Genomic DNA, 114,002 nt, shown 5'->3' on the forward strand with positions numbered 1-114,002 from the left:
ATTCCGTATCGGTCACATCACCGCGTGTCACACACTGGTGATACCGCCCGCTCCCGCCCCGGCGGGGGGGAATCACACGATCGTGACCAGCGGCAACTGATCTGAACTACGAACAGGGCCTAGTCCCCGGTGGACGAGGCGCAAGAGAGACCCAGCCGCACAACCCGTCCGTCACGGGATGGATAGCGAAGGTCGCCGAACAGGCCGACTGGGTGACGAGCGTCTGCACCGGCTCGTTCCTGCTGCACGCCGCAGGCCCGGCCAAGGGGCGAAGGGTCGCGACCCACTGGGCATCGGAGGAAACCCTAGAAGCCTTCGGTGATGTGACCGTCGTGCGCGATGCGCGCTACGTCGTGGACAGCAACCTCGTTACCGCCCAGGGCGTCTCCGCAGGCATCGACATGGCGCTCTGGCTGGTCGGACGCATCCATGGCCGCGACCACGCGCGGGTGGTCCGCCGGTACATCCAGTACGAGCCCGCACCCCCGTACATGGCCGACGAATCCGGCTGATCGGTACGAACTTTCCTTCATACCAGTGATGATCTTCGCTAATCGGCATAATCACCCGAATGGTGATGTCGCTTCCGGTGCGGTTCCGCAGCGATGGCGCGCGGGTGGCGGTGGAGACCGATCCGCTGCACGCCCCGCTGCGCGACTTTCTCATCAACGACCTGGGCGAGGACGTCTCCGCGATCGCGCGCGCCCAGGGGCGGGTGAACGGCGGCGGTTCGTCCGCGCCCTGGCAGGAGGTCTACCGCTACCACCGCCTCGACTTCGACGGCACGCTCGTCCATGTGCGGGACGTCGGCGGATGGGCGTCCTGCGACATCGACCCGGACGTGCTGCGGCAGTGCCTGGACGAGTACCTCCAGGAGATCGGCGCCCTGCGAAGCCGCCGGAGCCTTGAGCGCGTCCTGGGCGAGCCACGCAATGGCGAGCCGATGGCGAGTTCCCTTGCCCTCGGGTCCGCCTCCCACCGGACGCAGGGCTGGGGCCTGATCCAGTCACCGCGCGCCATGCTGGAGGACATGGCCGGGCTCACCCCGCACCCCGACGGATGCCTCCCGCACGGCGTCCTTGGGACCGGCTCAGGCGCCTGTTGGGCCGACCTTGCCGTCCTTGACGAGGCAGGCACGCGCCTACGCGGGGGCACCAAAACCTTCATGCCACGGGGGCTGGACCCAGAGCGTCTTCTGGCCGAACTGGGCAACACCCTGACTCAGGCTCGGTTCGTCGGCGGCCTGCCAGGAGCGTGGTCGGGCGTCGTCGCCGGTGTCCCTGTGCACGGCTACGTCGACCCGGACGCCGTCCTGCGACTGCCCTGCCAGCCCATCGAGATCGAGGGCGTCGTCCGCCACGTCCGGGTGTTCTTCCCGGAGTTGGCCGATTCCGGGGTCGATCTGGAGGCCGCCGCAGCCGGCGCGAGCACGTTCACCGAGGCCGTGAACGGGCCGCTCCACGTCCTCACGGCATTCCTGCTGCACGACGTGCAGAGCCATCGCCACCACCTGGAGGTCGTCCGTGCGGCGCGTCCAGGCTGGGAGCACACGGGGAACGCCTGCCACGTGCGCATCGATGTCCAGACCGTCCGGCTGGAGCATCTGTGGCTGCCCGGGCACGCCTGCGAGATGCCGACGGGTGAGTTCGCCGGCGTCCTCTACGAGTACGAACGTCTCCTAGCCTCGTAACGGGACTGAGGGGGCGCACATGGCCATCGTGGGACGACTCGTGGATCGCCTCTTCGGCCTGCCCGAGGTGCCCTCTCCGGGCATCCACGTCAGGCGCGACCTACGGGTGCCCATGCCGGACGGAGTCGCGCTCATCGCCGACCTGTACCGTCCGCGCGGGACGGGACCCATGCCCGTCGTGCTGATGCGCACCCCCTACGGCAAGCGGCAACCCGTGATGCGGCTGTTCGCCGGGGTCCTCGTCAGGCGCGGTTTCCAGGTCGTCATCCAGAACGTGCGCGGCGTCCTCGGTTCAGGCGGGGAGTTCCACGCCTTCCACAACGAGAAGGACGACGGACTGGCGACGCTCAAGTGGCTCCGTGCCCAACCGTGGTGTGACGGCAAGGTCGCGATGGTGGGCGCGAGCTACCTCGGCTTCACCGAATGGGCGATCGCGCCCTACGCGGATCCTCCCCTGGAGGCCATGGGGCTCGGCATCACCGCATCCGAGTTCGTGAGTTCGTTCTATCCGGGTGGTGCGCTCGCCCTGCACAACACGCTCGTCTGGTCGTCGTTGATGGGCACGCAGGACGACGGGAAGCGGCCCCTCCACAACAGACGTGTCAGACAGGCCATGCGCCATCTCCCGGTAGGGGAAGCGGACACGGCTGCCATCGGACGCCCCGAATCCTTCCTTCGCGAGGTCACCGCCCACGCCGAACCCGACGGCTTCTGGGAGGCGACCGACCACAGCGCCGCCGTCCCCGGCACCACCACGCCGACCACGATGGTGACGGGCTGGTGGGACCTCTTCCTACGCGGCCAGCTACGCGACTTCGTCGCCCTCCATGAGGCCGGGCGCCAGGCACGCATCACCATCGGCCCATGGGGGCACGACACGAAAGCCCTCCGTGCGATAGTCTCCGATCAGGTGTCCTGGCTGAACGCCCACTTGAACGGCGACAAGGCCCAGCTTCGCCAGGCTCCCGTAAGACTCCATCTGCAGAAGGCCGACCGCTGGCTGGACTTCGACCAGTGGCCTCCGCCCGAGACCAGGCCCACACCGGTCTACCTAGGCCGAAGCCTCGTCTGGGACGGTCCTCCTGAGACAGACCCCGCCACGTTCACCTACGACCCCCTCGACCCCACACCGAGCGTGGGCGGCCCGCTCCTGTCACCCGGCAAAGGCAAGCAGCGAGACAACACACGGATCGAACGCCGCGATGACGTGGTCGTCCTCACCGGCGCGCCCCTGGACGACGACCTCGACGTGATCGGCCCGGTCTCGGCGACGATCCACGCCCGGACGAGCACCGGCCAGGGTGACCTGTTCATCCGCCTCTGCGACGTCGACCGTGACGGCGTCTCCCGCAACGTCACCGACGGCATCCTGCGCATCGGAACCGGAGGCGTGGTCAGGGCCGAGATCGAGATGCACCCGACCGCGTACCGATTCCTACGTGGCCACCGGCTGCGCGTCATGCTGGCGGGCGGGGCGTTCCCGAGGTTCGCCCGAAACCACGGCACCGGCGAGCCAGCCGCCCGGGCGGTCGCGTCCCGCCGCACCCGGTTCGAGATCCTCCGCGACAAGGACCACCCGTCCGCCGTCCACCTCCCCGTATGGGACGGCTAGCCGGCGGCTTTCTCCGCACGCAAGGCCTCGAACTCCTTGAGCACCTTCTTGCGTGCCCGGGTCGAGAGCCGGTCGATGTAGAGCTTGCCCTCAAGGTGGTCTGTCTCATGCTGGAGGCAGCGGGCGAGCAACCCCGTCCCCTCTACCGTGATCGCAGCCCCCTCGACGTCGAAGCCGTGCACGGTCGCATGGTCGGGACGTGCCAGGCGTGCATGAGGCCCTGGCACAGAGAGGCAACCCTCATCGTCGTCGTCCAGCCGCCGGTTCTCCAACGTCGGCAACTCCAGGACGGGGTTGGCCACGGCGCCCTTGCGTCGCTCCCCGTTCTCGTCGGGGCAGTCGTAGACGAAGACGCGCAGGTCCACGCCGATCTGGTTCGCGGCCAGGCCGACGCCTTCCGCCTCGTACATGCTGGCGAACATGTCGTCGGTCAGCTCCCGCAGCGCCGCGCCGAACTCCTCGACCGGCCTGCACGCCTGATGCAGGACCGGCGTCCCCACCAGCGTGATCGGCCGCACGCGTCCCGCCATCGTCTCGCCCCTCCGCCCCTTCGAGCCGTCCGGAATACGCATTACACCACGCTTTCTCAGCCCGGTGACCGCGGAGCGTGCTCCGTTCATCGCACAGCGTGGCCCGTTCGGCGATGCGCCGGATTGAAGCCTCGATCCGGGCGCGGCTCCCTCGCTACGTTCTTGACATCCGCCGCCGACCGGTGCGAGCCGCTTCGGGGGAAGCGGCCGGTCCTGTGAGCGCACCCGGGGTCGGCTGGGCGGAACGGGGGAAGAGGGGTCACTTCGGGGGGAGTGGCCCCTCCGTCCTTTTCTAGGCGGTTCCTCGGGGCGGGGGCCCCTGGGTCTCCTCCATCATCTGGTCCTCAGACGCGTTGTTGTCCCACTGCCAGTTTCCGGACGCGGAAGCGGCGTGTCGCGCGACCCCTCGGACGCGGCTTCCGGTGGCCGTCCCGGACGGGGGTGCCGGACGCTCGCGAGCGGAAAATAGATCTTCCCGCAGCGGACGTCCCGCCGCCGAACCGGAATTCTCCGTAAAGGAATTCCCTGGCCCGTCCAAACGGCAATGGGTCACCTCCCCAAGAGGGAAGATCGGCGACGCCGACCGGACGTTCCCGACGTAACGGCAATGGCCGGATAGCCCTCCCGCGCCGCAAAAACTTGACCTGGAGGACGTCGACTTCCCGGCCTGCCTGCGCAAAGGTCTTCCGCATGCATTCACGAATTCGAGCCGCCGTGTCGTCCGGGCCCACCGGCTGGCTGCTGGCCTTTCTCGGCGCCCGCGAGCAGGCGCTGCGCATTCACACCGGACTCGCCGCGGGCCCCGCGCAATGGCTCCTGGTCTTCCTGGAGGTCGAGCACGCCGAGCGCGCCGCGCGGCAGCGTCCCGCCACGCTGCCCGCCCGGCGCGACCGGCGCGAGGAGTCCCCCTTCGGCCGGCTGACCGCCCGTAGCGCGTAGGGGAAGGCCATGACCATCGAGTTGATCCTCGCCGCCCTGATCGGCGGCGCGATCGGCCTCGCCGAACTCGTCGCGCGCTACCGCGACAAGCCCTTCTCCGCCCTCCTGTCGCCCGGCGGCCTGCTGTTCGTCTTCATCAACGCCAGCGCGTCCATCGTCGCGCTGATCGCGGTCACCGCCGCCGACTGGACGTTCGGGCTGCCCGCCACCACGCCCCCGGCGAGCCTCGTGGTCGTCCGGGTGATCGCCGCCGGGCTCGGGTCCGCCGCCGTCCTGCGGATGTCGTTCGCCCCCGCCAACAGCAAAGTCGGCGGTACCGGCCCCGCCTTCCTCCTCAACGGAATCCTCCGGATCGCCGACGGCGAGCTGGAGCGCAAGCGTGCGCTCAGCAGGCTGTCGCACAACGACCTGGCGGGGCTGTCGTTCGAACGCGACCACGCGGCCCTCGCCGAGCTGTGCTGCCACCTCATGCGCGAGTTCGATCTGTCCGAGGCGCAGCGGCTCGGCGGCCTCGCGGCGGAGCTGAGCAGCCGCGACGACCTCACCGACGCCGACAAGCTGGACTGCTGGGGCCTGGAACTGACCAGGCTGGTCGGCGAGCGCGCCCTCCGGCAGGCCGCGCGGCGGCTGCGGGACCGTCCCCGGGAGGAGCCGAGCCCCGCCGTGCCGGAGGAGCGCGTCCCGGCGCCCGAGGACGACCACCCGCTGGAGACCGCGCCGCCGCCGCGCCCGCCCGTCGCCAAGACCTCGCGCCTCAGCCCGAGCACCGCGAACGGCAGGACGGAACGCAAATCGTTCAGCGACGTCTGACAGCCGGGGAGATACCGGTGCGTCCTCTTTCCGGCGCACCGGTATTTTCGCGGAAACCGCTGCTATTTCGACCGCGCGGGCAAGGGCGGGGCGTTATCGCTCTCGTCCCGCTCCTCCATCGTCGCCGCGATGCGGTGCAGCGCCTCGGCCAGCGATACCAGCGCCTGCACCTGGGCGGCCGCCATGAGATTCCGCGGAGAGGGATCGGCGGCCTGCGCCTCCGCGGCCGCGTCGCACGCCTGCTGGCTCCACCAATGCACGCGGCGAGCCTATTCGAGCGGCGAATGCCCCCACCCGCCGCCGCGCCGCGCCATTACCGACACCGGACAATGAAAGGGGCAGGAACGTGAACCCACGACCGCGCGCGGCCCCGGCCGCCGGGCCCGCGGACGGGCGGCTCCCGCGCTGGGCCGGGAAACCGGTGCGGCGGCTGACCGCCGGTGAACTCGCCGAGGCCCTCGAATACCTGGAATGGCACCGTCCCGACGACGAAGTCCTCGGCCGCGCTCTCGCCGGCGAGTTCGCCCGCCGCACCGCCGCCGCCGAGTTCGCCCGCCGAACGACCGCCGACCGAACGACCGCCGACCGCACCACCGCCGACCGCACCACCGCCGACCGGGCCGCCGCAGACCGTGCCAGGGCCGACCGGGCCGCCACAGACCGCCGCCCCGCCCCCGGGTCGGCGGGCCCGGACCGGTGAGTTCCGCCGCGCGACCTTCCCGAAGGTACGGCCCCCGGCGAAACCCGCACATCGAGCGTCGGGCGGGGTATAGGTGGGGCTGGGAGGAAGCATGGAGGTCAAGCTGCGCAGGGTGTACGAGCCCGCCTCGCCCGACGACGGCAAGCGGGTGCTGGTCGATCGCGTGTGGCCGCGCGGGCTGTCCAAGGACGAGGCCCGGCTGGACGAGTGGGAGAAGGACGTCGCCCCCTCCACCGAGCTCCGCAAGTGGTACGGCCACGACGTGGACAAGTTCGACGAGTTCACCGAACGCTACGACGCCGAACTGCGCGACCCCGACCGCGCCGCCGCCCTGGACCGGCTCCGTGAACTCGCCGCCGACGGCACGGTCACCCTCCTCACGGCGACCAAGGACATCGACCACAGTCAGGCCGCCGTCCTGGCGACCCACCTCGATCCCTCCACCTGACCGAGCGACGCGCCCGGCCACGGCGACGACCGTCGCGCCCCTAGAGCGAGTTCACGGGAACGTCGGTCGGCTCCTTCGACGCCTGACTTCCGGCCCGACACGCCGTGTCCCAGCCTGTGCGGCACTCGCCGTCCAGGGCCTATTTCCAGGCGTGCATGGGTTCCGACCTGCGATCACCCCGTCTCAGGCGGTGAAACAGACGTTTTAGAGTGGAGGGGTCTGAAGGAAGGAACCTCACCATGCCATTGGCCCCCCGTCTGCCGGCGCCACCCGAGACGCTGGCCGTCCTCGAAGAGTCCTACGACAGGGTTCTCAGGCGGGACCCCGGTGAGCCGGAGTTCCACCAGGCGGTCCACGAGGTGCTCGAATCCCTCGGCCCGGTGCTGGCGGCGCGTCCCGGGCTGGCCACCGCCAAGCTCGTCGAGCGGGTGATCGAGCCGGAGCGGCAGATCATGTTCCGGGTGCCGTGGCAGGACGACAAGGGCGAGATCCACGTCAACCGCGGCTTCCGCGTCGAGTTCAACGGGGCGCTCGGGCCGTACAAGGGCGGGCTCCGTTTTCATCCCACGGTGAACCTCGGCATCGTCAAGTTCCTCGGCTTCGAGCAGATCTTCAAGAACGCGCTGACGGGCCTCGGCATCGGCGGCGGCAAGGGCGGCAGCGACTTCGACCCGCACGGCCGCTCCGATGAGGAGGTCATGCGGTTCTGCCAGTCGTTCATGACCGAGCTGTACCGGCACGTCGGCGAGCACACCGACGTCCCGGCGGGCGACATCGGCGTCGGCGGCCGCGAGATCGGCTACCTGTTCGGCCAGTACCGCCGCGTCACGAACCGCTGGGAGGCGGGGATGCTGACCGGCAAGGGCGCGCTGTGGGGCGGCTCCGCCGGCCGGACGGAGGCGACCGGCTACGGCAACGTCATGTTCACCCACGAGATGCTCCGCCGCCGCGGCGAGGACCTGGACGGCCGGCAGATCGTCGTGTCCGGCTCCGGGAACGTCGCGATCTACACGGTGGAGAAGGCGCAGCAGCTCGGCGCCAACGTGATCACCGTGTCCGACTCCGGCGGCTACGTGGTGGACGAGAAGGGCATCGACCTCGACCTGCTCAAGCACGTCAAGGAGGTCGACCGCGGCCGCGTCTCCGACTACGCCGACATGCGCGGCGCGTCCGCCCGGTTCGTACCCGGCGGCCGGGTGTGGGACGTCCCGGCCGACATCGCGCTGCCGTCCGCGACGCAGAACGAGCTGGACGCGGAGGCCGCGCGGATCCTCGTCCGCAACGGCGTCAAGGCGGTGTCCGAGGGCGCCAACATGCCGACCACGCCGGAGGCCGTGCACATCTTCCAGGACGCGGGCGTCGCGTTCGGGCCCGGCAAGGCCGCCAACGCGGGCGGCGTCGCCGTCAGCGCGCTGGAGATGCGGCAGAACGCGAGCCGCGCCGCCTGGTCCTTCTCCCGCGTGGAGGAGGAACTGTCGGCGATCATGACGAACATCCACGACACCTGCTACGAGACGGCCGAACGGTACGGCGCTCCAGGCGACTATGTCGTCGGCGCCAACATCGCCGGCTTCGAGCGAGTCGCCGAGGCAATGCTCGCCCAGGGCCTCATCTAGCACGGCAACCGGGTTCGCTCTCCGGCCGGGGCATGCGTGGCGAGCCACATCGTGACTTGGGTCCAGGACTCGGTGATCGGCCGTGTTGTGATGACGCCGGGCGCGCTGTCAGACCACGACGACGATTCGCTCCACTTCAGGCGATGTGGATGTGCAGGTGAGGATGCCCTGAACGGCGGCGGTCATCCGGCTGGGTGAGCCGCGGGGCCTTCCCCAGGATGTGCCGGCGCTTGAGCGTCGCGGAGCCCTGTTCCTCCCGAGCGGAAGGTGCGGCGGTAGGTGTCCGGGGGGACGCCGACCGTGCGGTTGAAGTGGCGGCGCAGTGTTGTGGCGGTGCCCATGCCGGTGGCCGCCGCGATGGTGTCGATGCCGGCGTCGGTCTTCTCCAGCAGTTCCTGGGCGTGGCGGATCCGTTGGGTGAGGAGCCATTGCAGCGGGGTGGCGCCGGTCACCGCTCTGAAGTGGCGGCCCAGGTGGCGTGAGCTCATCCCGGCCTGGCGGGCCAGGTCCTCCACGGTCAGCGGCTGGTCGAGCCGTTCGATGATCCAGGGGAGGAGGGCGGCGAGCGGGTGGTTGCCCGGGGCGGGGACCGGGGTGGCGACGAACTGGGCCTGGCCGCCGTCTCGATGCGGTGGCACGACCAGGCGGCGGGCGGCCGTGTTGGCGACCGACGAGCCGTGGTCGAGGCGGACGAGGTGCAGGCAGAGGTCCATGGCGGCGGCCTTGCCCGCGGAGGTGAGGACGCTGCCGTTGTCCACGTACAGGACGTCCGGGTCCACTGTCACCTGGGGGTAGCCGGCGGCCAGGGCCTCGGTGTGCGCCCAGTGGGTGGTCGCGCGTTCGCCGTCCAGCAGACCGGCCGCGGCCAGCACGAACGCGCCCGTGCAGAGGGAGGCCACGCGTGCGCCGGCGTCGTGGGCCGCGCGTACGGCGTCGACCAGGTCGGCGGGCGGATGGACGTCGACGTCCGCCCAGCCCGGGACGATCACGGTGTCGGCGTGCCGCAGTCCGTCGAGGTCGTGGTCGGGGTCCAGCCGGAATCGGCCGACGGCCACCGGGGCCGGTCCGCAGAGGGTGACGTCGTACCAGGGGACTGTCACGCCTGCCGGGGCGGCGGCGAAGACCTCGTACGCCAGCGACAGTTCGAAGTGCAGCATGCCGTCGGTGACGGCCAGCGCGACGCTACGCATGTCCGGAATTGTATGGGTCATGGCGTTCCAGACACTCGCGGGCAGGGGTCCGCCCCGCCAGGATTTGCGCAGTAGATCTTCGAGTGCTGGGGAGAGCCGATGGGGTCGGGGCAGATGGTGGCGGTGTTCGGCGCGTACGGGCACACCGGGCGGTTCGTGGTGGCGGAACTGCGGGAGCGCGGGTTCGTTCCGGTCCTGTCCGGCCGCGACGCAGGCAAGCTGCGGGAGTCGGCGGCCGCCCATCCCGGACTTGAGACCCGGCCGGCGTCGGTCGACGATCCGGTCTCGCTCGACCGCGCGCTGGACGGGACGGCGGCCGTGATCAACTGCGCCGGACCCTTCGCCGCGACGGCCGCCCCCGTGATCGAGGCGGCCCTGCGCGCCGGGCTCCCGTACGTGGACGTGGCGGCGGAGATCGAGGCCAACGTCGACACGTTCGCTCACTTCGCCGATCGCGCCCGCGCCGCGGGGACGGTGGTCGTCCCCGCGATGGCCTTCTACGGCGGCCTCGGCGACCTGCTGACCACCGCCGCGATGGGCGACTGGACGTCGGCCGACGAGGCGCACATCGCGTACGGGCTCAGCCATTGGCACCCCACCGCCGGGACCCGCGCGTCGGGCAGGGTCTCCGGGGAGCGGCGGGACGGCCGGCGCGTCCGTTACGCGAACGGGCGGTTGGAGTACCGCGCTGACGATCCGCCGACCCTGGAGTGGCCGTTCCCTGACCCGATGGGCGCCCGGGCTGTCATCGGGGAGTTCTCGATGGCCGACGTCGTCACCATCCCCAGCCACCTGCCCATCCCCGAGGTGCGCACCTACATGACGGTCGAGGCCGCCGGGGACATAGCGGACCCGGGCACGTCCGCGCCGGCCCCGGTCGATGAGCGTGGACGGTCGGCGCAGACCTTCCTTGTCGACGTCGTCGTGCGCAAGGGCGGCGCCGAACGGCGCGCCGTGGCACGCGGCCAGGACATCTACGCCGTCACCGCGCCGCTCGTCGTGGAAGCGGTCGACCGCATCCTCACCGGGCGGACCGGGACTGACGGCGTCGCGTCCGCAGGCGAGATCTTCGACGCCCCCGACTTCCTCCGTGCGCTGTCCGGCCACATTTCCGTCGACCTGAGCCAGTAGTCGGTGGGCCCGCCGCTCTCGGCGCCGCATCGGGGGGGAGGTCTTTGAACACGTTCAGTTTTCGGTTAGGGTTGGTGGCACGCGGCGGAGGGCGGGGCGATGAAGGTCGTGATTCCCGGGGGGACCGGGCAGGTGGGGACGCTTCTGAAGCGCGACCTGGCTGCGGCGGGGCACGACGTCGTGGTCTTGACGCGCAGGCCGGTGCGCGAGGGCGAGGTCTCGTGGGACGGGCGGACGCTCGGCTCCTGGGCCGAGGAGATCGACGGCAGTGACGTCGTGATCAACCTGGCCGGACGCAGCGTCAGCTGCCGGTACACGCCGGAGAACCTGCAGTCCATGATGGATTCGCGCGTGGAGTCCACCCGGGTCGTGGGCGAGGCGATCGCGGGAGCGGCGCGGCCGCCGCGGGTCTGGCTGCAGATGAGTACGGCCACGGTCTACGCCCATCGTTTCGACGCGGCCAACGACGAGGCGAGCGGGGTGATCGGCGGAGGCGAGGCCGGGGTGCCGGGTTACTGGGGCTACAGCGTCAAGATCGCCAAGGAGTGGGAGCGGGCGCAGGAGCGCGCCGGGACGCCGCGCACCCGCAAGGTCGCGTTGCGCGCGGCCATGGTGATGAGCCCGGATCGCGGTGGGGTGTTCGACGTCCTGCTCTGGATGGCGCGGCTCGGGCTCGGCGGGCCGGTCGCCGGGGGCGCGCAGTATGTGTCCTGGATCCACTACCGCGACTTCGTCCGTGCGGTCGAGTTCCTGATCGCGAGGGACGACGTCGAAGGGCCGGTCAACGTCGCCGCCCCGGAGCCGCTGCCGCAGCGGGAGTTCGTGCGCGCGTTGCGGGGCGCGTGGGGCGTTCCGGTCGGCCTGCCCGCGACCGCGTGGATGGCGGAGTTCGGCGCGCTCGCGATCCGTTCGGACACCGAGCTCCTGTTGAAGAGCCGCCGCGTGGTGCCCGGCCGGTTGCTCGACGCGGGTTTCGCCTTCGACTACGTCCGGTGGCAGGAGGCCGCCGACGACCTCGTTCGCCGTGTGCGGCGCGGGGGCGAGCGCCGGAACGTCCGGCAGATCCTTCTCCAGCAGCTGGGCCTTCCCGTGAGGTGATTTCGAGATCCATCCTTACCCTGTGATGTGCGGTGATCGACGCAGCGTGCACGGTGCGCGACAGTTGTTTCTGGGGGCGTGCCACGGGCACGTGTTCGACCGTTGCCATGACGTTGTTCTTCCGAACGGGGGGTTCCGGAGATGAGCGCGGGATGGTACGGGTCCGAGGGGATGGATCCGTTCGAGGAGTTGCTCGCCCGCTTCTTCGGCTCGCGGGCGCACCGGCGTCCGCAGGAGCGGATCAGCATCGCGCGGCTGATGAGCGAGCCCGCGCGCGAGCTGGTGCGGGACGCGGCGGCGCAGGCGGCGCAGTGGGGCAGCGTCGACCTCGACACCGATCACCTGCTGTGGGCGGCGACGCGGCAGCAGGGGACGCGGCACTGGATCGCGCGGGCCGGCGCCGACCCGGACAAGATCAAGGACGAGATCGAGAGCCACGGCCGGCGGGGCGAGCCGCGGGACGTCCCTCCGGAGCTGACGCCGTCGGCCAAACGCGCCCTGCTGGACTCCCACCAGGTTTCGCGCGCGCTCGGCTCGTCCTACATCGGGCCTGAGCACGTGCTGTTCGCGCTGGCGCTCGACCGCGGGTCCAGCGCGGGACGGATCCTCGACCACGAGCACGTGACGCCGGACTCGCTGCAGCAGGCGGCGAGCGGCGGCGGGCCGGGGCAGCCGCCGCCGGGCGGGGGCGGCGGCGGGCAGCCGTCCACCACCCCGACGCTGGACGAGTTCGGCCGCGACCTGACCGCGCTGGCGCGGGAGGGGCGGGTCGACCCGGTGATCGGGCGGCAGCAGGAGATCGAGGAGACCGTCGAGGTGCTGTCGCGGCGCACCAAGAACAACCCGGTGCTGATCGGCGACCCGGGGGTGGGCAAGACCGCGATCGCCGAGGGGCTCGCGCAGCGGATCGTCGACGACGACGTGCCGGAGACGCTGCGCGAGAAGCGGCTCGTCCAGCTGGACCTGGGCGGCGTCGTCGCGGGCACCCGGTACCGGGGCGACTTCGAGGAGCGGCTGAAGAAGCTCATGGACGAGATCCGCGAGCACGCGGACGAGCTGGTCGTGTTCATCGACGAGATCCACACGATCGTGGGCGTGGGCAGCGCCGAGGGCGCGATGTCGGCGGGCAACATGCTGAAGCCCGCGCTCGCGCGCGGCGAGCTGCACGTCGTGGGCGCGACGACGATCGACGAGTACCGCCGCAACATCGAGAAGGATGCGGCGCTGGAGCGCCGGTTCCAGCCGATCCTGGTGCCCGAGCCGAGCGTCGACGACAGCATCGAGATCCTGCGGGGACTGCGCGACCGGTACGAGGCGCACCACCAGGTGCGCTACGCCGACGAGGCGCTCGTCGCGGCCGTGGAGCTGTCCAGCCGCTACCTCACCGACCGGTTCCTGCCGGACAAGGCGATCGACCTGATCGACCAGGCGGGCGCCCGGGTCCGGCTGCGCTCGGGGACGCGGGACGGCAGCCGCCGGGAGCTGGAGCAGCGCCTGGACCGGCGGCGCCGGGAGAAGGACCAGGCCGTCGCGGACGAGGACTACGAGAAGGCGTCCGAGCTGCGGGACGAGATCGGCCGGCTGGAGGCCGACCTCGCGGCGGCGCTGGACGACAACGTCCAGCCGACCGTCCCCGAGGTGGCCGTGGAGGACGTCGCCGAGGTCGTCTCCCGCATCTCGGGCGTGCCCGTCACGCAGCTCACGCAGGCCGAACGCGAGCGGCTGACCCGGCTGGAGGAGCACCTGCACCAGCGCGTCGTCGGGCAGGAGGACGCGGTGGCGGCGGTGGCGCGGGCCGTCCGGCGGTCCCGCGCGGGCATGGGCGACCCCGACCGGCCGATCGGCGGGTTCCTGTTCCTCGGGCCGACCGGCGTCGGCAAGACCGAGCTGGCGAAGGCCCTGGCGGAGGCGCTGTTCGGCAGCCGGGACCGGATGATCCGGTTCGACATGAGCGAGTTCCAGGAGCGGCACACCGTCAGCCGGCTGATGGGCGCCCCGCCGGGATACGTCGGGTACGAGGAGGCGGGGCAGCTCACCGACGCCGTCCGCCGCCGGCCGTACTCGGTGATCCTGCTGGACGAGATCGAGAAGGCGCACCAGGACGTGTTCAACGTCCTGCTGCAGATCCTGGACGACGGCCGGCTCACCGACGCGCAGGGCCGCACGGTCGACTTCCGCAACACCGTGGTGATCATGACGAGCAATCTCGGCTCGGAGCTGATCACCGGCACCACCGAGATCGGCTTCGCCACGCCCACCGGCGGCGGCGACGCGCTCAGCGACCGGATCATGCGGCGGCTGCGCGAGTCGTTCCGGCCCGAGTTCCTCAACCGGATCGACGAGATCATCGTGTTCCGGCGGCTGGAGGCGGGCCAGCTCCGCCAGATCACCGACCTGCTGCTGGACGAGACGCGCCGCCGGCTCCGCGCGCAGGACGTCGACGTCGACTTCACCCCCGAGGCCGTCGACTGGCTCGCCGAGCGCGGCTACCAGCCGGAGTTCGGCGCCCGGCCGCTGCGCCGGACGATCCAGCGGGAGGTGGACGACCAGCTCTCGGACCTGCTGCTGGCCGGCGATCTGGAGCACGGCAAGCACGTGGAGGTCTCGGCGGTCGACGGCGGCCTCCAGTTCGACGTCGACACCGCGTAATGGCTACAGTCCTCCTATAACCATTACAGGAGGACGGGTGCTCATTCCGATCGCCGATTACGCGGCGGGCATCGGGGTCGCGAACGACCTGGTCGGCACGTCGGCGTCCGTGCGCGGGACGGAGGCGCTCGCCGGCCCCGCCGACCTGGCCGCCCTTCTCGCGGCCCTGCCCCACGACTTCCGGGCGCTCAACGAGGAGCACGTCCAGCTGGTACGCCTCCTTCGCGGCGAGGTGCGGGCCGTCATGGAGACCGCGACCGAGGACGAGGCGGTGGAGCGGGCGGCACTGCTGGCCGGGCACGCCGGGCTCTCGCCCGTGCTGCGCCGCGACCCGTCCGGCCGCTGGCAGTGGTACGTCCCGACGGCCCGGAACGCGTCCCTCGCCGGCGAGATCGCCGCCGTCATCGGCGTCGCGCTGCTCGGCCTCGTCCGGGCGCTCGGCCACGGCCGCTTCCGCGCGTGCGCCGCCCCCGGCTGCCGCGGCGTGTTCGCCGACGCCAGCCGCGCCGGACGCCGCCGGTACTGCACGCCCGAGCTGTGCGGCAACCGGCTGAACGTCGCCAACCACCGCGCCCGGCGCCGGGCGGCGGCCCCGTGACCGCCCCGCTCGCCGGCGCGATCCGGCTGCCGGACGGCACCTGGATCCGGGGCCGCGGCCTCCGCCGTCCGCTGCCGGACGGGCCGGTGCCCGGCTTCGGCCTCTACCTGGGCTCGGCGAAGCTCCGGCGGCGCCACGAGGCGGACCTGCGCTGGGACGCCGAGTGGCTCGACTGGCCCGACTTCCTGCTGCCCCGCGACCGGGACGAGGCCGTCCGCCGGATCCGCGCCCTGCACGAGCGGGCCAGGTCCGGCGAGGCGGCGGAGGTCGCCTGCGGTGGAGGCGTCGGACGCACCGGCACCGTCATCGCCTGCCTCGCCGTCCTGTCCGGCCTGGACCCGTCCGGCGCGGTCGCCTGGGCGCGCGAGCACCACCACCCGCGCGCCGTGGAGACGCCCTGGCAGCGCCGCTGGGTGACGCGCTTCCCGGGCGGCGCCGAGCCGCCGGCCGGTGGCCCGGCCGACGGCTAGCGTTCCGGCCGGTCAGTCGCCGAGGATCAGCGTCGCGGCGTGCTCGCCGATCATCATGCTGGGCGCGTTGGTGTTGCCGCCGATGATGCTCGGCATGATCGAGGCGTCCGCGACGCGGAGCCCCTCGATGCCGCGGACCCGCAGCGCCGGGTCGACGACGGCCCGCTCGTCCGCGCCCATCCGGCAGCTGCCGACCGGGTGGTAGACGGTCGTCGCGCGGTTCGGCAGCTCCCTCGCCAGCGCCGCCCGGTCCGGGTAGGACGGGCCGGGGGACAGCTCCTCCTTGACGTCCCCGGCGATGACCTTGCTGCCCATCACCTCGCGGACGAGTTCGATGCCGTCCAGCAGCAGCCGGGCGTCGTCCGGCTCGGTCAGGTAGCCGGGGTCGATCACGGGGGCGGCGGCCGGGTCGGCGGACGCCAGCCGGACCGTGCCGCGGCTCTTCGGGTAGATCAGCGTCGGCATGATCGTCAGCGCGGGCCGCTTGTCCACCTTGTGGCGCACCGGGGCGTCCTGGTTCGGGAACGGGTACGACCACGGCAGCGCGTGGATCTGCAGGTCGGGGATGTCTCCCGCCTGCCCGGTGCGGACGAACCCGACCGCCTCGAACACGGTGCGGGCCACCCACGTCCCGCCCTTCGTCCACTCCTTGGCGACGCCCTTGGCGAAGTAGGGGGCGGTGCCCTTGTTCCGCGCGGTGTCCATGACGAACGTCATCGGCACGAACATGTGGTCGTGCAGGTTGTCCCCGACGGGCAGGTCGGCGTGCACCTCGATGCCGTGCTCCCGCAGGTGCGCGGCGGGGCCGACCCCGGACAGCATCAGCAGGTGCGGCGACCCGAACGCGCCCGCCGCCAGGATGACCTCCCTGGACGCCCGGATCGTCCCGGGCCCCTTCTTGGTGACGACCTCGACGCCCGTGGCGCGTCCCTTGTCGATCAGCACGCGGCCGACCGTCGCGCCCGTCACGACCGTCAGGTTCGGGAGGCCGTGGTCGTCCAGGTAGCCGACGGACGAGCTGTAGCGCAGCCCCTGGTCGACGCTCTGCTGGAAGACGCCGGCGCCCTCCTGCTCCTCGCCGTTGTAGTCGTCGTTCCGCTTCACCCCGGCCGTCTGGATCAGCGCCTCGATGAACGCCTCCGAGGCGGGCGTGAGGTCGCGCTGCCGGGTCACCCGGATCGGGCCGCCGGCGCCGCGCAGCTCGGTGGCGCCGTCCTCCCAGCTCTCCATCCGCTTGTAGCTGGCGAGCACGTCGTCGTAGGCCCAGCCGGTGCAGCCGTCCGCCGCCCAGTCGTCGTAGTTCTTGCGGTGCCCCCGCACGAACAGCATCCCGTTGATCGACCCGGAGCCGCCGAGGACCTTGCCCCGCACCTGCGGGATCTTTCGGTCGAGCGCGTTCCCCTGCGGGGCGCTGTAGAAGCCCCAGTCGAGCTTCTTCTTCAGCTGCGGGACGTTGTGGAAGACGGCGATCAGACCCGGCTTGCGGACCAGTGCCGTCCGGTCCGGCCCGCCCGCCTCCAGCAGGACGACGCTCGCCCCGGAGTCGGCCAGCCGCCGCGCCAGCGCGCACCCCGCGCTCCCGGCCCCCACCACGACGTAGTCAGCGCTCTGGTCCATGTCTTCCTCTCAGCGGTCGCCGCGCACACGCGGGCGACCCCAGTGCAGGGCCCGCGCCTGGCCCGGTCGACGCCGCCGCGAGGCGACTGAATGGGTGCGCCGATCGTAAGAGGACCGCCATGCCCGGCCAAGTCCCTGTCCCGATCACCGGAACGCGACCCTCGGGCTGGCCCCACCTTCGCTATGGGTGATCGCCCCAATGTGCCGGAGTCGGCCTCCGCTTAGCGTCGGAGAACATGACCAGGCACCCAATCATCCTGCTGCTCCTGGCGGCGGCCACGGTCGCCGTCACCGCCGTGGCCCCGGCGCGCGCGGCCGGGCCGTCCTGCGGCGACCACGGCGGGACCCGCGCCGCGATCGAACGCATGGCGCGCGTCCACCACCTGACCGGCGCGGCCGTCCGGATCGACGACCCCCGCTGCGGCGCATGGACGGCCGCGAGCGGTGTCGCCGACCGGACGACGGGCCGGCCGATGCGCGCGGACCAGCGCGTCCGCGTCGCCAGCCTCACCAAGTCGTTCACGGCGGCGGCCCTGCTCTCGCTCGCCGCCGAGCACCGGGTCTCGCTCGACGCCCCCGTCGAGCGCTACCTGCCCGGTCTGCTCGACCGGAACGGCCACGACGGGCGCGAGATCACCGTGCGGAGCCTCCTGCGGCACACGAGCGGCCTGCCCGACCACATGGACACCTTCCGGAGCACCGAGGAGTTCCGCTTCCGCCACTTCGAGCCCGAGGAGCTGGTGGCCCGCGCGCTGGCGCTGCCGCGCCCCGCTCCCGGCTGGCACTACTCGACCACCAACTACGTCATCGCCGGGCTGATCGTGGAGAAGGCCGGCGGCCGCACCCTGGAGGCCGAGGTCCAGCGGCGGATCAGCGAGCCGCTCCGCCTCCGCGACACCTACTGGCCGGGCGACGAGACATGGATCCGCGGCCCGCACCCGCGCGGCTACGTCCGTGCCGAGGACGGCTCGTACACCGACCACACCGCGTTCAACGTGTCCGTCGCGTGGGCGGGCGGCGCGCTGATCTCCAGCCCCCGCGACGTGAACGCGTTCTACGGGGCACTGCTCGGCGGGCGGCTGCTTCCCCCGGCGCTGCTCGCGGAGATGAGGCGGACCGTCCCCGCCGACCCGGACCGCGTGTGGGACGGCGCGTCCTACGGCCTCGGCCTCATCCGGACCCCGCTGCGCTGCGGCGGCGCGTGGTGGGGCCACGCGGGCGACATCGACGGCTTCACCTCGCTCGCCGCCGTGGGTCCGTCCGGCCGCCGCGTCACGGTGGTCTTCAACGAGAACCCGGCCACGAAAGCGGCATGGGACGACGAACTGAACATCCCCCAGACCGCGCTGTGCGAGGACGAGCGATGAACACGATCCGCTGGGCGGCGGCGATCACCGGCCTGCTCGCCGCTGCGACCCTGACGACCGCGCTTCCCTCCGCCGCGGACGAGAACCCCCTCGGCCGCTTCCACCAGCAGCGGCTCACCTGGAAGCCCTGCACGCTCGGGCCGGACGACGAGATCGGCGCGGAACTCGACAGGGCGGGAGCGCGCTGCGCCGACGTGACCGTCCCGCTCGACTACGCCCGTCCGGACGGCCGCACCATGACCGTCGCGATCTCCCGGCTCGCCGCGTCCGACACCCGGCACCGGATCGGAACGATGATCATCAATGGCGGCGGTCCCGGCCCCGCCCTCGACATGCCGCCCTACATGCGCGACGTCATGGGCGCGGCGGGCCCGCGCTACGACCTCGTCGGCATGGACCCGCGCTCGCTCGGCCGCAGCGGTGCGGTGGACTGCGGCTGGCCCACCGCCACCTGGATCAAGGGCGCGGGCGGGACGCGCCGGTCGTTCGAGCGTTCCGCCGCCTTCGCGAAGGATCTCGCGCGGCGATGCGCCCGGACGAACGGTGACGTGCTCCCGTACATCAGCACCCGCAACATCGCCCGTGACATGGACGTCGTCCGTGGTGCACTCGGCGAGCGGAAGGTGTCCTACAACGGCGCGTCCTACGGCACCTACCTCGGCCAGGTCTACGCGGCGATGTTCCCGGACCGCCTGGACCGCGTCGTCCTCGACAGCTCGCAGGACACGCTCTCCTGGGGGCCGCGCGTCATCGCGGGCATGGTGCCGGCGAACGAGCGGGTCCTCGGCGACTGGGCGGCGTGGGCGGCCGAGCGGGACGCGACGTACGGGCTCGGGGAGACCCGCGGCGAGGTCCTCGCCACCGTGCGGCGGATCTACGCGGCGTCGGTCCGCGCGCCGCTCGCCGTGGGCCGGTACCGCCTGGACGACACGATGGTGCCCGTGGTGCTGTTCGACAACCTCGGCAACGACGAGGACGGGGCACGGGCGAGCCTCGCCGCGTCCGTCCGGGTGCTGGCGGAGGCCGCGGCGGGACGGCCCGCCGAGCCCACCCCCGACCTCGACGAGGAACTCGGCTACCTGCTGACGGGCGCGCGTTCGCAGGACGGCAGCGGGCAGAGCGCCATCATCTGCGGGGACGTGGCCGCGCCGCGCGATCCGGAGGTCTACTGGCGCGACGTCCAGCGGCACCGCGCGAAGAGTCCCGTCTTCGGGCCGCTGGGGCAGGGCATCGGCCCGTGCGCGTTCTGGCCCGCGCGGCCCGCCGAGCCGCCGACCGTGGGCGGCGGGCCGCTAGCGGCGCTGATCGTGGCCGCGACCGGCGACACCCGCACCACCTACGAGAGCAACGAGACGGTGCACCGGATGCTGCCCGGCAGCAGGATGATCACGCTGCGGGCGAACGTCCACGCGCCGTACCAGCGGGGATACCCGAACGCGTGCGTGCGCGACCGCGTCAACGACTACCTGGCGACCGGGCGCCTGCCCGGCGGCGACCTCGTCTGCCCGCCGGAAGGCTGACCCCGTGGCTTCTCAGGCGCGGGCTTCTCAGGCGTGCCGCCTCAGGCAGGTCAGGTGTCGTAGTCGACGGTGAGGCGCGGGGTGACCGGGACCGACTGGCAGGTCAGGACGTAACCGGCGTCGAGTTCGGCGGGGTCGAGGGCGAAGTTCCGGCGCATGTCGACCTCGCCTTCGACGACCCTCGCCCGGCACGTGCCGCACACCCCGCCCTTGCAGGCGAACGGCAGGTCGGGGCGGACGCGCTGCGCGGCGTCCAGGACGGTCGTGTCCTGGGGCTGGGTGAGGGTCGTGGAGCGTCCGTCCAGGACGATCGTGACCTCGCAGGCCGGGCCGGTGGGCGCCGGCTTCCCGCGGTTCGGCTCGGGCGGCGCCTCGTCCACGTAGAACAGCTCCTGGTGGACGCGGTCGCCCGGCACCCCGAAGCCACGCAGGACGTCGCGGGCGTCGGCGACCATGCCGAGCGGGCCGCACAGCCACCAGTGGCCGACGTCGGCGACGGGCACGAGAAGGGGCAGCAGCGTGCGCATCCGTCCGGCGTCCAGGCGGCCGCTGAACAGTTCCGCTTCGCGGGGTTCCTGGGAGAGGACGTGGACGAGTTCGAAGCGGCCCGGGTGGGCGTCCTTCAGGTCGGCGAGCTCGTCGGCGAACATGACGGTGCCGCTGGTCCGGTTGCCGTACAGGACGGTGACGCGGCTGGACGGGTCGTGCAGCGCGGACGCCGCGATCGACAGGACGGGGGTGATCCCCGAACCGGCGGCGATCAGCACGTGGTGCGCGGAACCGGTACTGAGGACGAACGTGCCGGAAGGCGGGAGGACGTCGATGACGTCGCCCGGCCGTACCTCGCGCACCAGCCAGGCGGAGAACAGGCCGTCCGGGATCTCGCGGACGCCGATGCGCGGCGCGGCGCCCGCGGGCGCGCAGATCGAGTAGGAGCGCCGTTCCTCCCCGCGGCGGAGCGTGAGGAACTGGCCGGGGCGGAACGCGTACTCGTCCGCGAGGCCGGGCGGCACGTCGAAGGTGACCGCGACCGCGTCGTCGCACAGCCGCTCGACGTGGGCGACGCGCAGCGCGTGGAAGCCGGCGCGGCGGGGTGCGACCTCGGTGAGCGTCACTCAGATCTCCTTGAAGTGCTCGAACGGCTCGCTGCAGGCGGCGCAGCGGCGCAGCGACTTGCAGGCCGTCGCGCTGAACCGGGACACCTCGACCGTGTCGGCGGACCCGCAGTGCGGGCAGTGGACGCGCCGGGTCGGGCCGAGCGTGAGCGGGATCGGCCCCGGCGCGCGGCGCGGGGCCGTGCCCGGCGGCGCGATCCCGGCCTCGCGGAGCTTGCGGCGGCCCGACTCGCTGATCCAGTCGGTCGTCCAGGGCGGGTCGAGGACGGTCCGGACCCGGACGTCGGCGTATCCGGCGCCGGCGAGGCGGCTCCGCAGGTCGGCGCGCATCGCGTCCAGCGCGGGGCAGCCGGTGTAGGTCGGGGTGATCGTCACCTCGACGCGGCCGGTCGACTCCGTGACCTCGCGCAGGACGCCGAGTTCGGCGAGCGTGAGCATCGGCAGTTCCGGGTCGGTGACCGTCTCGGCGACCTCTCGGGCGCTCGCCATGTCGCCTCTGGCGCTCGCCACCTCGCCCCTGGCGCTCACCACGTCGCCCCCGGATGCTCGCGGGCCAGGCCCTGCATCTCGGCGAGCAGGCAGGCGAGCGCGGCGGAGTGCGCGCCGTCCCGTCCGGCCAGGTGGGGCGGCACGGGCGCGGGCCGCCGGAGGGTCGCCCGCGCCAGCACCTCGTCGATGACCGCGTCGCATTCCTCGCGGGCGTCGGCCGGGTCGACGCCAGCACCGGCATCGGCCAGCCGGCGCTCGACCTCGTGCGTGGCGAACAGCTCGCCGGTCAGCGGCCAGAGGTCGTCCAGCGCGGTCTGCGCGCGGTCGTGGGAGAGGCCGGTGCCGTCGCCGAGCCTGATCGTCCACATCGCGGCGTGGTCGCGGTGGTAGGCGACCTCCTTGACGCTCTTCGCGGCGATCGCGGCGAGGACGGGGTCGCCGGACGCGGTGAGCCGGTCCAGCAGCGCCAGCCGCCAGGTGGCGAACAGCAGCAGCCGGACGGTCGAGTACGCGAAGTCGCCGTTGTCCGCCTCGGCCAGGCCGACGTTGCGGAAGTCGGACGCGTCCCGGAAGTAGGCGAGGTCGTCCTCGCCCCGGCCCTTGTCCTCGGCGACGCCGGCGCGGGCGAGCAGCAGCCGCGCCTGGCCGAGCAGGTCGAGGGCGATGTTGGCGAGCGCGACCTCCTCCTCCAGTTCGGGCGCGTGCGTGCACCACTCCTGGAGGCGGTGCGACATGACGAGCGCGTCGTCGCCGAGCATCAGGCAGTACGCGGCGAGGGCGGCACGGTCGAGGCCCTCGGGGACGGCCGGGTCGATCCCGGCGAGCGGGTCGTCGAACCCGGTCCCGAACGCCCAGCGGGTGTCGCCGTCGTCCTGGGTGAGCGCGTCGAACGCGTTGTCGAACGACATCGGGACCTCACATGTGGGGGACGTTCTCGGGGATGTCGTAGAACGTCGGGTGCCGGTAGACCTTGTCGCCGCTCGGGGCGAAGAACGGGTCCTTCTCGTCCGGGCTGGACGCGGTGATGTCCTCCGACTTCACCACCCAGATGCTGACGCCCTCGTTCCGCCGCGTGTACAGGTCGCGGGCGTTGTGCAGGGCCATCGCGTCGTCGGCGGCGCGCAGCGAGCCGACGTGCACGTGGTTCAGTCCGCGCTTGCCCCGGACGAACACCTCGTACAGCGGCCATTCCTTGTCCATCACGCCACCTCCCCCTCTCCCGTGGCCCGCTGTTCGGCGGCCCGCTGTTTCGCGGCGTGCGCGGCGGCGGCCTCCCGCACCCAGGCGCCGTCCTCGTGGGCCTTCCGGCGCACCTCGACGCGCTCGGCGTTGCACGGGCCGTCGCCGCTGATCACCCGCTTCAGCTCGGACCAGTCGATCTCGCCGAAGTCGTGGTGGCCGCGCTCCTCGTTCCAGCGCAGGTCCGGGTCGGGGAGCGTGACGCCGAGCACCTCGGCCTGCGGGACGGTCATGTCCACGAACCGCTGCCGCAGCTCGTCGTTCGTGTGCCGCTTGATCTTCCAGGCCATGGACTGCGCGGTGTGCGTCGAGTCGGCGTCCGGCGGGCCGAACATCATCAGCGACGGCCACCACCAGCGGTTCACGGCGTCCTGCACCATCTCCCGCTGGGCCCGCGTGCCGCGCATGAGCGTCAGCAGCAGCTCGTAGCCCTGCCGCTGGTGGAAGGACTCCTCCTTGCAGATGCGGATCATCGCCCGCGCGTACGGGCCGTAGGAGCTGCGGCACAGCGGCACCTGGTTGCAGATCGCGGCGCCGTCCACCAGCCAGCCGATCACCCCGACGTCCGCGAACGTCAGCGTCGGATAGTTGAAGATCGACGAGTACTTCTGCCGCCCGGAGATCAGCTTGCCGGTCAGCTCGGACCGGTCGGCGCCGAGCGTCTCCGCCGCCGAGTACAGGTAGAGGCCGTGGCCCGCCTCGTCCTGCACCTTGGCGAGCAGGATCGCCTTGCGGCGCAGCGACGGGGCGCGGGTGATCCAGACGCCCTCCGGCTGCATCCCGATGATCTCGGAGTGCGCGTGCTGGGCGATCTGCCGGACCATCGTCGCCCGGTACTTCTCCGGCATCCAGTCGCGCGGCTCGATCCGCTGGTCGCGCTCGATCGTCCGCTCGAAGTGCTCCTGCGCCTCGACGTGCTCCTGTGCCTCGACGTGCTCCTGGGTCACACCGCCTCCTCGGGGCGCTCGACCACCGGGTTCAGGCCCTCGTACGTCGCTGCGATCTTCGCGCCACGGCGTCCGGGGTCGTCCGTCCTGCTCGAATTACCGACCGTACGTTCAGTCAGATATTAACCCGGCGGACGGCCCGGGAGAAGAGGCGAAGGGCTCGCGGAGGGTGCCAAAATGGACGTCGTGAGCAGCGGCGGAGTGCGGGCGAACCGGCGGGGACGGCCCGGCTACGACAGGGAGTCGCTGCTGCGGGTGGCCGTCCAGGTGTTCAACGAGCGCGGTTACGACGGCACCAGCATGGACGACCTGTCGAAGCGGCTCGGCATCAGCAAGTCCGCGATCTACCACCACGTCGCCGGGAAGGACGAACTGCTGCAGCTCGCCGTCGACCGCGCGCTCGACGGGCTGTTCGCCGCCGCCGAGGAGACCGCGGCCCTGCGGGGACGCGCCATCGACCGGCTGGAGCACCTCGTCCGGGCCAGCGTCGCCGTCCTCGTCGAGCAGCAGCCGTTCGTCACCCTGCTGCTGCGGGTGCGCGGCAACACCGCCGTCGAGAAGCGTGCGCTGGCCCGCCGCCGCGAGTTCGACCACCTGGTGTCCGGGCTGGTCGCGCAGGCCGAGGCGGACGGCGACATCCGCCCCGACATCGACCCGGCGATCGCCGCCCGGCTGCTGTTCGGCCTGGTCAACTCGCTGATCGAGTGGTACAGGCCGCGCGGCGGCGCAAGCGGCGAACAGGTCGCCGACGCGCTCTGCAAGGTCGCGTTCGACGGTCTGCGCCGCCGCGCGGCCGCTACCGGCGAGTGACCAGCAATTCAGGATTCTCCACGCAGTCGGCTACGAAGCGGAGGAAACCGCCCGCTACGCCGCCGTCGCAGACCCGGTGGTCGAAGGTGAGCGACAGCTGCGCCACCCTGCGCAGCTTGATCTTGCCCCGGTGGCCCCACGGCTTGTCGGCGATCCGGCCGACGCCGAGCATCGCCGCCTCGGGGTGGTTGATGATCGGGGTGGAGCCGTCCACGCCGAACACGCCGTAGTTGTTGAGCGTGAACGTGCCGCCGGTGAGGTCGCTCGGGGAGAGGCTCCCGTCGCGGGCCTCCCGCGTGCGTTCGGCCAGGGCTGCGGCGAGTTCCGTGAGGGTCATCCGGTGCGCGTCGCGGACGACCGGCACGACGAGGCCCCGGTCGGTCTGCGCGGCGAACCCGAGGTGGACGTGCGGCAGCTGGACGATCTCCTGCCGCTCGGCGTCCACGTAGGCGTTCAGCTCGGGGAAGCGGCGGAGGCCGGCCACGCAGATCCCGGCGAACAGGGCGAGCATGCCGACGTTCGCCTCCGGGTCGGCCCCCTCGATCCTCTTCCTGAGCTTGACCAGGCGGGTCGCGTCGACGTCGACCCAGGTGGTCGCGTCGGGGATCTCGCGGCGGCTGCGGGACAGCTTGTCGGCCGCCGCCCGCCGGACGCCCTTGATCGGGATGCGCAGCTCACCGGTGGCCCGCGGCTCCTCGGGAGGCCGGACGCCGGCGATCGCCTGCTCGACGTCCCGCCGCAGGACGACGCCGCCGGAGCCGGTCGGGCTGAGCGCCGCGACGTCGATGCCGTTGTCCTTCGCCAGGCGCCGCACGACGGGCGAGATGACGCGAGGCACTTCGTCGCGCACCCGGGAAGTCGGGGTGGCCTGCGACTGTGGCGCGGCCCGGCGGCGGGAACGGCGGGTCTGCGTCGTCCCGTAGCCGACGAGCACGTTCCCCGACCCGGCCCGCTCCTCCTCCCGGTACCGCTCGGCGGCGGCGTTCCGCGTGGTGATCGAGATGAGGGGCGACCCCACGTCCACGACCGTGCCCGCTTCGGCGAACAGTTCCGCGACGGTGCCCGCGATGGGGACGGGGACGTCCACGGCCGCCTTCGCCGTCTCGACCTCGACGATGACCTGGTCGGTCGTCACGGTGTCGCCGACCGCGACCTTCCACTCCAGGATCTCCGCCTCGGTGAGGCCCTCGCCGAGGTCGGGCAGCGTGAAGACCGTCGGGGTCACGCCGCACCGCCCAGGTAGCGGGTGTCCGGCCGGTCGTCGCGCTGGAGGCGGTCGAGCGCGTCCAGGATCCGGTCGACGCTCGGCAGGTGGTGGTGCTCCACCATCGGCGGCGGGTACGGGATGTCGAACCCGGTCACCCGCAGCACCGGAGCCTCCAGGCTGTGGAAGCAGCGTTCCTGGACGCGGGCGGCGATCTCCGCGCCGACGCCCGCGAACCCGGCGGCCTCGCTGACGACGACGCAGCGGCCCGTCCTGCGCACGGACGCGGCCACGGTCGCGTCGTCGAACGGCACGATGGTGCGCAGGTCGATGACCTCCAGGTCCCAGCCGTCCTCCCTGGCCGCGCTCGCGGCCTCCAGCGCGACCGGCACGCTCGGGCCGTAGGCGACGACGGTCGCGTCCCGGCCGGGGCGGCGGACGGCGGCGCGGCCGAACGGCTCCGTCCGGGCCGGCCGCTCGATGTCCGACTTCGACCAGTACAGCTTCTTCGGCTCCATGAACACGACCGGGTCGGGGTCGTCGATCGCCTCCCGCAGCAGCGAGTACGCGTCCTCGACCGTGGCCGGTGTGACGACCTTCAGCCCCGGCGTGTGCGCGTAGTACGCCTCGCTGGAATCGCAGTGGTGCTCGACGCCGCCGATCCCGCCCGCGTAGGGGATGCGGATGACGAGCGGCAGCGCGACCTGCCCGCGCGTGCGGTTGCGCATCTTCGCCGCGTGCGAGGCGATCTGCTCGAAGGCCGGGTAGGCGAACGCGTCGAACTGCATCTCGACGACGGGCCGGAAACCGCCCATCGCCATTCCGACGGCGAACCCGACGATGCCCGCCTCGGCGAGCGGGGTGTCGAAGCAGCGGTCCTCGCCGAACTTGGCGGTCAACCCGTCGGTGATCCGGAAGACGCCGCCGAGCGCGCCGACGTCCTCGCCGAACACCAGGACCCGCTCGTCGCCGTCCATCGCGTCCCGGAGCGCCGTGTTGAGCGCCTGCGCCATGGTGATCACGACAGCGCCTCCTCGGCCTCGATCTCGGCCCGCAGCTGTGCCCGCTGCTCGTCCAGCTGCGGCGTCGGGGTGCCGTAGACGTGCTCGAACAGCCCCAGCGGGGCGAGTTCGGGGTCGGCGTTCATCCGGTCCCGCAGGCGCCCGGCGAGCTCCTCCGCCTCGGCGGACGCCGCCGCGACGTCCTCGTCCGACAGGTGCCCGCGCCGGCGCAGGTAACGCTCCAGCCGGGCGATCGGGTCGCGCTTCCGCCACGCGTCGGCCTCCGCGTCCGTCCGGTACCGGGACGCGTCGTCGGCGTTCGTGTGCGGTTCGAGCCGGTACGTGTGCGCCTCGACGAGGAACGGTCCCTCGCCCGACCGGGCGTGCTCGACGGCGGCCGCCAGAACGGCCAGTACCGCGACGGGGTCGTTCCCGTCCACCCGCTCGGAACGCACCCCGTAGCCGATTCCCTTGTACGCGAGGGAGGGTGCGGCGGTCTGCCGGTCCAGCGGCACCGAGATGGCGTACTGGTTGTTCTGGACGAGGAACACCACGGGCGCCTTGAACACGGCGGCGAAGTTGAGCGCCTCGTGGAAGTCGCCCTCGCTGGTCGCGCCGTCGCCCACGCAGACCAGCGCGACCCGTCCCGTCCCCTTGCGCCGCTCCGCGTACGCGAGGCCCGCCGCGTGGACGGACTGCGTCGCGAGCGGCGTGCACTGGGGCGCCGTGTGGTGGCGCTCGGGGTCGTATCCGCAGTGCGCGTCGCCGCGGAGCAGCGACAGCACCTCGACCGGGTCGATGCCGCGCGACACCAGGGCCATCGACTCCCGGTAGGTGGGGAAGAACCAGTCGCCGTCCTCCAGGACGAGCACGGAGCCGACCTGGCACGCCTCCTGCCCGTGGCTGGAGGGGTACACGGCGAGCCGGCCCTGCTTGGTCAGCGCGGTCGCCTGCGCGTCGAAGCGCCGCCCGACGACCATCGCCCGGTGCGCCCGGCGGAGCAGCTCCGGATCCGGCACCGCGTAGCGCTGCCTCCCGCGTACCGCCGCGCCACCGTCGGTCAGGAACCGCACGGGCTCCGCCGAGGGGAGCAGCGCCTCAACCCGACCCGTCGTCATACGCCTCCACCTCCGCACTCGATCGGTGCTAGGAATATGAACCAGATCGGCCATAGGTCTCAATAGACAGCCTAAATCCAGGACAAACGGCCATCCAGTGGAGCGAATATGGACCAACTGTCTCCGGAATCCCCACCGCCTCCGGGACCGGACGGACGTTCGGCGGCCCCCCTCGACGACCTCGATCACGCGATCATCCGCGAGCTGCGCGCGGACGGGCGCATCTCCATGCGCGCCCTCGCCGACCGGGTCAGCGTCTCCCGCTCCAACGCCTACACGCGGGTGGAACGGCTCCTCGCCGACGGCGTCATCACGGGCTTCACCGCGCAGGTGGACCCCGTCCGCGCGGGTCTCGGCACGGCGGCCTACGTCCTGGTCAACATCGAGCAGAACTCCTGGCGCAAGGTGGCGGCCCGGCTGCGGGAGGTGGCCCACATCGAGCATCTGGCCTTCGTCGGCGGCGACGTCGACCTGGTCATGCTGGTCCGGACCCCCGACAACGCCTCGTTGCGGGACGTCGTCCTTGCCCGCATCCACGCCGTCGAAGGGGTCCGCGCCACCCGCACCTGGCTGATCTTCGACGAGACACCGCCGGAACCCGTCCGGCACGAAGACCAGCCTTGATCCTGTCATCGGCAGGGCGCCACCTGCCGAACCCCTGCCGGCGGAAGGCAGGGGGGCTCGGGGCGGGCGTCCGGCGCAAGCACCTGGGGACGCCCGCCCCGAGCGGTCACTTCTCGCTGATGAACTGGTGGTAGCGGCCCATCCAGTACGGCAGGAGGAAGGACGCGCCGTCGTACTCGGTCGTCCCCGAACCGCCCTGGTCGAGCTTGTAGGGGTCGTGGTTCCAGTGGCCGACCACTCGCTCGTCCACGGGGAGGACGGTCCCGCTGCGCAGCATCCCGAGGGTCGACGCGTCGTCGTCCGGCCGGACCTGCTGACCGAGGTTGGTGATGTCGAGCCGCCCGCTGTTGTTCTGCTTCCAGTTGACCAGGTTGAGCGGGAACCGCTTGAGCGTGTCGACCGACTGCGCCAGCCACGGCCCGGTCGGGTCGAGCTCGACGGGACCGTAGGCGTCGGACCAGGTCGCGCCCTTGAGGTGCACTCCGGCGATGAAGTTGAAGAGCGGGTTCAGCTCGTACTGCTCCAGCTGCCAGTAGTCGTAGAGCGAGCGCGACCACGAGCGCTTGAGCGCGGGCTCGTCCTCGTACTTGAGCAGGTGGTAGTAGTTCATGAACGCCATCTCGTCGTCGGACTGGTTGCCGCCGCCGACTCCGAGCGTCACCTTGGGCGCCAGGGTGTTCATCTCGTAGCCGCTCTCGGAAATGAGCTTCTTCTTGGCCGCCGCGTACTTCCCGTCGTCGGACACGTGGTCGGCGATCGTCAGGAACGTGAGGATGGTCTGGCTGTTGAGGCCGCGCTCCTCGCGCCGCCACGGGTTGCCGTTCAGCTCGCTCGGGTTGAAGAAGCCCCAGCGGGTGGGCTTGCCGTCATGGTCGACGAGGTACAGGTCGTGGTCGAGGAGATGGTCGGTGATCCGGGTGATGACGGACGCGACCTCCTTCTTCTCCGCCCCGTCCTCAGCGACCAGGTCGTAGTAGAGCGCGTTGAAGAAGTAGTGGCCGACCAGTTCGTCGGAGCTGGTGTCGCTCTTCCAGTACCACTTGCCGTCGGCGCTCGTGGGCCACCGCTTGGGCGAGATCTTCCAGAGGGCGTCGCCCTTCTGCTTCTCCTTGTCGCGCTCCGGGCTGTCCTTCACGTTGGGGTCGGTGTCCGAGGTGGAGCGGACCGTGCGGGCGGGGAAGCCGGCCGGGGCCGGGTTCGAGCCTCCCTGGGTGACGTCGCCGAGGAACTTCAGCGCCTCGAACACCTTGCGGGCGTTCTCCCGCGCCTGCGGGTCCTTGGACGCGGCGTACCGGAACGACTCGCCGGCGCCGTACATCCCGGTCCAGAGGCCGTCGTTGTCGCTGTCGTGCTGCGTCCACTTGCTGAGGTCGCCCGCCTTGTCCAGCTCGACGCCCTCAACGAACCCGTACTGGGTCCGCCTGTGCCTGGCGTCGATGGCCTGCTCGTAGACCTCGGCCTTCTTCGCCAGCGTGGTGCGCTGGGCCTCGATGAGGCCGACCGCGCCCGCCGTGCCGAGGTAGGCGTTGGCCTTGCCGTCCACGGCGATGGCGGCGACCGCGTCGTCCGGCAGCCAGCGGCGGCCCTGGCGGTACTCCCAGTGCTCGCCGTCGAAGCGGATCGCTCCGCGCGCCGTGCCGAGCCACACGTCACCGTCCGCGCCGGGCGCCAGGGCGGTGAACCCGAGCAGCGGCAGCCCGCGCGAGGGGTCGTACAGCTTCCACTTGCCGTCGCGGACGCCGATGCCCTGGCCGCCGGCGAACCAGAGCCGGCCCTTGCTGTCGTAGGTGAGGTGGGTGATCGTGGTCGAGGCCCAGGTGCCGGTGTCGCCGGTCAGCGTCACGGGCTTCCAGGTGCGGCCGTCCTGCTCGAACAGGCCGGCGGAGGTGGCGACGGCGAGCGTGCCCGCCTCGGCGCGGGCCAGCGCGACGGCCGTGCCGGGCAGGCGCTCGTGCTGCCACGACTGGCCGGACTTCTGCCGGTAGAGCCCCTCGCCCTGGACGAGCACGACGTCGGACCCGCCGGCGAGCAGCGCGGTGGCGGCGTCCACACCCTCGGGCAGCCGCCCGGTCGAGACCTGCCACTGACCGGCGCCGTCGCGCCGCGCGGTCAGCAGGCCCTTCGCCGTGAGCGCGACCAGCGCGTCACCGCGCCAGGCGACCTTGTAGGCGGCCCCGCCGGTCACCTCCGTCCAGCGGCCGGAGTCCCAGACGGCGACGCCCTCGGTGTGCGCGGCGGCGATCGCGCCGCCCGGCCCGGTGGCGAGCGCGACCGCCTTGCCCGGCAGGGCGGGCATCGTGCTGCCGACCTGGAGCAGGAACGGGGCGACCACGGTGTCCGCGCTCGCGGGAGTGGTGCCGACGGTGGCCGGCCCGAGTGTGACGGTGAGTGCGGCGGCGACAAGGAGTCTCTTGGTGCGTTCCATGGGCTTCCTCCGGGAGGCGGGGACGAGGGACAGACTGCCGAAGTACAGTAAAGAGTCCTTATTGCATTTAGGCAAGAGTCTTTACTAGAATCCTCGCCATGGCCCAGCACGCGACGCTCACGACCATGCGCGAGATCAACGCCTCGGTGGTCCTCGACGCCATTCGCGCCGACCCTCCGCTCTCCCGGGCCGAGGTGAGCCGCCGGACCGGCATGACCAAGCCGACCGTCGCCAACGCGCTCGACCTGCTGCTCGCCGCCGGGCTCGTCCGGGAGACCGAGCCGCCGCCGGGAGAGATGCACTACGGCGCGGTCTACTTCGAGCCGCTGGACACGCTCGCGCACGTCCTCGCCCTCGACATCGGGACCCGGTTCGTCCGGGGCGCCGTCTGCGACCTGGGCGGCGGCGTCATCGCCCGCCACGACGAGCGGATCGACGACCCCGCCCCGGAGGTCGTGCTCGCCGGCGCCCGCGCCGTCCGCGACCGCCTGACCAGGGAGGGCCCGCCGCTCGAACTGGCCGTGGCCGGCGTGCCCGGCGTGGTCGACCCCGAGGAGGGCGTGATCAGGGAGAGCAACCGGGCCGCGCTCGAGGGCCTGGCGATCAGGACGGAGCTCGGCGCGGTGCTCGGCGTCGCGACCGAGGTGGAGAACGACATCAACCTCGCCGCCATCGGCGAGCACGCGTCCGGGGCCGGCCAGGAGGCCGCCGACTTCGTCTTCCTGTCGATCGGCACCGGCGTGGGGGCCGGGCTCATCCTCGGCGGCCGCCCGCACCGGGGGAGCAGGGGCGCGGCGGGCGAGGTCGACAACCCCCCGCCCGGCACGGCCGTCGCTCCCGACAGCCCCTCGGCGGACGCGCTGCTGACCTGGGCCGCCGAGTGGATCGCCGCAAGCGCGACGCCGGGGTCGCCGCTCGCGTCGGTGCGGCCCGGCCGCATCACCGCCGAGGCGATCTTCGCGGCGGACCGCGGCGGGGACCCGCTCGCCGCCCGGATCCTGGTCGAGCAGGCGCGGCGGATCGCCGTCCGGATCGCCGAGATCGTCCGGGTGGCCGACGTCGAGCTGGTCGTCCTCGGCGGCGGGGTCGGCCTCGCCTGCACGCAGATCCTGCCGCGGATCGAGGCCGAGCTGACGGCCCTCCTCCGCCATCCGCCGAGAGTGGCCGTGTCGAGCCTCGGCGACGCGCCCGTCCTGGTCGGGGCCATGGCCATGGGCTCCCGGCTGGCGCGGCAGAGCTTCGCCGCGCGCCGCATCTCGGACGTCACGGAGGGTCGCTCATGAAGATCGCGGTAATCGGAGGCGGGTCCACCTACACCCCGGAGCTCGTGGACGGGCTGACCGGCCTGCCCGTGGACGAACTCGTCCTCATGGACCCGGCGGCGGCCCGGCTCGACCTCGTCGGGGGCCTCGCGCGGCGGATGTTCGCGCGGGCCGGCCACCCCGGCCGGGTGCGCTGGACCACCGAGCTCGACGACGCCGTGCAGGGCGCGACGGCGGTGCTGCTCCAGCTCCGCGTCGGCGGCCAGCGGGCCCGGCTCGGCGACGAGACCTGGCCGCTGGAATGCGGCTGCGTGGGACAGGAGACGACCGGCGCGGGCGGGCTGGCCAAGGCGCTGCGCACCGTCCCGGCCGTCCTCGCGATCGCCGAGCGAGTGCGCGAGCTGGCGCCGCAGGCGTGGATCATCGACTTCACCAACCCGGTCGGCATCGTCACCCGCGCGCTCCTGGACGCCGGCCACCGCGCGGTCGGCCTGTGCAACGTGGCGATGGGCTTCCAGCGGCTGTTCGCCCGGCTCCACGGCTGCGACCCCGCCGAGCTGTCGCTGGAGCACGTCGGGCTCAACCACCTGTCGTGGGAACGCGCCGCATGGGTGGACGGTGCGGACGTCCTGCCGTCGCTGCTCGCGGGCGACGGACGGGAACTGGTCGAAGAGACCGAGCTTCCGCTCGACCTGATGCGTGCGCTCGGTGTCGTCCCGTCCTACTACCTGCGCTACTACTACGAGCACGACCGGGTCGTGGAGCAGCAGCGCCGCGGGCCGCGCCGGGCCGAGCAGGTGCTGTCCATCGAGGAACGGCTGCTCGCGATGTACGCCGACCCCGAACTGGCGGAGAAGCCGGCCCTGCTGGAGGAGCGCGGCGGCGCGTACTACTCGACGGCCGCCGTCGAACTGCTGACGTCGCTGCTCGAAGACCGCGGCGACACCCAGGTGGTGAACCTGCGCAACGGCGGCACGCTGCCGTTCCTGCCCGAGTCGGCGGTGATCGAGGTTCCGGCGACGATCTCCGCGGCGGGTCCGGCGCCGGTGCCGGTGCGCCCGGTCGAGCCGCTGTTCGCGGGGCTGATCGCGCATGTCACCGCGTACGAGGAACTGGCCGTGGCGGCGGCCCTGCACGGGGGGAGGGCGAGGGTGGAGGCGACGCTGCTCGCCCATCCGCTGGTGGGCCAGTACGACCTGGCCCGGGACTTGACGGACCGGTTGCTGGCCGCCAACCGCGAGTACCTGCCGTGGGCCAAGTGAACCGGCCCGCCCGACGACCTGCGGTGCTCGCCGTCGACGCGGGCAACAGCAAGACCGACGTGGCCCTGGTGTCGGCCACCGGCGACGTGCTCGCCTGGGTGCGCGGCGGCGGCTTCGAGCCCCACGGACCCGGCCTGGGCACGGCGATCGGCGGCCTGGCGGATCTCGTCCGCGAGGCCGCCTCGGAGGCCGGCGACGGGCCGGTGGCCGACCACGTCACGGCGTTCCTCGCCAACTGCGACCTGCCCGAAGAGCGCGAGATCCTGACGGAGGCGATCAAAGCCCAGGGCTGGGCGCCGGGGGTGACGGTCGACAACGACACGTTCGCGGTCCTGCGCGCCGGGTCCGGCCTGCCTTACGGGGTCGCGGTGGTGTGCGGAGCGGGCATGAACTGCGTGGCCCGCTCGCCCAGCGGCCGGACCGTCCGCTACCTCTCCCTGGGGCGGCGGTCGGGCGACTGGGGCGGAGGGGAGTTCCTCGGTGAGGAGGTGCTCTGGTGGGCGGTGCGCGACGAGGACGGGCGCGGCCCCCGCACCGACCTGCGAGGCGCCGTCACCGCGCACTTCGACCTGCCCGACGTCACCTCGGTGTGCGTCGCGTTCCACCTGCGCGAACTGCCCGGTGAACGGCTGCACGAGCTGGTGCCGCTGCTGTTCGACGTCGCGAACGGCGGCGACGCGGTGGCGAGGTCGCTGGTGGAACGGCTCGGGGACGAGGTGGCCGGGATGGCCCTCGCTGCGCTGGACCGTCTCGACCTGGACCCGGCGCCCATGCCGGTGGTGCTGGGCGGCGGGGTGCTGACCGCGTCCCATCCGCTCCTGCTGAACCGCATCGACGCGCGGTTCCGGGCCGCCTCGGGTCCCGAGGTGGACCTGCGGATCCTGGCCGACCCGCCGATCGCCGGCTCCGCGCTCCACGGCCTGGACGAGCTGGGGCTCGGCGGGCCGGCGGCGGAGGGACGGCTCAGAGCCGCCTTCTCCCAGCTCTCGCGCCTCTCACGTCCGGTCGTGGGGCGCCCGGCGGCGGAGGCCGCACGCCGGAAAATTTAGTAAAGACTCTTGCCTAGAGCAGATAAAGACTCTTTACTAGGATTCTGCGAAAGGAGTCCTCATGAACCGACTGAAGAGGACCATCGGTCTCCTGGCCGGCGCCGCCTCCACCATGATGATCCTCGCGGCATGCGGGAACGGCGGCGGGCAGGGTGCGGACGACGACGTCCTGCGGATCGCCATGGGCTCGCCGGGCGAGGCGCAGATCAAGGTCTGGAACGACATCGCCAAGCAGTACGAGACGGCGCATCCCGGCATCAAGGTGCAGCTCAACTTCCAGGACGACGACCTTTACCAGACCGTCGGCCTGCCGAGCCTGCTGAACGGCCGCAAGTCCCCGGACATCTACTTCGAATGGGCCGGCGACCGGCTCGCCACCCGCGTCAAGGACGGCTTCGCCGCAGACGTCGGCCCGTACGTCAGCGGCGGCCCGCTCAAGGGGCTGATCGACGACTCCGCCTACAACCAGATGAAGGTCGGCGGGAAGACGGTCATGGTGCCGTTCGCGTCCGACGTCACCAACGTGCTCTGGTACAACACCAAGGTCATGTCGGGTGCCGGGGTGGCGCCGCCGAAGACCTGGGACGAGCTGCTCGCCGCCTGCGACACCCTCAGGTCCAAGGGGATCACCCCGATCGCCGCCGGCAACAAGGACCTGTGGCCCGTCGGCAACTGGGCCGCCCATCTGGTCTCCCGCGTGGCGGGCGAGTCCTCCTACTCCCAGGTCCTCTCGGGCAAGGCGGGCTTCGACAGCCCCGGATGGAGCGACGCGCTCGGGCACGTCGCGCAGCTGCGCGACCACAAGTGCCTCAACGACACGGCCAGCGCGCTCAACGACACCGAGGGCGACCAGATGTTCCTCCAGGGGAAGGCGGCCATGCACCCGATCGGCTCCTGGTTCGTGAGCACCGCGATCGAGGAGGCCCCCGAACTGGAGATCGACTACGTCAACCTCCCCACCGTGCCCGGCGCGGGCGACCAGAACAGCGTCATCGGCGTCGCCACCGGCTACGTGATCAACGCCAAGAGCAAGAAGACCAAGGAGTCGGCCGACTTCCTCGCGCTGGTCAACTCCGGCGCCAACGTGACCGCCTTCACCAGGGCCGGGACCGTCCCGCAGGCCAAGCCCGCCCCCGGAGGCCCGGCCGTCGACCCGCGCACGACCCGCCTCAACGACCTGCTCGCCGACGCCGAGACGGTCGTCCTGCCGCCGGACACCGGCTACGAACTCAAGCGCGCCGAAGCGTTCTACCGGGCGGTCTCCCTCGTCCTCGGCGGGAAGAAGAAGCCGCAGGAGGCGCTCGCCGACGCCCAGCGCAAGGCGGGCTCGTGAAGCCGAACCACCGCGCGACGCCCTACCTGTTCGCCGGCCCGGCCCTGCTCGTCTTCGGCTTCGCCGTCCTCGGCCCCATGATCGCCACCGGCGCGTTCAGCTTCACCGAGTGGTCCGGTTTCGGGCCCATGAAGTTCGTCGGCTTCGACAACTACACCCGCGCCTTCCGCGACACGGTGTTCGTGGACTCCCTCGCGCACGTCGCCGTCTACATCGCGGCGACGATCGTCCTGGAAGTCCTGGTGGGGCTGGCGCTCGCGGGGGTCCTCGCGGCGCGGCGCGGCGAGTCGACCTGGTTCCGGGTGGCCCTCTTCGCGCCGGTGATGCTGCCGATGGTGGTCGTCGCGGTGCTGTGGTCCTTCGTCTACAACGGCGACTTCGGCCTGGTCAACGCCGTCCTCGGGGCCGTCGGGCTGGAGAGCCTGCAGCACGTGTGGCTGGGCGAGAGCGGCACCGCGCTGGCCTCGGTCTGCGTGGTGTCCGGCTGGGTGTACGCGGGCTTCTACATGGCGATCTTCTACGCCGCGCTCCGGCAGGTCCCCGGCGAGGTGATCGAGGCGGCCCGGCTGGACGGCGCCGGAGAGCTGCGGATCTTCTGGCAGGTGAAGGTCCCGGTGATCCGCAGGGCCGTCGAGGCGTGCCTGCTGCTGTGCGTGACCGGCGGATTCCAGAGCTTCGACCTGTTCTACGTCCTCACCGACGGAGGCCCGTACAACGCGACCGAGATCCCGACGACGTACCTCACCCGCGTCGCCTTCACCGACGGCGAGGTCGGCTACGGATCCGCGATGGCCGTGCTGATGACCGCGCTCGTGGTGCTGGCGGGCCTCGGGTTCATGCGCCTGCGCGCCCGCGGCGAGAGGACGGCGGCATGAACGGGACCGTCACGCGAACCTGGACGCGCAGCACCGCCGTGACCGCCCCCGCGGCGGTCAGGGCCCGGCGCGTGTCCCGCGCGCTCTTCGGCGTCTGCTTCGGCCTGATCGCCCTGGTCTTCTTCCTCCCGATGATCTGGATGACGCTGTCGGGCTTCAAGTCGACCTCCGACATCTTCGCCCACCCGTTCGCGCCGCCGGACGGCATCGACTTCGGACAGTGGAAGACCGCCTGGCAGGTCGGCGGGCTCGGCCAGTACGTGGTCAACAGCCTCATCGTCACCGCGGTCTCGGTGCTCGGCATCCTGGTCCTCGGAGCGGCCGCCGCCTACGCGTTCAGCAGGTTCCGGTTCCGCGGCCGCGGCGCCCTCATGTCGCTGCTGGCGCTCGGGCTCCTGCTCCCCTTGCAGTCGTACTTCATCGCGCAGAGCACGATGTTCACCGACCTCGGCCTGACCGACACCCGGTGGGCGCTCATCGTGCCGTACATCGCGATGGGCCTGCCGCTGGCGACGTACCTGCTGAAGGTCTACCTGGACGCGCTGCCGGACGAACTGTTCGAGGCCGCCCGCGTCGACGGCGCCGGCGACATGCGGGTCTTCCTGATGATCGTGGTCCCGCTGCTGAAACCGGGCCTCGCCACCGTGGCGATCTTCTCCGCCCTCACGAGCTGGAACGAGTTCCTCCTGGCCCTGCTCTACATCCAGGACGACGCGCTGAAGACGATCCCGACCGGCCTGCTGGCCTTCACCGGACGGCACTCCACCGACTACGGGCTCCTCTTCTCCGCCCTGTCCATCATCACCCTGCCGATGATCGTGGTCTACGTGGTGTTCAACCGATGGGTGGTGGGCGGTGTGACCGCCGGAAGCCTCAAATGAGCCCCCGCCGCTTCGCTCGGCCGCACGCTAGCGGGGGGTGTACATGATGACGGCCATGCCGGTGAGGCAGATCAGCGCGCCGGCGATGTCGAAGCGGTCCGGGCGGTAGCCGTCGGCGACCGCGCCCCACAGCAGCGACCCGGCGACGAAGAAGCCGCCGTAGGCGGCGAGGACGCGGCCGAAATGGGCGTCCGGCTGGAACGTGGCGGCGAAGCCGTACAGGCCGAGGGCGATGACGCCGGCGCCGATCCAGATCCATCCCCGCTGCTCGCGCACGCCCTGCCAGACCAGCCAGGCGCCCCCGATCTCCAGGACGGCGGCGGCGGCGAACAGCGCGATCGAGCGGGCGACGAGCACGGCGGGATCCTCCTGGCCTTCGGGTGAACTGGCCTTCAGATGTACTGGCCGTCAGGCGAACAGTTCGGCGAGCAGACCGGCGGCCTCGGCCGGGGCCCGCACCTCCAGCTCGATCGTCCCGCCGCCGAAGCGCAGCCGGAAATCGAAGAACGGGCAGCAGCGCTGCTCGGCCGCCGCCAGCTCCGCGACGGCGGCGGCCCGGCCGGCGGGCAGCGCCAGCCGCAGACCGCCGGGGATCTCCTCCGGCGTCACGTCCCCGGCGACCGATCGCCAGGCCGTGACGCGCTCGGCCATCCCGTCACCGGTCAGCGAGCACGCGATCGGCTGCCCGGCGGGCGCGGCCCCGTCCGGGAGACCGCGGCCGGCCGCGTCCGGGAACCCGCAGTCGGCGCCGCACGGGCCCGTCCGGTCGGGCAGCGCGTCCAGCCGGTGGAGCACGTCGTGCAGCGAGCGGGTGAAGTCCGCCAGCCCGGCGAGGCGGTGCTCGGCCTCGGCCAGGCGTTCGGCGACCCGGGGGCGCAGGTCGGCCTTGACGTCCGCGCACGCCCCGGTCTCCCACACGGCGAGCAGTTCCCCGATCTCCTCCAGCGGGAGCCCGAGGTGCTTGGCCGAGCCGATGAACGAGAGCCGGGCGACCGCGTCCTCCCCGTACGTCCGGTAGCCGGCCCGGGTGCGGTCCGCGGTCAGCAGGCCCGCGCTCTCGTAGTACCGCAGCGTCGTCGCGGGGACGCCGCTGCGCTCGGCCAGCTGCGAGATCAGCATCGTCGTCATATCCGCGACGTTAGACCTTCGACCCGGCTCGAAGGTCAAGCCGCAGGCTGCAGCGACGTCCACGACTTCACGGCGACCTCCGCGTTCGCGGCGCTCGCGGATGGTCGTAAGGTCGGGACGGCGCGGCGAAGACGGACAGGGGAGCGCGGTTGAGCGGGGGAACGGGCACGCCCGAGGACGTGGCGGCCGAGGCGGCACGGCGGCGGACGTTCGCGATGATCAGTCATCCGGACGCGGGGAAGTCGACGCTGACCGAGGCGCTGGCGCTGCACGCGGCGGCGATCGAGCAGGCGGGCGCGGTGCACGGCAAGGCCGGCCGCGGCGGCGTCCGGTCGGACTGGATGGACATCGAGCGCTCCCGCGGCATCTCGATCACGTCCTCGGTGCTGCGCTTCGAGTTCGGCGGCGCGCTGCTGAACCTGCTGGACACGCCGGGCCACGCCGACTTCTCCGAGGACACCTACCGGGTGCTCGCGGCCGTCGACGGCGCGATCATGCTGCTGGACTCCGCCAAGGGCCTGGAGGCCCAGACGCTGAAGCTGTTCGACGTGTGCCGGCACCGGCGCATCCCGGTGATCACCTTCGTCAACAAGTGGGACCGTCCCGGACGCGAGCCGCTGGAGCTGCTGGACGAGGTGGAGCAGCGCATCGGGCTGCGCCCGGCCCCGCTGACCTGGCCGGTCGGGGCGGCGGGCGACTTCCGCGGGCTGATCGACCGCGCCGGCGGCTCGTTCACGCGGTTCCGCCGCACGCCCGGCGGGGCGCGGCGCGCGGTCGAGGAGCGGGTGCCCGCCGAGCAGGCCGCCCGGGAGGAGGGCGACGCCTGGCGGACCGCGGTCGAGGAGCTGGAGCTGCTGGACGAGATCGGCGCCGTCCTCGACCTGGACGCCTTCCGCGCCGGGGTGTGCACGCCCGTCCTGTTCGGGGCGGCGCTGCCGAACTTCGGCGTCGGGGCGCTGCTGGAGACGGTGCGGCGGCTGGCCCCGGCTCCGGCGCCGCGCGCCGACTCGCAGGGCGTCGAGCGTCCGGTGTCGGCGCCGTTCTCCGGCCAGGTCTTCAAGGTCCAGGCGGGAATGGACAAGGCGCACCGCGACCGGCTCGCGTTCATCCGGGTGTGCTCGGGCCGGTTCGAGCGCGGCATGACCCTCGTGCACGCCTCCACGGGACGCCCGCTGGCGACGAAGTACGCGCAGACGATGTTCGGCCGCGACCGCTCGACGCTGGACGTCGCCTATCCGGGCGACGTGATCGGGCTGCCCAACGCCTCCGGCCTGACCGTCGGCGACACGCTCTACACGAGGAACCCGGTGCAGTTCCCGCCCATCCCGGCGTTCGCGCCCGAGCACTTCATGGTGGTGCGCGCCAGGGACAACGGCCGCGCCAAGCAGTTCCGGCGCGGCATCGAGCAACTCGGCGGGGAGGGCGTCGTGCAGGTGCTGCGCAGCGACCTGCGCGGCGACCAGGCGCCGGTCCTCGCCGCGGTCGGGCCGCTGCAGTTCGAGGTGGTGAGCGCCCGCATGGACACCGAGTTCGGCGCCCCCGTCGAGCTGACCCGGCTGGACTACTCGACCGCGCGGATCACCGACAAGGAGTCGGCCGAGACGCTCGCCGGGCGGCACGGCGTCGAGGTGCTGGCCCGCGCGCTGGACGGCACCCTGGTCGCGGTGTTCACCGACAAGTGGCGGCTGCGCGCCCTCCAGCGCGAGCACCCGGGCCTGACGCTCACCCCGATGCTCGCCGCCGGGGTCCAGGACTGACGAGCGGTCCGGCGACGCCGGTTCCGTGCTGGAGCCGCGCGCGGGACGTCCGGCGCTCGTGGTGCGGGACGGCGGCGATGGCCAGCACCGTCAGCGCCAGGGCGAGGGCGGTCCGGCCGCCGTCGTCCGGCCAGCGCTCCCCGTAGAGGGTCGCCGCGACGGTCAGCAGGTAGGTCTTGGCCGTGGCGGTGGCGACGAGCCCGACGATGGCGAGCCTGCTGCGCTGCAGGGCGATCTGGAGCTGCCCCAGCGCCAGCGGTGCCGTCACGGCGAAGATGTAGAGGTAGGGGGCGGTGAGCAGATCGCCCGGCGTCTCGCTGAGGCCGGCGGCTCCGGTCAGCGCCATCTCCGCCGTCCCGGTGAGGAGGCCCGCGTCGATGGCGAGCGCGACACCGGTCAGCGGGCGGGCGTGCGCTCCCCTGCGGGCCTGGTCGACGGCCAGGAACGCGATGCACGGCACGAGCAGGGACGGCAGCGCGATCGCCACCACCAGCGTCCGGTCCGGCCACGTGATGATCGCGGACCCGGCCGCGTCGCCGGCGGGCGAGCCGAAGCTGAACAGGAACGCCGCGGCGGCCAGCAGCGCCACGCATCCCCATTCGCGCGGCGTGAGCCGTTCGCGCAGGATGGGGACGGCGAGGACGAGCAGGATCCCGAGCCCGGCGAGGAACATGGGCTGGGCCTGGTGCAGGGAGAGCCCGGTCAGGGCCGTGGCCTGGACGGTCGCGCCGACGCCGATGACGGTCGCGCCGGCGAGCCAGGTCCGGTTGCCGAGCAGCTCCCGGACGAGCCGCCAGGGCCGGTCTCCACGCAGCGGCACCATTTGGGGCGCGGCGAGCTTGAAGTAGGTGAGCCCGCTGAAGTAGATGCCGGTGGACAGGACGGCGAGGGCGTGAAAGCTGGTGAGCATGGTGCGGCCTTCCGGCCGCCCGCGGCCGGCCGGTCGGCGCGGCGGCCGGGCCGCGGGCGGCGGCTCATGGAGTCGTGTCCTGCACGGCGCACTCCTCGGGGACGGATCCCGCTAACCGACACTAGTGTCGGTTACGAGTGGCACCACTATGCGGAAGCCGCCGCGAGGCGTCAAGCCCCGCGAGGTCTCGCTCGTGCGGCGCGGCGGCTCACTGCGCGTGGCCGAGCCCCCTCCAGAGCAGCCGCATCGCGCCTTCGACCAGCACCGATCTCGACATGCCCGGGTCGCGCTCCCACCACTGCGCCACGCCGTCCAGCCCGGTGATGACGAGTTCGACCATCGCCTCGGCGATCGGCTCGCCCGGATCCACGCCCACCGTGCGCATGTCGCTGCCGAGCAGGGCGGCCACGGCGCGGGTGCGCGACTGGCGGATGCCCTGCCGGACGGTCCGGATCTCGGGGTCGTCCTCGTCCGTGCGGTCGAACAGCAACCTGCGGGCGGACGGGCTGCTCTGCGCGAAGCTGAAGTAGGCGTCGATGGTCGAGCGCATCCTGTCCTCGGGCGGGCCCATGCCGGTGATGCGCGCGCCGACGTGCTCCACCAGCGCCGCGTTCTGCTCCTGCATGACGGCCAGGAGCAGCACGCGCTTGGACGGGAAATGGTCGTACATCACCGTCCGCGACACTCCCGCCTCGGCGGCGATCTCGCCCAGCGACGTCGCGTGGTAGCCCTTGCTCGCGAACAGCTCCAACGCCGCCGCGGTGATGAGCGCCTTGCGCGCCGGCCCGCGCATGCGGGATTTCGGACGGATTTCCGCCATCGTCTTGACTCCCTCGTCCCGTTGCGTCCACCCTAACCGACATGAGTGTCGGAAAGAGTGAAGTGCGGGAGCCGCGGCGCGCCCGGCCGTCGATCGCCATCGTCGGAAGCGGATTCAGCGGAATCGGTGTGGCCATCGGTCTGCGGCGGGCCGGCTTCACCGACCTCACCGTCTTCGAGAAGGCCGACGGGCCCGGCGGGGTCTGGCGCGACAACACCTACCCCGGCGCCGCCTGCGACGCCCCGTCCCACCTGTACTCCTACTCCTTCGAGCCCAAGCCCGACTGGTCGCGAAGGTTCGCCGAGCAGCCCGAGATCCTGGACTACCTCCGGCACTGCGCCACCGAGTACGGGCTGCTCCCGCACTTCCGGTTCGGCGCCGAGGTCGTCCACGCCGAGTACCGGCCGGGCGGACGCTGGCGGGTGCACACCCGGGACGGGGCCTCGCAGGACTTCGACCTCCTGATCGCCGCCTGCGGGCAGCTCAGCAACCCGGCCGTGCCCGGCCTGCCCGGCCTGGACACCTTCGCCGGCAAGGTCTTCCACTCCGCCCGCTGGGACCACGACCACGACCTGAAGGGCGCCCGGATCGCCGTCGTCGGCAACGGCGCCAGCGCCATCCAGTTCGTCCCGCTCATCGCGCCCGAGGCCGCCGACCTCACCGTCTTCCAGCTCGAAGCCCACTGGATCAGCCGCAAACCCGACCGCGTCTACCCGCGCTGGCGGCGGGCCCTCAACCGCCGGCTGCCCCTCGTGCAGAAGGCTTCCCGGCTCGGCATCTTCCTGTGGTTCGAGCTGCTGCTCAATCCCGCCCTCGTCACCCCGCGCGGCCGCCGGCTGCTGTCGGCGCACATCCGCGCCATGTGCGGGTTCGCGCTCCGCTCCGTCCGGAACCGCGACCTGCGCGACCGGCTGAGGCCGGACTACGAGCCCGGCTGCAAGCGCATCCTCACCTCGAGCGAGTACTACGCCACCCTGAACCGGCCGAACGTGCACGTCGTCGACCAGCCGATCACCGAGGTCACGCCGGACGGCGTCCGCACCGCCGACGGAGCCCACCACCGCGCCGACACCATCATCTGGGCGACCGGCTTCCGCTCGCAGGACTTCGTCGCCCCCATGCGGGTGACCGGCCTGCACGGCACCGAGCTCAACGCGGCCTGGAAGGACGGCGCCCGCGCCTACCTCGGCCTCGCCGTCAGCGGCTTCCCGAACTTCTTCCTCATGTACGGGCCGAACACCAACGTGGGCTCCGGCTCCATCGTCCACATGCTCGAAAGCCAGATCGCCTACATCGTCCAGGCGGCCCGCCTGCTCGCCGGCGGCGTCACCTCGCTGGAGGTCCGCGCCGACGTCCTCGACCGCTTCGACGCCGACGCCCAGCGGCGGCTCAGCACCTCGGTCTGGAACCGGGGCGGCTGCGACAGCTGGTACCTCGACGCCGACCGCCGCAACACGAGCAACTGGCCCGGCTACATGACCGGCTACCGCCGCCGCACCCGCCGCCTGTCCCCGTCCGACTACCACCTGGAAGCCGGACGGGGGACTTCGTGACGCCCGCGCGTCAGTACTTGATCATGCCGCGGATGTTGTTGCCGTCCCGCATGTCCTGGTAGCCCTTGTTGACCTCGTCGAGGGTGTAGGTGTTGGTGACCAGCTCGTCCAGCTTGAGCTTGCCCTCGTCGTAGAGGCGCAGCAGGCGCGGGATGTCCCGGCGCGGGTTGGCGTTGCCGAAGATGCAGCCGACCAGCTCCTTGCGCTGCATCGCCAGGTCGAACAGGTTGAGCTTGACGTCCTCCTGGGCGACGGGCGCGACGGCGGTGACGACGCCGCGGCCGCCCTTGGCGACCATGCCCATCATCGGGGCGATGAGGTCGCCCGTCGCGACGCCGGTGGTGAGGATGACCTTGTCGGCGTTGGCGCCCCAGGTGAGCTCGGCGAGCTGGGCCGCCGCCTCCTCCATGGACGCGGCGGTGTGGGTGGCGCCGAAGACGCCCGCCTTCTCCCGCTTCCAGTCGACCGGGTCGACGGCGAAGATGTGCCGCGCGCCCGCCATCGCGGCGCCCTGCACCGCGTTCATGCCGAGGCCGCCGACGCCGATCACCACGACGGTCTCGCCGGGCTGGACGTCCGCGACGTTGACGGCCGCGCCCCAGCCGGTGGTCACGCCGCAGCCGACGAGCGCGGCCTTGTCCAGCGGGATCCAGTCGTCGATCTTGATGGCGGAGGCCTCGTTGACCACGGTGTAGGGGGAGAAGGTCCCGGTGCAGCACATGATGCCCAGGTCCTTGCCGCTCTTGGAGTGGTGCCGGGCGGTCATGTCGCCGATCTGCTTGCCGGCCAGCAGCACCGCGCCCAGGTCGCAGACGTGCTGGCGGCCCATGGCGCAGGACGGGCAGCGGCCGCACGCGGGGATGAACGACAGGACGACGTGGTCGCCCTCCTGCAGCGTGGTCACGCCGGGGCCGACCGCGACGACCTCGCCGGCGCCCTCGTGCCCGCCGATGACGGGGAACTGTTCCCAGCCCATGAGGCTGGCGATCTCGGGGTCGAGCACCATGTCCCCGGTGACGAGGTGCTCGTCGGAATGACACAGCCCTGAGGCCGCGAGCTTGACCTTGATCTCACCGGCCTTCGGATCGTCGAGTTCGATGTCCTCGATGCTCCAGTCGGTGTGCGGTTCCCACAGGATCGCCGCTCGTGTCTGCACTGGTGCCTCCTCATGGACATACGGCAGCCGTTGTGCCTCTTGAATACTAGAACTCGGTTCGGGAAGCCAGATGCAACGGCATATTGATCATGCTTTCCGGCGGCGAACGATCAGGTGGAGGGCGCCTCCGGGGCTCTCGTCGGCCGTGGATGGAGCCGATGACGAGTTCGGGCAGGGCCGTCGGCGACCGACCCCCGATGCGGCGCTTGCTCAGCGGCCCTTGGGCGGCAGAAGCCGCAGCAGCTCGACGGCGGCTTCCCTGGCCCTGGCGGCCACGTCCGGTCCCTTCCCCGGCACGCGGTAGGTGACCTGGACCACGAGCAGGCCGTCGCGGACGACGACATGCGCCTCGGCGTAGTCCGCCCCGCGCTGGACGCTCAGCGCACTCCTGTCACCGAGCCCCGCCGGGCCCGTCTCGTCCCCACTGGACGAGGCGCTGCTGTCGTAGAAGTCGTCGAGTTCGCTGGACTCCTTTTCGAGGGTCAGCGCCCCGGATGGACGGTAGGCGCTCAAGCTCAACCGGGTGCGCTGGTCCTCGCCGACCCAGTCGCACTGCATCTCGCCGTAGAAGATGGCCTGCGACTGGGGGGCACGCGGCTTGGGCACCAGTTGGACGACCTTGGGGTAGGGGAACCAGATGCACAGGTCCACCAACGGCGTCCGCTGCGGGACGGTCTCGTCGTCGTCAGACCCGAGCACGGCCTGGAACGCCAGGAACGGTGCCCACACGAGGATCGACAACAGCGCCATGTACGAGAGCAGACCGGTTTCGCGCGCGTTCAAGAACTTCATGCCCGTGCCGCCAGCTTCTCCATGAGCGCGCGCAGGACGTCACCGGCCTGCCGCTCGGCCTCGTCCGCGGAGGCCGCTCGCCTGCTGTGCAGCGCGACCATCACCAGGTACCCCTTCACGTGCGCCCTTCCCTGGGCGGTGAACCCCCAGGCGTCCTGCCAGGCCACGGTGTAGGCGTCGCCGTCGCGGTTCCGCAGTGGGTGGGGCGTTCGTCCGGCGGCCCGGGTCGCCTTCAGGGTCCCCTGATATGACCGCTCGGAGTCGGAGGCCGGCCAGGAGGCGATGTGGAAGTCGATCCAGGTGCCGTCCTTCCACGTCTCGGCGGTGCTCCACCGGCAGGCCGCCCGGTTGCCATAGCCCTGGACACGGCCCTCCGGCAGGATCCGCGCGGCGACCTGCCGGGGAACCTGCTCGCAGGCGGCGACATCGTCGGGGGCTCTGATCCAATCGGCCTGCGCGGTCATCCACGCCGCCAGCCCGACCAGGCTGGCGACGGGAAGCGCCCCCGCCAGCACCCGCACCCAGACGCGCACCCGGCGCCATGGAAGCGGAACCCGATCGACCAGCGGCGGAGTCTGGCCGCAGGCCGCCAGGTGCTGCTGCCGCATGAAGGCGACCGCGTCGTGCACCCGCCGGTCCCCGCGCCGGCCGGACGGGTGCCGGAGCAGGACCCGGTTCCCGTCCGTGAGCACGAGCGTGGCGAACGTCCGGCGGCCCCGCTCCTGGACGTCCACCCGCGCGATCGCCGTCCACGGCAGCAGTTCGCGGCGAGGCTGGAACGAGGAGACCACGTGGCCGCGGATGCCGTCCCGGGTCACCTCGGTCGGCGGCCCCACTCCCGCGAAGAGCCGGCCGAGCAGGGTGGGCGCGAGCGGCGCCAGCGGGAGCAATCCGAACAGCAGGATCGTCGGCACGAGGAACGCGTACGCCGTCAGGCACACGACCACGACGGCGGCGACGGCCGCCCGCCGCCATCGCTGCGCCGCCCTCGGCCCGAACTGGCCCGGTACCGCCACACTCCCACTCATGATCGGCATTATTGGTCATACGGGAGAAGTCAGGAATGCCCGGGGCCGGTGCCGGAGGTGGCGCGAGACGCCGCCCCGCCGACCGCAACTGGCCGCAATAGGTCACGGTGTGGATCCGGAAATCCTTGCCACCAAATACTGGCAATGAATGTCCACCCCGCCGAGGAGCCGCCGTGCAGCCGTCCGCTTCGAACCCCCACCTGTCCCGCCGCGCCTTCACACTCGGCGCCGCCGCGCTCCTCGGCGCCGCGGCCGTCCCGGCGCTGCCGAAGGCCGCACGCGCCGACGTCCCGCCCGGAGGATGGACGACGCAACCGATCCCCGGGGCCCAGCCGGACATCGGCATCAACGCGATCACCGCGCCGACACGGCAGAGCGCGTTCGCGGTCGGCGTCGAGACCGGGGCCGCCGGGCAGGCGCCCGTCGCCCTGCACTGGGACGCCGGGGCGTGGCAGCGCGTCCCCGTCCCCGACGGGATGGTGCCGAACCTGGTGGACGTCGCCGCGCGCACGCCCGCCCGCGCCTGGGCGATCGCGCAGAGCACGGTCCAGACCGACGACCCGCTGGTGATGAGCTGGAACGGCCTCGCCTGGGAGGCCGTCGACGCTCCCGTCGGGGAGTGGGTCGCGCTGGACGTCGACCAGCTCGGCCGCCCCTGGATGATCGGCGGCGAGGTGGACGACCAGCTCGGCTCGGGCACCTCCCTCTACCGCCGGGACGGCGGCGGCTGGACCCGGCTGCTCCGCGAACCGTCCGGAACCCTTTTCACCGCGATCTCGGTGCGGAGCCCGTCCGACGTGTGGCTCGGCGGCTACGGCACGCTCCGCCACTTCGACGGGCAGACCTGGACCGAACGCCCGATCACGGACTCGACGGGATACCCGCACTGGATCCTCCAGATCGAGCACGTCTCGGCCGAAGAAGTCTGGTTCCTCACCGTGTCGACGTACCCCCTCGACATGAGCGCACGACTGGTGCGCTGGGACGGAACCGACTTCACCGTGCAGCGCCTGCCCGGAACGTCCGCCGCCGTGGGGACGCGGTCGGCGATCGGCTTCCTCGGCTCGCTCGCCCCGGACGGGCGCGGGGGCGTGTGGGTCGGGGACGGCATGTACCGGACCCTGCGCCACTTCGACGGGACGACCTGGACCGTCGCCGACGTCCCGATGCAGGGCTCCAACCAGATCCAGGCCCTTGCCCGCGTCCGGCACACCTCCACGGTCTGGGCAGGCGGCCGCCTTCCGTACACGCTGCATTTCGCCTGACACCCCGGGCGCTCTCGACACGTTCGGCGCAGGTCGGCCTCGGCCGACCTGCGCGCGGCCAGCCGTGCCGCCGCGAAGGCCGCCGCGAAAGCAGGCCGGATCGGCTGAAAGCCGGTGGACGCGCTGGACCCTGCCGGCGGCCGGCGCCTAACAGCGGTCGGCCAGGGCGAGGAAGCGGTGGGGCGGGTCGTCGTAGGTGTCCAGGCGCCAGCCCGCGGTGGCCAGCAGGGGGCCGAGCCGTGCCGGTGCCAGGGGTTCGTCCGGTCGCAGGGTGCGGCCGTGCCGGGCGGCCAGCGCCGCCCGTCCGGACGGATGGAAGATCACCAGCCTGCCGCCGGGACGGGTGATGCGGGCCAGTTCCGCGAGCCCGGCCGCCGGGTCGGGCATGTGCTGCACCAGCCCCGCCGCGAAGACCGCGTCGAACCGGGCGTCCGCGAACGGCAGCCTGCGGGCGTCGGCCAGCATCAGGACGGCGTGCCGGCCACGGTCGCAGGCCCGCGCCGCGGCGAGCATCTGCGGCGTGAGGTCCACGCCGATCACCTTCCCGGCGGGGCCGACCGCCCGGCGCAGGGCGGGCAGCGCGCGACCGGTACCGCAGCCGACGTCCACGACGCACGCGCCGTCCGGGAGGGCGGCCTCGTCGATCGCGTCGGCGTACGCGGGCCCGTCGTCGCCGAACCTGGCGTCCCAGGTCGCCGCGCGCGGGCCGAAGAACGCCCGGCTCTCGGCGATGAACCAGTCGCCGTGCCCCGCCAGATGAAGCGCGACATGGCGGATGACCGGCCACGAGATGTCGTGCAGGTCGAGCACGATGTCCGCGCCGTCCTCGGCGTCCCCGTTGGCGGCACGGTAGGTGCGCAGCCAGATGACGACGTCCCAGCCGCCTGCCGGTGGGCGCTGACGCCACCCGGCCCCCGCGGCGAGCGTGACCGTCCGCGGGACCGGTGCGCGCACCTCGGGGCCGTCGCCCTGGCCGTCCCGATGGCCGTCCCCATCGGGACGGACGCACCGGCGCCCGTCGGCTTGGAGCCTGTCGGCCAGCCGGCCGGCGAACATCTCCGCGTGCCGACCTCCGTCCACCAGCACGGAGACGGCGCCGTCCGGCAACATCCCGGCCACCCCGTCCATGACCTCCTGCCAGCGGCCGATCTGCTCCTCGGTCATCGAGCCCCAGGCCGGCGTCTCGGCGGCACCACTCCTCATGAATGACATGATGCAGAAGCGACATCCAAAGAGCCAGTGAGCAGGCAAATGCAATGGTTTATTCTGGATAAAGCTCGCATATGCGTCATCTGTCGGAGGTCGCCGGGACGGGTCCGGCGGCGTTCACCGCCTACGCTTGGCCGCGCGATCGGCGGGGACCTCAGCAGGGACCATCGCCACGAGCAGGCAGAAGTCGGATGTAGCAGGGGAGTTCGTGAGCGCCGAAGGAAGTACGAAGGCCGTCGTCACCGCGCTGGGCGCGAACCTCGGGATCGCCCTCACCAAGTTCGTGGCGTTCGTGCTGACGGGGTCGTCATCGATGCTGGCCGAGGCGATCCACTCGGTGGCCGATTCCAGCAACCAGGCGTTGCTGCTGATCGGCGGGAAGCGCGCGGAGCGGCGGGCGACCGAGGAGCACCCGTTCGGGTACGGGCGCGAGCGCTACATCTACGCGTTCCTGGTGGCGATCGTGCTGTTCAGCCTGGGCGGGCTGTTCGCGCTGTACGAGGCGTGGCACAAGATCTCCGACCCGCATCCGATCGAGGAGTGGCAGTGGGTGCCGATCGTCGTCCTGCTCGTCGCGATGGTCCTGGAGGGGACGGCGTTGCGGACGGCGGTCATGGAGTCCAACCGGGTTCGGGGCAAGGCCGGCTGGGTGCAGTTCATCCGGCGGTCCAAGTCGCCGGAGTTGCCGGTCATCCTGCTGGAGGACACGGGGGCGCTGGCGGGGCTCGTGTTCGCGCTGTGCGGTGTCGGCCTGACCTTGATCACCGGGAACGGCGTCTGGGACGGCATCGGGACCGCGGCGATCGGTGTGCTGCTCACGGCCATCGCGATCGTGCTGGCCACCGAGGTCAAGAGCCTGCTGATCGGTGAATCGGCCGGGCCGGAGCAGGTGCGGCTGATCCGGGAGGCGATCGTGGCGAGCCGCGACGTCCCCGCCGTGATCCACATGCGCACGATGCATCTCGGGCCGGAGGAGCTGCTGGTCGCCGCGAAGATCGCCATCGACCTGCAGGACGACGCGCGCGAGGTCGCCGACGCGATCAACGACGCCGAGGCGCGGATCCGCGTGGCGGTGCCCATCGCGCGCCTCATCTACCTCGAACCCGACGTCCTGCGAAAAGGCGGGTGAGGCCGGTGTCGCGCAGGCCGCTCGGACAGCTGGAGGCCGAGGTGCTCGCCGCCCTCGCCGGGCTCGGCGGGAACGCGAGCACGGCGGAGCTGGTCGCGCGGCTGGACGGCGATCCGGCGTACACGACGGTGAACACGATCCTGCACCGGCTGCACGAGAAGAAGCTGGTCTCCCGCGTCCGGGCCGGGCGCCACTACCGCTACCGGCTCGCGGTCGACGAGTCGGAGCTGGTGGCCGGGCGCATGCGCGAGCATCTGCGGCACGCCAGCGACCCGGGTACCGTGTTGAACCGGTTCGCGCGGTCGCTGAGCGCCGAGGAGGCGCGCGAGCTGCGCGAGTTCCTCGACCGTCCGGAAGGCGACAGGTGAACTGGTTCACCTTCCTGCCCCTGATCATCATGCTGGCGCTGAGCGTCGCCCTCGCGAGGATCCCGTCACGGCTCCATCCGTCCTGGTCGGCGCGGCTGCTGGCGACGACGGGGGCGATGACGGCGGTGGCCGCGCTCGGCACCGGCGTCTTCGTGGCGATCAACTACGCGGCGACGCTCGTGCCGTCCGCGGCCGCGCACGTCCCCGAATGGGCGCTTTTCGGCGACGACCGCCCGGTCCCCGACGCGGTGGGCGTTCCCGCGGCCGCCCTGGCCGCCGCCGGGCTGGTGACCGCGTGCAGGGCCGCCGCCCGGTGGGGCGCCGAACTCCGTGCCGCGCGGGCGGACGTCCGGGAGCCGCTCGACACCGACGTCCCGATCGCCGTCGCGGTCCCCGGACGGAACGGCGGGGTCATCGTCTCCCGGGGTCTTCTGCATGAGCTGACGCCAGAGGAACTCCAGGTCGTCTTCGAGCACGAGGCGTCACATCTCCGGCATCGCCATCACCGCTACCTTGCCGGTGGGGCGCTGGCAGCGGCGGTCCTGCCGCCGCTGAGGTCCCTGGACGGCCGGCTGCGGCTGGCGGTGGAGCGCTGGGCGGACGAGGACGCCGCCGAGGCGACCGGCGACCGCGCGTTCGTCGCCCGGACGCTGGCCAGGGTGGCGCTGGCCCAGCCGCGTGCGGCCGGCCCGGTGAGCGCGTTCGCCGAGTCCGGGGTGGTCGAGCGCGTCGAGGCGCTGCTGGCCACGCCGCCGGCGAAGAACGCGGTCACCGGCCCGCTGCTGTTCATGGGCAACGGCGTGTTCACCGGCTCGCTGACGGCGGCGACCCTCCAGCTCGACCACGTCATCGCGTCGTCGCTGCTGGCGCTCCTCGCCACCGGCTGACTTCCGCCTCCGGTATCCCGGGGGTCAGGTCCGCCAGTGCCCGACGAGTTCGGCGTAGAGGGGGCTGTCGGCGAGCAGCGAGTCGTGCGTCCCGAGGAGGGGGGCCGGATCGTCCAGCAGCAGCACCTGCTGGGCGCGCTCGGCCGAGCTGATGCGGTGGGCGATGACGATGAGCGTGCCGCCGCGCTCGGCCAGGGCCGTCTCCGCGCGGGCCTCGGCGGCGGGGTGCAGGTGGCAGGTCGCCTCGTCGAGGATCGTGACGGGGGCGGCGGACAGGTATGCGCGCGCGAGGGTGACGAGCTGGCGCTCCCCCTGCGACAGGGTCCCGCCGCCGGGCGGGATCCGCGCGTCGTGGCCGCCGAGCCGCTGCACGGTCTCCTCCAGCCCCACGGCGTGGACGGCCTCGTCCACCTCGGCGGCGGTGGCGTCCGGCCGCAGGTAGACGAGGTTCTCCCGCAGCGTCCCGGCGAAGACGTAGCTCTCCTGCGGGATGAGCGTGACGGCCGACCGCAGCCGCGTCTGGTCGAGGTCGGCGAGCGGCACCTTGCCGAGCGTGACGCGTCCGCCCTGGGGCGGCGCGAGGCCGGTGAGGACGTTGGCCAGCGTCGACTTGCCGGTCCCGCTGGGCCCGACCACCGCCAGATGGGTGCCCTCCGGGACGTGCAGGGAAAGATCAGAGAGGACGGGCTCGGCGTCGGGCGAGTAGGCGAACGTCACGTGCTCGGCCTCGATGCCGTAGGACGTGACGTCGAGCCGCGCGGCGGCCCCCGGCGTCGCCGCGGGCTCGGCGCACACCTCGGCGAGCCTGCCGAGGACCACAACGAGGCTCAGCAGCAGCGTGCCGCCCGCGTCGACCAGCAGCACGATCGCCGGACGCAGCCCGGTCACCAGGTAGCCGACCGCTCCCGCCACCTGGCCGGTAGTGAGCCCGTCCTGTTCGACCAGCCGGGGCGCCAGGGCGAGCAGGGCGAGCAGCGGCAGGTGCACGCCGAGCACGAGCACGGGGATCCGGACGAGCCGGGACCGGGCGAACGACCGCAGGGCCTCGGCCTGCGCGTCGACCGCCGCGCCGACCGTGCGGGCGGCGCGCGGCTCGGCCGCGCACGCCACGACGTCGCGGACGCCCTGGACGATCACGGCCGCGGTCTCCCCGATGCGCTCGGCGTGCCGGACGACGACCCGGTACCGGCGGACCTGGACGCCGAGCGCCCCGGCGAACACGGCCAGCGCGAGGGCCACCGACCCGCCGACGACGAGGGCGGGCAGCGGGGCGAGCAGGGCCAGCCCCAGCATCGCCGCGATGCCGGCCGCCAGCATCTGCCGCATGTTGCGCAGCGCCGTCCCGAGCAGCGCCCTGACGGCCTCCGCCTGCTCGGTGACCTGCGAGACCCCGGCGCCCGCTCCCGCCGCCAGCGGGTCGCCGGCCCGGTCGATCGTCCGGTGCACGGCGCCGGCGACGACGGCGCCGACCAGGGAGTCGCGCAGCGGCTCGACGGTCTCGGCGAGCCAGGGGTAGATCCGTCTCGTGCCGAGCGCGCCGAGCGCCTGGAGCGCGGCCAGCGCGGCGAGCCAGGCCAGCCCGGTCGCGGGCCGGCCGGGTAGGAACCCGTCGTCGATGGCGCGGGCGAGCAGCAGACCAGAGGCGAACGGCGGGAGGCCCTCCACGGCCGACCAGGCGGCGAGGCGGCGCAGCGCGCGCCCCCGCCCTCGCAGATGGCCGCGCAGCAGCCGGACGGCCGGCGCGGCGGTCATGTGCCGGGCCCCGGCGCGGCCGTGCACGGCGCCGGAGCGCCTGGAGACCCGCCGGGTTCCGCCGCGAACACGGCACGGTATCGGGGGTCGGGCCACAGTTCGGCGTGCGGTGCGAGCGCGCGTATCCGCCCCGAGTCGAGCCAGGCGACCAGGTCTGCGCGGGCGGCGGTGGCGGGCCGCCGGGCCACCACCAGGCTGGTGCGTCCGTCGAGGATCTCCCGCAGCGCCAGCGTCACCCGCATCTCCGTGGCGGTGTCGAGGCTGCTCGTGGCGTCGTCGAGGACGAGCAGCCGCGCGTCCGCGAGGGCCGCGCGGGCGAGGCCGAGACGCTGCAGCTCGCCCCCCGACAGCGGGGCCTCGGCGAGCGGGGTGTCGTATCCGGCGGGCAGCGCCTGGACGAACCCGTCGGCCGCCGCCGTCCGGGCCGCGCCGCGCACCTCGGCGCGGGTGGCGCCGGGACGGGCATAGGCGATCATGTCGTGCACGGTGGCGCCGAGCAGCGCGGGCCGCTCGAACGCGTAGGCCACGGCCAGCCGCAGCCGGGGGAGCGCGACGTCGGCGACGGGGACGCCGTCGAGCTCGACGCGTCCCTCGTCCGGGTCGAGGAGCCGCCCGATCGTCGACACCAGCACGCTCTTGCCCGTCCCCGACGCCCCGACGAGCGCGACGGCGGCTCCGGGCGGCACCGCGAGGTCCAGGCCGTCGAGGACCGTCCGGCCGCCGACCCGGACGGTGACCTGCCGCAGCCGCAGCGCGCCGGGACCGTCCGGCAGCGGCACGGGCCGCTCCGGCGGCCGGACGGCCGGGGCCGCGTCGAGGACCTCCGCGACACGCCCGGCGCCGACCTCGCAGTTCAGCAGCGCGACGAAGGTGTCGAACAGCGCCGCCGCCCCGGCCGCCATGGACGTGTACGACGCGGCGGCCACGAGCCCGCCCGCGGTGACGTCCCCGGCGGCCAGCCGCACCCCGGCGACGCCGACCACCACGATCTGCAGAAGCGGGGCCAGCAGCGACAGCCGCCAGCCCACCTGCCCCTGCACGGCCCAGGTGCGCCGCCCTGCCGCGCCCAGCGGGAGCAGCGGGAGCAGGATCCGCCGGATCTCGCGGTCGGCGGTACCGGCGGCGCGGATCGTGCGGGCGCCCTGCCGGGCGTCGAGCAGGCGGGTGCCGATCTCCGCCTGATGGCGCTGGTACTCGGCGAACGGTTCGCTCGCTTTCGCGACGAACACGCGCAGCGCGAGGACGGCGGGCGGCACACCGAGGACGAACGCCACCGCGAGCGTCCAGTCGATCAGGGCCAGGGCGACCACCGCGCCCGCCGTCGTCGCCAGGGTCGCGGCGCCGGACACCAGCAGGGTCGGGAAGGACGCCGGGCCGCCCGCGCTCTCGGTGAGCCGGGACAGCACGTCCCCGGTGGCGAAGCGCCGCCTGCCCGGCTCCCCGAGCTCCAGCACCCGCCCGATCAGGCGGTGCCGCAGCCAGGCGGTGATGCGGCTGCCGCAGTAGGTGCCGGCCAGTTCCTCGCCGGCTTCGGCCGCCGCGCCGACCGCGAGCACGAGGGCCAGCCCCGCGACCGCGGCGGTGAGGTCGCCGCCGCCGCGAACGGCGTCGACCGCCTTCGCGAGCATGGCCGGCATCGCCAGCATCGACGCGGCGCGGACCGCGGTGAGCGCCGCCAGCAGCGCCAGCGGCCCGCGGAAGCGGCGCACCGCCGCGCGCAGCAGCCGCCGCCCGTCCCGGCGCAGCGCGACCGGGTCGGCCGCGCCGGCCCGCGACCCGGGACCGGCGCCGTTCACCGGTTCGTCCACCGGATCGGCGGGCGGGTCGGCGGGCGCCGAGGTCAGGGGCACGCTCGTCCAGCTCCGTTCGCTCTCGGCGGCGTCGGTTACAGTGTCAAGTGGGTCCGGTCACGGACCGGCCTTCCGGCCGGCCCGTGACCGGTGTCTGCGGACGCGGGATCTCTTACTCGGTCATCCCGGGCCGCGTGAGGTGCACGGCATCACGCGCACGAGATACCGACGCACACGGTGTTGAGCAGCGTCAGCAGTCCGACGCACGAGCACGTGCCGCCGAGCTGGATGCCCTCAATCTCGATCGGGTCGGTCTCGGGCAGCTCCTGCAGGGCCGCCACGAGGTCACCGTCGAAGATCTCCATTCGGTTCACCTCCCTTCGCAGTTCGAAATCGGGATCCGCTCCGCGCCGAGGCAGAAGCGGACCACAGCCGTCCGGAGGACCGAGGGCCACGCCTGGACGACGCCGGTGTGGTCGCCGTCGACCTCGACGTAGTCGAGGCCGGCCCCTTCGGTCCTGCCGAGTTCGAGGAGGCGCCGCCGCAGCGCCCGGGACTGCGCGACGGGGATGACCTCGTCGCGTATCCCGTGGGCCAGCAGCAGCGGCGCCGTGAGCGCGTCGCACGCGCGCAGGACGTCGCGTCCGGTGTGCGGGTCGGCCCCGCCGCCCCGCCCGTTCAGCCGCGCCACCCGGTCCCGGACGGGGCCGGTCGCGTCGCGGTACAGGCTCGCGGCGGAGGTGAAGGGCGCCAGCGCCACGCACCCGGACCACCGCTCCGGGTCGTGGCAGGCGGCCAGCAGCGCCAGGAACCCGCCGTAGCTGCCGCCGAGGACGATCGGCCCGGGGACCCCCGCCCTGCGGCGCGGCCCGGCGAGGCCGCGCGCCAGGTGAAGGACGTCCTCGAGGTCGGGGCCGCCCCAGTCGCCGATGACCGGGCGCAGGTGCCGGGCGCCGTAGCCGGTGCTGCCGCGGTAGTTCGGCGCGACCACGGCGATCCCGGCGGCGGCGAGGTGCTGGAACAGCGGGTCGAACTCCAGCCGCCAGGCCGACAGCGGCCCCCCGTGCAGCGCCAGCACGAGCCGTTCGCTCTCCCGCCAGCCGGGGCCGCCGTAGACGATCGCCTCGATCGGCCCGGCCGGGCCCGGCAGCTCGACCAGGTCGGCGCGCCGCCAGTCCGCCGCGTCGTCGGGCGCCCGCCGCTCCAGCGACCAGCCGGAGGCCGGGGGGCGGTGCGCGGTCGCCAGCGTCGGCGGCCGGTGGGGCGCCGAGTAGCGCAGGTGGATGCGGTCGCCCGTCCACGAGGCCGGCGGCGAGAGCGTCCCCGGCGGGAGGTCCACGGGCTCGACGCGGTCGTCCGCCGCGGTGTGCACCACCAGCCGGGACGTGGCGCCGCGGACCTCGCTCACCAGCAGGTGCCCGCCGGAGGCGTCGAAGGTCAGCGGGGTCCGCTCGGCGTCCGGCGCGTTCAGGGCCTCGGGGAACCGGACGGGGCCGCACCCCGGCGACCACAGCCCGATCCGCGCCGTGCCCGTCCACCGGGCGCCGGGCGTGCCGGTGGTCACCGCAAGCACCTTCGCGCCGCGGTCGCAGGCGACGATCCTGTCGGCGGTCGCGCTGGACACCGACCAGACCCGGCGCCAGGAGCGCTCGCGCAGGTCGACCGCGATCCCGTCGGTCCGGCGGCCCGGGGCGGTGTGGTCGAGCGCCAGCGTGCGCCCGCCGTCGAGCCAGACCCCGCCCGCCAGCACGCCGGGGACGGTCATGATCGGTTCGAGCGAGCCGGTGGCCGGCGACAGCTCCCAGATCCGCGACCGACGCTCGTCCTCCACGGTCACGAGCACCACCGTCTGCGGCGTCCCCGGGCCGGCCAGCAGGTGCCCGGCGAGCATCGCCGGGACCCGGCACGACCGCGCGACGGTCGTGCCGCCGTGCCCGGCCTGCGCGATGACGACGGTCCCGTGCCCGGTGGGCGTGCCGTGGGCGTCCACGTCGGGGCGCGCCAGCAGGACCCGGCCGTCGTCCAGCGGCAGCGGCCGGCTGTGCCGGTCGAGGGTCTCCCGCTCGCCGTCGCACCCGGTGGCGATCCACCCGGTGCCGAACGCCCGCCGGGACGGCACCGCGCGGTCCAGGCTCCACCGCTCCAGCGTGACGCCGTCGTCGACGGTGCTCAGGCACGCGGCCCACCGGCCGTCGGCGGAGAAGGCGAAGCCGGAGCGGCTCGGGATGCGGGGGAGGACGGGCACGGCCGGGGTCATGACGCCCTCCCGGCCGCCGTGCCGGCGGCGGAGCCCCGCGCGGGCGGGGGGACCTGCGCGGACGCGGCGTCGGCCATCCACAGCCGGTCCGAGCCGTGCCGCAGCCGCAGGAGGAACGCCAGCATCCCGCTCAGGCCGTCGCCCCAGCTCACCGAGACCTCCCCCTGCTCGTCGGGGAGGACGATCCGGCCGTCGCGGTGCGCGCGGTTGGCGACGATGATCCGGGCGAGCCGCCACGCGGCGGCGCGGTGCCGGGCGTCGCCGGTCAGGGCGGCCATGTCCAGCAGGAAGTCGCCGTTGCCGGACAGGCCGTGGCACTGCCCCAGCACCGCCCGCCACGACTGGTCGGTCACCGCGCCGGCGGACAGCCGGGCGGCCTCCAGGAAGCGCGGGTCACCGGTGGCGCGGCCCAGCCGGACCAGGAACGTCGCGATGCCGGACGAGCCGTGGCACCAGTACGGAGCGGTGGGCGGGTCGCCGGTCCCGGCGCCCCACATCGCCGACCGCGGCGTGAGGACCGCCGCGTCCAGGAGGCTCTCCCCGGTCCGGACGGCGAGCGCCCGGTGGTCGGCGCGCCCGGTCACGTCGGCGCAGGCGAGCAGGAAGTACGCCGGACCCGCGACCCCGTGCGCGAACCCGTGGTAGGACTTGCCGGCGAGCTTGGAGTCCACGTGGGCCGGCGTGGTCCAGACGGGCCCGTCCGGCCGCTCCTCCACCGAACCGGCGAGCGCGTCCGCGGCGGCGTGCGCGCGTCCGGCGAACGACTCGCGCCCCGTCCGGGCCCAGAAGTGCAGGGCGGTCATGCCGATGCCCGCCGTCCCGTGGGTCACGTCGGGGCTCGCGGCGGCCTCCGGGAGCGCCTCGGCCACCGCGATCGCGTCGCGGACGAGGGCGTCGTCGCCGAGCGCCAGCCCCGCGTCGAGCAGCGCCCACGCGGCGCCGGCCGTCCCGAAGTACAGGCCGGGCGGCCGCTCCGCGCTGCCGTCCAGGCGCTCCAGGATCCAGCGCGCGGCGGTGCGGGCCGCGCCGGGAAGGCGCGGGTCCGCCGTGTGCTCCATGCACCGCACCAGGGCGCCGAGGCATCCCGCGGCGCCATGCTGGAGGCTGCACGGGTCCGGCGCGCCGTGGACGCAGGACATCGGCCACAGCGACTGCGCCGACTGCGGGTCCATGGACGCGAGCAGATGGTCGGTGATCCCCTCGACCGCCCGGTCGCACGCCTCCCGCAGCCACTCCGGCTCGGCGCCGTCGTGGTCCGCCCCCGGCGGGTACGGCGCGGGCGGGTACGCGCGCTCGTCGAGGCAGAGGTCCTGGCAGGAGGTCAGGACGGTGCGCGCCCGCGCCGGTCCGCAGCGCCGCTCGGGCTCCTCGGCCATCAGTTCCACGAGCAGCGTCCGCAGGGACTCGGGCAGGTCCAGGTCGTGGGTGCGGGCGGCCAGCCATTCGGTGAGCCGTTCGGCCAGGGGCCGCGGCCGGGGCCGCTCGTCCAGGAAGTAGGGCGGGGCGCCGGTGATGAGGTAGCACAGGGTGGCGCCGAGGCTGAAGTAGTCGGCGGAGGCGTGCGGCCGTGCGCCCGCGAGCTGCTCGGGCGCCCCGAAGGCGGGGGTGCCGGCGCGCAGCGGGGCCTCCTCGGGATCGCCGGCGACGACCGCGAGTTCGAGGTCGATCAGGACCGGTGAACCGTCCGGGCGCACCATGACGTTGTTGGGGTTGAAGTCCCGCAGGACGAGCCCGGCGGCGTGCGCCCCGATCACCAGGTCGGCCAGCCGGCGCGCCATGCCCAGCGCCGGCGCCAGGTGGGCGCCCCAGCCGCGCTCCCGGATGGAATCGGCCGCCCAGTCCCGCAGCGGCGTTCCCGGGATCATCTCCTGCGCGAGGAACAGGTGGCCGCTCTCGGTGAACAGCTCCACCGGTCGGGGCGCCAATCCGCGGTCCTGGATTCGTTCCAGGGCGCGCGCCTCCGCGCGCAACCGGTCCCGGGTGTCGCGCCCGCTGGAGTCGGCCGCCACATGCGGCCGCGCCTCCTTGAGAATCACCGGTTCCCCGGTCCGGGTGTCGACGGCACGGTAAACTCCGCCCTTGTTGGTGTGCCGGATGGCGTCCCGGACGGCGAAGCACCCGTTGATCAGGATCTTGTTTCCGGAACCGCCTGTCCTCCGGGTGACGCGCAGCCCATTGTCAGGAAAGGGAGAAGTGGCCCAAGAGGGAGGTGCGTACCGCCCGACGCGCCGATCCTCCACCGGATTACCGTCCGGATCCAAGATCATCCAGGCGTAGAAACCGTCATTATTGATGCGCCGGTCCTCGGTGAACGCGCCGTAACGATAATGAACGACGCTGCCCGGCGCATAGGGCCGGTCGGAAAGGACGCGCGGGCCCGGAAGGCCCGCCGTCGCCCGGTGCAGGGCCTCGGCCAACCGGACCGCCTCGGTGTCACTTTCCGGATAGATTGTTATGAACTTGCCGGATTGTCCGCGTGGCGTGTTGCGCGCGTTCAGCGCCGCGACGAAGTCGGTCGTGGCGGCGAACTTGAACGCCGACCGCGCCGCGAGGAGCACCTCCAGGCAGCGGGCGAGCATCTCGGGCGCGGCGGCCGGCGTGGCCGCGACGTGCAGTTTCCAGCCCTGCTGGCGGTGCTGCGCCCCTTCGGGCGCGACCGTGCACCAGATGCCGGCGCGCCCAGTCCGCCACTGCCCGGGATCGCTCGCCCGGCCGATCGCCGCCGCGAGGAGATCGGTGAGAGCGGTGTCGTCAGCACCGGCGGACGAGACCGCCGAGAAGATACTGAAATTGAAATCCACCATGAGGATCTCCGCTCACATTGCGCCGCTCCGGCGCTTCGCCACCCGGTTTATTGAAAGATCGATTTCGTCCCGCCGACACTGCTGCGATCCCAACTTGGCGGGCCCTTCCGGTCGAACGGGAACAAGGTAACCGCAGATTCGTCCGGAAATCCAGAGGGAAAATACTAAATCAACCCTACCGGGATGATAGGAATTATTCAGAGGCGGCAATCGGCTGTGGCGGCCGTGACTTGTGGTATTGGAGGGGCGTCTTACGTCCGCTTTGGGACGCTTTTTCGCCTTGACGGGAGCCGCGGCGCGAAGTTCGATCTCGGCCAAATAGTTATGATCGGGTCACTGTCCGCTTTCGGCCGAGGGGCTGGCGCACCGGCGCGCGGCGATCCTTTTCCTGTCCGGCGGCCCGATGGGCCTCGTAGATCATTTATCGAGTTACCGTGATCGGGCGAAAGAATGGCGACCATAATGTCCGGATTTATTCCGAATTGCCCACCGGATCGAGGGGGTGGCACTCGGCTCAGACGGCGAGGAGGTGCTTGACCTCGTCGCTGTGCAGATCGGCGGCGGTTCCCGACCGCCGGACGGTGCCGCCGTCGATGATCACGAACGCGTCGGCCAGCCGGAGGGCCAGGTCGAGGTACTGCTCCACGAGCAGGACGGCGAGGTCGTGCTCCTTGTGCAGCCTCTCCACGGCCTCCTCGATCTCCCGGATGATCGACGGCTGGACGCCCTCGGTCGGCTCGTCCAGGATCAGGAGGCGCGGCCGGGTCACCAGGGCACGGGCGATCGCCAGCTGTTGCTGCTGCCCGCCCGACAGGAAACCCGCCCGGCGCTTCAGCAGGCCGGTGAGCCGCGGGAAGACCTCCAGAGCCTCGTCGATGGCGTCCCTGTCGCGCCGTCCCGTGGCCTCCAGCGTCACCTGAAGGTTCTCCCAGACCGTGAGCTGCGGGAACGTCTCGTGTCCCTGCGGGACGTAGCCCATGCCGAGCCGGACCCGCTGGTACGTGCGCATCCGCGTCACGTCGGTGCCGTCGAACGTGACCGTGCCCGCGGTCGGGGCCAGCAGGCCCATGATGGAGTTGAGCAGCGTGGTCTTCCCCACGCCGTTACGGCCCATGACGGTGACCAGCTCGCCCGGACGGACCGTCAGGTCCACTCCGAACAGCACCCGCGACCGGCCGTAGGCGGCCTGCACTCCGCTCACCTGAAGCATCACGTCGCTCACGCCGTCTCTCCATTCGCGCCCTGGCTCCCGCCCGCTGCCGCTCGGCCCGGGCCCCACGTCCTCCGGCTCGCTCCGCTCACGTCGCCTTCTCCTCCCGCGACCGGCCGAGATAGACCTCCTGGACGCGGGGGTCGGCCTGGACCGCGGCGACGTCCCCCTCCACGAGCACCTTGCCCTCGTGCAGGACGGTCACCTGGGACGCGTACCGCCGGAGGAACTCCATGTCGTGCTCGACGACGATGACCGTGTGGTCCTTGGCGATCTCGGTGAGCAGCTCACCCGTCCGCTCGCGTTCGTCACGGCTCATTCCCGCCACGGGCTCGTCGAGCAGCAGCAGTCTCGGCCGCTGCGCGATCAGCATGCCGATCTCCAGCCACTGCCGCTGCCCGTGCGACAGCACCCCGGCGGGCCGGTCGGCCATGCCGGTCAGCCCGATCCGTTCCAGCGCGGCCGCCACGGCCTCCGAGGTGCCGCGCCGCTGCCGGAACAGCGCGGCGAGCGGGCGGCGGAAGCAGGCGGCCAGGTCGATGTTCTCCAGGACGGTGAGTTCCTCGAAGACGACGGAGGTCTGGAACGTGCGGCCGATTCCGTGCCGCACGATCCGGTGCTCCGGCCGTCCGACCAGGGAGGTGCCCGCGTAGGTCACCGACCCGCCGGCCGGCCGGGTCAGCCCGGTGATCACGTCGATCAGGGTGGTCTTCCCGGCCCCGTTCGGGCCGATGAGGAACCGCAACTCGCCCTGCTCGACGGACAGATCGACGCCGTCGAGGGCGCGGAAGCCGCCGAAGACGACCTCCAGCCCGCGGATGTCCAGCAGCGCGGGCGCGGCGGGAGAGGTCATGAGGCGGCCACCTCCTTCCCTTCGGCCGCGGCGGTCACCGCGGACCCGGACGCGGACGGTGGGCGGGTCCCCGCCCGGAGCCGCGTCAGGGCGTCGCCGGCCCACCGCACGGCTCCGGCGACGCCGCCCGGCGCCAGCATGATGACGAGGATGAACATCAGACCCTGCAGGTAGACCCAGCCGCTCGGGTACTGCTCGCTGAAGGTGGTGTGCGCCCAGTTCAGCAGCACCCCGCCGAGGACCGCTCCGGCCAGCGAGAAGCGCCCGCCGATCGCCACCGCGACCACGAGCTCGATGGACGGGACGACCCCGAGCAGCGACGGAGAGATGATGCCGACGACCGGCACGTACAGCGCCCCGGCGATGCCCGCCATGGCCGCGGAGGCCGCGAACGCGACGGTCTTCACGGTGGCCGGGTTGTAGCCGAGGAAGCGGACCCGGTCCTCGCCGTCCCGCACCGCGACGAGCAGCCGCCCGAAGCGGCTCTTCACCAGCTGGCGGCTCAGGAGGTAGAGCGCGCCCAGCACCAGGGCCACCACGAAGTAGAAGGCGCGCTTGGAGCCGTCCTCCTCCGGGTCGCGGCCGAAGACGTCGTAGAAATGGGTGAGCCCGTTGGTCCCGCCCGTCAGGCCCTGCTGGCCCACGAGCCAGATCACGAAGGCCGCGGCGAGCGCCTGGCTGAGGATCGCGAAGTAGGCGCCGCGCACCCGCTGGCGGAACACCAGGAGGCCGAGGATCGCGGCGGCCGCCGCGGGGACGGCCACCGCGGCGGCGATGGCGAACACCGGGCTGGCGAACGGCTTCCACAGCAGCGGCAGCCGCTCCACCCCGCTCCACACCATGAAGTCGGGCAGGTTGCCCGGCCCGGCGTCGTGGAGCTTGAGGTACATCGCCATCGAGTAGCCGCCCAGCCCGAAGAACACGCCCTGGCCGAGCGTGAGCATTCCGCCCTGGCCCCAGGCGAGCCCGATGCCGAGCGCGGCGATGGCGAAGCACAGGTACTTGGCGAGCAGGCCGAGCCGGAACGGGTCCAGGACGGCCGGCGCGACCACGAGGACCAGCAGCGCCACGGCGGTGAAGAGCGCGGCTCCGCGCCACCGGGCGGTCATGTCAGCGCCCGGCTGCGCAGGACGAACAGGCCCTGCGGGCGTGCCTGCAGGAACACCACGATCGCCACGAAGGCGATCACCTTGGCCAGGCTCGCGTCCGTCCAGAACTCGGCGTAGGAGTTGAGCAGGCCGAGGGCGAGCGCGGCGATGACGGCGCCGCGCAGCCGGCCGAGCCCGCCCGCGACCACCACCAGGAAGGCGTCGACGATGTAGTAGGTGCCGAGGTTCGGGCCGATCGGGCCGATCAGCGTCAGCGCGACGCCGGCGATCCCGGCGGCGCCGGAGCCGATGAAGAACGTGAGCTGGTCGACCCGGCCGGTGTTGACGCCGCTGCACGCGGCGAGCTGGCGGTTCTGCATGACCGACCGCATCCGGCGGCCCTGCCGGGTCCAGTTCTGGTAGCCCCAGATCGCGAGCACCGACACCGCCGCGAGGACGAGGATGAACAGCCGGGTGTAGGGGAGCTGCGATCCGAACATCCGCACGCCTCCGTCGAGCCAGCGGGGGGCGAGCACCTGGACGTTGGGCGCGCCGAAGATGTCACGCGCCAGTTGCTGGAGGACCAGGCTGACTCCCCAGGTGAGGAGCAGGGTGTCGAGAGGCCGTCCGTAGAAGCGGCGGACGGCCGCCCGTTCCAGAATCAGGCCCATCGTGCCCGCGACGGCGAACGCGACGGGCAGGGCCGCGAGGACCGCGGCCCGCCCGGTCCAGTCCTGCAGGACGTACGCCGTGTAGGCGCCCGCCATCATGAACTCGCCGTGGGCCATGTTGATCACCCCCATCTGGCCGAAGGTGAACGTCAGGCCGAGCGCCACCAGCATCAGGACGGCGGCGATGCTGAGGCCGATCGGCAACTGGCTGAGCAGAGCGTCCATGCGACTCCTCGGTGCCCTTGGTCATCGGGGTCGTCGGGCCCGGCCCGCCCGTGCGACGGCACGGGACGGACCGGACGGGGCGGGTCAGGACGGGAAGGGGACAGAACAGGGCGGGTCGGGGCGGGTCAGGACAGGCCGGCGGCCCAGGGGTAGCTCTTGAGGTAGGGGTCCGGCGCGATCGGCTTGCCCGAGTCCCACACCTGCTTGATGGTGCCGTCGGGCTGGATGACCCCGATGCGCGCGGTCTTGTGCATGTGGTGGTTGGCGCCGTCGATCGTCACCTTGCCTTCGGGCAGATCGAGGGAGATGCCGCCCGCGGCCTTCTTCACCGCCTCGACCTCGGTCGTCCCGGCCTTCTGGACCGCCGCCGCCCACAGCTTCACGGCGTTGTACCCGGCCTCCATCGGGTCCGAGGTCACCTTGTCCGCGCCGTACTTGGCCTTGAACGCCTTCACGAACGTCTCGTTGGTCTTGCCCGGGGTCGTCATGTAGTAGTTCCAGGCGACGAGCTGGCCCGCGATGTTGTCCACCCCGATGCCCTTGACCTCCTCTTCGGCGATGCTCACCGACATCACCGGAAGCGAGGAGGCGTCGGCGCCGGCGCTCTTGAGCTGCTTGAAGAACGCGACGTTGCTGTCGCCGTTGAGGGTGTTGAACACCGCGTCGGGTTTCGCCTGCATGATCTTGTTGACGAGGGTGCTGTACTCCGTCGTCCCGAGCGGGGTGTACTCCTCGCCGAGAACGGTCATGCCGTTGGCTTTGGCGTACGCCTTGATCTCTTTGTTCGCGGTGCGCGGGAAGACGTAGTCGCTGCCGACGAGGAATATCTTCTTCTTGCCCTTTTCCTTGAGATAGTCCAATGCCGGGACGATCTGCTGGTTGGTGGTCGCGCCGGTGTAATAGATATAGGGCGAACTTTCCAGCCCCTCGTACTGCACCGGATACCACAGCAGTGCCTTGTTGCGTTCGAAGACGGGCAGCATCGCCTTGCGGCTGGCCGAGGTCCAGCCGCCGAACACGGTGGCGACCTTGTCCTTGCGGATGAGCTTCTGGGCCTTCTCGGCGAAGGTGGGCCAGTCCGAGGCGCCGTCCTCGACGACCGGCTGGAGCTTCTTGCCGAGGACCCCTCCGGCGGCGTTGATCTCGTCGATGGCCATGAGCTCGGAATTCTTGACGGTGACCTCGCTGATGGCCATGGTGCCGCTCAGTGAGTGGAGGACACCGACCTTGATGGTGTTCCCGCTCGATGAGGCCGTTCCGCCGGACGCGTCCGACTCGCCGCCGCAGGAGGTGAGGCACAGCAGCGACGCGGTCGCCATTGAGATCAATACCGGCAGAGATTTCCTGAGCACGTACCACTCCTTGCGGACAGGCCCCGAAACTGGCGGGACACCGGATGACTCCGGTGACCGTGTGAGTCGGGTTAATGCAAACCCGGCGCCATGTCCGCAGTAATTCTGCTTTGTATCCGATGCGTCAACTGAACCTCACCGGCGCCGCTGACCTTCGGTGGGGTCGCGCCGGCGTCCCCAGCGCCCGGTGTCCTCAGCCCCCCGCGTCCTCAGCCCCCCGCGTCCTCAGCCCCCCGCGTCCTCAGCCCCCCGCGTCCTCAGCCACCGGCGTCCTCAGCCACCGGCGTGCTTCTCCCCGTGGCAGAGCCGCCCGCGGAGCGTCGCCGAGTCGGGCGCGAGCGCGGTGACCAGCACGCCCGGCCCGTCGAGCGGCATCACCGCCAGCCCGTCGGCGGCGTAGGCGTCCTTCGCCAGGCCGGGACCGACGAGCAGCACGCTTCCGGTACAGCGCGCGTCGCCGAGGACGGCACCGCTGGTGTGGAGGACGCGGTCGGGCAGCCGCAGCTCGTGCCGCAGCAGGGGCCTGCCGCCGAGGGTGACGTCGACGCGGCCGGTGTAGCGGCCCGCGGGTTCACCGTGCCGGCCGAGGACGAGTTCGTCGCGCCACCGGAGCGTGGCGTCGCCCGCCAGGGTGAGGTCGGTGACGGACCGGTGGCGGCAGCCCGCCGTCGCGACCGCCGGCTCCGGGGCGAGGTCCAGGTGCGCCCCGGACCCGACCGTGGCCCGCACGGACGCCCTGGACTCGCCTTCGGGCCCGGCCGGCCCGCCGGGGAGCAGCAGTGCGCTCGCGACGGACCGCACGGTCAGGGTTGCGCCCGCCGCGACGTCCAGGTCGAGGTGCAGCCGGTCGCCTCCGAGCGGTCCCGCCGCGGCTCCGACCAGGTAGACGGCCTCCGGGGTGGCGCGCAGCGCGTAGGGCCCGTCGGAGCGCAGCGTCGTGAGCACGGTCCGCCCGGCGGCGTCGCGGTCGGCGCGGACGGCGGCGTGCGCCGTGTAGTGCCGGGTCACGGGGCCCCGGGGGCGGCCGGACGCGCGGTCTCCGGACGTGCGGTCTCCGGCGCTGCTCCGGCGCCCCGCGTCTCGGCGAGGACGGACCGCACCCAGCCCGCCACCTCCGGCGCGCCGGGACGCTCGCGCAGCGAGCTGAAGATCACCGGCTTGCCGCCGCGGACCCGTGCCGCGTCGCGGTCCATGACCCCGAGGTCGGCGCCGACGAGCGGGGCCAGATCGGTCTTGTTGACGACCAGCAGGTCCGCGCCGCTCACCCCGGGGCCGCCCTTGCGGGGGACCTTGTCGCCGCCGGAGACGTCGAGGACGAAGATCTGCCGGTCGACGAGACCCCGGCTGAACGTCGCGGTCAGGTTGTCGCCGCCGCTCTCCACGATGATGAGATCGAGCGGTCCGTGCCGCTGCTCCAGCGACTCGACGGCGTCCAGATTGGCGGAGATGTCGTCGCGGATCGCCGTGTGCGGGCAGCATCCGGTGCGGACGGCGATGATCCGGTCGTCCGACAGCACCGCGTTGCGGCGCAGGAAGTCGGCGTCCTCGGTCGTGTAGATGTCGTTGGTCACCACCGCCAGGCGCAGGCCGTCGCGGAGCGTCCGGCACAGCGCCGCCACCAGGGCGGTCTTGCCGCTCCCGACCGGCCCGCCGACGCCCAGCCGCAGCGCCCGCCCTCTGGCGGACGGCGCCGGGTGGGGGTCGTGATCATGGTTCGCGCCCATCGCGTCTTCCTCTCTTCCGGCGGTTCCGGATCGGACGATCGCCGCCGTCTCGTGTCGGCCCTTGGGTCTGTGCCGTCCGGTCGTCAGGATTCGAACAGGCGTAGATCCGTCCGGAGGTGCAGTTCGGCGAAGATGTCGAGGGCGGGCGCCGACACGGCCGGTAGTGCCTCCGGAGCATGGTCCGCGAAACCGGCGGCCTCGGCGGCGACCGCGTCCACCTCCGGGGCGAGGTCGGCGAGCGCGCGGTGCACGGCCAGCGGGTCCAGCCCGAGCAGCCGTACGGCCGCGGACGCCGGTCCGGTGATCGCTCCGTAGGCGCTGACCGAGGCTGCCTCAGCGGGCGAGCCACCGGCGACGGCGACGGCCGCGCCGAGGACGAGCGGGTGGTGCGGTGCCGGGAATACCCCGACTTCGTCCAGCACCGGATGCGGCGACGTGCCGCGAACCGCGCGCAGCAGCGATCTGCCCTGCGCTCGGGAGGCTCGCCGCGCGGCGGGCGACGGCATCCTGGCGTCGGTCTCCGCGTCGAGCACCGTCCAAGCCTCGTGCCCATGAGGGCCACCGCCGCGTCCGGCACTGCCGTTCGTGCCGTTCATCGTGCGGGCGGCGTGGGCGCAGGCGGCGGCCGAGAGGGCGGCGGCGACCAGCCCGGCGGTGGCGAGGCGTCCGTGCAGGAAGGCCGCCAGCGACGGGAGGTCGGTGACCGCGCCCGCGCCCGCCGCCGGCTCCAGGCCGCCCGAGTGGGCGTGGCCGCCCGCCGGAAGGCGCGAGTCGGCGAGAAGCAGCAGCAGCGCCGGCAGGGTCATCAGAACAGGAAGTAGCGCTGCGCCATCGGCAGCTCCGTCGCCGGGGCGGGCTCGACCTCGTCGCCGTCGATCGACACCGTGAACGTGTCCGGGTCGACGTCGATCCGCGGCAGCGCGTCGTTGAGGACCATGTCCGCCTTGCCGAGCCGCCGGGTGTCCTTGACCGGCACGAGGGCGCGGTTCACCGACAGCCGGTCGGCGAGGCCCGCGTCGACGGCGGCGGGCGCGACGAAGTGCACCGACGTGGCGGCGGCGGTGAGCGGCGCGGCGCCGAACATCGGGCGCGGCAGGACCGGCTGCGGGGTGGGAATCGAGGCGTTGGCGTCGCCCATCGCCGCCCAGGCGATCACCCCGCCCTTCACGACCACCTGCGGGCGGACGCCGAAGAAGGCCGGGTGCCACAGCACCAGGTCGGCGAGCTTTCCCGGCTCCACCGAGCCGACCTCGTCGTCCAGGCCGTGCGCGATGGCCGGGTTGATCGTGTACTTGGCGACGTACCGGCGGGCTCGCAGGTTGTCCGCCGGTTCGGCGGGGCCGCCCGCGGCGTTGAGGGAGCCGTAGCGGCGCTTCATGACATGGGCGGTCTGCCAGGTGCGGATGACGGTCTCGCCGATCCGTCCCATGGCCTGGGAGTCAGAGCCGATCATCGAGATCGCGCCCAGGTCGTGCAGGACGTCCTCGGCGGCCATGGTCGTGGGCCGGATGCGGGACTCGGCGAAGGCAAGGTCCTCGGGCACCGAAGGGTCGAGGTGGTGGCACACCATGAGCATGTCGAGGTGCTCGTCCAGGGTGTTGACGGTGTGCGGCCGGGTCGGGTTGGTGGAGGAGGGCAGCACGTTGGGGTGCCCGGCGATGGTGATGATGTCGGGCGCGTGCCCGCCGCCCGCGCCCTCGGTGTGGTAGGCGTGGATCGACCGTCCGGCGATGGCGCCGAGCGTCGACTCGACGTATCCGGCCTCGTTGAGGGTGTCGGAGTGCAGGGCGACCTGGACGCCCGACGCGTCGGCGACGCGCAGGCAGGCGTCGATGGCCGCCGGGGTGGAGCCCCAGTCCTCGTGCAGTTTGAAGCCCGACGCCCCGGCGCGCAACTGCTCCCAGAGCGCCTCCTCGCCGACCGTGTTGCCCTTGCCGAGCAGCGCGACGTTCACCGGCCAGGAGTCGAGCGACTCCAGCATCCGGGGGAGGTACCAGGCGCCGGTCACGGTGGTGGCCTTGGTCCCCTCGGCCGGGCCGGTGCCGCCGCCGACGAGGGTGGTGACGCCGGAGCCCAGCGCCTCGTCCAGCAGCTGGGGGCAGATGAGATGGACGTGGGAGTCCACGGCCCCTGCCGTCAGGATGCGGCCGTTGCCGGCGAGCACTTCGGTGGACGGTCCGATGACCAGGTCCGGATGCACGCCGTCCATCGTGTCGGGGTTGCCGGCCTTGCCGAGCGCGACGATCCGGCCGTCGCGGATCCCGACGTCGGCCTTGACGACGCCCCAGTGGTCGAGCACCACGGCACCGGTGACGACCAGGTCGAGGGCCCCGTCCGCGCGGGTGGTGCGCGCCTGGCCCATCGACTCGCGGATCACCTTCCCGCCGCCGAAGACCACCTCGTCGCCGGCCGACGCGCCGCGGCTGCGGTCCTCGGTGACCTCGATGAACAGGTCGGTGTCGGCCAGCCGCACCCGGTCTCCGGCGGTGGGACCGTACAACTGCGCGTACCGGGCCCGGGACAGCTCAGTCATCCAGCGCTCCGGCCTGTTCGGGCCGCAGCCCCGGCACGATCCGGTTCCCGGCGAGCGGCACCAGGGCGACCTCCCTGGTCAGTCCGGGTTCGAACCGCGTCGAGGTGCCGGCCGGAACGTCCAGCCGGTGGCCCCAGGCGGCGGAGCGGTCGAATTCCAGCGCGGGGTTCGCCACGGCGAAGTGGTAGTGGGAGCCGACCTGGACGGGACGGTCACCGGTGTTGACGACGGTGACGGCGACACGGGGCCGGCCGGCGTTGAGGGGGACCGGAGGGCCGTCGCCCGGGACGACCTCCCCGGGAACGAGCGGGCGCCCGCTCACGGGATGGGCCGGTGGACGGTGACGAGCTTGGTGCCGTCGGGAAACGTCGCCTCGATCTGCACCGAGTCGAGCATCTCCGGAATGCCCTCCATGACGTCCTCCCGGGTCAGCACCGCGCGGCCGGACTCCATCAGCTCGGCCACCGAGCGTCCGTCCCGAGCGCCCTCCAGGACGTGGACCGCGATGACCGCGGTCGCCTCCGGATGGTTGAGACGCAGGCCACGAGCCCGGCGTCCGTGCGCGACCGACGCTGCGACATGCAGCAGCAGGCGCTCCTGCTCATGGGGGCTGATCAGCACGCTCCGGACACTACTGGCCGAAAGGGGACACGGCGGCGGGCGAATTACGGATTTAACAGCGAATTTACGTCCTCAGTGTGGAAAGTCGCGGAGCTGCGGCCCCGGTCTCCGATGCCGCCATCATCACGGGAACGGCTACCTCGTGGAACGGAATCCTGACGCCGGGGCACGTTGCGAGTCCGGGATCCTCGGCCCGCCGGCCGTCCGCCGCGCGGAGGCGGCCGAACTCGCGGCGGAGCGGTTGGGTGAGGTGCCGCGGCCGTGGCGGAGAGCCGCTGTCGGGCGCTGGGGCGAGCGCGGCAGGCGCCCGGTGGTCGTGCCTTCTTGGAGCGAGGCGGCTCCGCCCCCTGGACGCTTCGCCGAGCACCAGGACCACCGGATCCATGCGCCCGTGGGCGTCGGTAAATGCTGCCGCCGCGGAATGGGAACCTGGCGTTTCCGTACGCGCTGGGGCCTTTACAAATCAGGCCACAAGGTTCTTCTCGGTCATCGATAAGTTCTATTGGTTCGGTATCGACCGATCTGGCCGTTTAGCTGTCGAGCCATTGACCTGCCAGGACCTCCTTGTTACGGTCACTCTGAGTAATGAAGGCACCATGAAGAGTAATCATCGGCTGTCGGCCTCGACGGAAGATAACGCGCCGTCGAGCACGAGAACACGAGGACGGTGAGTCATGAGATCTGACCCCAAGCCGCTCAGCGATCTGACGAAGCACAAGGGCATCGAGACCGTCCGGCAGATTCAGAGCCTCATGCTCCTGTGTTCGGTGCTGCCGCCGGACGGGAGGATGCGGGAGATGCTCAAACTCGCGCTCGAGGTCCGCAATGAGGAATTCCCGGCCGACATCGCGCCGATCCGCGATCTTCACCCGCAGGCCACCAAGACCTGGCTCGAGTTCTTCTGGACCCGGGTCGGCATATCCGCCGAGGAAAGAGAGTTGATCGACTGGCAGAATGACAAGGAAAAAATGGACACCGCCGTCGAGGAGCTCCGCCGGGCCGAGCGGCAGCTCGGCATAAGGCTGGCGCCCAAGACGGTCGAATGAGCAGCATCAGATCAGGAGGAAAAATGTCACCGAGCACCATTCTTCGGCACGCCGCCGCCGACGCGGACTTCCGCGCCGAACTGCTCACCGGAGCGGGACGCTTCGGCGTGCCCGCCACCGCCGTCCCGACGGCGGTCGAGCAGCAGGACGCCGCGTCCCTGGGCTACTGGACCGAGGGTGTCGCCGCCGTCGACGCCTACGCCTGCGCGTCGACCTGCAGCTCGGGCCCGTTCACCTTCGCGTGCGACGGAAGCACCAAGTAGGACGGATCCGCCGAAGCACCCCGGCTCTGGGCCGGACGTGCGGAAGCACCGATGGGCCGAAGCCATCGGCCCATCACCCGCCCTTTCGACGCAGCCGAGGAGTCCACCCGCGTGAAGCCGACCTACCCCGTGGACCTCGCGGCCCGGGCCGCCAACCTGTCCGAACGGATCCAGATCGTGTCCGACCTGGGGCCGCCCGCCGCCGCGGAGCCGCTGGGCGCCTTCGACGTCTGGAAGATCGACCGGCTGGCCGCCAAGCTGGCCGCCAAGTTCAGCGCGGAGACCAGCCCGCGGCAGGGGCGTGCCCGGCCGACCGAGCAGTCGCTCGCCGAGATCCTGCGGACCTACCGTCGGCACGAGCTCGGCCTCACCGATCCGGACGGCCGGCTGGGCCGCACGCTGGCCGAGCTCCACGAGAACTGGCTGCCCGCCTACCGCGAAGCCCTGGACGGGTTCGACCCCGCGGGCGACGCGTCCGCGGCGGCGGTCTGGCGCGACGACGACGACGTCTACTACGGCCGGCTCGCCATCGCCTGCGAGCCCTTCCTGGCCGAGCTCGGCCGCCGCCTCACCTGGGCGATCGACGACGGCGCCGCGTCCTCGGTCCGCGTCGCCCCCCGCCTGGTGACCGACTTCCAGGTCTACCTGCTCGACCGTTTCGAGTTGGCGCTGGCCTGGGCGGTGGAGGCTGACGCGAAGGTGCACTGCCGGTTGCACGGCATCGACCCGGCGAGCGCGACCCGCGAGGACTACCTCGCCTACCTCGGCAAGACGTTCGCCGACTCCGACGCCTACCACCGCTTCTACCTCGAGTTCCCCCTCCTCGGCCGATGGCTGGCCCAGGCCACCGGGCTGCTCGCCGAGCATGGCGCCCAGATGCTCGCCCGGCTCCGCGACGACGCGGCCGAACTGTCCGGGGCGTTCTTCGGGCGGCCGGTCACGACGGTGCGCACCGTCCAGCTCGGCCGCTCGGACCACCACGCCGGAGGCCGCAGCGTCGCGATCGTCGAGGTCGAGCTGGCGGACGGCGGGCACGATCGCGTGGTCTACAAGCCCCGTGGCCTCGAGGGCGAGGTCGGGTTGCAGGGGCTGCTGGCGCGGCTGCGCGACGACGGCGTCCTCGGCTACGCCGAGCGGGCCGTGCTCCCGAAGGACGGATACGGCTTCGAGGCGCTGATCCCGGAGGGACGCAACCGCGTCGCCACCCGGGCCCAGGCCGAGCACGTCTACGCCGAGCTCGGCGGCTACCTGGCGATCTTCTACGTGCTGGGCGGCGGCGACCTGCACTTCGAGAACGTCCTCATCGCCGACGGCCACGCCTTCATCTGCGACTGCGAGACGGTGCTCGGGGCCCTGCCGAAGGGGCACCCGCGCCCGTCGGGCACCCTGATGGACTCGGTCTTCAAGACCGGCCTGATCGAGTGGCCGAGGGGCGGCGCGGCGCCCGAGGGCGAGATGCGGATCAGCGGGTACACCGGCGGCGGCGGCTACGAGATGCCGATGCCGGTGCCCCAGGTCGACCGGCGGCAGTCCTTCGAATCGTCCGTCACGTACCGCGAAGGGGTGCGCGTCGACCCGGGGGCCGCCAACCGGGTGTTCATCGGCGACGAGCTGACGCACGCCGAGGACTTCGCCGATGCCATCGGATCCGGCTTCGACCGGGTCTACGAGTGGTTCCAGCAGCGACCCGACGAGGCGATCGCGTGCGTCTCCGGGCTGTTCGCCGGTTCCAGCGTCCGTTTCATCAACTGGAGCACCCAGGTCTACTCGCAACTGCTGGCGGCGGCCCGGCACCCCCGCTGCCTGCTGGAACCGCTCGAGGCCGACCTGCTGATCAACACCGTGCGCACCTTCCCCCGCAAATGGGACCAGGACGCCGCCCTCCCGGACTGGGAGACGGTGTCGATGTGGCGCCAGGACGTTCCGCTGTTCAGCGTCGAGGCGGGCCGCACCGGGCTCGTCCACGACCACGAATCGGCCGTCGAGGCGGAGCTGGAGGTGAGCCCGCTCGCCCACGCCGCCGCGCGGATCAGGGGGCTTTCCGCGCAGAACCGCGCCCAGCAGCGCCAGTACATCGCCGCCGGGCTGTCCGGCGGCGACGTCACCAGCACCGACTTCGCCGCCACGTGCGTCGAGCGGGCGGCGGGGCTCGCGGAGCAGCTCTGCGCGATGCTCCGCGAGCCCGGCGCGCCCGCCCCGTGGACATCCTTCGTGATCACCGGCGAGGGGCGGGACGAGGTCGACATCGAGGGCGATCTCTACAACGGCTCGGGCGGCATCGCCCTGTTCCTGGCCTACCTCGACGCCCTCGCACCGCGTCCGGAGTTCCACGCGGCCGCGCGGCGGGCGCTGGACCACGCCGCCGCCACGGTCGACCGGACCCGCATCGGCGCGTTCACCGGGCTCGGCGGCATGATCTACATCCTCACGCACCTGCACCACCTGTGGGCCGAACGCGCCCTGCTCGACCGTGCCCTCGAACTGAGCGACGAGCTGGCCGCGCGCATCGACCGGGACGAGCACCTGGACGTCTTCCACGGCGCGGCCGGGCTCATCCCGGTGCTGATCGGGCTGGCCGGCGCGGCGGACGGCCGGGGCCTGGAGCAGGCGCACAGGTGCGCGGCCCATCTGCTGCGCCGCGCGGAGGCCGACGGCGACACCCTCTCCTGGCCCGGCTCCGACCTCGGCGCCGCCGGGGCCAACCTGACCGGGCTGTCCCACGGGGCCGGCGGCGTCGGCTGGGCGTTGATCGCGCTGGGCCGGCTCACCGACCGGCCCGAGTACGTCGCGGCCGGCCGGCGGGCCTTCGCCTACGAGTCCCGCCACTTCGACCAGAGTGCACAGGACTGGTACGACTTGCGCGAATTTCCGGGCGGCACGCTGTGGCGGGGACGCCACTACGCCAACGCCTGGTGCAACGGCGCCTCGGGCATCGGGCTGAGCCGCATCCAGAGCTGGGCCCTGCTCGGCAAGGACGACGACGCGTTGCTGACCGAGGCGAGGCAGGCGCTGACGGCGACGATGCGCAATTTCCCGCGCCTGATGAACGACTCGCTGTGCCATGGCCGGTCGGGGAACGCCGAACTGTTCCTGCGGTTCGCGCTGCTGGCGGACGAGCCGGCGTTCCGCCTGGAGGCCAACGTCCAGGTGCAGGCGCAGTGGCGCAACCTCGAGGACGCGCCGCCCACGTCCACCAGCGGCTTCTTCCCCGGGCTGATGCTCGGCATGTCCGGTTTCGGGATGCACTTCCTGCGGCTGGCCCATCCCGGGCGGGTCCCTTCGGCGCTGCTGCTGGACGCCCCGCCCGCACCCGCTCGATCCGAGGAGTGATGTAACACATGTCCGTTGAGTCCTGTGCGGCCTTCCTGCGAGTCGCCCTCCAGGACGGCGAGGTCAGGCAGCAGATGAAGGCCATGACCGGGGTCGCCGAGATGGTCCGCTTCGGCCGGGCGCACGGCTACTTCTTCGACGGCCGGGATCTCGCGGTGGCGTCCTCAGCGGTGGACATTCCCGAGGCCGCGTCCGCGGTTCGTCCGGCGCCGGCCGCGACCGAGGAGACCTCCTTCTACCACCACGAGTACGACATGGACCAGATCCCCGGGTTCGCCGCCGTCATCGACGAACTGCCGGCGTTGAAGATCAAGCCGTCCACGGTCGACCTCGCGCGTTTCGACGAGGAGTTCCGCGCGGAGGACCTGAGCTCCACCTCGATGGTCCCGGGCAGCGCGGAGTACCACCGGTGGCGGGCCGGGCCGGGCGCCCAGGCGGGCCCGGCGAGCCGGCGCGACTTCCACCTCATCAACCTGGACGAGCACGTCGAGCACGCGGGCTACGACGCCTACTATGCGGCCAAGACCCGGCTGGTCGAAGCACTGGAGAAGGTCTTCAGCGGCGAGGTCCGGCTGTCCGGCAGCATGTGGTATCCGCCGTCGAGCTACCGGTTGTGGCACACCAACGAGGACCAGCCGGGCTGGCGCATGTACCTGATCGACTTCGACGAGGACTTCCCCGACCCCGAGCACACCTCGTTCTTCCGGTACCAGCACCCCGAGACCCGTGAGCTGATCACGCTGCCGGAACGGCCCAGGCTGGCGCGGTTCTTCAAGGTGGAGCAGGACCCGGACCGGCTGTTCTGGCACTGCATCGTCAACCCGACGCGGCGGCACCGGTGGAGCTTCGGCTGCAACGTCCCCGACACCTGGTTCGCCGACATCGCGGGACGGTCGTGAACGTGCGGCCGGACACCGCCACCGCGCCCGCCGGACCCGCCCGGGCGACGCCCGCGATCAGGGCGACGGGTCTGCGCAAGCGCTACCCCGGCGTCGACGCGGTGGACGGGGTCGACCTGACGATCGCCCCGGGCGAGAGCTTCGGGTTCCTCGGGCCCAACGGAGCGGGCAAGACCACCACGATCGCGATGCTGTGCACGCTGGCGGTGCCCACCTCCGGCCGGGTCGAGATCGCCGGCCACGACACGCGGACCGACGCGGCGGCGGCGCGCCGCCGGATCGGGCTGATCTTCCAGGAGAGCACCCTGGACGCCGAACTGACCGCGGCCGAGAACCTGAGGTTCCACGCCGACCTGTACGACGTCCCGCCGGCGCGGGTCCCGGCGCGCATCGAGGAGACGCTCGCGCTGGTGGGGCTGACCGGCTGCCGCGACCGGGTGGTGCATGACTTGTCCGGCGGCATGCGCCGCCGCCTGGAGATCGCGCGGGCGCTGCTGCACCGGCCGCAGATCCTGTTCCTGGACGAGCCGACGATCGGGCTGGACCCGAACGCGCGCGCCCAGGTGTGGCGCTACCTGCGGCACGTGTGCGAGAACGAGGCGGTCACCCTCTTCCTGACCACGCACCACCTCGAAGAGGCCGAGCAGTGCGACCGCATCGCGATCATCGACGCGGGCCGGATCGTCGCCCAGGGCAGCCCCGCCGAGCTGAAATCGGTGCTCGGCGCCGACCGGGTGGAGTTGCGCACCGGCGACGACGCGGCCGCGGCACTGCTGATCGGCGAGCGCCTCGGCCTGGACGTCACCCGGGACGGCCAGGGGCTGCGCTTCCAGGTCCCCGGCGGGGCAAGGGTGCTGCCGCGGCTGCTCACCGAGCTTGACGTCCCCGTGTACGAGGCCCGGGTCACCTCGCCCAGCCTGGACGACGTCTTCCTGCACCACACCGGGCACCGGATCCGCGACGAGGCCCCGGCGGAACCGCCCGGCGCACCGGACGCCGCGTCCAGCGTCGTAAGGGTCCCCGCGTCGTCCGAGCCCGGCACGGGCGGGCCGCGGGCGGAGCTGCGCGCCATGGGGATGGTGTGGCGGCGCGAGATGCTGCACTTCAGGCGGGACCGCCTCGGGGCCGCCATCTCCCTGGTCCAGCCGCTGGTGTTCCTGTTCATCCTCGGCGTCGGCTTGGCGAACCTGATGCCGGGTCCCAGTGGGGACGCCTATCAGCTCTTCCTCTTTTCAGGGGCGCTGGTGACCGCCGCGCAGGGGCCCGCGCTCGCCACCGGCACCTCGATCATGTGGGACCGGCAGGGCGGCTTCCTGCGCGAGATGCTCGCGGGCCCCGTCCACCGCGGCTCACTGCTGGTCGGGAAGTGCCTGGGCGGGACGACGGTGGCCAGCTGCCAGGCCGCCATCCTGCTCGCCACCGCGGGGCTGGTCGGTGTCCCCTTCGACGGCGTCCTGATCGCGCTGCTGCTGGGCGAGCTGGTGCTCGTCTCGCTGACCATGACCATTCTGAGCGTGCTGCTGTCCACGCTCATCCGCCGTCCGCAGACCTTCGGCACCGTGCTGACCGTCATCATCGCGCCGCTGGTGTTCCTGTCCGGCTCGTTCTTCCCACTCAGCGCGATGCCCTCGTGGATGGCGGGACTGGCGCTGGCCAACCCGCTCACTTATGCGGTGGACGTGATGCGCCGCACCATCGCGGCCTACCTGCCCGCCGCGCCGCCCCAGCTGTTCCAGCCGCTGAGCCTCGGGTCGTGGCATCCGCCGGTAGTACTCGAATGCGGATTGATGGCCGCGCTCGCGGCCGGCGGCCTGACCTGGGCGGCCCGTCGCTTCTCCCGCATCACCTGACGGTGACGGGTCGCGTCCGTGGTCGCGGGCCGAGCCCGGACGCAGAGACATCGGCACATCGCCCGCCAATGTGCCGACCGGTACGCTCCGGTACGTTTATCGCATTTCGGGCGAACTGCAACCGACCTGTCGGATTGGTACAAGCCCCTACGCGGATGTGGAGCCCCTGCGCGCGGACTCGGTCACCCGTCGCCGGCGGGACTGTTCAGAGCCGATCGAGATCTGTTGTCCAGCTCTCATCGCATGCGCCGGTCCGGCCCTGTGCGGTGGTACGTCGCAGACGGGCGCGGTCGTGGCTCACCGGCTTTCGGATTTACGAGCCTTGGCGAAACGTCGCCTTTGTGGCCATGCTGGCCTTCTCGGTCTCCGCGAGTTGGATAGGTTTGTTTCAGGCCGCTCCAAGATCGTACGCATAGAAGGGTTTGCCCTGTGCAGGAGCAGACAAGGCGTACGCAACTGCCCAGCAGGAGCGAGCCGCTGCGGCCTGGTGACCCGCGAGTCATCGGAGAGTACGAGTTGGTCGGCCGGCTGGGCGAGGGCGGCATGGGCGCCGTCTACCTGGGCCGGGACGACGGCGGGCGATACGCCGCGATCAAGGTGATCCGCGAGGAGCTGGCGGCCGACGAGGGCTTCCGGGCCCGGTTCCGCGACGAGGTGCGCAACGCCCGGCGGGTGGCCTCGTTCTGCACCGCGAAGGTGCTGGACCACGGTGAGGAGGCCGGGCGGCCGTATCTGGTCACCGAGTACGTGGACGGCACCCCGCTGGACGACTACATCGAGACCGGAGGGGCGCTGCCGGACGGCACCCTGCACGGCGTCGCGGTGGGGGTGGCGGCGGCGCTGACCGCGATCCACGCCGCCGGGCTGATCCACCGGGACCTCAAGCCGCCCAACGTGATGCTGTCGGTGTCGGGCCCGCGGGTGATCGACTTCGGGATCGCCCGGGCCACCGACGCGGCTTCGGGGCACACCCAGGCGGGGTTCGTCGTCGGCACGCCGGGGTGGATGGCGCCCGAGCAGGTGCTGCTCGGCGAGGTGTCCACGGCGGCCGACGTCTTCGCGTGGGGCTGCCTGGTGGCCTTCGCCGGAACCGGACGCCACCCGCACGGAACCGGCACCGTCATGACGATGGCGGCCCGTGCCGAGAACGGCGAGCACGACCTGACCGGCCTGGCCGGGCCGCTGCGGGCGCTGGTCGAGCGCGCCTTGAACCCCGACCCGGCGCGCCGTCCGCAAGCCCAGGAGCTGTTGCTGGAACTGGTGTCCGGCGCTGCGCCCGCGGCGGCGTCGCCCAGCGCGGCGCAGGCCGCCGTCGACGCCGAACTGACCCGCAACTGGCAGGCCGAGGCGCTGCCGCCGCCGTGGATCCCGCCGTCCCCGCCGCAGGGCGTGCGGGCCCCGACCCGGGCCTACGAGCCGGCCCCGATGCCACCGAGACCGGCGCCGCCGAGACCCATGCCGCCGCCGCATCCGGCGCCGTGGACGCCGCCTCCGCCGATGGCCCAGGCGCCCCCGAGACAGCGACGCGGTCGCGGCTGCATGGGCTGCCTGATCGCCGCCGCGGTGGTCGTCGGCTTGATGGTCGTCGCGGGAATCGTGGGGTACCGCTACTTCCAGCCCACCGACGGCCAGCAGAACCAGCCGGCCAGGGACGGCCAGTTCACCTTCGTGGCGTCGTCGGTCTCCTGCGGCGTCACAGTGCGCGGCATCAAGCCCTACACCGGCAACAGGCTGTGCCGCGTCAGGATCACCGTGACCAACACCGGGACCGACACCCGCACGCTCTCCCGTGACCGGCAGAAGCTGGTGGACGACGGCGACGTGTCATACGACGCTCGGGCGATGGTGAAGGGCGGCGCCGCGGATGTGCGCAACACCTCGCAGGCCAAGGTGCTGACTCCCGGCGACAAGTTCACCGGCCTGCTGATCTTCGAGATCCCCGCCACCGCGCAGCCGGTCTCCGTGGTCCTGCACGACGCCGCGCTGAGCAAGGGCGTCCGCATCCCCGCCAGGGCCAACTGAACGGCTGCGGCCGGACCTTTTCGACCGCACTCACTCAGGTGTATGCGGGATAAACCGTATACAGGCTGGATTCGGTGAGGTTCAGGTGTCGTATCGCGTGGTGGCGTCCGGGCTGCGCGAAGAGCGGAGGCCCGCTCTGCCCTGGCGCGGCACACGGAGCAGCGGGGCGGTGGAGCGCCGGGCCGCTTCGGACAAGGCGCGCAGGTCGGCCGCCGCGCGAGACAGGTCGGCGGCGGCGATCGTGGCGGCCTTGATGTGGGCGCCGGCGACGGCGGCGAACCACGGCGGCGTCGCCGGATCGTCCTGGAGTCGCCGCGCCAGGGCGCGCAGGCGGGCCGTGGCGCGGTCGACGGCCTCGGCGTCGGAGAGCAGCAGGTCGGCGGAGTCGGCGACCGGACGGCGGGCGGGCAAGGCGGCCTCCTAAGCGGGGAAGACGAGGGTGCCCGCATCCCGCCGGAGCATCTGGTGCGGGCTGCTGTGGCAGAGGATCGGCCGGGCGCCATCCAGGCCGAGCGCGCGCAACCGGTCGGCCAGGAGATGGTCGCCGGCACCGGCGTGCAACCGTGCTCGCGGTGCGGGGTGCAGGCGGGACGGTCCATGGGTGTGGACGTGCGAGCGCAGCGTGGCGTCCGTCCGCGCGGAGTAGAGGACGAGATCGCCCGAGCGCCACGGGCTGCTCGGGCCGAGCGGCCCGGCGAAGGTCAGGACGCGGTCGTCCGGGGTGCCGACGGCGAGGGCGGCGGCCTGGCCGTCCAGATGGACGCGGGTGGGGGCGGTGAAGGCGTCCTCGCTCCACAGGTTCCGGTGGGCGGCGCCGGCGGCGGGAGTGCCCAGCGCCGTGCCGAGCGTCCACAGGCCGGCGCCGCGCAGCTGCGGCCGGCGCAGCAGGTCCCGCCAGACACCGACGGGCCGGGGGCACCACGGATCGTGGACCAGCACACCGAGGGTGATCTCGTGGTGCGGACCGAGCGTGCTCTCCCTGTGGTCGTGGACGTGCAGCGCGACCAGCGCCCGGGTGCCGGCACGGACCGGAACGGTTCCGCCGGTTTGTCCGAGCACGGCGGCGGCCGAGGCGGCGTCGACGGTGAACCAGGCCGTCAGGCCCGCCGCGTCCGACGTTCGCGCGGGCAGCTCCACCGGGCCGTCGGGAGTGGACTCGGCGCGGGAGGCGACGGTGAGGAAGGGGAAGCCCGCCGGACGGCGCGCGTCGTCGTAGAGCCGGTAGAGCCGGCGCTGAACGACGGGGCCGTTGTAGGGCGCGAGCTGCCGCTCGATGCACGCGCGTGCCTCGGGGAGGTCGTGCTCGATGTTGGCGGCGTACTGATCGAGGCTGTGGCAGGCGGGGAAAAGATGCGTCGGATCGGTGTAGTCCACGACGTACCGGCCGGGCTGCCCCTCGAAGCAGTTCCCGGTGCCCTGCCCGTCGAGGCTCGGGATGATGTCGTGCTGGTTGGTGATGCTCGCGACCCAGGTCGCGGGGTCGGCGGGCTCCTTGAAATCGATCGGCGAGCCGATCGCGATGACGTGGGTGAGCCGGTAGCGCGCGTTGAGCGCGGCGTCCTGGCTCAGGCTCATGACCGCCGCGCCGCCGGCGCTGTGGCCGATCAGGGCGAGGTCGGCGCCGGGAGGGATCCGGCGGTCGGCGATCGCCTTGGCGAGGGAACGGCTGTAGGGGCCGCTGTCCAGGACGGTGCTGCTGAACGCGCCGAGCAGGTCGGCGGGCGAGACGTCGTCGGGCGCGCCCAGCCGCATCCCGGGCGCCAGCAGGACGTACCGCTCGACGCCGTCGGGACCGCGCACCGTGAGCACCAGCGCGCGGCCGGTCGGCCCGATCGCGATCAGGTCGCCGAGCAGGCCGAGCAGGGACGCCTCCCGGCAGAACCGCGCGGCCTCCTGATCGGTCGGCTCGGCGCGCACGGCGGCGCCGAGGCCGCGGTCCAGCCGCGCGATGGCGCGGTTGCTCAGCCCGGTCAGCGGGTCGGCGGTCGCGGCGCCCATGCCGGTGGCGATGAGCCAGGCGGTGTGGTCGTTCAGCGGGTTCCGGTCGAGCAGCGCCCGCAGCGCGAGGAACTCGCTGAAGACGGGGGACACGGCGGTGAGCGTGCCCGCCGCCCCGCGCTCCCGGGCCAGGTCGCGCAGGGCCCCGACCACGCCGCCCCGGCCCTCGCCGGCCGCCTCGATCAGCCGGTGCACCAGCGGGTCCTCGGTGAGCGAGGGATCGGCGAGGGCGACCGCGGTGATGCGCAGCCGCAGCGACGTCGTCATGATCGCGACGGGCAGGCTCGCCGTGCCGGCCAGCCCGCCGAGCTTGGCGCCGAGGGCGCCGAGCAGGCCGCCCGACGGGGCCCAGCCGAGCCCGGCGGGGTCGGTGATGGCGCGGGCGAGGGCCCGCTGCGCACGCCATCCCTCCCGCGGTGCGCGGCACGCGGCGGCGGCGACCTGCGGATCGGCGAGCGCGGCCGTGGCGTGCGCGGACGCCTCGCGCAGCGTGTGCGCGATCTCGGCGAGCTCCCGGGCGGCGGCCCGCAGCCGCGCCCCGGGAACCTCGCCGCCCGGTCCGCCGCCGGGCGCGTCGCCCGGTCCGCCGCCCGCGGTCATCGCGGCGCCCCGCGCCACGTCATGCTGACGAACCGGGGTCGCGGGTCCTCGGGGGTGTTGCGGGCCAGCACGTCGCCGAGCGAGCGGGTCTCGGCGATCGTCCGCAGGCCGGTGCGGGTGAAGGTCGCGGCGTTCAGCACCCGCGGGGCCAGCAGCGGGTTGGTGAGCGCCTGCGAGAACGCGTCGATCGCGATGATCTTGGTGAGGAGGGGCGGCAGGACGGCGGCGGACGATCCGGGCTCCTCGGCGAACAGGCCGACGTACAGCTCCAGGTCGTCGGCGCTCCGGTAGCGCTCGGCCAGGGCCTCCTGCACGCGCGGGTCGCCCGAGACCTGGGCGAAGCCGCGCGCCCTGGGGAAGCGGCAATGGGCGCGGTAGTCGTTGTAGGGGGCCAGCTGCAGGGCACGGCCGTCGGCGATCGAGGAGATCTCGACCTCGCGCAGGATCGGGTCGGTGTTGAACAGGCCGATGCGTCCCGCGCGTTGCTCGGAGGCGTCCTCGAACAGCCGGCCGAGCCCGGGGCCGGGGATCAGGGCGCCCCCGAAGAGCGTCCGCGCGGTGGGCAGCTCGGCGCCGCCGACGACCAGGCTGGAGGGGATGAGGCTGTGCCAGCGGTAGACCAGGTTGAACTCGACCGACGCCCAGTTCTGGCGGTGCCAGGGCGCGCGCCGGAGAGCGTGGCCGAGGCGCGGGTCCAGCAGGAACCGGAAGTGGTACGGCGTGATGTGGTTGATGTACTCCTCGACGACCAGCCGGATGACCTCGACGATGACGATGTTGCGGGCGGTCTGGAAGAGCCGTTCGTCGTCCCAGCCGGGATTCTCCGCCGCGAGCGTCCGGGCGACCCGGTTGTGCTCGCGCAGGAACAGCACCGTCATCATCGTGAACCCGACCTGCACGTTGCCGCGGTCTCCGCCGGTCGCGAACAGGGTGTCGCGCTGCGCATCGGTGAGCCGTTCCATGCGGACCGCCGTCAGTGCGGAGAACTCCGCCTTGACCTCGCCGTTCTCGCAGAGGTAGGGCGGGAACTCGCCGCCGTTGACGAGCTGGCTCTTGAGCAGGCCGCCCTCGTGCGCGCGGACGGCGTCGGTCGCCTCGGCGTTCAGCCCGTACAGCGGGTTGAGGTCGATCTCGTGGTTGGAGGTGCTGCGGCGCGGATCGCGGGGCTCGCGGGACTCCCCGCGCAGGAATCCGTCGGTGAACCACTGGGCGAAGTAGGCGAACAGAACGGTGGAGCGGCGGCAGGGCGTCATCTCGGCGTCGCGGACGAACAGATCCGCGGCCTGCTCCACCGTCGGGCGGCCGGTCTCCTGGTCGGGGGCGGGCGGCAGGTGGCGGCCGCTGTAGGTGCGGTCGGTCAGCGAGGACCAGGACGTGTAGGGGGCCATGGTGCTCAGCGGTTCGGGGCGCGGCGGCATCTCCCGGACGGCCTGGTCGATCACGGCGGAGTTGATGCGGCGGCGCAGCGCGGTGGAGGTCTCGGCGAGCCGCCACAGCGGCCGCCCGTGCGTGAGCGCGAGGAAGCGCAGCCGGTTGCGGGCGCCGTCGGAGGCGATGCCGCGGGCGCTCGGGTAAGCCTTTCCCACGCTCATGCCCCCTCGCGCGCCGGGGCGTCGAACCGCAGGGTGAAGCTGTCGGGGAAGACGTCCCGGTCGCGGCGCACGTCTCCGCCGGCGCGCAGACCCGGTCTCAGCATGACCTGACGGACGGTCTCGGCGATGACGACCCGGCCCGGATGCACGCCCAGGCAGGCGTGCGGGCCGTGTCCGAAGTGCATCCAGGCGTGCTCGGGCCGGTCGGTCCGGAAGGCCGCGGGATCCTCGACGGCGGCGTCGTCGAACATGGCGGAGGCGACCGCGGCCAGGACCAGGCGTCCGGCCGGGACGGTCGCCCCGCTGGGCAGCACGTGGTCGCGCGCGCAGTAGCGGACGATCATCTTCAGGAAGGGATCGAACCGCAGCGCCTCCCAGACGTGCGGGTCGAACCGTTCGGGGTCACCGGCGGCCGCGGCGGCCGCGGCGTGCAGGTCGGGCCGGCCGAGCAGCACGGACACGAGGTTCGTCATGGACCCGGCGGCGTTCTCGACGAACCCGAGCAGCAGGCCGGCGACGTTGACCGCGACGCGCTCGTCGTCGAAGCCGAGCTCGGCGGGCAGCCGGGTGCGGACCAGCCGGCCGAGCACGTCGGCGCCGCCCGTCCTCGCGCCGCCGGGCGCGGCCCGCCGCTCGGCGACCAGGCCGCGCAGGTACGCCATCATCTCCTCGCCCGCGGCGACCGAAGCGGCGCGCACGCCGGGCTCGGCGGCGAAGTTGGCGGTCACGTCGGTCATGATGGCCCGCGACCAGCGGGACAGCGTCTGCTCGTCGGGCCCGCGGAAACCGAAGTAGCGGGCGCAGACCTTCAGCGGGACGCTCCGGAACAGGTCGCGGACCGCGTCGAACTCCCCGCCGGCCTCGTCCAGGGCCCGCTCGGCGAGCTCACCCGCGAGCGCGCGCACGGCGGGGACGTCCTCAGGCGCGAGCATGGCCTGCATCAGGCCCTTCTCGCGCCAGTTCACCGGGGTCCCGTCGCAGCTCAGCATGTACGGGACGCCGAGCGCGGCCTCCATCGACGGCCGGTAGGCGCTGACCGGGAACGACGCCGGCCGGGACAGGACGTCGACGACGTCGGCGTGCCGGGTGACGAGGGTGAAGGCCGGGGTCGCCAGGACGGGCCGGTCGGCGCGCAGCTCGGCGAACAGATCCCGCCAGTCGGTGCGCAACCAGCCGGCCAGCCGGGCCAGCGCGGCGGGCGGATCGGCCTTTGCGAGGGCGTCGTAGGTGGCGAGATACCCGTCAGGCTGCATGGCACCAACTCCGAACTCGTGACCGGCCGGATCCAGAGAGTAAGGAATCCAAGGCGCCGCCGCCAAGGGATTTGACACTTTTAGTAGTGACGTCAACTCACTCGGTGATGATTACCTGCCCGTCAGGCAACTGCCGTCCACTGCCGCCCCCGCAGTTCAATGAGGGTCGACCCCCGGGAGGAACCATGGCGGATCTCGCGACGGGGGAGACGGTCCACGTCTCCGAGACCCGCAGGCACGCCTACCTGATCGTCCTGGTCGTCCTGCCTCCCGTCGCCCTGATCGCGGGAGTGGCCGTCGCCTGGGGACGCGCGGTCGGGCCGCTGGACGTCCTGTTCGCCTTCGTCCTGTACACCGTCAACATCTTCGGCATCAGCGTCGGGTACCACCGCCTGCTGACCCACCGCTCGTTCCGGTGCCCCCGCCCGGTCCGGGTGGCGTTCGCCCTGGCGGGCGCGCTGGCCCTCCAGGGGCCGCCCACCCTGTGGGCCGCCGAACACCGCAGGCACCACAAGTACTCCGACAGGCCGGGCGACCCGCACTCACCCTGGGCCTACGGCGACACCGGCTTCGCTCTGCTGCGCGGCCTGCTGCACGCCCAGGTCGGCTGGTTCTACAGTTCCCGGCGACGGTCCAACCGCGAGCACTGGGTGCCCGACCTGCTCGCCGACCCCGACATCCGCCGCGTGGACGCGGCCTACCCGGCGATCGCGGCCGCGTCCTTCCTGCTGCCCGCCGCCGCCGGGGGCCTGCTCTCCTGGTCGTGGGCGGGTTTCTGGACGGCCCTCTTCTGGGCCGGCCTGGTCCGCTACGCGGTCGTCCACCACGTCACCTGGTCGGTGAACTCGATCGCGCACTGCTTCGGCGACCGGGCCTTCTCGGCCCGCGACCGCTCCTCGAACGTCCGCTGGGTGGCGCTCCTGACCTTCGGGGAAGGCTGGCACAACTGGCACCACATCGAGCCGACCAGCGCCCGCCATGGCGTCCTCAAGGGGCAGACCGACCCCAGCGCGGCCCTGATCCGCCTGCTCGAAAGGCTGGGCTGCGCCCACGACGTCCGCTGGCCGTCCCCGGCCCGGGTCGAGATGCAGGCGAACCGTCACCGGGCACGGAATCCGATGCACCAGGACGCGGGCTCGCGGTCGCCGCGTGAACGCCGGTAGAACGGGGTGCAGCCGGGCGATCGCGGTGGGCGGCTCGTGGACCGATGCCGGAGCGGACGGCGAGTACGCCAGGACCGCCGCCCAACTTCCCCGGTACCGGCCGGAGTCCGACGCCGACGAGCAAGGCGTGCTCGGCGCCGACCTCCCTGGAAGCGCGGCCCCCGCGGCCCTGTGACGCCGCCCGCCCGCGATAGGAGACCGGACGGCGCACTCCTTCCGACCTTTTGACGTCCGTAATATGCGGGGCATGACTCGGGCTGAGGTGCTACGAGATCTCGTGGCCAGGGGACGGCAGCTCGATGCGGTGAGACTGCAAGCCGTGGCGGCCGAGAGGGTGTACGGGGCCGCCGTTCCCCTCACGACCACGCAACTGATCCAGGCCGCCGCTGAAGCCGATCGCCTCAGCGGGCGGGAAGACCAGGGCGCGTGGTGCCCGTGGGTAGAGAACCTGTGCCCGGACGAGCCGACGCCAGGGGCCGACCTCGGCCGCTGAGAAGCGCGCCGGCTTGAGGGTCTCGCTCGTCCGCCGCCGGGCGTAGAGGGCGTGCCGCATGAGGGAAAACCGTCGGTTGACCATTTCTGATAAAATGCTTAAATTCGGGTCATATCCGGGAATTTGAGTCGGCTTCCGTCCGGCATCGGGCCTTGGCCCTGACGTTCTCCCCTCCGGCACGGACGTGTCGGTAAGAACACGTAGCTCTCGTCCGTCCGGTTACGCGATTGCCACGATTGCGGCCGGGGCCGCTCACGTCTTTACTTGAGCTATCTTGCGCTCTGTGTTATGGGGGGTTATGCGAAGAGTCATGATCTCGGAAGAGTGCCCCCGCGGTCGGGTCATAAACGCAACCGAATCCCTCGTCGTGGTCAATGCCCTGCCCCCGCTGTCGACGTCCGCGGGTGAGCCTTCGAGGCATTCACGATCGCACATCCGATATCAGAAGCCGTATTTAAGAGCACATCAAATTCTGTATGACCGGCATTCGTGGGACGGAACAGGAGACTTGCTTATGCTCAACCTAGGCCACCGCAGTCCGTGTCTTGCCAGCATCGAATTCCCGCAGGACCGGCCTAAGCTCAGGCGACCTAATCTCTCGGCCGTTAGGCGAAGCTCCCCCTGGCCTGGACAGCGAGGATCCAGGTCCATGCGGAGTGCGTTCCAGTCACTTCGATGGCATCGGCTCCCGCCGAGCAGTTTTTTGATCGGGGATGTCAATTGCGATTCAGTATCATGGGTCCTCTCAGGATCGAGCATGGTGGGCGGGGAATCACCCCCAACGCGGCCAAGCAGCGCCAGGTACTGGCCATGCTCCTGGTCAACGCCAACAAGCCCGTCAGGATGACCGAGCTGATCCACGAGTTGTGGGGCGAGAACCCGCCGGTCAGCGCGGTCAACACCTTGCAGACCTACATACTGCGGATCCGGCGGATCCTCACCGACCACGACCCCGACCCCGACCAGGGCCACGAGCAGGGGCAGGGCTCGGGGAGTGACAGCGGCAAGGCCGTCCTGCTGACCAGGCCGGCCGCCTACCAGTTCAAGGTCGACCGGGAGAACCTCGACCTGTACGTGTTCGACGAGCACGTCAGCTCCGGCACGGAAGCGTTCCAGCGCGGGGACTATCCGCGGGCGTCGGCACAGCTGCGTGCGGCGTTGCAGCTGTGCCATGGACCGATCCTGACCGACGTGCGCATCGGCCCCCGGCTCGCCGTCCACTGCGCCCGGCTGGAAGAGGCGGTGCTGCGGGTACTGGAGCTGCGGATCGAAGCCGATCTGCAGCGTGGCTGCCATCGTGAGCTGGTCAGCGAGCTGACCGGGCTGGTCGCCGAGCACCGCACGCACGAACGCCTGCACGGCCAGCTCATGATCGCTCTCTACCAGGCCGGGCGCCGGGTCGAGGCGCTGGAGGTCTATCAGCGGCTCCGGAACACCTTCGTCCAAGACCTGGGCATCGAGCCCACCGACTGGCTGAGCCGCATCCAGCAGGCGATCCTGTCCGCCGACCTGGACACGACCGAACTGCTCTCCCAGCGACGACCCGGTGGGAGACCGCTGACGGTGCTATCGGCGATGGGCTGACCGGCCGGCGACCGGTCGGCATCAGGACTCCGCGGGGGAACGCAGCGCGGCCGCCGGCGGCCGCTCCCGGATCAGACCGAGGCCGACCAGGCGTGCGGGTCCCGCGCCGAGCGCCGGGAAGCGACGCAGGAGCCGCAGGGGCACCGGGGCCCTCCCCGCCTCCGCGGCCGGCCGCGCGGGGCTCGCATGGCCGTCACCGGACGAGTCCGGCGGGTACACCGACCGCTGGATGAGCCGCTGCATCGTCTGCGTCGCCGCCGTGGGCCAGCGGCGCCGGCGCCGCACCCGGGCGAGGGTTCCCGGGGACGGCGGCGTGCCCCGCCGGAGCGGTCGTTCGAGGATCCGGGCGGCGGCCACCGCGTCCTGGATCGCCAGGTTGATGCCGACCCCGGCGATCGGGGACATGGCGTGCGCCGCGTCCCCGACGCACAGCACCCCCGGCGCGTGCCAGCGCCCCAGCCGGTCGATGCGCACGTCCAGCACCCGCACGTCGTCCCACGAGGCGAGGGTGCCGACCCTGTCGGCCAGCCAGGGCAGCAGGGCCGTCACCCCGCGCCGGAGTACGTCGACGTCCTGCTCGCGGAGCCGGTCGAAGGAGCCCTTCCGGATGAGGTAGGCGCACTGCCAGTAGTCGCCCCGGTCGACCAGCACCAGGCCCCGGCCGGCGGAGAAGCGGATCACGAGCCCCTGCGCGTCGTCGGGCGACCGCGGGAAGCTGAACCACAGCGTGTCCTCCGGCGCTCCGAACGCATGCCGGTGCCGGTCCAGCCCCGCGAGCCGCCGCACCGCCGAGTCACGTCCGTCGCAGGCCACCGTCACCAGGGCCGGAAGGCGGTGCCGGGCCCCGTCCGCGTCGCGGTAGACCACGCCGGCGACTCGGCCGCCCTCGCGGATCAGTCCCTCGGCCGTCGCCCGCATCAGCAGCCGGAACGTCGGCTCCTCGGCCCCGGCCTCGGCCAGCAGGTTGAGCAGGTCCCACTGCGGCGCCATGGCCAGGTGGTCGTACGGCGGCCGCAGGCGGGTGAAGTCGGGCAGGTGGAAGGTGCCCTCGTCCAACTGGAGACGGACCCGGTCGATGCGCTGGTGCGGGATCTTGGCGAACCGGTCCGCGAGCCCGAGCTCGTCCAGCAGGCGGAGCGTGGAGGCGTGGACGGTGTCGCCGCGGAAATCGCGCAGGAAGTCGCCGTGTTTCTCCAGCACGGTCACGCCGATACCGCAGCGCGCGAGCAGCAGGCCGAGGAACATTCCGGCCGGGCCGCCGCCCACGATGCAGCAGTCGGTCCGTTCCACCAGACCATTCATCGCCCCTCCTTCGTTGATTCTGGAAAACGACGCTAATTGCCAGGGGTTGACCGGCAATTGAGCGGCCTCGGACCGCCGTCCGGTCCATCGGCGGTCGTGATCGACTCAATCACAGGTCAAGTAACCGTTGGCACGATAAAGGCCACTGACCGAGAAATGACGAAGGAGCGGCGGTGCAGTACAACATCCTCATGATCGGGCGGGTGGAACCCGGAAACGAAGCGGAGATCGCCAAGGTCTTCGGTGAGCACGACGCCAGCGAACTGCCCCGGGAGATCGGCGCCAGGCGCCGGACGCTGTATTCGTTCAACGGGCTCTATCTGCATCTTGTCGAGTCCGACATCGAGTTCCGGGCCAAGCTGTACGAGAACCGCCTCCATCCGCTGTTCCAGGAGACCAACCGGCGGATGAAGGACCTGATCACGCCCTATGACCCGCGCTATCCCACCATGCGGGACGCCGAGGCCACGCCCTTCTACTCGTGGTCGGCCGGCTGAGCGACGAGGAGGCGAGCGATGACCATCACCCGCGCCTGGCTCAACGACGTCATGCGGGCCTACAAGAAGACCAGCCTGTTGCGGACCGCGATCGAACTCGGCGTGTTCGACGCCCTCGCCGGGGGCGCCCGTACGAGTGCCGAGATCGCGTGCCGCACCGGCGCCCACCCCCGCGGGATCCGCATCCTGCTCGACGCCCTCGCGGCGTCCGGGATGGTGGACGCCCGATCCGGTGGCTACCGCCTGGTTCCCGGTGCCGGCGAGCTCCTGGTCAGCACCAGCCCCTCCTACTACGGGGAGATGGCGAAGGTGATGGCCAGCGACTACGAGTGGGAGTCGCTCGGCCGACTGACCCAGGCCGTCCGTCACGGCGGCTCGGTCGAGGAGGAGAACGCCGAGACGCCGGGGTTCGGGTACTGGGAGACCTTCGCCTCCTTCGCTTCGGCGGTGACGCTGCCGACCGCGCGGGTCATGGCGGACATGCTCGAGCCCTGGGCCGCGGACAGGCCGGACCTCGACGTGCTCGACGTGGCCTGCGGGCACGGGCTGTACGGGTTCGGCGTCGCCCGCCGCTTCCCGCAGGCGACCCTCGCGTGCCTCGACTGGGACAACGTCCTGCGGATCACCGAGAAGCACGCCGCCGAGCAGCAGGTGCGGGAACGCACCCGGTTCATCGCCGGCGACATGTTCGAGGTGGACTACCAGGGCCCCTACGACCTGATCCTCGTCACCAACGTCCTGCACCACTTCTCCCCGGACCGGGCCACCGAACTGCTTCGGCGGGCCGCACGGGCGCTGAAGCCCGGCGGCCGCGTCGCGGTCGTCAGCATGGTGCGGACCGGGCCGCCCGCCGAGGATCCCGAGGCCCACATGTTCTCGGTGCTGATGCTCGCGTGGACGGACATGGGCGAGGTCCACTCCGACGAGGTCCATCACGACGTCCTCACCGCCGCCGGCTTCACCGACGTCCAGCGGCGGCAGGTCCCCGACCTGGCGTTCCACGTGTTCGTCGCCGCCCTGGCCGATCCGGCCGACGGCGCGACGCGCCCCTGAGAGAGGAGTACAACGTGTCCACCGGCCGTCCTGCCAGGATCACGATGTCCGACGTTCCCGCGAACCACCGCCACGGTGGTGACATCCGCATCCTGCTCAGCCCGACCACGGCGGGGGCGACCTCCGGGTTCATGGGGGTCCTGACGCTCCAGCCCGGCGAGTACGTCTCGGAGCACTACCACCCGTATTCGGAGGAGTTCTTCTTCCTCGTCTCCGGCGCGCTGACCCTCCGGGTCGACGGCGCGCCGGTCGACCTGGCCGCCGGGCAGTCCACGCTGATCCCGCGCGAGGCGCGGCACCGGGTGGAGAACAACGGCTCCGCCGAGGCGTTCGCCGTCTTCCACCTGTGCCCGCTCGCGCCCCGCCCGGAACTGGGCCACGTCGACACCGAGCCGCCGCCCGAGGCGCCGGAGGTGCCGGCGCCATGACCGCCGAGCCGAGAGTGGCGGTCACCGGGGTCGGGGTCGTGGCGCCGGGGGGCGTCCGGCGCGAACCGTTCTGGGACCTGCTGACGGGCGGGCGCACCGCCACCCGTGCCATCTCCCTGTTCGACCCGGCGGGATTCCGCTCCCGGATAGCCGCCGAATGCGACTTCGTCCCGGAGGCCGCGGGCCTGACCGCCGACCAGGCCGCGCGTCTCGACCGGGCCGCGCAGTTCGCCGTGGGCGCCGCCCGGGAGGCGATCACCGACAGCGGGCTCGTCCCGGGCGCGGTGCCGCCCGGCCGGATCGGGGTCAGCGTCGGCACCGCGGTCGGCTGCACCATGGCGCTGGAGACCCAGTACACGGTGGTGAGCGACCACGGCGACCGGTGGCTCGTCGACGCCGGACGGGCGGTCCCCGACCTGTACGACTACCTGGTGCCGAGCTCGCTGGCCCGCGAGGTCGCCTGGCAGGCCGGCGCGGAGGGGCCGGTCGCGCTGATCTCCACCGGGTGCACCTCGGGCCTGGACGCGGTCGGCCACGGCGTCCGGCTGCTCCAGGAGGGGGCGGCGGACGTGGTGGTCGCCGGGGCCTCGGACGCGCCGATCTCCCCGATCAGCGTGGCGTGCTTCGACGCCATCAGGGCCACCTCGCCGTACAACGACGATCCGGAGCACGCCTCGCGGCCGTTCGACCGCACCCGCAACGGCTTCGTCCTCGGCGAGGGGTGCGCGATCATGGTCCTGGAGGGGGCCGAGGCCGCCCGCCGGCGGGGCGCGCACGTCTACTGCGAGGTGGCAGGCTTCGCCAGCCGCGGCAACGCCTACCACATGACCGGGCTGCGTCCGGACGGCCGGGAGATGGCCGAGGCGATCCGGGCGGCCATGGCGGAGGCCCGGCTCGCACCCGACGACGTGTCCTACATCAACGCCCACGGATCCGGCACCAAGCAGAACGACCGGCACGAGACGGCGGCGTTCAAGCGGAGCCTGGGCGGGCACGCCTACCGCGTCCCGGTCAGCTCGATCAAGTCGATGATCGGCCACTCGCTCGGCGCGGCCGGTTCGCTGGAGATCGCCGCCTGCGCGCTGGCCGTCGACACCGGGGTGGTCCCGCCGACCGCGAACCTGCGGCACGCCGACCCCGAGTGCGACCTCGACTACGTCCCGCTGACGGCGCGGGAGTGCGCGGTGGACGTGGTGCTCAACGTGGGCAGCGGCTTCGGCGGCTTCCAGTCGGCGATGGTGCTGACCGCGCCGGGGAGGGCGGCGTGAGCGCGCCGCCACCGCTGATCACCGGGCTGGGCGTCGTGGCGCCCACGGGGATCGGGCACGCGGAGTACTGGCGCGCGACGCTGGCCGCGGTGAACGCCATCGGGCCGATCACCCGCTTCGACTCGACGGGTTACCCCGTCCGGCTCGCCGGCGAGATCGGCGACGTCGACGTCGCCGGGCTCGTGCCGGCGCGGCTCGCGGTGCAGACCGACCGGTGGACGCAGCTGGGCCTGGCGGCGACGGAGCTGGCGCTCGCCGACGCCGGGATCGACCCGGCGGGGCTGCCGGAGTACGACATGGCGGTGATCACGGCGAGCTCGTCCGGCGGGAACGAGTTCGGCCAGCGGGAGATCGAGAAGCTGTGGGCGCGCGGCCCCGGCCACGTCGGCGCCTACCAGTCGACCGCCTGGTTCTACGCCGCCAGCACCGGCCAGATCTCCATCCGGCACGGCATGCGCGGGCCGTGCGGCGTCCTCGTCGCCGAGCAGGCCGGCGGGCTGGACGCCATCGCCTCGGCCCGGCGGGCGCTGCGGGCCGACGCCCGCGTGGCGGTCACCGGCGGGACTGAGGCGCCGCTGTCCCCCTATGCGCTGGTCTGCCAGCTCACCAGCGGCCGGTTGAGCCGGTCGGACGATCCGGCCCGCGGCTATCTGCCGTTCGACGCCGGGGCGGGCGGCCACGTTCCGGCCGAGGGAGGCGCGATCCTGATCATGGAGACCGCCGCGTCGGCGCGCGAGCGCGGCGTCCACCCCGGGTACGGGGCGCTGCTCGGCTACGCCGCCACCTTCGACCCGCCCCCGGGGTCGGGCCGCGAGCCCGGGCTGCGCCGCGCGGTCGAGGCCGCGCTGGCCGATGCCCGGCTCGACCCCACCGACATCGACGTGGTGTTCGCCGACGCAGCCGGGGTGCCGTCCCTCGACCGGGAGGAGGCGACGGTGCTGCGGGCGGTGTTCGGCCCGTACGGGGTGCCGGTGACCGCGCCCAAGACACTGACCGGCCGCATGTACGCCGGCGGCGCGCCGCTCGATGTGGCGGCGGCGGTGCTGGCCCTGCGCGACGCGGTGATCCCTCCGTCCAGCGGAGCGATCACGACCGCCGTGGAACACCGGCTGGACCTCGTACGGGAGGGGCCGCGCGAGGCGCCGCTGCGCACCGCGCTGGTCCTCGCCCGCGGCTACGGCGGATTCAACTCCGCGCTGATCGTCGGAACCGACCCGTGACAGCACATCGACAGCACCATGCCCGGCGGCATCCTCACGTTCATCAACACCCTTTTAAGGAGCGGCGACATGACCGGCCACACCGACAACGAGATCGTCATCGACGCCCCCATGGACCTCGTGTGGGAGATGACGAACGACGTGGCGAACTGGCCCTCGCTGTTCAGCGAGTACGCCGCGGCCGAAGTCCTGGAGCGCAGCGGCGATACCCTTCGCTTCCGCCTCACGATGCACCCGGACGAGAACGGCGACGTCTGGAGTTGGGTCTCCGAGCGCACGCCCGATCCCGTCACCCGCACCGTGACGGCGCACCGCGTCGAGACCGGCCCGTTCGAGCACATGGACATCCGGTGGGAGTACACCGAGGTCAGCGGCGGTGTCCGGATGCGCTGGGTGCAGGACTTCGCGATGAAGCCGACCGCGCCGGTGGACACCGCGGGCATGACCGAACGCATCGACCGCAACACCCCGATCCAGATGCGCCGCATCAAGGCCATCGTCGAGGAGGCGGCCGTCGCGGCGCGGAGGGGGACGCCGTGACGGGCCGGGCGGGCGGGCCCGCACCCACCGCGGAGCGGGGCACCGTGAGCGCGGGCGGGCCCGCACCGGCCGCGGAGCGCTGACGTGCGCGGGATCGTCCTCGCCGGGGGCACCGGCTCGCGGCTGTGGCCCGTCACGCGGGCGGTGTCCAAGCAGCTGATGCCCGTCTTCGACAAACCGATGATCTACTACCCGCTGTCGACGCTGATGATGGCCGGGCTGCGCGAGATCATGGTCATCACGACGCCGCACGAGAGCGGGCAGTTCCGCCGCCTGCTCGGCGACGGAGGCCATCTCGGGCTGCGGATCGAGTACGGCGTCCAGGACTTCCCCGGCGGCATCGCCGAGGCGTTCCTGATCGCCGAGGCGTTCCTCGACGGCGGGCCGGCCGCCCTGGTCCTCGGCGACAACGTCTTCTACGGCGTCGGGCTCGGCCGGCAGTTGCGGCAGTGCGCGACGGTCTCCGGCGGGCACGTGTTCGCGTATCCGGTCGCCGACCCCCGGGCGTACGCCGTCGTGGAGTTCGACTCCATCGGCCGCGTGCTGTCGATCGAGGAGAAACCGGAGTACCCGCGCTCGCGGTACGCGGTGCCCGGCCTGTACTTCTACGACGACCGGGTGGTCGGCATCGCCCGCAGGCTCAAGCCCAGCGCGCGCGGAGAGCTGGAGATCACCTCGGTCAACGAGGTCTACGCCCGGGAGGGAAGCCTGTCGATCACCGTGCTGGACCGGGGCACGGCGTGGCTGGACACCGGGACGTTCGGCTCGCTCGTGCAGGCCGCCGAGTTCGTCCGGGTGATCGAGGAACGCCAGGGCCTGAAGATCGGATGCGTCGAGGAGGTGGCCTGGCGCAACGGGCTGATCGACGACGCCGCGCTGCGCCGGCTGGCCGAGCCGCTGCTCGTCAGCGGGTACGGCCGGTACCTGCTCGACCTCCTCGAACGCGAACCCATGAGTCGCGCGCCCCGAGCCGTCGTGCCGGCCGCGCCGGCCGCAGGAGTGAAGGAGCGACAGTGAAGATCACCCCCTTGGGCATCGAGGGCGTATGGATGGTCGAACCCGTGCCGCACGGGGACGTCCGCGGGCTGCTGGTCGAGGCGTACCGGTCCGACCTGCTCGCCCGGGTCATCGGTCATCGGCTGGAGGTGTCGCAGGTGACCCTGACGGTGTCGGCGCGCGACGCGCTGCGGGGCGTCCACTTCGCCGACGTGCCGGTGGGGCAGGCCAAGTACGTCTCCTGCCTGCGCGGCGCGGTCCTGGACGTGATCGTGGACGTTCGGGTCGGCTCGCCCACCTTCGGATGCTGGGAGGCGGTCAGGCTCGATCCGGTCGACCGGCTCGCCGTCTACATCTCCGAGGGACTGGGGCACGCCTACTACGCCCTAGAGGACGACACCACGGTGTCCTACCTGTGCTCGACGCCGTACACGCCGGAGCGCGAGCGCGACGTCCACCCACTCGATACCGAGTTGAACATCGAGTGGCCCTCCGAGTCTCCGATCATCTCCGAGAAGGACGCCCGGGCTCCCTCGCTCGCCGAGGCGCGGGCGGCCGGTCTGCTCCCCGACTATGAGGTCTGCCGGCGCCATAGGGCCGACCTGCGACGGGCCCGTCCCGCGCGGGCCTGAACCCGGCTCACGCCACCCGCCCCCCGCGCGCGGCCCTGTGCCGCAAAACGGATCCGGGCGTATTCAATCGCCTATCTCTGGTCGGCCAAAGATAGTCACTCCTCGCTCAATCGAGGGTCGTGTTCGCCATGTCAGCCTTATGTCGGGCTAATGGAGGGAGGCGGCATGCTGAGAAAGGCGCAAAAGCAGCACAGAGAACCGGATGACTGGACGCTGTGTCTCGAATGCCGGGCCGTTGTCTATGTCCCCAGATATCGTCGCAACCTGAGGGTATGCCCGGAGTGCGGGCGGCACGGGCAGGTCGCCGCTCCGGAACGGATCGAACAGCTCTGCGATCCTGAATCCGTCCGGCCGCTGAGCTTTTCCAGAACCGCGGACGACCCCCTCGGTTTTGTCGATTCCCGGCCTTATCGCGTGCGCCTTGACGACGCCCGGCGGGACACGGGCCTTGATGACGCGGTCCTTTGCGCACGCGGCGCCATCGAGGGCCGAGAGGCGATTCTGGCCGTCATGGATTTCCGCTTCATGGGCGGCAGTCTCGGCGCCGCGGCGGGGGAACTGGTCACGCGGGCCGCCGAGACGGCCCTGCGCGAGCGGATCCCGCTGATCATCGTCACCGCCTCGGGCGGTGCGCGCATGCAGGAGGGCGCCATCTCGCTCATGCAGATGGCCAAGACGAGCCAGGCGCTCGCCCGGCTCGACGAGGCGGGCGTCCTGACCGTCTCGGTGATCACCGATCCGACGTTCGGGGGTGTGGCGGCCTCGTTCGCGACGCTCTGCGACGTGATCGTGGCCGAATCCGGAGCGCGACTGGGGTTCGCCGGGCCGCGCGTCATCGAGCAGACGATCGGCCGGTCGCTGCCGGAGGGATTCCAGTCTGCGGAGTTCCTTCTCGCGCACGGGATGGTGGACGCGGTACGGCCGAGGGGGACGTTGCGTCCGATGCTCGGCCGGCTTCTGCGGCTGGGCGTCCAGCACGGCGCCGAGACTCCCGGCGAGGTCGGTCCGGGCGGGGACGTCCTGGTCACCGATCCTGAGGGGCTCGCCGAGCGCGACGCATGGGAGGTCGTCCGTCAGGCGCGGCACCTGGGGCGGCCCACCGCGCTGGACTACCTGCGCGAGGCGCTCGACGAGTTCGAGGAACTCCGCGGCGACCGGATCGGCGCCGACTGCCCGGCGATCGTCGGCGGGCTGGGCCGGCTGGGCGACCTGGCCGTCGTGGCGATCGGCCAGCAGAAGGGCCACGACCTCGCGGAACTGGCCGCGCGGAACTTCGGCATGCCGACCCCGGCGGGATACCGCAAGGCGGCGCGGCTGATGCGGCTCGCGGCCAAGCTCGGGCTGCCGGTGGTGACCCTCGTCGACACCCCCGGCGCCTATCCGGGTGCGGAGGCCGAGGAGCAGGGGCAGGCGGTCGCCATCGCCGAGAACCTGCGGCTCATGGCCGCCCTGCCCGTCCCGATCGTCGCCGTGGTGATCGGTGAGGGCGGGAGCGGCGGCGCTCTGGCCCTCACGGTCGCCGACCGCGTGCTGATCTACTCGAACGCCTTCTACTCGGTGATCAGCCCGGAGGGGTGCGCGGCCATCCTGTGGAAGGACGCCGCGGCGGCGCCGGCCGCGGCGGCGGCGCTCCGGCTGGACGCGCGGCACCTGCTGCGGCTGGGCGTCGTCGACGGCGTGCTGGTCGAGCCGGAGCGGGGGGCGGAGCACGACCACGCCGGCGCCGCGCGCCGCCTGCGCGCCGTGCTGAGCGCCGAGCTCCGCGCACTGCGGCCGCTGTCCCGGGACCGGCTGGTGTCCCGACGCCGCGAGCGGTTCCGGCGTTTCGGCGCGAACGGCGGCGACTCGGACGCGAACGACTTGGACGCGAACGACTCGGCCGAGAACGGCTCGCTCGCGAGTCCACGGCTGGGGGGTGTGCGATGACCGGCGGCGACACGACCCCGGTGAGCGAGGATCGCCCGGTCTTCGCCGGAGAGAGCGGCGTGCCGGTGGCGGACGTCCTGGAGGCGGTTCGCAGGGCGGTGGCGGATCTGCTGACGGTGTCGGCGCGGCCACCGGACTCGCTGCGCGTCCGGGTCGGCGACATCGCAGTGGAGATCGAATGGCCCGCTACGACGACCGCGACCGCGACGTCGACCGCGACGGCGACCGTGCCGGCACCGACCCCCGGCGGCGACATCGAGGCAGGGGATGACGGGCGCTCCTACCTGTGCGCGCCCGGCGTCGGTGTCTTCTACCGCGCGTCCGAGCCGGGGGCCGCCGCGTTCGTCGCGGAGGGCGATGTGGTCGTCCCAGGCCAGCAGGTGGCGATTCTGGAGGTGATGAAGCTGATGGTCCCGATCGAGGCCGACCAGCACGGACGGATCACCGAGGTGCTGCGCGAGAACGGTACGGCGGTGGAATACGGTGAGCGGCTCTTCGCGCTCGCGCCGGCCTGACCGGCGCCCGCGGGAGGCGCCGCTGTTCGGCGGCGTGCTGATCGCCAACCGCGGGGAGATCGCGCTCCGGGTCGCGCGGACCTGCCGGGAACTCGGCCTCCGCGTCATCGCGGTGCATTCCACCGAGGACCGCCACTCCGCGGTCGCCCGCTACGCCGACGAGGCCGTGCAGGTCGGCCCGGCTCCGGCCCGGCGCAGCTACCTGAACATCCCCGCCCTGATCGAGGCGGCGTCCCGGACCGGCGCCGAGGCGATCCACCCGGGCTACGGCTTCCTGTCGGAGGACCCGGACTTCGCCGAGATCTGCGAGGCCAGTGGCCTCACCTTCATCGGGCCGCCCGCCGCGGTCACGCGGCTGCTCGGCGACAAGATCGCCGCTCGGGCGGTCCTGGCCGACGAGGGGATGCCGGTCCTGCCCGGCTCCCGCGAGCCGGTGCCGGCCGAGGAGGCCGCGCGGATCGCCGGGACCATCGGCTACCCGGTGATCGTCAAGGCCGCCGCGGGCGGAGGCGGGCGCGGCATGCACGTCGCCGCCGACCCGGCGGGATTCGCCGACGCGTACCGGAAGGCGCAGGCCGCCGCGCTGACGCTGTTCGGCGACGGCCGCGTGTACGTCGAGCGGTACCTGGAGTCCCCGCGGCACGTGGAGGTCCAGGTGCTCGCGGACGCCCACGGCAACGTCGTCTCCCTCGGAGAGCGGGACTGCACCGTCCAGCGGCGCCACCAGAAGCTCGTGGAGGAGACGCCCGTGCCGGCCCTGCCCCCGGAGCTGACCCGGCGGATCGCCGAGGCGGCCGTGCTGGGCGCCCGGTCCGTCGGTTACGTCGGCGCCGGCACGTTCGAGTTCCTGGTGGACACCGACAGGTCGTTCTACTTCCTGGAGGTCAACTGCCGTGTCCAAGTCGAGCATCCGGTGACGGAGATGGTCACCGGCATCGACATCGTCCGGGAGCAGCTGCACATCGCCGCCGGGCGGCGGCTGTCGATGCGCCAGTCGGACGTTATGCCGCGCGGCGTCGCCATCGAGTGCAGGATCAACGCCGAGGACCCCGAACGCGGCTTCGCGCCGACCCCGGGACCGCTGACCGGTTTCGCGGCGCCCGGCGGCCCGTTCGTCCGGGTCGACACGCATTGCTTTCCCGGATACCGGATACCGGCCGCGTACGACTCGCTGCTGGCCAAGCTCGTCGTGTGGGCCCCGGACCGGCCGCAGGCGCTGGCGAGGATGCGCCGGGCGCTGGCGGAGTTCCGGGTCGAGGGGCCCGGTGTCCGGACGACCCTGCCGTTCCTGGAGGAGGTCCTCGACCATCCGCTCTTCCTGTCGGCCGAGCACGGCACCGGGCTGGTCGGCGACATGTTGTCGTCGGGACCCTGAGGAGGCGCCATGCGAATTCTCGTCACCGGCGGAGCGGGCTTCATCGGCTCGCACTACGTCCGCACGCTGCTGAGCGGAGACGATCCCGAGCACGTCTCCGTCCGGGTAACGGTGCTGGACAAGCTCACCTATTGCGGCAACCCGGCGAACCTCGCCCCGGTGGCCGACGATCCCCGGCTCACGTTCGTCCGCGGCGACATCTGCGACGCGGGACTGGTCGACGCCCTGATGCCCGGGCACGACACGGTGCTGCACTTCGCCGCCGAATCCCACGTTGACCGATCGATCGGGAGCGACGTTCCGTTCGTGCGTACCAACGTCCTCGGCACGCGGGTACTGCTGGACGCGGTGCTGCGGCACCGGGTGCGGCGCTTCGTGCAGGTGTCCACCGACGAGGTGTACGGCTCGATCGCGAAGGGTTCGTGGACCGAGCAGACCAGGCTCGATCCGAGTTCGCCCTACGCGGCGTCCAAGGCGGCGTCCGACCTGCTGGCCCTGTCCTACCACCGGACGCACGGGCTCGACGTCGTGGTGACCCGGTCGTCGAACAACTACGGCCCCTACCAGTTCCCGGAGAAGCTGATCCCGCTGTTCGTGACACGGCTGCTGGAGGGCGGCAGGGTCCCGCTGTACGGGGACGGGGCCAACGTCCGCGACTGGCTGCACGTCGACGACAACTGCCGCGCGATCGACGTGGTGGCCCGGCACGGGCGGCCCGGCGAGGTCTACCACGTCGGCGGGGGCACCGAGCTGGCGAACCGGGACCTGACCGCGCGGCTGCTGGCGGCCTGCGGGGCCGGGTGGGAGAGCGTCGACCACGTGACGGACCGCAAGGGCCACGACCTGCGGTACTCCCTCGACTGCACGAAGATCGCCGAGGAGTTCGGCTTCCGGCCCGCGATCCCGTTCGAGGAGGGGCTGGCCGAGACGGCCGCCTGGTACGAACGGAACCGCGACTGGTGGCGTCCGCTCCTCGGGCGCGCGGCGCCGCCGGCGGTGCCGCGATGAGCGGGCGCTGGCTGGTGACCGGCGCCGGCGGGATGCTGGGCCGGGACCTCCTCGGCGTGCTCGCCGCCGAGGGCGTCGCCGCCACCGCCGCGACCCGCGCCGACCTGGACGTGACCGACCCGGCGGCGGTCCGCGCCGCCGTCCGCGGCCACGACCTCGTGGTCAACGCGGCCGCCTGGACCGACGTCGACGCCGCCGAACGCGACGAGGCCGCCGCGACCGCCGTCAACGGCACCGCCGTGCGGTCGCTCGCGGAGGCGTGCGCGGCCGGTGGGGCGCGGTTGCTGCACGTCTCGACCGACTACGTCTTCGACGGGACCGCGACGTCGCCCTACCCCGAGGCCGCGCCGACCGGACCGATCAACGCCTACGGGCGCGGCAAGGTCGCCGGTGAACGGGCCGTCCTGGAGTCGCTGCCGGACACCGGGTACATCGTGCGCACCGCCTGGCTGTACGGCGCGCACGGGCGCAACTTCGTCTCCACGATGCTGCGGCTCGCCCGCGAACTCGAGACGGTGGAGGCCGTCGCCGACCAGCACGGTCAGCCCACCTGGACCCGGTCGCTGGCCGAGCGGCTGGCGGCGCTCGGCCGGCGTGCCCTGGCCGGCGCCGCCCCGGCCGGTGTCTACCACGGCACCCAGCGCGGTCAGGCGACCTGGTACGACTTCGCGCGCGAGGTGTTCGGCAATGCCGGGCTGGCCGTGGATCGGGTGCGCCCGGTGCCTCTCACCCGGTTCGCCCGCCCGGCCCGCCGTCCCGCCTACTCGGTGCTCGGCCACACGCGCTGGGCGGCGGCGGGGCTCGACCCGATGCCGCACTGGAAGGACGCGCTGCGGCAGGCGTTCCGCCACCACCCGGAGGTGTGGCACGGCGCCGTGTCCGAGCGGAACGTGCCCGTGAAAGGAGAAGCGTCCCGGTGAAGATCCTCTTCACATGCTGTCCGGCGCCCGCGCATCTGTACCCGCTCGTCCCGCTGGCGTGGGCGCTGCGGTCGGCGGGCCACACCGTCCTGGTCGGGACGGCGGAGAACTTCCGTCCGGTGGTGAACGAGGCCGGCCTGCCCGCCGCGACCGTGGCGGACCCGGTCGACCTGGTGGCCTGGCTCCGGCCGCCCGAGGGCGGCCCCTTCGTCCACGGGTCGGGCCGCGACCGGGCGCTCCGGCACAGCGGCTACCGGTTCGGGGAACTCGCGGTCCGCTCGCTCCCGGGCACGGCGCGCCTGGTGGAGACGTGGCGGCCCGACCTCGTGGTCGCCGAGCCGGTGGAGTTCGCCGGCCCGGTGGCGGCCGCGGCGGCGGGCGTGTCCTGGGTGCGGCACCTGTGGGGGCTCGCCATGCGCGAGGAGATCGCCGGCGCGGCGGCCGCGGCGTTCCCCCTGCGGGCGGCGAAGGACGGGCTCCCCGCTCCGGCGCTCACGGTGGACGTGTGCCCCCGGAGCCTCCAGTACCCCGCCGTGCGGGACGCGGTGAACGTCGCCGCGATGCGCTACGTGCCCTACAACGGCCCCGCCGCCTTGCCGGGGTGGCTGCTGGGCCGCCCGCCGCGGCCCCGGGTCTGCCTGACGCTGGGCACGATCCTGGCCCGCGACCCGGCCGCGGGCGGGCCGTGGCGAACGGCGCTCCGGACGTTCACCGACCTCGGAGCCGAGGTACTGGTGGCCATCGACGACCGGCACCGGGACGTGCTCGGCGACCTGCCGGACGGCGTGCGCCTCGGGCGGCTGCCGCTCGCCGAGACGCTCCGCTCGTGTGCGGCGATCGTTCACCACGGCGGGTCGGGGACGACGATGACCGCCGCCGCCTGCGGCGTCCCCCAGCTCGTCCTGCCCCACTTCGCCGACCAGTTCGGCAACGCCGACCGCGTGTCCGGAGCCGGGGCCGGGCTGAGCCTGACCCCCGAGCAGGTGAGCGAGCAGGCCGTCGTGGCGGCGTGCCGCGCCCTGCTCGACGACGACGCCCTGAAGGACCGGGCTCGGGCCCTCGCCGCGGAGAACGCCGAGCGGCACAGCCCCGCCGAGGTCGTGGATCTGCTGGAGGAGTACCGATGAACGATGTGATCGACAGTCTGGTCGTCGCCGCCGGAGCCCGGCCCGACGACATGGCCCGCGTCGTCGACGAACGCGGCGCGGAGGCCGTCGCCGGCGCGGTGGCCGCGGAGATCGCCGCGCGCTGCCTGCCGCTGCCCGGCGTGCCCGACGTGGCCGTCCAGTTCGACGTGACGCACGGCCCGTCCCGGCTGGGACACACCTTCTCGATCACGGAGAAGGGCGTCACGGTCACCTCCGGCCGCGATCCGCACGCCCCGATGTGGATCGGCTACGAGCTGGCGGACCTCGCCCGCGAGCTGTACGGGCCGCCCGGCGGCAGGCCGGGCCGCACCCGCCGGGTCGAACTGCGGCTCGGCAGGGACTCGTCCGCCGACCGTCCCGACCCCAAGGCGTGGCTGCGGCGGATGGACCCGGTGGCGCGGGCCACCCGGGTCCTCCTCGCCGCGCTGGACCCCGTCTCGCCCGGCCTCGCCGAACTCGCGGTCCGGTACGGCACGGACAAGAACGGCGGCCTGCACTGGTTCGCGCCGTGCTACGAGCGGCATTTCGCCGAGCTGCGGGCCGAGCCGGTGCGACTTCTGGAGATCGGCATCGGCGGGTACGAGGAACCGCATCTCGGCGGCGGCTCGCTGCGCATGTGGCGGCGCTACTTCCGGCGCGGGCTGGTCTACGGCGTGGACATCCACGAGAAGTCGCTGCCGGGCGAACCGCGCATCACGACCCTGCGCGGGGACCAGAGCGACGCCGACTTCATGCGGGACCTCGCCCGGCGGCACGGCCCCTTCGACGTGATCATCGACGACGGCAGCCACCGCAGCGACCACGTGATCGGCACGTTCGGGACGCTGTTCCCGTTCCTGCGCCCCGGCGGCTACTACGTCGTCGAGGACACCCAGTTCTCGTACTGGCCCGGGTGGGGCGGCGACGCCGGCGACCTCGACTCACCGCGCACCAGCGTCGGCGCACTCAAGGAGCTGGTGGACGGGCTCCACCACGAGGACCTGCCGGACGCCGGCGCCCGCGGCGACGGCGTCCACGAGCACGTCGGCGCCGTCCACTTCTACCGCGGCATCGCGTTCGTGGAGAAGGCGGTGAATTCCGAGGGCACGCTGCCGCCCTGGATCCCGCGTTTTGGAACGGCCACGGAGTAGCCGGTGCCCCGGTGCCGCCGCCCTGGAAGGAGCGGCGGCACCGGCATGTGCGGCCACGGCGCGTCCGGGGAGCGGGAGCAGACCCACGGGCGTGGCGTCATCCGGCGGACGCCGACCGGCAGTCGGCGATGCGGCGGATCGTCTCGACCAGCTCCGCGGTGCGGATCGTCGCCTCGTCGTCCAGGCCGGTGCGCCCGGCCAGGACGTCCTCGGCGAAGGCGCCCACCGCCTGGACGAACTGGTCCTCCGCCGGCAGTTCGACGCGCTCGTCCCCGTCCTGGCCGGTGATCTCGACCACGGGACGGCGGGACGGCGGCGGCGTGAACGCGCGGTCCAGCCGCAGCCGGGCCCGGTCCCCCCACAGCGCGTACCAGGAACCGTAGGCGTGCTCGATCCCGAAGCGCACCGTCGCCGGGACCCCGCCGGCGGACACCAGCAGCGCGGTCCCGGAGACGTCCACGTCCGTGTCGCGATCGCGCCGCAGGCACGCGCCGACCACGTCGACGTCCGTCCCGAGGAAGAGCTGGGCGGCCCGCAGCGGGTAGATCGCCAGATCGTTCAGCGCGCCGCCGCCGAGCTCCGGCGAGTACCGGATGTCGGTGCGAGGGAGCGCCGGGATGCAGAACGCGCTGTCGAACTCGCGGATCTCGCCGAGCCGGCCGGAGCGGACCAGGTCGCGCACGCGGCGGTGCTGCCCGTGGTGGAGGAACATGACGTTCTCCCTGAGCAGCAGCATCCGGTTCGCCGCCAGCGACGCCAGCCGCATCGTCCCGCCGGGGCCGGTCGTCAGCGGTTTCTCGGCCAGCACGTGCTTGCCCGCGTCGAGCGCCGCCGCGGTCCACCGGTAGTGCAGGCCGGCGGGCAGCGCGACGTACACCGCGTCCACGTCGGCCCGCTCGAGGACCTCGCTGTAGCCGACCGGTTCGCCGCCGAAGCGGTCGGCGAACCGGCGCGCCTTGTCGGGGGCGCGGCTGGCGATCGCGACGACGGTGGTCAGCGGGTGCGCCTCGAAGGCGGGCAGCGCGCGGCGCCAGGCGATGCTCGCGCAGCCCAGCACGCCGACGCGGACGGCGCCGGCCCGGTCGGGCAGGGTCACCAGCGACCTCGCAGGCAGGCCAGGAGCGTCCGCGCCTGGACGTTCAGGTAGTGGCTGTGCTGCACCAGCCAGGTCAGCTGGAACAGGCTGACCCACCAGTACCCGTCGGGCGGTTCGGCGGCGGCGCCGTCGCCCGCCTCGATGATCAGGTAGCGGTTCTCGGCGTGGTGGAAGCGGCCGCCCTCCTCCGACAGCACCGTGTCGAAGTGGATCCGGTCCGCCGGGGCGCCGAGGACGTCGTCGAGGAACGGCGGGCGGTCGGCGGGCGGCAGGTGGGCGTGGTCGTCCGGTACGCACTGCACGGTCGGCGCCAGTTCGGTGACGTCGAGGTAGCCGGGCTCCACCCGGGCGTGGACGAGGACGTGCAGCACCCCGTCGACCCGCCGGACGAGCCACGCGGCGACCCCCTGGCCCTGGGGACGGACCAGCGGCTGCGCCCAGCGCCGCACCTCCCGTCCGGCCGCCTCGACCCGTACCGCGACGACGCTGAAGTACCGCCCGTCCTCGTGGGAGATGGCGTCCGGCGTCCGGCGCCAGTTGCGCACCCCGTCCAGGGGGATCAGCTCCGCGGACGGCCGGCGGCCGGCGCGGCTGCCGGTGATCCGGCTCAGCACGCCACGGTCGGAGTGCGGGCCGCCGTACGCGCCGGACAGCGAACGGACCAGCGCGTCCGCCCAGCCGTCCCCGCCCGCTTCGGCCAGGTCGTCGAGCCCGTCGCCGTACATCGGCAGGCAGGACAGGACCGTGCGGGCCTCCATGTTGACGAGGTTGTCGATCGTGAGGAACCGGTGCAACTGGCCGATCGTCAGCCAGCGGAAGTCCTCGCCGACCTCGACCTCGTCCGTGACCTCCACGATCATGTTGCGGTTGCGCTTGCGGTAGAACCACGAGCCCTGCTCGGACTGGAGCGCGTCGGCGAGCACCTGGGGCGGCGCCGCGTCGCGGAACACGTCGAGGTACGGCACCGGCCGGCCGCCGTGCACGCGCTGGTAGTTGCTCATCGTCGCCTGGACGGTCGGGGAGATCTGGACGCCGTTGCGGTTGCCCGGCTCGCTCTTGGCCTGCATCAGGCAGTGCAGGACGCCGTCGAAGTCCTTGACCAGGATGCCGAGGATGCCGATCTCCGGCTGGTGGATGATCGGCTGGCTCCACGCGCGGACCGGCCCCCGGTCGAGCCGGACGTCCAGGCCCTCGACCGAGAAGAAGCGCCCGCTGTCGTGGACGAGGTTCCCGGTGCCGGGCGCGAATTCCCACTCGCCCAGGCCGGTGAACGGGATCCGCTCCACCTCCTGCCAGAGCCGGTCGCGCCGATCGGCGTACCACGGCCAGAAGTCGTCCACGGGAGTGAGCACGCCGTCCACGGCGAGTGCCGACCGCACGAGCCGCCGCGTGAGCGCGCTGTCGGCGGTGGCAGCGGCCGGCTCACCCATCGGTCTTCGGCCCGGTCGCGGACGCATCGGACAGCTCGCCGGCTCGGGAGGCGCGGGCCCGTACCCGCCCGGGACTTATCGGCAGTTCCCGGACGCCCCGGATGATCGGGCTGTGGTGCCACGCGAGGATCTCCGGGGCGGCGGTGACCCTCAGTTCGGGGCAGCGCCGGGTCAGCGCCTCCAGCGCCACCTCGGCTTCGAGCCGGGCGAGCGGCGCGCCGACGCAGTAGTGCGGCCCGAGCCCGAAGCCGAGGTGGCGCCGGTCGGCACGATGCAGCACGAAGCGGTCGGGGACGGCATTGGCGGCCGGGTCCCGGTTGACGGCCGCGAGGGACACCATCAGCGGCTCGCCCGCGCCCACGACGACGTCGCCCACGGCGACGTCGACCTTCGGGAACCGCCAGAACGTCGTCTTGACCGAGTTGTCGAAGCGCAGGAGTTCCTCCACGGCCGGCCCGGCCAGCTCGGGGGACGCTCCGACGGCCCGCCACAGCCCGGCCTCGCAGAGCCGGAGCACGCCCGAGGAGATCAGGTTCAGCGTGGTCTCGTAACCCCCGATCAGCAGGACGAACAGCATCGACTGGAGTTCGTCGGCGGTGAGCCGGTCGCCGTCGTCGTGGGCCTTCAGCAGGTCGCTGATCAGGTCGTCGCCGGGGTCGGCCCGCTTGGCCTCGGTGAGCTTGCCGAGGTAGGAGCCCAGCCGCAGCGAGGCGTCGTGCCGCCGCTCCGCCAGGACCCCCTGGTCGGCGCCGGGCTCGGCGGAGACGATGTCGCGCACCCAGCCGCGGAAGCCCCGGCGGTCCCCGGCGGGCACGCCGAGGAGCCGGCAGATCACGATGGACGGCAGTGGCTCGGCGAAGGCGGCGACCAGGTCGGCCCTGGCCCGGCCGGTCAGGCCGTCCACGAGGTCGTCGACCAGGTCCCGGACGTGGCTCCGCAGGCCCTCCACGCGTGCGGGCCCGAACGCCCGCGACACAAGGCGGCGCAGCCGGGTGTGGTCCGGAGGATCGACGACGCCGAGGTTCGGTCCGAGGACGCTGCGGTCGGCCAGCGGGTTGCCCCGGTTCGCCGCCTGCCATTCCGGGCGCGCGTTGCGGGGATCCTTGCTCATCCGCGGGTCGAGCAGCACCTGCCGTGCCTCGGCGTGCCGGACCACGAGCCACACCCGCTGCCCGTCGGGCATCCGGCAGAGGTGGATCGGCCCGGCCTCGCGCAGTCCGGCCAGGAGGGGATAGGGGTCGGCGTCGTGGACGGGGGCGAAGGGCTCGGGGACGCCGCTCATGCCGCCACTCCCTGGGCGATGGACTCCAGCTCCGGCACGATCCGGGCGGGCGCGGGACCGGCGGCGATCGTCTCGGCGACGCCGGCCGCCTTCGCCGCGCTGCCGTCGTCGTCCAGCAGCGCGGCCACCGCCTCCCGGACGGCGTCCCGGCCCGCCGTCGCGGGGAGGGAGCGGCCCACTCCGGTCCGGGCGACCTGGTCGGCGTAGTCGAACCCGTCCATGAGGTACGGGATCACCAACTGCGGGACGCCGTGGGTCAGGGCGGTCATCACGGTGCCCGCACCGCCGTGGTGGACGATGAGGGCGCACCGGGGGAGCAGCAGGTCGAGCGGGAGCCAGCCCGCCGCGACGACGTGGTCGAGCAGCCGTCCCATCAGCGGGACGAGGTCCGGGTCCATGGCGAGCGCCACGTAGACCCGCATCCGGCCGAGCTCGTCCACGATGTCGACGAACAACCGCCGCACTCCCTCGTCCCGGGCGAGGAAGCTCCCGGCGGTGACGCAGACCAGAGGCGCCCCGAGCGGGTCGCCGAGCGCGGGCGGCAGTGCGCTCGCGCCGTTGTACGGGACGTAGCGCATCGGGCGGCCGTTCCCCAGGCCCGGGAGTTGGAACTCCGGGGGGCAGACGTCGAGATCCAGCGCGGGCGGCGCGACCTCGTCGATCTTGTCGATCTTGTCGATCTTGTCGAGGCCGGGCCGCCGGACGTCCGCGAACCCCGCGGCCGCGGCGGCGTGCAACTGGGGCCGGAACCTCAGGCCGATGGACTGGACCGCGTACGGGACGCCGCCCGCCGTCGCGGCGATCGGCCCGGCATGCTCGGTGGGTTCGCTGACCAGGAGGTCGGGCTTCCAGGACCGGACGATGCCGGCGAGGCCGTCCAGCGTGTGCGCGGCCATCCGGCCGAAGCCGCGGCCCGCCGACCGGACGGCGGACTCCCGGTCCGGCGTGGGCTCCGGACGCATGATCTCCTTGCGGTCCAGCGGCCCGCTGCTGGGCGTGCCGGGGAGCCCGGTACCGATGACGACCGGAAGGAACCCTTCCGGCGCGGCCACCATGACCTCGTGGCCGGCCGCCCGACTCGCCCACGCCAGCGGAACCATCGGAAAGAAATGCCCGTGCCCGGGACACGTGGTGAAAAGGACGCGCATCCGCACGCCTCCTACCGTTAAAGGCGTCATGATCAAGGCCATCGTCGTAGGGCGGCCTGGAACGCGGATGGAGCGGTCCTTACCGGGCCCTTGAGTCCATCGAGGATCCAAGGAAAATCGTTTGATCAAAAGGTCATTGGGTGTGAAAAGGACAAGCGGCCGAAAGGTGCGGTTCTGTGCAATGGATCCGCCTCCGGCCGACAGCGCACGCTCCCCGCACCACCACGCGACTTCACGGCCAACGAGCTCGCCAGTCGTCCAGCTGCCCGGAAATTCAGCGACCGACACAAAAGTCCTCGCCCCAAATGTCCGAACTGCTCTTTATCTCGGGGAGGGAATCCGCTCAGGAGAAGTAAGCCGGTGCCGGCGGCGCGAACTTCATGACCTCTCTCTTCCCGCAATTGTGAACGGAAGCGTCTACGCTGAGTTCGGCTAGGAACTGTTCGCCGCCGAACTCGATCAGAGGTGGAGAATGACCGTGACCGATCAGGCCGCGACGCTTCCAGCGAGCGCGGGCCGTCGCGAATGGCTCGGTTTGATGGCGCTGTTGCTCGGGGCGGCGATGGACCTGATCGACACCGGGATCGTGAACGTGGCGATCCCGTCCATCCAGGCGGACCGCGGGCTCGGCGGGGCCAGCGGTGCCACGGCCGAGTGGCTGGTCGCCGGCTACACGCTGTCCTACGGCGTCCTGCTGATCACCGGGGGCTGGCTCGGTGACCGTTTCGGTTACCGGTCGACGTTCCTGGCCGGAACCGCGATGTTCGTGGTCACCTCGCTGGCGTGCGGCCTGGCGCCCACGTCGGATGCGCTGGTGGTGGCACGGTTCGTCCAGGGCGCAGCGGCGGCGATGATGACGCCGCAGGTGCTCTCGGTGATCCAGACGCACCTCCCCCGCGAGGACCGGGGCAAGGCGTTCGGCCTGTTCAGCCTGGTGCTGGCGATCGGCCTGGTGGCCGGCCCCCAGGTCAGCGGGGTGCTGGTGAGCAGCGACGCGTTCGGCCTCGGCTGGCGGTCGGTGTTCCTCATCAACCTGCCGATCGGCCTGCTCTCGCTGATCATGGCGGCGCTGTTCGTCCCGCGCTCGGAGCGGCGCCGGTCGCTCGACCTGGACCTGGCCGGCGTGGCGGTGCTCAGCGTGGCGCTGATGATGCTGTTCTACCCGCTGGTCGAGGGGCGCGAACTGGGCTGGCCCTGGTGGGCGGTGGCGCTGCTCGTGGCCTCGCTCCCGGTGTTCGCCGTGTTCGCCTGGACCCAGGTGCGCTGCGAGCGGGCGGGACGAACGCCGCTCATCAGGCCGGGCCTGTTCCGGATGCGATCGTTCACCGGCGGGATGCTCGCCCAGGCGGTGTTCTTCGCCGGCGTGCCCGGAGTCTTCCTGGCGCTCACGCTGACCCTCCAAACGGGGCTCGGGTTCTCGCCGCTGCACGCGGGTCTCACCGGGTTGCCGTGGACGATCGGGATCGCTCTCACAGCGCGCCAGGCGCCGAAGCTGGTGGCGAAGTTCGGCCGGCTGGTGCCGCTGCTGGGTGCGATCGCCATCGGAGCCTCGATGGCCGGGCTTCTGCTGGTCGTGAAGATGGCCGGTTCCGGGATCACCTCCTGGCATTTCGCTCCGGCCCTGCTCGTCGGCGGGCTCGGCATGGGCCTGGTCGCACCGACCCTGGTGAACGTGGCGCTGTCCGACGTCCCGCAGAACGAGGCGGGCTCGGCCTCCGGCGCCGTCACCACGTCGGGGCAGATCGGCAGCGGGGCCGGGGTCGCGGTGATCGGCCTGATCTTCTTCGGCGCCCTGCCGCGGGACGCCGACTTCGCGGCGGACGGCGGCACCGCGTTCGTCGACGCGTTCTCGCGAGCGCTCCTGGCCGGTATGGCGATCTTCGCGCTCAGCGCCGTCCTGATGTTCCTGCTTCCGAAGCGCCCGCCGACCCCGAACGGTTCATGAGCGGCGCGGGCCGGTCACTGCGGACCAAGCATGTCGGCCACCCGCCCCCACCACGCACCGCTCGCAGACGGTCCTTGAGGTGAATCCTTCTCACCGCGGCCGCAACCCGCGCAGGGCGAGGTCGGCGACGCTGTCGGTGAACGCCTCATCGTGCGGGCCGGGCGCGACCAGGAGGCGGTAGTACAGCTGGCCATAGATGAGATCGATGGCGCGGTACGGGTCGATGTCGGGGGCGACCTGACCGTCGTCCTTCGCGCGGCGGATCCGCTCGGCGACCAGTTCCCTGGTGGGGCCGATGAGGCGTTCTCTCAGTTCGGCGGCGAGGTTCGGGTCGTGCTGGGCCTCGCCGATGAGCCAGGCCAGCACGGGCCGCGTGTCGCCGATCGCGCCGAGCCACGCGCCCTTGACCATCTGCTTCAGGTCGGCTTCGAAGTCGTCGCTCTGCGCTGATCGAAGGCGCTTGTAGAGGTGGTCGTCGAGCCGCTGTGCCCAGGCGTCCAGGACGACCGCGCCCCTGGAGGGCCACCAGCGGTAGATCGTCCGCTTGCCCACGCCCGCGCGCGCCGCGATGCCCTCGATGCTGACCTTCGCCAGGCCGCTCTCGCTGGCCATGGCCAGCGCGGCCTCCAGGATCGCGGCGGTCGTCTGAGGATTGCGCCGGGCGGGATCGGGCGTGTGCGAAGGGCTCATGTCACCTCATCTTCGGCCGGCCTCTCACGCTACCGCAGTGGAGAGACGATCCGGTCCGTGTTGACATCCCCTCGGCATCCTGTCCTATTCTCGGGAGACGAACCGATCCGTATCGCGATAGGGACCGGTTCGTCTCCCGCCGTGAAACGGGCGGGACGACCCGCTGGAAAGGGACCTCATGCGCAACGAGCTGTACGACTACAGTCCGATCATCGATCGCGCGCCCATCACCTGGCCCGGAGGGGCCCGGGTGGCATTCTACGTAGGGCTCAACGTCGAGCACTTCGTGCTGGGCAAGCCGTCCACCAGCATCAACGAGGCGACCGCGACGCTCGTGCCCGACCCGCTGAACCACGGTTGGCGCGACTACGGCCCCCGGGTGGGCATCTGGCGGATGATCGAGGCGTTCGACCGCCACGGCGTGCGCCCCAGCGTGCTGCTCAATTCGGACGTCGCCGAGCAGTATCCGCAGATCATCGAGGCCGGCAATGCCCGGAACTGGGCCTGGCTCGCGCACGGCAAGAACAACTCCACCGTGCAGCCCGAGGTGGAGGCGCAGGAACGGGCGTACCTGACGGAGGTCGTAGAGACCATCGAAAGGGCCACCGGACGGCATCCCCGCGGTTGGCTGGGCCCGGCCCTGAGCGAGACTTTCCAGACTCCGTCGCTTCTGGCCGAGCTCGGCCTCGACTACATACTGGACTGGACCAGCGACGACCAGCCGTACCGGCTGAACGTGCCCGGCATGATGAGCGTCCCGTACACCCTCGAGCTCAACGACCTGGGACTGTTCACGGCCCACTCCATCAGCGGTCCCGACTTCGTGCAGATCGTCAAGGACCAGCTTGACCAGCTGTACAGCGACTCCGAGCACAGCGGTCGGGTCATGGCCCTGGCCCTGCATCCCTTCGTCACGGGGCAGGCGTTCCGCCTGAAGTACCTCGACCAGGCGCTCGAATACGTCGTCAACCACCCCGGCGTCTGGAACACCACCAGCGACGACATCGCCGCGCACTACGCCGGCACCGCCGGCTGAGCGACGTAACGCAGCCCAGGAGCGCCACGGGCCGGACGCGACAGCGGTCCGGCCCTCAGGCGGCCAGCTTCTCGAGACCGGTCCGCACCCAGCTGAGCCCCAGTTCGTCGGCTGCGTCCCGAGCGGCCTCGACGAGGGTGGCACGCTCAGGGTCGTCCTCGGACAGCTCAGCGGCGAGCAGCAGTTGGGCCGCGGCGACTTGCGGACGCACGCCGGCCGCAGAGCGCAGATGGAGCGATCGTCGCAGCATGTTCAGTCCCTCTGCGCGATCGCCGCCCTCGATCTCACGCCAGGCCAAGTGGCGGAGCACGATCGACTCGAGGATCAGGTCGCCTTCCTGGTCGGCGGCTTGAAGAGCCTTGTCGTAATGCGCCTTCGCGGCAGCCCCGTCTTCGCGGACGTTGTCGAGGAGCGCGCCCCAGTGGAACTCGGCCCATCCGTGCGTCTTCGGGTCGGCGGCAGCGAAACGGTACCCGGCCTCCGCGGTCTCGTAGTCACCTGGCAGCGGGTCCACCTGGAACATCAGACGGGTGTAGGCGAGCCGGGCGGTGAGCAGCCGAGCTTGCAGCGATTCCGGATCGAGGGCCGCTATCGCGTCGGCCGCGGCTTCGATGCCGTCGACTCGGAACAGGAACCGCTCGTAAAGGATCTCGGCCTTCAGTTCGAGCGCTTCGGTGCTGGTCTCTTCGGCCAGCAGTGCAGCCGCATGATCCCAGTCGCCGAGTACCTGGAGGCGGCGGGCGGCGTCGAGGAGCGTGTAGGTGCCGTTATCTTTCATGCTGCCTACATTAGAAGTCGGCATGTAGGTGGTCAAGGTAGCTAT

General features: G+C 72.3%; 104 protein-coding genes. 56 read left to right on the forward strand and 48 right to left on the reverse strand.

Annotation, left to right across the window (positions count from 1 at the left end):
• Nucleotides 1-101 precede the first annotated feature (101 nt).
• From SM418_RS26285 to SM418_RS26295, 3 genes are read left to right on the forward strand one after another with little or no spacing between them, the layout of a single operon-like run.
• Nucleotides 102-512, forward strand: coding sequence for a DJ-1/PfpI family protein (locus SM418_RS26285; protein WP_371943989.1), 411 nt, complete (start codon nt 102-104; stop codon nt 510-512).
• A gap of 59 nt (nt 513-571) precedes the next feature.
• Nucleotides 572-1,690, forward strand: coding sequence for a hypothetical protein (locus SM418_RS26290; RefSeq protein WP_371943978.1), 1,119 nt, complete (start codon nt 572-574; stop codon nt 1,688-1,690).
• A 19-nt stretch (nt 1,691-1,709) separates the two neighbouring features.
• Nucleotides 1,710-3,302: a CocE/NonD family hydrolase gene (locus SM418_RS26295; protein ID WP_371943977.1), complete on the forward strand. Its 1,593-nt coding sequence runs from the start codon at nt 1,710-1,712 to the stop codon at nt 3,300-3,302.
• On the opposite strand, the gene def is transcribed toward SM418_RS26295, so the two are convergent.
• Nucleotides 3,299-3,832 carry a peptide deformylase gene (gene def / locus SM418_RS26300; protein ID WP_371943976.1) on the reverse strand — a complete coding sequence of 178 codons (534 nt, stop codon included), beginning with the start codon at nt 3,830-3,832 and terminating at the stop codon, nt 3,299-3,301. The two genes, SM418_RS26295 and def, sit on opposite strands and share 4 nt — an antisense overlap.
• Before the next feature lie 690 nt (nt 3,833-4,522).
• Between def and SM418_RS26305 the strand changes: the two genes are divergently transcribed.
• On the forward strand, nt 4,523-4,771 hold the full coding sequence (locus SM418_RS26305; RefSeq protein ID WP_371943975.1) for a hypothetical protein: 249 nt from the start codon (nt 4,523-4,525) through the stop codon (nt 4,769-4,771).
• Between the two features lie 9 nt (nt 4,772-4,780).
• Nucleotides 4,781-5,581 (forward strand): hypothetical protein, encoded by an 801-nt coding sequence (locus SM418_RS26310; protein ID WP_371943974.1) that lies wholly within the window; start codon nt 4,781-4,783, stop codon nt 5,579-5,581.
• 62 nt (nt 5,582-5,643) lie between these two features.
• Here the strand turns inward: SM418_RS26310 and SM418_RS26315 are convergent, their stop codons facing one another.
• Nucleotides 5,644-5,841, reverse strand: coding sequence for a hypothetical protein (locus tag SM418_RS26315; RefSeq protein ID WP_371943973.1), 198 nt, complete (start codon nt 5,839-5,841; stop codon nt 5,644-5,646).
• Nucleotides 5,842-5,927: 86 nt separating this feature from the next.
• Between SM418_RS26315 and SM418_RS26320 the strand changes: the two genes are divergently transcribed.
• The 3 genes from SM418_RS26320 to gdhA all read left to right on the forward strand — a co-directional run bounded on the left by SM418_RS26320 (nt 5,928) and on the right by gdhA (nt 8,345).
• Entirely contained in the window at nt 5,928-6,281 is a 354-nt protein-coding gene (locus SM418_RS26320; protein WP_371943972.1) for a hypothetical protein, read from the forward strand.
• Nucleotides 6,282-6,372: 91 nt separating this feature from the next.
• On the forward strand, nt 6,373-6,729 hold the full coding sequence (locus SM418_RS26325) for a DUF488 domain-containing protein (protein ID WP_371943971.1): 357 nt from the start codon (nt 6,373-6,375) through the stop codon (nt 6,727-6,729).
• Nucleotides 6,730-6,968: 239 nt separating this feature from the next.
• The gene (gene gdhA, locus SM418_RS26330) at nt 6,969-8,345 is read left to right on the forward strand and encodes an NADP-specific glutamate dehydrogenase (protein ID WP_371943970.1); all 1,377 of its coding nucleotides are present in this window, start codon (nt 6,969-6,971) and stop codon (nt 8,343-8,345) included.
• Between the two features lie 182 nt (nt 8,346-8,527).
• On the opposite strand, the gene SM418_RS26335 is transcribed toward gdhA, so the two are convergent.
• Nucleotides 8,528-9,535: a helix-turn-helix domain-containing protein gene (locus tag SM418_RS26335; RefSeq protein WP_371943969.1), complete on the reverse strand. Its 1,008-nt coding sequence runs from the start codon at nt 9,533-9,535 to the stop codon at nt 8,528-8,530.
• Between the two features lie 99 nt (nt 9,536-9,634).
• On the opposite strand from SM418_RS26335, the gene SM418_RS26340 reads away from it, so the two are divergent.
• From SM418_RS26340 to SM418_RS26360, 5 genes are all read left to right on the forward strand, one after another.
• The gene (locus tag SM418_RS26340) at nt 9,635-10,666 is read left to right on the forward strand and encodes a saccharopine dehydrogenase family protein (protein WP_371943968.1); all 1,032 of its coding nucleotides are present in this window, start codon (nt 9,635-9,637) and stop codon (nt 10,664-10,666) included.
• Between the two features lie 132 nt (nt 10,667-10,798).
• Nucleotides 10,799-11,764 (forward strand): epimerase, encoded by a 966-nt coding sequence (locus SM418_RS26345; protein ID WP_371943967.1) that lies wholly within the window; start codon nt 10,799-10,801, stop codon nt 11,762-11,764.
• A 141-nt stretch (nt 11,765-11,905) separates the two neighbouring features.
• Nucleotides 11,906-14,413, forward strand: coding sequence for an ATP-dependent Clp protease ATP-binding subunit (locus tag SM418_RS26350; RefSeq protein WP_371943966.1), 2,508 nt, complete (start codon nt 11,906-11,908; stop codon nt 14,411-14,413).
• A 37-nt stretch (nt 14,414-14,450) separates the two neighbouring features.
• Entirely contained in the window at nt 14,451-15,011 is a 561-nt protein-coding gene (locus SM418_RS26355) for a CGNR zinc finger domain-containing protein (protein WP_371943965.1), read from the forward strand.
• A complete protein-coding gene (locus SM418_RS26360; RefSeq protein WP_371943964.1) occupies nt 15,008-15,481 on the forward strand; it encodes a phosphatase domain-containing protein in 474 nt (157 codons plus the stop codon). The genes SM418_RS26355 and SM418_RS26360 overlap by 4 nt, the downstream gene beginning before the upstream one ends.
• 12 nt (nt 15,482-15,493) lie before the next feature.
• Here the strand turns inward: SM418_RS26360 and SM418_RS26365 are convergent, their stop codons facing one another.
• On the reverse strand, nt 15,494-17,098 hold the full coding sequence (locus tag SM418_RS26365) for a GMC family oxidoreductase (RefSeq protein WP_371943963.1): 1,605 nt from the start codon (nt 17,096-17,098) through the stop codon (nt 15,494-15,496).
• 236 nt (nt 17,099-17,334) lie between these two features.
• Between SM418_RS26365 and SM418_RS26370 the strand changes: the two genes are divergently transcribed.
• Entirely contained in the window at nt 17,335-18,465 is a 1,131-nt protein-coding gene (locus SM418_RS26370; protein WP_371943962.1) for a serine hydrolase domain-containing protein, read from the forward strand.
• Entirely contained in the window at nt 18,462-19,985 is a 1,524-nt protein-coding gene (locus SM418_RS26375; protein ID WP_371943961.1) for an alpha/beta hydrolase, read from the forward strand. Before SM418_RS26370 ends, SM418_RS26375 begins: the two co-directional genes overlap by 4 nt.
• A gap of 50 nt (nt 19,986-20,035) precedes the next feature.
• On the opposite strand, the gene paaE is transcribed toward SM418_RS26375, so the two are convergent.
• From paaE to paaA, 5 genes are read right to left on the reverse strand one after another with little or no spacing between them, the layout of a single operon-like run.
• Nucleotides 20,036-21,100, reverse strand: a complete 1,065-nt coding sequence (gene paaE, locus SM418_RS26380) for a 1,2-phenylacetyl-CoA epoxidase subunit PaaE (protein ID WP_371943960.1) — start codon at nt 21,098-21,100, stop codon at nt 20,036-20,038.
• Nucleotides 21,101-21,589: a 1,2-phenylacetyl-CoA epoxidase subunit PaaD gene (paaD, locus tag SM418_RS26385; RefSeq protein ID WP_371943988.1), complete on the reverse strand. Its 489-nt coding sequence runs from the start codon at nt 21,587-21,589 to the stop codon at nt 21,101-21,103.
• A 35-nt stretch (nt 21,590-21,624) separates the two neighbouring features.
• Complete coding sequence (gene paaC / locus SM418_RS26390; protein WP_371943959.1) at nt 21,625-22,497, reverse strand: 1,2-phenylacetyl-CoA epoxidase subunit PaaC; 873 nt, start codon at nt 22,495-22,497, stop codon at nt 21,625-21,627.
• A gap of 7 nt (nt 22,498-22,504) precedes the next feature.
• Complete coding sequence (gene paaB, locus SM418_RS26395) at nt 22,505-22,789, reverse strand: 1,2-phenylacetyl-CoA epoxidase subunit PaaB (protein ID WP_371943958.1); 285 nt, start codon at nt 22,787-22,789, stop codon at nt 22,505-22,507.
• Nucleotides 22,789-23,775, reverse strand: coding sequence for a 1,2-phenylacetyl-CoA epoxidase subunit PaaA (gene paaA, locus SM418_RS26400; protein WP_443098400.1), 987 nt, complete (start codon nt 23,773-23,775; stop codon nt 22,789-22,791). Before paaA ends, paaB begins: the two co-directional genes overlap by 1 nt.
• A 177-nt stretch (nt 23,776-23,952) precedes the next feature.
• Between paaA and SM418_RS26405 the strand changes: the two genes are divergently transcribed.
• Nucleotides 23,953-24,585, forward strand: coding sequence for a TetR/AcrR family transcriptional regulator (locus SM418_RS26405; RefSeq protein WP_371943957.1), 633 nt, complete (start codon nt 23,953-23,955; stop codon nt 24,583-24,585).
• On the opposite strand, the gene SM418_RS26410 is transcribed toward SM418_RS26405, so the two are convergent.
• Genes SM418_RS26410 through pdhA form a run of 3 tightly spaced genes read right to left on the reverse strand, consistent with a single transcriptional unit; the run spans nt 24,572 to nt 27,908 of the window.
• Nucleotides 24,572-25,810: a dihydrolipoamide acetyltransferase family protein gene (locus SM418_RS26410; RefSeq protein ID WP_371943956.1), complete on the reverse strand. Its 1,239-nt coding sequence runs from the start codon at nt 25,808-25,810 to the stop codon at nt 24,572-24,574. The two genes, SM418_RS26405 and SM418_RS26410, sit on opposite strands and share 14 nt — an antisense overlap.
• Nucleotides 25,807-26,802 (reverse strand): alpha-ketoacid dehydrogenase subunit beta, encoded by a 996-nt coding sequence (locus tag SM418_RS26415; protein WP_371943986.1) that lies wholly within the window; start codon nt 26,800-26,802, stop codon nt 25,807-25,809. The genes SM418_RS26410 and SM418_RS26415 overlap by 4 nt, the downstream gene beginning before the upstream one ends.
• 5 nt (nt 26,803-26,807) lie before the next feature.
• On the reverse strand, nt 26,808-27,908 hold the full coding sequence (gene pdhA, locus SM418_RS26420; protein WP_371943955.1) for a pyruvate dehydrogenase (acetyl-transferring) E1 component subunit alpha: 1,101 nt from the start codon (nt 27,906-27,908) through the stop codon (nt 26,808-26,810).
• A 108-nt stretch (nt 27,909-28,016) separates the two neighbouring features.
• On the opposite strand from pdhA, the gene SM418_RS26425 reads away from it, so the two are divergent.
• Nucleotides 28,017-28,532, forward strand: a complete 516-nt coding sequence (locus tag SM418_RS26425) for an Lrp/AsnC family transcriptional regulator (RefSeq protein ID WP_371943954.1) — start codon at nt 28,017-28,019, stop codon at nt 28,530-28,532.
• 106 nt (nt 28,533-28,638) lie between these two features.
• On the opposite strand, the gene SM418_RS26430 is transcribed toward SM418_RS26425, so the two are convergent.
• Nucleotides 28,639-30,957 (reverse strand): hypothetical protein, encoded by a 2,319-nt coding sequence (locus SM418_RS26430; protein WP_371943953.1) that lies wholly within the window; start codon nt 30,955-30,957, stop codon nt 28,639-28,641.
• 98 nt (nt 30,958-31,055) lie between these two features.
• On the opposite strand from SM418_RS26430, the gene SM418_RS26435 reads away from it, so the two are divergent.
• The 6 genes from SM418_RS26435 to SM418_RS26460 all read left to right on the forward strand — a co-directional run bounded on the left by SM418_RS26435 (nt 31,056) and on the right by SM418_RS26460 (nt 37,619).
• Entirely contained in the window at nt 31,056-32,240 is a 1,185-nt protein-coding gene (locus SM418_RS26435; protein ID WP_371943952.1) for an ROK family protein, read from the forward strand.
• Nucleotides 32,237-33,481 carry a 6-phospho-beta-glucosidase gene (locus SM418_RS26440; RefSeq protein WP_371943951.1) on the forward strand — a complete coding sequence of 415 codons (1,245 nt, stop codon included), beginning with the start codon at nt 32,237-32,239 and terminating at the stop codon, nt 33,479-33,481. Before SM418_RS26435 ends, SM418_RS26440 begins: the two co-directional genes overlap by 4 nt.
• A 23-nt stretch (nt 33,482-33,504) precedes the next feature.
• Complete coding sequence (locus SM418_RS26445) at nt 33,505-34,530, forward strand: N-acetylglucosamine kinase (RefSeq protein WP_371943950.1); 1,026 nt, start codon at nt 33,505-33,507, stop codon at nt 34,528-34,530.
• Between the two features lie 61 nt (nt 34,531-34,591).
• Entirely contained in the window at nt 34,592-35,863 is a 1,272-nt protein-coding gene (locus SM418_RS26450; protein WP_371943949.1) for an ABC transporter substrate-binding protein, read from the forward strand.
• Nucleotides 35,860-36,738, forward strand: a complete 879-nt coding sequence (locus SM418_RS26455; protein ID WP_371943948.1) for a carbohydrate ABC transporter permease — start codon at nt 35,860-35,862, stop codon at nt 36,736-36,738. Before SM418_RS26450 ends, SM418_RS26455 begins: the two co-directional genes overlap by 4 nt.
• Nucleotides 36,735-37,619, forward strand: a complete 885-nt coding sequence (locus SM418_RS26460; protein ID WP_371943947.1) for a carbohydrate ABC transporter permease — start codon at nt 36,735-36,737, stop codon at nt 37,617-37,619. The genes SM418_RS26455 and SM418_RS26460 overlap by 4 nt, the downstream gene beginning before the upstream one ends.
• A gap of 27 nt (nt 37,620-37,646) precedes the next feature.
• Here the strand turns inward: SM418_RS26460 and SM418_RS26465 are convergent, their stop codons facing one another.
• Nucleotides 37,647-37,976 carry a YnfA family protein gene (locus tag SM418_RS26465; RefSeq protein WP_371943946.1) on the reverse strand — a complete coding sequence of 110 codons (330 nt, stop codon included), beginning with the start codon at nt 37,974-37,976 and terminating at the stop codon, nt 37,647-37,649.
• A 51-nt stretch (nt 37,977-38,027) separates the two neighbouring features.
• Nucleotides 38,028-38,747, reverse strand: coding sequence for a MerR family transcriptional regulator (locus SM418_RS26470; protein ID WP_371943945.1), 720 nt, complete (start codon nt 38,745-38,747; stop codon nt 38,028-38,030).
• A 149-nt stretch (nt 38,748-38,896) separates the two neighbouring features.
• Between SM418_RS26470 and SM418_RS26475 the strand changes: the two genes are divergently transcribed.
• A complete protein-coding gene (locus SM418_RS26475; protein WP_371943944.1) occupies nt 38,897-40,504 on the forward strand; it encodes a peptide chain release factor 3 in 1,608 nt (535 codons plus the stop codon).
• Here the strand turns inward: SM418_RS26475 and SM418_RS26480 are convergent.
• Both SM418_RS26480 and SM418_RS26485 read right to left on the reverse strand, forming a co-directional pair.
• Complete coding sequence (locus tag SM418_RS26480) at nt 40,470-41,414, reverse strand: DMT family protein (protein WP_371943943.1); 945 nt, start codon at nt 41,412-41,414, stop codon at nt 40,470-40,472. The two genes, SM418_RS26475 and SM418_RS26480, sit on opposite strands and share 35 nt — an antisense overlap.
• 208 nt (nt 41,415-41,622) lie before the next feature.
• Nucleotides 41,623-42,234 carry a TetR/AcrR family transcriptional regulator gene (locus SM418_RS26485; protein ID WP_371943942.1) on the reverse strand — a complete coding sequence of 204 codons (612 nt, stop codon included), beginning with the start codon at nt 42,232-42,234 and terminating at the stop codon, nt 41,623-41,625.
• A gap of 41 nt (nt 42,235-42,275) precedes the next feature.
• On the opposite strand from SM418_RS26485, the gene SM418_RS26490 reads away from it, so the two are divergent.
• The gene (locus tag SM418_RS26490; protein ID WP_371943941.1) at nt 42,276-43,787 is read left to right on the forward strand and encodes a flavin-containing monooxygenase; all 1,512 of its coding nucleotides are present in this window, start codon (nt 42,276-42,278) and stop codon (nt 43,785-43,787) included.
• A gap of 10 nt (nt 43,788-43,797) precedes the next feature.
• Here SM418_RS26490 and SM418_RS26495 read toward each other — a convergent pair whose 3' ends face one another.
• From SM418_RS26495 to SM418_RS26505, 3 genes are all read right to left on the reverse strand, one after another.
• On the reverse strand, nt 43,798-44,943 hold the full coding sequence (locus SM418_RS26495) for an NDMA-dependent alcohol dehydrogenase (protein ID WP_371943940.1): 1,146 nt from the start codon (nt 44,941-44,943) through the stop codon (nt 43,798-43,800).
• Nucleotides 44,944-45,153: 210 nt separating this feature from the next.
• Entirely contained in the window at nt 45,154-45,735 is a 582-nt protein-coding gene (locus tag SM418_RS26500; protein ID WP_371943939.1) for a hypothetical protein, read from the reverse strand.
• Entirely contained in the window at nt 45,732-46,763 is a 1,032-nt protein-coding gene (locus SM418_RS26505) for a hypothetical protein (protein ID WP_371943938.1), read from the reverse strand. Before SM418_RS26505 ends, SM418_RS26500 begins: the two co-directional genes overlap by 4 nt.
• Nucleotides 46,764-46,936: 173 nt before the next feature.
• Between SM418_RS26505 and SM418_RS26510 the strand changes: the two genes are divergently transcribed.
• Entirely contained in the window at nt 46,937-48,028 is a 1,092-nt protein-coding gene (locus SM418_RS26510) for a hypothetical protein (RefSeq protein WP_371943937.1), read from the forward strand.
• 147 nt (nt 48,029-48,175) lie between these two features.
• On the opposite strand, the gene SM418_RS26515 is transcribed toward SM418_RS26510, so the two are convergent.
• Nucleotides 48,176-49,231, reverse strand: coding sequence for a class I SAM-dependent methyltransferase (locus tag SM418_RS26515; RefSeq protein WP_371943936.1), 1,056 nt, complete (start codon nt 49,229-49,231; stop codon nt 48,176-48,178).
• Nucleotides 49,232-49,445: 214 nt separating this feature from the next.
• On the opposite strand from SM418_RS26515, the gene SM418_RS26520 reads away from it, so the two are divergent.
• The 3 genes from SM418_RS26520 to SM418_RS26530 are packed head-to-tail and all read left to right on the forward strand — an operon-like array spanning nt 49,446 to nt 51,621.
• The gene (locus SM418_RS26520) at nt 49,446-50,366 is read left to right on the forward strand and encodes a cation diffusion facilitator family transporter (protein WP_371943935.1); all 921 of its coding nucleotides are present in this window, start codon (nt 49,446-49,448) and stop codon (nt 50,364-50,366) included.
• A 5-nt stretch (nt 50,367-50,371) separates the two neighbouring features.
• A complete protein-coding gene (locus tag SM418_RS26525) occupies nt 50,372-50,734 on the forward strand; it encodes a BlaI/MecI/CopY family transcriptional regulator (RefSeq protein WP_371943934.1) in 363 nt (120 codons plus the stop codon).
• Nucleotides 50,731-51,621: a M56 family metallopeptidase gene (locus SM418_RS26530; protein WP_371943933.1), complete on the forward strand. Its 891-nt coding sequence runs from the start codon at nt 50,731-50,733 to the stop codon at nt 51,619-51,621. Before SM418_RS26525 ends, SM418_RS26530 begins: the two co-directional genes overlap by 4 nt.
• Before the next feature lie 24 nt (nt 51,622-51,645).
• On the opposite strand, the gene SM418_RS26535 is transcribed toward SM418_RS26530, so the two are convergent.
• The 16 genes from SM418_RS26535 to SM418_RS26610 all read right to left on the reverse strand — a co-directional run bounded on the left by SM418_RS26535 (nt 51,646) and on the right by SM418_RS26610 (nt 70,501).
• Entirely contained in the window at nt 51,646-53,373 is a 1,728-nt protein-coding gene (locus SM418_RS26535) for an ATP-binding cassette domain-containing protein (RefSeq protein ID WP_371943932.1), read from the reverse strand.
• The gene (locus SM418_RS26540; protein ID WP_371943931.1) at nt 53,370-55,223 is read right to left on the reverse strand and encodes an ABC transporter ATP-binding protein; all 1,854 of its coding nucleotides are present in this window, start codon (nt 55,221-55,223) and stop codon (nt 53,370-53,372) included. The genes SM418_RS26535 and SM418_RS26540 overlap by 4 nt, the downstream gene beginning before the upstream one ends.
• A gap of 149 nt (nt 55,224-55,372) precedes the next feature.
• Nucleotides 55,373-55,528, reverse strand: a complete 156-nt coding sequence (locus SM418_RS26545) for a VenA family class IV lanthipeptide (protein ID WP_371943930.1) — start codon at nt 55,526-55,528, stop codon at nt 55,373-55,375.
• A gap of 5 nt (nt 55,529-55,533) precedes the next feature.
• A complete protein-coding gene (locus SM418_RS26550; RefSeq protein WP_371943929.1) occupies nt 55,534-57,420 on the reverse strand; it encodes an alpha/beta hydrolase family protein in 1,887 nt (628 codons plus the stop codon).
• Nucleotides 57,417-60,224, reverse strand: coding sequence for a class IV lanthionine synthetase LanL (gene lanL, locus SM418_RS26555; RefSeq protein WP_371943928.1), 2,808 nt, complete (start codon nt 60,222-60,224; stop codon nt 57,417-57,419). The genes SM418_RS26550 and lanL overlap by 4 nt, the downstream gene beginning before the upstream one ends.
• Before the next feature lie 514 nt (nt 60,225-60,738).
• The gene (urtE, locus tag SM418_RS26560; protein ID WP_504230349.1) at nt 60,739-61,446 is read right to left on the reverse strand and encodes an urea ABC transporter ATP-binding subunit UrtE; all 708 of its coding nucleotides are present in this window, start codon (nt 61,444-61,446) and stop codon (nt 60,739-60,741) included.
• A gap of 76 nt (nt 61,447-61,522) precedes the next feature.
• On the reverse strand, nt 61,523-62,287 hold the full coding sequence (urtD, locus tag SM418_RS26565; protein WP_371943927.1) for an urea ABC transporter ATP-binding protein UrtD: 765 nt from the start codon (nt 62,285-62,287) through the stop codon (nt 61,523-61,525).
• The gene (gene urtC / locus SM418_RS26570; RefSeq protein ID WP_371943926.1) at nt 62,284-63,396 is read right to left on the reverse strand and encodes an urea ABC transporter permease subunit UrtC; all 1,113 of its coding nucleotides are present in this window, start codon (nt 63,394-63,396) and stop codon (nt 62,284-62,286) included. The genes urtD and urtC overlap by 4 nt, the downstream gene beginning before the upstream one ends.
• Complete coding sequence (gene urtB, locus SM418_RS26575) at nt 63,393-64,271, reverse strand: urea ABC transporter permease subunit UrtB (protein WP_371943925.1); 879 nt, start codon at nt 64,269-64,271, stop codon at nt 63,393-63,395. Before urtB ends, urtC begins: the two co-directional genes overlap by 4 nt.
• A 125-nt stretch (nt 64,272-64,396) precedes the next feature.
• Nucleotides 64,397-65,590 (reverse strand): urea ABC transporter substrate-binding protein, encoded by a 1,194-nt coding sequence (gene urtA, locus SM418_RS26580; protein WP_371943984.1) that lies wholly within the window; start codon nt 65,588-65,590, stop codon nt 64,397-64,399.
• A gap of 306 nt (nt 65,591-65,896) precedes the next feature.
• The gene (locus SM418_RS26585) at nt 65,897-66,631 is read right to left on the reverse strand and encodes an urease accessory protein UreD (RefSeq protein ID WP_371943924.1); all 735 of its coding nucleotides are present in this window, start codon (nt 66,629-66,631) and stop codon (nt 65,897-65,899) included.
• Complete coding sequence (gene ureG, locus SM418_RS26590) at nt 66,628-67,347, reverse strand: urease accessory protein UreG (RefSeq protein WP_371943923.1); 720 nt, start codon at nt 67,345-67,347, stop codon at nt 66,628-66,630. The genes SM418_RS26585 and ureG overlap by 4 nt, the downstream gene beginning before the upstream one ends.
• 83 nt (nt 67,348-67,430) lie before the next feature.
• A complete protein-coding gene (locus SM418_RS26595; protein WP_371943922.1) occupies nt 67,431-68,153 on the reverse strand; it encodes an urease accessory protein UreF in 723 nt (240 codons plus the stop codon).
• Nucleotides 68,153-69,880 (reverse strand): urease subunit alpha, encoded by a 1,728-nt coding sequence (locus tag SM418_RS26600; protein ID WP_371943921.1) that lies wholly within the window; start codon nt 69,878-69,880, stop codon nt 68,153-68,155. The genes SM418_RS26595 and SM418_RS26600 overlap by 1 nt, the downstream gene beginning before the upstream one ends.
• Complete coding sequence (locus tag SM418_RS26605; protein ID WP_371943920.1) at nt 69,873-70,202, reverse strand: urease subunit beta; 330 nt, start codon at nt 70,200-70,202, stop codon at nt 69,873-69,875. Before SM418_RS26605 ends, SM418_RS26600 begins: the two co-directional genes overlap by 8 nt.
• Entirely contained in the window at nt 70,199-70,501 is a 303-nt protein-coding gene (locus SM418_RS26610; protein ID WP_371943919.1) for an urease subunit gamma, read from the reverse strand. The genes SM418_RS26605 and SM418_RS26610 overlap by 4 nt, the downstream gene beginning before the upstream one ends.
• A 674-nt stretch (nt 70,502-71,175) precedes the next feature.
• Here SM418_RS26610 and SM418_RS26615 point away from each other — a divergent pair.
• From SM418_RS26615 to SM418_RS26640, 6 genes are all read left to right on the forward strand, one after another.
• The gene (locus SM418_RS26615) at nt 71,176-71,547 is read left to right on the forward strand and encodes a DurN family substrate-assisted peptide maturase (RefSeq protein WP_371943918.1); all 372 of its coding nucleotides are present in this window, start codon (nt 71,176-71,178) and stop codon (nt 71,545-71,547) included.
• A 23-nt stretch (nt 71,548-71,570) separates the two neighbouring features.
• Nucleotides 71,571-71,810: a cinnamycin family lantibiotic gene (locus SM418_RS26620; protein ID WP_371943917.1), complete on the forward strand. Its 240-nt coding sequence runs from the start codon at nt 71,571-71,573 to the stop codon at nt 71,808-71,810.
• A 111-nt stretch (nt 71,811-71,921) separates the two neighbouring features.
• Nucleotides 71,922-75,140 carry a type 2 lanthipeptide synthetase LanM family protein gene (locus SM418_RS26625; protein WP_371943916.1) on the forward strand — a complete coding sequence of 1,073 codons (3,219 nt, stop codon included), beginning with the start codon at nt 71,922-71,924 and terminating at the stop codon, nt 75,138-75,140.
• Between the two features lie 8 nt (nt 75,141-75,148).
• Nucleotides 75,149-76,039 carry a Nif11-like leader peptide family natural product precursor gene (locus SM418_RS26630; RefSeq protein WP_371943915.1) on the forward strand — a complete coding sequence of 297 codons (891 nt, stop codon included), beginning with the start codon at nt 75,149-75,151 and terminating at the stop codon, nt 76,037-76,039.
• A gap of 2 nt (nt 76,040-76,041) precedes the next feature.
• Complete coding sequence (locus SM418_RS26635) at nt 76,042-77,889, forward strand: ATP-binding cassette domain-containing protein (RefSeq protein WP_371943914.1); 1,848 nt, start codon at nt 76,042-76,044, stop codon at nt 77,887-77,889.
• 429 nt (nt 77,890-78,318) lie between these two features.
• Nucleotides 78,319-79,911 carry a serine/threonine-protein kinase gene (locus tag SM418_RS26640; protein ID WP_371943913.1) on the forward strand — a complete coding sequence of 531 codons (1,593 nt, stop codon included), beginning with the start codon at nt 78,319-78,321 and terminating at the stop codon, nt 79,909-79,911.
• Between the two features lie 81 nt (nt 79,912-79,992).
• Here SM418_RS26640 and SM418_RS26645 read toward each other — a convergent pair whose 3' ends face one another.
• From SM418_RS26645 to SM418_RS26660, 4 genes are read right to left on the reverse strand one after another with little or no spacing between them, the layout of a single operon-like run.
• Nucleotides 79,993-80,322, reverse strand: coding sequence for a hypothetical protein (locus tag SM418_RS26645; protein ID WP_371943912.1), 330 nt, complete (start codon nt 80,320-80,322; stop codon nt 79,993-79,995).
• Between the two features lie 9 nt (nt 80,323-80,331).
• Nucleotides 80,332-82,509: a lipase family protein gene (locus tag SM418_RS26650; protein WP_371943911.1), complete on the reverse strand. Its 2,178-nt coding sequence runs from the start codon at nt 82,507-82,509 to the stop codon at nt 80,332-80,334.
• Nucleotides 82,506-84,101, reverse strand: coding sequence for a peroxidase family protein (locus SM418_RS26655; protein ID WP_371943910.1), 1,596 nt, complete (start codon nt 84,099-84,101; stop codon nt 82,506-82,508). The genes SM418_RS26650 and SM418_RS26655 overlap by 4 nt, the downstream gene beginning before the upstream one ends.
• Nucleotides 84,098-85,354 (reverse strand): cytochrome P450, encoded by a 1,257-nt coding sequence (locus SM418_RS26660; protein WP_371943909.1) that lies wholly within the window; start codon nt 85,352-85,354, stop codon nt 84,098-84,100. Before SM418_RS26660 ends, SM418_RS26655 begins: the two co-directional genes overlap by 4 nt.
• Nucleotides 85,355-85,539: 185 nt before the next feature.
• On the opposite strand from SM418_RS26660, the gene SM418_RS26665 reads away from it, so the two are divergent.
• The 4 genes from SM418_RS26665 (at nt 85,540) to SM418_RS26680 (ending at nt 88,594) form a co-directional block, all read left to right on the forward strand.
• Complete coding sequence (locus tag SM418_RS26665; RefSeq protein ID WP_371943908.1) at nt 85,540-86,517, forward strand: acyl-CoA desaturase; 978 nt, start codon at nt 85,540-85,542, stop codon at nt 86,515-86,517.
• On the forward strand, nt 86,504-86,692 hold the full coding sequence (locus SM418_RS26670) for a hypothetical protein (RefSeq protein WP_371943907.1): 189 nt from the start codon (nt 86,504-86,506) through the stop codon (nt 86,690-86,692). The genes SM418_RS26665 and SM418_RS26670 overlap by 14 nt, the downstream gene beginning before the upstream one ends.
• A 72-nt stretch (nt 86,693-86,764) precedes the next feature.
• A complete protein-coding gene (locus SM418_RS26675; protein WP_371943906.1) occupies nt 86,765-87,010 on the forward strand; it encodes a hypothetical protein in 246 nt (81 codons plus the stop codon).
• Between the two features lie 735 nt (nt 87,011-87,745).
• Nucleotides 87,746-88,594: an AfsR/SARP family transcriptional regulator gene (locus SM418_RS26680; protein WP_371943905.1), complete on the forward strand. Its 849-nt coding sequence runs from the start codon at nt 87,746-87,748 to the stop codon at nt 88,592-88,594.
• A 21-nt stretch (nt 88,595-88,615) separates the two neighbouring features.
• Here SM418_RS26680 and SM418_RS26685 read toward each other — a convergent pair whose 3' ends face one another.
• Nucleotides 88,616-89,896, reverse strand: a complete 1,281-nt coding sequence (locus SM418_RS26685) for an FAD-dependent oxidoreductase (RefSeq protein ID WP_371943904.1) — start codon at nt 89,894-89,896, stop codon at nt 88,616-88,618.
• A gap of 173 nt (nt 89,897-90,069) precedes the next feature.
• Between SM418_RS26685 and SM418_RS26690 the strand changes: the two genes are divergently transcribed.
• The 15 genes from SM418_RS26690 (at nt 90,070) to SM418_RS26760 (ending at nt 104,552) form a co-directional block, all read left to right on the forward strand.
• The gene (locus SM418_RS26690; protein WP_371943903.1) at nt 90,070-90,393 is read left to right on the forward strand and encodes a TcmI family type II polyketide cyclase; all 324 of its coding nucleotides are present in this window, start codon (nt 90,070-90,072) and stop codon (nt 90,391-90,393) included.
• Nucleotides 90,394-90,411: 18 nt separating this feature from the next.
• On the forward strand, nt 90,412-91,446 hold the full coding sequence (locus tag SM418_RS26695) for a class I SAM-dependent methyltransferase (RefSeq protein WP_371943902.1): 1,035 nt from the start codon (nt 90,412-90,414) through the stop codon (nt 91,444-91,446).
• Between the two features lie 44 nt (nt 91,447-91,490).
• Nucleotides 91,491-91,874 carry a cupin domain-containing protein gene (locus SM418_RS26700; RefSeq protein ID WP_371943901.1) on the forward strand — a complete coding sequence of 128 codons (384 nt, stop codon included), beginning with the start codon at nt 91,491-91,493 and terminating at the stop codon, nt 91,872-91,874.
• Nucleotides 91,871-93,142: a beta-ketoacyl-[acyl-carrier-protein] synthase family protein gene (locus tag SM418_RS26705; protein ID WP_371943900.1), complete on the forward strand. Its 1,272-nt coding sequence runs from the start codon at nt 91,871-91,873 to the stop codon at nt 93,140-93,142. The genes SM418_RS26700 and SM418_RS26705 overlap by 4 nt, the downstream gene beginning before the upstream one ends.
• Nucleotides 93,139-94,362, forward strand: coding sequence for a ketosynthase chain-length factor (locus SM418_RS26710; protein ID WP_371943899.1), 1,224 nt, complete (start codon nt 93,139-93,141; stop codon nt 94,360-94,362). Before SM418_RS26705 ends, SM418_RS26710 begins: the two co-directional genes overlap by 4 nt.
• A gap of 69 nt (nt 94,363-94,431) precedes the next feature.
• Nucleotides 94,432-94,902: an SRPBCC family protein gene (locus tag SM418_RS26715; RefSeq protein WP_371943983.1), complete on the forward strand. Its 471-nt coding sequence runs from the start codon at nt 94,432-94,434 to the stop codon at nt 94,900-94,902.
• 84 nt (nt 94,903-94,986) lie between these two features.
• Complete coding sequence (gene rfbA, locus SM418_RS26720; protein ID WP_371943898.1) at nt 94,987-95,919, forward strand: glucose-1-phosphate thymidylyltransferase RfbA; 933 nt, start codon at nt 94,987-94,989, stop codon at nt 95,917-95,919.
• On the forward strand, nt 95,916-96,530 hold the full coding sequence (locus tag SM418_RS26725; RefSeq protein ID WP_371943897.1) for a dTDP-4-dehydrorhamnose 3,5-epimerase family protein: 615 nt from the start codon (nt 95,916-95,918) through the stop codon (nt 96,528-96,530). The genes rfbA and SM418_RS26725 overlap by 4 nt, the downstream gene beginning before the upstream one ends.
• Before the next feature lie 165 nt (nt 96,531-96,695).
• Nucleotides 96,696-98,456, forward strand: coding sequence for an acetyl-CoA carboxylase carboxyl transferase subunit alpha (gene accA, locus SM418_RS26730; protein WP_371966116.1), 1,761 nt, complete (start codon nt 96,696-96,698; stop codon nt 98,454-98,456).
• On the forward strand, nt 98,453-98,971 hold the full coding sequence (locus tag SM418_RS26735; RefSeq protein WP_371943895.1) for an acetyl-CoA carboxylase biotin carboxyl carrier protein: 519 nt from the start codon (nt 98,453-98,455) through the stop codon (nt 98,969-98,971). The genes accA and SM418_RS26735 overlap by 4 nt, the downstream gene beginning before the upstream one ends.
• Nucleotides 98,940-100,346: an acetyl-CoA carboxylase biotin carboxylase subunit gene (locus SM418_RS26740; RefSeq protein WP_371943894.1), complete on the forward strand. Its 1,407-nt coding sequence runs from the start codon at nt 98,940-98,942 to the stop codon at nt 100,344-100,346. Before SM418_RS26735 ends, SM418_RS26740 begins: the two co-directional genes overlap by 32 nt.
• 9 nt (nt 100,347-100,355) lie before the next feature.
• Nucleotides 100,356-101,354 (forward strand): dTDP-glucose 4,6-dehydratase, encoded by a 999-nt coding sequence (rfbB, locus tag SM418_RS26745; RefSeq protein WP_371943893.1) that lies wholly within the window; start codon nt 100,356-100,358, stop codon nt 101,352-101,354.
• Complete coding sequence (gene rfbD, locus SM418_RS26750; RefSeq protein ID WP_371943892.1) at nt 101,351-102,274, forward strand: dTDP-4-dehydrorhamnose reductase; 924 nt, start codon at nt 101,351-101,353, stop codon at nt 102,272-102,274. Before rfbB ends, rfbD begins: the two co-directional genes overlap by 4 nt.
• The gene (locus tag SM418_RS26755) at nt 102,271-103,401 is read left to right on the forward strand and encodes a nucleotide disphospho-sugar-binding domain-containing protein (RefSeq protein WP_371943891.1); all 1,131 of its coding nucleotides are present in this window, start codon (nt 102,271-102,273) and stop codon (nt 103,399-103,401) included. Before rfbD ends, SM418_RS26755 begins: the two co-directional genes overlap by 4 nt.
• Complete coding sequence (locus SM418_RS26760) at nt 103,398-104,552, forward strand: hypothetical protein (RefSeq protein WP_371943890.1); 1,155 nt, start codon at nt 103,398-103,400, stop codon at nt 104,550-104,552. The genes SM418_RS26755 and SM418_RS26760 overlap by 4 nt, the downstream gene beginning before the upstream one ends.
• Nucleotides 104,553-104,649: 97 nt before the next feature.
• On the opposite strand, the gene SM418_RS26765 is transcribed toward SM418_RS26760, so the two are convergent.
• The 4 genes from SM418_RS26765 to SM418_RS26780 are packed head-to-tail and all read right to left on the reverse strand — an operon-like array spanning nt 104,650 to nt 109,508.
• Complete coding sequence (locus SM418_RS26765) at nt 104,650-105,648, reverse strand: Gfo/Idh/MocA family protein (protein WP_371943889.1); 999 nt, start codon at nt 105,646-105,648, stop codon at nt 104,650-104,652.
• Nucleotides 105,645-107,078 carry an NDP-hexose 2,3-dehydratase family protein gene (locus SM418_RS26770; RefSeq protein WP_371943888.1) on the reverse strand — a complete coding sequence of 478 codons (1,434 nt, stop codon included), beginning with the start codon at nt 107,076-107,078 and terminating at the stop codon, nt 105,645-105,647. Before SM418_RS26770 ends, SM418_RS26765 begins: the two co-directional genes overlap by 4 nt.
• Complete coding sequence (locus SM418_RS26775; RefSeq protein ID WP_371943887.1) at nt 107,071-108,360, reverse strand: cytochrome P450 family protein; 1,290 nt, start codon at nt 108,358-108,360, stop codon at nt 107,071-107,073. Before SM418_RS26775 ends, SM418_RS26770 begins: the two co-directional genes overlap by 8 nt.
• A complete protein-coding gene (locus SM418_RS26780) occupies nt 108,357-109,508 on the reverse strand; it encodes a nucleotide disphospho-sugar-binding domain-containing protein (RefSeq protein WP_371943886.1) in 1,152 nt (383 codons plus the stop codon). Before SM418_RS26780 ends, SM418_RS26775 begins: the two co-directional genes overlap by 4 nt.
• Before the next feature lie 472 nt (nt 109,509-109,980).
• On the opposite strand from SM418_RS26780, the gene SM418_RS26785 reads away from it, so the two are divergent.
• Entirely contained in the window at nt 109,981-111,453 is a 1,473-nt protein-coding gene (locus SM418_RS26785; RefSeq protein ID WP_371943885.1) for an MFS transporter, read from the forward strand.
• Between the two features lie 90 nt (nt 111,454-111,543).
• Here the strand turns inward: SM418_RS26785 and SM418_RS26790 are convergent, their stop codons facing one another.
• On the reverse strand, nt 111,544-112,143 hold the full coding sequence (locus tag SM418_RS26790; protein ID WP_371943884.1) for a TetR/AcrR family transcriptional regulator: 600 nt from the start codon (nt 112,141-112,143) through the stop codon (nt 111,544-111,546).
• Nucleotides 112,144-112,321: 178 nt separating this feature from the next.
• Between SM418_RS26790 and SM418_RS26795 the strand changes: the two genes are divergently transcribed.
• Nucleotides 112,322-113,179, forward strand: a complete 858-nt coding sequence (locus SM418_RS26795) for a polysaccharide deacetylase family protein (RefSeq protein ID WP_371943883.1) — start codon at nt 112,322-112,324, stop codon at nt 113,177-113,179.
• A 55-nt stretch (nt 113,180-113,234) separates the two neighbouring features.
• On the opposite strand, the gene SM418_RS26800 is transcribed toward SM418_RS26795, so the two are convergent.
• The gene (locus SM418_RS26800; protein ID WP_371943882.1) at nt 113,235-113,957 is read right to left on the reverse strand and encodes a hypothetical protein; all 723 of its coding nucleotides are present in this window, start codon (nt 113,955-113,957) and stop codon (nt 113,235-113,237) included.
• Nucleotides 113,958-114,002: the final 45 nt, after the last annotated feature.

The sequence above is a fragment of the Actinomadura chokoriensis genome, from assembly GCF_041463665.1.
GTDB lineage: Bacteria > Actinomycetota > Actinomycetes > Streptosporangiales > Streptosporangiaceae > Spirillospora > Spirillospora chokoriensis_A.

Bases quoted from the DNA above. Each gene is read 5' to 3' on its own strand.
- SM418_RS26290 (WP_371943978.1), top strand. From the start codon at position 572: ATGGTGATGTCGCTTCCGGTGCGGTTCCGCAGCGATGGCGCGCGGGTG.
- SM418_RS26295 (WP_371943977.1), top strand. From the start codon at position 1,710: ATGGCCATCGTGGGACGACTCGTGGATCGCCTCTTCGGCCTGCCCGAG.
- def (WP_371943976.1), bottom strand. From the start codon at position 3,832: ATGGCGGGACGCGTGCGGCCGATCACGCTGGTGGGGACGCCGGTCCTG.
- SM418_RS26305 (WP_371943975.1), top strand. From the start codon at position 4,523: ATGCATTCACGAATTCGAGCCGCCGTGTCGTCCGGGCCCACCGGCTGG.
- SM418_RS26310 (WP_371943974.1), top strand. From the start codon at position 4,781: ATGACCATCGAGTTGATCCTCGCCGCCCTGATCGGCGGCGCGATCGGC.
- SM418_RS26325 (WP_371943971.1), top strand. From the start codon at position 6,373: ATGGAGGTCAAGCTGCGCAGGGTGTACGAGCCCGCCTCGCCCGACGAC.
- gdhA (WP_371943970.1), top strand. From the start codon at position 6,969: ATGCCATTGGCCCCCCGTCTGCCGGCGCCACCCGAGACGCTGGCCGTC.
- SM418_RS26335 (WP_371943969.1), bottom strand. From the start codon at position 9,535: ATGCGTAGCGTCGCGCTGGCCGTCACCGACGGCATGCTGCACTTCGAA.
- SM418_RS26340 (WP_371943968.1), top strand. From the start codon at position 9,635: ATGGGGTCGGGGCAGATGGTGGCGGTGTTCGGCGCGTACGGGCACACC.
- SM418_RS26350 (WP_371943966.1), top strand. From the start codon at position 11,906: ATGAGCGCGGGATGGTACGGGTCCGAGGGGATGGATCCGTTCGAGGAG.
- SM418_RS26365 (WP_371943963.1), bottom strand. From the start codon at position 17,098: ATGGACCAGAGCGCTGACTACGTCGTGGTGGGGGCCGGGAGCGCGGGG.
- SM418_RS26370 (WP_371943962.1), top strand. From the start codon at position 17,335: ATGACCAGGCACCCAATCATCCTGCTGCTCCTGGCGGCGGCCACGGTC.
- SM418_RS26375 (WP_371943961.1), top strand. From the start codon at position 18,462: ATGAACACGATCCGCTGGGCGGCGGCGATCACCGGCCTGCTCGCCGCT.
- paaD (WP_371943988.1), bottom strand. From the start codon at position 21,589: ATGGCGAGCGCCCGAGAGGTCGCCGAGACGGTCACCGACCCGGAACTG.
- paaC (WP_371943959.1), bottom strand. From the start codon at position 22,497: ATGTCGTTCGACAACGCGTTCGACGCGCTCACCCAGGACGACGGCGAC.
- paaB (WP_371943958.1), bottom strand. From the start codon at position 22,789: ATGGACAAGGAATGGCCGCTGTACGAGGTGTTCGTCCGGGGCAAGCGC.
- SM418_RS26405 (WP_371943957.1), top strand. From the start codon at position 23,953: ATGGACGTCGTGAGCAGCGGCGGAGTGCGGGCGAACCGGCGGGGACGG.
- SM418_RS26415 (WP_371943986.1), bottom strand. From the start codon at position 26,802: ATGGCGCAGGCGCTCAACACGGCGCTCCGGGACGCGATGGACGGCGAC.
- pdhA (WP_371943955.1), bottom strand. From the start codon at position 27,908: ATGACGACGGGTCGGGTTGAGGCGCTGCTCCCCTCGGCGGAGCCCGTG.
- SM418_RS26425 (WP_371943954.1), top strand. From the start codon at position 28,017: ATGGACCAACTGTCTCCGGAATCCCCACCGCCTCCGGGACCGGACGGA.
- SM418_RS26430 (WP_371943953.1), bottom strand. From the start codon at position 30,957: ATGGAACGCACCAAGAGACTCCTTGTCGCCGCCGCACTCACCGTCACA.
- SM418_RS26435 (WP_371943952.1), top strand. From the start codon at position 31,056: ATGGCCCAGCACGCGACGCTCACGACCATGCGCGAGATCAACGCCTCG.
- SM418_RS26440 (WP_371943951.1), top strand. From the start codon at position 32,237: ATGAAGATCGCGGTAATCGGAGGCGGGTCCACCTACACCCCGGAGCTC.
- SM418_RS26450 (WP_371943949.1), top strand. From the start codon at position 34,592: ATGAACCGACTGAAGAGGACCATCGGTCTCCTGGCCGGCGCCGCCTCC.
- SM418_RS26460 (WP_371943947.1), top strand. From the start codon at position 36,735: ATGAACGGGACCGTCACGCGAACCTGGACGCGCAGCACCGCCGTGACC.
- SM418_RS26470 (WP_371943945.1), bottom strand. From the start codon at position 38,747: ATGACGACGATGCTGATCTCGCAGCTGGCCGAGCGCAGCGGCGTCCCC.
- SM418_RS26480 (WP_371943943.1), bottom strand. From the start codon at position 41,414: ATGCTCACCAGCTTTCACGCCCTCGCCGTCCTGTCCACCGGCATCTAC.
- SM418_RS26485 (WP_371943942.1), bottom strand. From the start codon at position 42,234: ATGGCGGAAATCCGTCCGAAATCCCGCATGCGCGGGCCGGCGCGCAAG.
- SM418_RS26490 (WP_371943941.1), top strand. From the start codon at position 42,276: ATGAGTGTCGGAAAGAGTGAAGTGCGGGAGCCGCGGCGCGCCCGGCCG.
- SM418_RS26500 (WP_371943939.1), bottom strand. From the start codon at position 45,735: ATGAAGTTCTTGAACGCGCGCGAAACCGGTCTGCTCTCGTACATGGCG.
- SM418_RS26505 (WP_371943938.1), bottom strand. From the start codon at position 46,763: ATGAGTGGGAGTGTGGCGGTACCGGGCCAGTTCGGGCCGAGGGCGGCG.
- SM418_RS26515 (WP_371943936.1), bottom strand. From the start codon at position 49,231: ATGAGGAGTGGTGCCGCCGAGACGCCGGCCTGGGGCTCGATGACCGAG.
- SM418_RS26535 (WP_371943932.1), bottom strand. From the start codon at position 53,373: ATGACCGCCGCGCCGGCCGTCCGGCTGCTGCGCGGCCATCTGCGAGGG.
- SM418_RS26545 (WP_371943930.1), bottom strand. From the start codon at position 55,528: ATGGAGATCTTCGACGGTGACCTCGTGGCGGCCCTGCAGGAGCTGCCC.
- SM418_RS26550 (WP_371943929.1), bottom strand. From the start codon at position 57,420: ATGACCCCGGCCGTGCCCGTCCTCCCCCGCATCCCGAGCCGCTCCGGC.
- lanL (WP_371943928.1), bottom strand. From the start codon at position 60,224: ATGGTGGATTTCAATTTCAGTATCTTCTCGGCGGTCTCGTCCGCCGGT.
- urtD (WP_371943927.1), bottom strand. From the start codon at position 62,287: ATGACCTCTCCCGCCGCGCCCGCGCTGCTGGACATCCGCGGGCTGGAG.
- urtC (WP_371943926.1), bottom strand. From the start codon at position 63,396: ATGACCGCCCGGTGGCGCGGAGCCGCGCTCTTCACCGCCGTGGCGCTG.
- urtB (WP_371943925.1), bottom strand. From the start codon at position 64,271: ATGGACGCTCTGCTCAGCCAGTTGCCGATCGGCCTCAGCATCGCCGCC.
- urtA (WP_371943984.1), bottom strand. From the start codon at position 65,590: ATGGCGACCGCGTCGCTGCTGTGCCTCACCTCCTGCGGCGGCGAGTCG.
- ureG (WP_371943923.1), bottom strand. From the start codon at position 67,347: ATGGGCGCGAACCATGATCACGACCCCCACCCGGCGCCGTCCGCCAGA.
- SM418_RS26595 (WP_371943922.1), bottom strand. From the start codon at position 68,153: ATGACCCTGCCGGCGCTGCTGCTGCTTCTCGCCGACTCGCGCCTTCCG.
- SM418_RS26600 (WP_371943921.1), bottom strand. From the start codon at position 69,880: ATGACTGAGCTGTCCCGGGCCCGGTACGCGCAGTTGTACGGTCCCACC.
- SM418_RS26615 (WP_371943918.1), top strand. From the start codon at position 71,176: ATGAGATCTGACCCCAAGCCGCTCAGCGATCTGACGAAGCACAAGGGC.
- SM418_RS26620 (WP_371943917.1), top strand. From the start codon at position 71,571: ATGTCACCGAGCACCATTCTTCGGCACGCCGCCGCCGACGCGGACTTC.
- SM418_RS26630 (WP_371943915.1), top strand. From the start codon at position 75,149: ATGTCCGTTGAGTCCTGTGCGGCCTTCCTGCGAGTCGCCCTCCAGGAC.
- SM418_RS26650 (WP_371943911.1), bottom strand. From the start codon at position 82,509: ATGACCGCGGGCGGCGGACCGGGCGACGCGCCCGGCGGCGGACCGGGC.
- SM418_RS26655 (WP_371943910.1), bottom strand. From the start codon at position 84,101: ATGAGCGTGGGAAAGGCTTACCCGAGCGCCCGCGGCATCGCCTCCGAC.
- SM418_RS26660 (WP_371943909.1), bottom strand. From the start codon at position 85,354: ATGCAGCCTGACGGGTATCTCGCCACCTACGACGCCCTCGCAAAGGCC.
- SM418_RS26665 (WP_371943908.1), top strand. From the start codon at position 85,540: ATGGCGGATCTCGCGACGGGGGAGACGGTCCACGTCTCCGAGACCCGC.
- SM418_RS26675 (WP_371943906.1), top strand. From the start codon at position 86,765: ATGACTCGGGCTGAGGTGCTACGAGATCTCGTGGCCAGGGGACGGCAG.
- SM418_RS26680 (WP_371943905.1), top strand. From the start codon at position 87,746: ATGGGTCCTCTCAGGATCGAGCATGGTGGGCGGGGAATCACCCCCAAC.
- SM418_RS26685 (WP_371943904.1), bottom strand. From the start codon at position 89,896: ATGAATGGTCTGGTGGAACGGACCGACTGCTGCATCGTGGGCGGCGGC.
- SM418_RS26695 (WP_371943902.1), top strand. From the start codon at position 90,412: ATGACCATCACCCGCGCCTGGCTCAACGACGTCATGCGGGCCTACAAG.
- SM418_RS26700 (WP_371943901.1), top strand. From the start codon at position 91,491: ATGTCCGACGTTCCCGCGAACCACCGCCACGGTGGTGACATCCGCATC.
- SM418_RS26705 (WP_371943900.1), top strand. From the start codon at position 91,871: ATGACCGCCGAGCCGAGAGTGGCGGTCACCGGGGTCGGGGTCGTGGCG.
- SM418_RS26715 (WP_371943983.1), top strand. From the start codon at position 94,432: ATGACCGGCCACACCGACAACGAGATCGTCATCGACGCCCCCATGGAC.
- accA (WP_371966116.1), top strand. From the start codon at position 96,696: ATGCTGAGAAAGGCGCAAAAGCAGCACAGAGAACCGGATGACTGGACG.
- SM418_RS26735 (WP_371943895.1), top strand. From the start codon at position 98,453: ATGACCGGCGGCGACACGACCCCGGTGAGCGAGGATCGCCCGGTCTTC.
- rfbB (WP_371943893.1), top strand. From the start codon at position 100,356: ATGCGAATTCTCGTCACCGGCGGAGCGGGCTTCATCGGCTCGCACTAC.
- rfbD (WP_371943892.1), top strand. From the start codon at position 101,351: ATGAGCGGGCGCTGGCTGGTGACCGGCGCCGGCGGGATGCTGGGCCGG.
- SM418_RS26760 (WP_371943890.1), top strand. From the start codon at position 103,398: ATGAACGATGTGATCGACAGTCTGGTCGTCGCCGCCGGAGCCCGGCCC.
- SM418_RS26770 (WP_371943888.1), bottom strand. From the start codon at position 107,078: ATGGGTGAGCCGGCCGCTGCCACCGCCGACAGCGCGCTCACGCGGCGG.
- SM418_RS26775 (WP_371943887.1), bottom strand. From the start codon at position 108,360: ATGAGCGGCGTCCCCGAGCCCTTCGCCCCCGTCCACGACGCCGACCCC.
- SM418_RS26780 (WP_371943886.1), bottom strand. From the start codon at position 109,508: ATGCGCGTCCTTTTCACCACGTGTCCCGGGCACGGGCATTTCTTTCCG.
- SM418_RS26785 (WP_371943885.1), top strand. From the start codon at position 109,981: ATGACCGTGACCGATCAGGCCGCGACGCTTCCAGCGAGCGCGGGCCGT.
- SM418_RS26790 (WP_371943884.1), bottom strand. From the start codon at position 112,143: ATGAGCCCTTCGCACACGCCCGATCCCGCCCGGCGCAATCCTCAGACG.
- SM418_RS26795 (WP_371943883.1), top strand. From the start codon at position 112,322: ATGCGCAACGAGCTGTACGACTACAGTCCGATCATCGATCGCGCGCCC.
- SM418_RS26800 (WP_371943882.1), bottom strand. From the start codon at position 113,957: ATGAAAGATAACGGCACCTACACGCTCCTCGACGCCGCCCGCCGCCTC.